Source organism: Kitasatospora sp. NPDC034533 (assembly GCF_055575155.1).
The window spans coordinates 114,423-216,457 of record NZ_JBVITE010000006.1; the positions used below are offsets into that span (position 1 = coordinate 114,423).

The following is a 102,035-nucleotide window of genomic DNA, read 5'->3' on the forward strand; positions in this document are numbered from 1 at the left end:
GACGCCCCCGAGGGCCCTGGGGCCGCGCTCCCGCTGCGCGAGCGCAAGAAGCTGCGCACCCGCCAGGCGCTGATCGACACCGCCCTGGAGCTGTTCGGCGAGCACGGCTTCGACGGGGTGACGCTGGACCGGCTGTGCGACGCCGTCACGGTCTCCAAGCGGACCTTCTTCCGCGCGTTCACCAGCAAGGAGGACGTCGCGATGGCACCCACCCAGGACCTGTGGGCGATGTTCCTGGAGGTTCTGGAGAGCCGTCCGGCCGACGGAGGCCGGCTGATGGCCGTCCTGGAGGAGACGCTCGCCGAGGCGGTCGGCCGGATGCCCGCCGACGGCTGGGCCGAGCGCGCCCTGGCGAGCCGCCGGCTGGCCGCCCGGACGCCTTCGATGGACGCCCACGGGCTGGCCTTCTGCGACCGGACGACCCGGACGGCGGTGGCGACGATCAACCGCCGCTTCCTCCTCGAAGGCTCCCCGGGAGGCGCCGCACTGCGCGCCCGGCTGGCGGTGGACATGCTGGTCGCCGCGTTCCACCAGGCGATGGACGGCTGGGTGGCCCAGCCCTCCGGGCACACCCGCGCCGACCTCGCGCGCCGGCTCCGGGCGGCCTGCGCCGAACTGCCGGGCGCGCTCGCGGCGACGGTCGAGCCGCGGAACTGAGGAAGTCCCGGGGCACGGGCGCCGCAGGGCCGAGGACGTTCCGGACACGCGCGCCGTCGGGACCGAGGGTGGCCCGGGCACACGCGCGCCGCGGCGCTTTCCCGACGGGATGCGCCGCGGCGTCGAGGACGCGCCGGGCGCGCGCGAGCACAGCGCACGCCCGGACACGGTTCAGGCGGTGGCCGGCTTCGCCGCCTCCACGCCCTCCTCGCCCTGGGTGGGAGCGGCGCCCTGGGTGGGAGCGGCGCCCTGGGTGGGAGCGGCGCCCTGGGTGGGAGCGGCGGCCTGGGTGGGAACGGCCCGCAGCTGCGGGGCGGGCGGCACCGGGATGACGGCGGCGACGGCGGCCGCGATCAGGGCGACGGCGCAGCCGATCACCAGGCCGACCCGGAAGCCGCTCTCCGAGGGCAGGGTGTGCCCGCCCAGGGTGACGGTCACCTGCGACAGCACCACGCCGATCACGGCGGCCGAGACCGAGGTGCCCAGCGAGCGCATCAGGGTGTTGAAGCTGTTCGCCGAGGCCGTCGACGACAGCGGCACCGCGCTCATGATCAGTGCGGGCATCGCGCCGTAGGCCAGGCCGACGCCGCTGTTGCAGACGATCGTCACGACCAGCACGCCCCAGGTGGAGCCCATCAGCGGCAGCGCCAGGCCGTACCCGAAGGCGATCGTGAGCGCCCCGACGACGAGGGTGAACTTCGGGCCGCGCGCCGCCGACAGCTTGCCGCCCAGCGGCGAGACGACCATCATCATCAGCCCGCCGGGCGCCATCCACAGGCCCATGGCGAGCATCGACTGGCCCAGGCCGTAGCCGGTGGCCTTCGGCAGCTGGAGGAGCTGCGGCACGATCAGCGCCTGGGCGTACATGCCGAAGCCGACCAGGACGGAGGCGAGGTTGGTCAGCAGCACCCGGGGGCGCGCGGTGACCCGCAGGTCCACCAGCGGGTCGCTGACGCGCAGCTCCCAGCGGGCCCAGAGCATCAGGATGGCCGCCGAGGCGGTGAACAGGCCGAGGGTCAGGGTGCTGCCCCAGCCCCAGTCGCCGCCCTTGGAGACCGGCAGCAGCAGGCAGACCAGGCCGAGGCTCAGCCCGATCGCGCCGACGTAGTCGAAGCGTCCGCCCGCGGGGCGGGGGGCCTTCACGGCGGGGGCGGGGACGACGGACCAGAGCATGCCGATGATGACGACGGTCAGCACGGCGGTGCCCCAGAACAGCACCCGCCAGCTGGCGTAGTCCGCGACGCCGGCCGCGATCGGCAGGCCGAGGCCGCCGCCGATCCCCATCGACGCGCTGACCAGCGCGATCGCCGAGCCGAGCCGCTCGGGCGGCAGGACGTCACGCAGCAGGCTGATGCCGATCGGCACCAGGCCCATGCCCATGCCCTGCAACGCGCGGCCGGTGACCATCGGCACCACCGAGGTGGCCACCGCGCACAGCACCGAGCCGAGCAGCAGCGGGACGCAGGAGGCGATGAGCATCGTCCGCTTGCCGAGCAGGTCGCCGAGGCGGCCGCTGATCGGGACGAAGACGGCGGCGGAGAGCAGGGTCGCGGTGATGACCCAGGAGGCGTTGGAGGCGCTGGTGTGCAGGAGCTGCGGCAGCTGGCTGATCAGCGGGGTGACCAGGGTCTGCATGATCGCGGCGACGGTGCCGGTGAAGGCGAGCGTCGCCACGATCGGACCGGTGCTGCGGGCGGGGGCGGGGCCGTTGATGACGGGCCTCCTCGACGATCGAGGGGATCAGGTGGTGTGCGACTTGCACACCATGTGCAGGTCGCACATGAGCATCAGAGTACACACGATGTGCATCATGCACATCACATGCGAGCTGCACATTTCTGGCATACTGAACGGTGATCCATGAAGAAACCGCAGGTCAACGCGGTGATGAAGGGACCTCGCCATGGCCAGCCCCACGCACCAGGTGGCACTCGAATTCCTGGTGTTCGCCCGGCACCGTGACCTGAGCCAGGTCGACAACCGCCGCCCCGAGGGCAGTCAGCTCGAACGCAGCGCGTACATCCTGCTCAGCCGGGTCGACGCCGAGGGGCCCATGTCCATCGGGCAGCTCAGCGACGCCTTCGGACTGGACGTCTCCACCCTCAACCGGCAGACGGCGGCGCTGACGAGCGCGGGCCTGCTCGAACGCATCCCGGACCCGGACGGCGGGATCGCCCGCAAGTTCCGCCTGACGGACGAGGGCCGGCGGCGGCTGGGCGAGGAGCGCGAGGCCCACGTCCGGGCGCTCGACCTCGTCATGGCGGACTGGCCGGAGGAGGACATCGCCTCCTTCGCCGGCTTCCTGCGGCGCTTCAACCTCGGCATCGAGCGGATCGACGGACGGCCCTGGCCCCGGGACTGAGACGGCGGGCGCGGGTCACCAGTCGGCGGGCCCGGCGGACGGCCCGGTCAGCCGGCCGAGGTGAGTTCGGCGAGGAGGGCGGGGCCGGGCCAGCCGGGGGCGGTGCCGGGCGCGGCCCCCTCGGCCTCGCGGACGAGGGCGGCGAGACGGGCGTTGGCGGGGGCGGTGAGGCCGTGGCGCTCGGCCAGGGCGACGACCTCGCCCTGGAGCGAGTCGATCTCGGTGGGCCGGCCGCGCTGGAGGTCCTCCCACATCGAGGACCGGGCGGTGGCGTCGATCCGCAGGCTCGCCCCCGCCAGCCGCTGGAACAGCGCGTTCGGCAGGCCCAGCACCCAGGGCATCAGCCCCGGCGCCACCGGGCCGAGCCGGGCAGACACCACCCCGGCGGCCCGGAACGCCGCCAGCGCCTCCCGCTGGCAGCGCGCCACGCACCGCCGGTACGCCCGCTGCCCGACCTGCTCGCTCAGCGGCAGGCCGGAGAGGGCGTTGACGGCGTTGTTGAGGTTGATCAGCAGCTTCGCCGCCTGGACGCCCGGCATGTCCGAACGCAGCTCCAGTCGCAGACCGCTCGCCCGTGCCGCGTCGGCGAGCACGTGCGCCCCCTCCTCGGCCGCCAGCGCCAGTGACCCGCCGCTCCCCTGGTGAACGGCGGCGGAGCCGGTCCGCACCACGTTGTACGGCACCATGCCGGCCAGCACCCGGTGGGAGGGCAGCGCGTCCGCGAGCACCCCGGCGTTGCGCAGGCCGTTCTGGAAGCTCACCACCACGGTGCCGGGCCCGAGGTGCGGCGCGAGTTCCCGGGCGGCGGTCGCGGTGTCGGCGGACTTCACCGTCACCAGGACGTAGTCGGCCCCGGCCGCCGCCTCCGGACCGGCCGCCGTCGTCAGGCCGCAGACCTCGCGACGGGCCTCACCCGGCCCGGTGAGGGTCAGCCCGTCCGCCTCGATCGCCGCCATCGCGGCCGGCCGCCCGATCAGGGTGACGTCGGCGGCCGAGGCGAGCATACCGCCGAGGTGGCAGCCGACGGACCCGGCGCCGAACACGGCGATCCGCGGGCGGGGCCGGGAATCCACGGCGGACATGACGCCTCCTGGAGCGGCGGGGAGCGGTCAGTCGAAGAGGTCCGGATCGGAGGCGGTGATCTGGTCCCACAACGGGCGGGCCTGGAACCAGCCGGCCAGCGAGGTCCCCAGCTGACCACGGGTGATCAGCGCGGTCTCCCGGTCGATCAGCTTGGGGGTGCCGGCCGCCATCGCGAGCAGCTGCGCCTGGCAGGAGCGCTCCATCGTGACGAACCACCAGACCGCCTCGGCGACGGACTGCCCGACCGTGAGCAGACCGTGGTTCTGGAGGATCACCGCCTTGTATCCGCCCAGCGCGGCGGCCACCCGCCGCCCCTCCTCGACGTCGGTCACCACGCCCCGGTAGTCGCTGTACAGCCCGTGGTCCTCGAAGAAGGCGCAGGCGTCCTGGGTGATCGGGGCCAGCGGGATGCCCAGACTGGAGAAGGCCTTGCCGTACAGCGAGTGGGAGTGCGCGGCGGCGATCGCGTCCGGGCGGGCCGCGTGCACCTGGGAGTGGATCGCGAACGCGGCCCGGTTCACCGGCCGGGTGCCGTGCAGCAGGGTGCCCTCGTGGTCGACCAGGACCAGGTCGGAGGCCTTGATCTGGTGGAAGCTCATGCCGAACGGGTTCACCCAGAACCGGCCCGGGTCCTCCGGGTCACGCACGGTGATGTGCCCGGCGACGCCCTCCGAGAAGCCGAACCGGCCGAACAGCCGGAATCCCGCCGCCAGTTGCTCCCTGCGGTACCGGCGCTCCGCCTCCACCGACTCGAAGACCGGCGGCAGGGGCAGGCCCACCCCCTCCGGGGCCGGTCCCACGACGCCGGACGCCTCGTAGGGGTCGGTGGTCTGCTGCGGTGCGGGCATGGCGACTCCTGGGGCTGCGACGGTGCGGCGAGGGGTGGCAGAGCGACTCAGCTGAGGTTCGAGAACATACACGGCCCGGCGCTGCGGGGGGGCCTCGGCGGACTAGGCCCTTGCGCCCGGGTTCCAGTCCTCGGCGAGGAGGCCGAGCAGCACCTGGTTCACGAACCGGCCCATCACCCAGGCCGAGGAGCGCAGTTCGCCCTCGCGGACGAAGCCGTTCTGCTCGGCGGCGCGCAGCATCGGGGCGTTGTCCGCGAGCGTCTCGACCTGGAGCCGGTTGAGGCCGCGCACGACGAACCCGTAGTGGCACAGCACCGCGACCACGTCGGCGCCGTAGCCCTTGCCACGGCAGGACGGCAGCAGTCCCAGCCCGAGGTGCGCGGAGCGGTGGTGGGTGTCGATGCCCCACAGGTTCGCGGAGCCGACCAGCGTGCCGCTGTCCAACTCCACGACGGAGAAGGGGACGTTCGCCTGGTTCTGCTCGTCCACCACGAGCCTCGGATCGTTCGAGCCGGGCACGATCGGCCGCCACGGACCGCATTCGGAGCGGGCGGAGTTGGCCACGTCGTCGTACAGCTCGGCCCGCAGGATCGGTATGTCCTCGTCGTACCGGGCGCGCAGCCCGATCTTGTCGCCTCGAAGCATGCGAGGTTCCTATCCGAACGAGTCGGCGGGCGGCAATCCCTTTGGCCTCACGGATTTACCCCGGCGCGAGACGTCGGCCGGTCCGACTTCTCGCGCCGAGGCGGGGGTTCAGCTCGCCGGGCCGATCCCCTCCGGGAGGGCGGCCACCACCAGGGCGACGGCTTCCTCCGGCGTCTCGGTGCGCGCGATCAGCTCACCACGGTTCCGCACCCCGTACAGCCCGTCGTCGTACGGGCAGAGGACGTAGCCGACCCGCGTCTTCCAGAAGTCCTCGATGCTGGTGGAGAACCACAGGTTGAAGTGGCTGTTGACCGGCATCAGCCCACGCAGCACCGGCTGGTCGTACGCCGCCGCCAGCACCGCGTGGGCGCGCGGGTGCCGGCTGTACGGCGCCGAGTGGACGCGGTCGAGCTTGACGAGCCAGGTCAACTCGACCTTGCCGAAGGGTTCGCGCTCGTGGGCGAGGGCCCAGGGCCGGTACCTGATGAACGAGGCGCGCCCGGGTCTCTTCGAGGCCCGCGCCGCCGGTCCAGGCCGCCACCGCCCTGGCGGCTTTGGCGAGGTCCGAAGTCCCCCCACTGGCCAGGGGCGTGCCGTTGAGCTGGAGGCGCACCTCGAAGGTCCGCCGTCCGTTGCCCGGCGGGGACACCACCACACTGCGGCCCGTGTCCGCGTCGAGGTACTCCGCGAGGCGGCCCCACTGCCCGTGCGGCTCGGGCAGGGTGAGCCCGAGTTCCCCGGCTGCGTTCCTGAGTGCGGCCCGGAGGGCCCCGTCTTCGTCCCAGTTTCTCTTGTCAGAGCCGGAGTTCATGACCCCAGTCTGTCAGGGTGGGGCCTCACTCCGTCCGGGGGCGGGTGCCACGGCTTCGCTTGTGCTCGCGCAGGAGCGCGAGGAGGTTGATGAGGGTGCTGGCCGGGATGTTGCCGACGTCGATCAGGCGATGGCCGTGGAGGTTGGTCTCGCCCGAGACGGCGGAGGGCCAGAGGAGGCCGAATTCGCGGCCCTCGGTGCGGAGTTCCACGATCAGCTCGGTGAGCTGGCGCGGGGTGAGGTGGAGGAGCGCCGGGTCGGCGGGGTGGATGGGGTGGAGGGCGCTCACGAGCAGCGCTCTTGCTGGAGCTCGAACCAGACGGTTTTGCCGAGGCGTTGGGGATCGACGCCCCAGCGGTGGGCGAGCCCGGCGACGAGCTGGAGGCCCCGACCGGTCTCGGAGAGGAGGGGGAGGTCGCGGGGCTGCTCCGGGGGGAGTGGACTGCGGTCGGAGACGGAGACCCGGAGGGTGTTGGCGCGGTGGTCGATGAGGATGACGGGGGAGGTGGTCTTGCCGTGACGCCAGGCGTTGACGATGAGTTCGACCATGGCGAGTTCGGCGTCCGCGATGAGGGAGGGCGGCCAGCCGGCGCTGGCCATGCCGTCGCGGAGGGCGCTGCGGGAGAGGGTGAGGGAGGGGGAGTTGAGGTTGCGCACAGTGTCTCCCAGGGGGAATGGAGGGATGAACCGAGCGAGCTGTCACCGTGAGCGAGCCCGGACACGGGTGCTCTGCGGTGCGAGGCAGCGTTACTGACGCCCGCATCGGTGATCGGTGCGGCACCGACTGTAGGGCATCTCTGGTACATGTACCGGCACTTCTACCTAATCCTTCACTCGATCGATGGATTGCTGGACCCCTCATGGGATTGCGATGGATGCTTGGGGCATGCCACCAGGAACCACCCCTTCTGCCAGGCAGGAACGAGTCGGCATCGAGCTGCGGAAGATGCGCGACTGCGCCGGCCGCACAACTGCCGAGGCTGCCGCGCTGTTTGGGTTCTCCCGAACGAAGATCACGCAGATCGAGAAGGCGCAGTACCCGATCAGTGCGGAGCGCGTGAGGATGCTCGCCTCCGACTACCAAGAGAGCGACACCGCCTTCGTCGAGGCGCTCGGCGCCATGGCCGAGGAACGCCACAGAGGCTGGTGGGAGGACTATCGCGGCTCCGTGCCGGTCGGCTTCCTGGACATCGCGGAAATGGAGTACTTCGCCAAGGGAATGCGCACCTACCAGGTTTCGCACGTACCTGGCGCCATGCAGACGGAGGCCTACTCCAGGGCCATCTTCGCCGAGGTCTACCCGCCGCTACCTCCGCGCCTCTTCGAAGGTCGACTGGAACACCGCCTCAAGCGTTCGGAAGTGCTGATGCGCGAAGGCGCCCCGCCCTATTCGGCACTGGTCCATGAGGCTGCTCTGCGCATGCGGTTCGGCGGTCGCGCCGCCGCAAAGCAGCAGTTGGACAAGTTGCTTGAGTTCTCGGAGCTCCCGCACGTCACGCTCCAGGTCATCAGCTTCAGCGCCGACGGATTCATCGGCGCAGGCCAGGGCGTCTTCTACGCGAAAGGACCAGTGCCCCGCCTGGACACGGTTCAGCTTGACGCCGTAGGCGGCCCCGCCTTCCTGCACGAGCAGAAGCAGTTGAAGAACTACCGCCATATCATCGACACGATGACCAAGCGCTCCCTGTCAGAGAGCCAGTCCCGTGACGCCATCAGGCTCATCAAGAAAGAGATCTAATCCATGGAAACCTTTCACTGGCGGCGCCCGGAAGCCTGCGCGGACGCCAATGCATGCCCGGAGGTGGCCATAGGTCCCGACGCCGTCTTCGTCCGCAGCAGCCTTCGGCCCGATGGGATCGCCCATCTCACTCCCGACGAGTGGCGCGAGCTCGTCTCCGCGATCCGCGCCGGCGAGTTCGACGCCTGACCCCCTCCCCCACGATTCGGCACGGGGCCGCTGAGCTGCTACTGTTCCTTCCGTCGCGAGGGACAAGATCCCTCGCCAGGCGTCAGCGGTGCTACCAGAGCACGTCCTACTTTCAGTAGGAAGAGTCCGTGCAACCCGGGCCTGGCGCTCCACATCGGACGGGGTCCGGTACCTACACAGGTACCGGACCCCGTTCGCGTTCCTCGCCCCACCCCCACCCTCACCCCGAAACCGCGATTCGGCACACCGGCGTTGAACTGCTAATATTCCATCTGTCGCGAGGGAGTGATCCCCCGTCAGGCGTCAGCGGTGCTACCAGAGCACGTCCTACTTTCAGTAGGAAGAGTCCGTGCAACCCGGGCCTGGCGCTCAACAGCCGGAGGGTCCGGCGCCCCACAGGCGCCGGACCCTTCCGCATTTCGCGGCTCACGACAGGAGCACCGTTGAAGATCTCCACAGACGACCTCTCCGGCCCCGAGATCGCCCGCTTCCTCGACGAGCACGTCCGGCAACTGCGGGCCATCTCCCCGCCCGAGAGCACGCACGCCCTCGACCTCGACGCCCTCCGCCGCCCCGGGATCACCTTCTGGTCGGTCCGGGACAACGACGTCCTCGTAGGCTGTGGCGCCATCAAAAGACTCGACGCGCACCACGCCGAGCTGAAGTCGATGCGCACGGCACCCCTGCGCAAGCGGAGCGGCGTCGCCTCCCTCCTCCTCGGGCACATCATCGCCGAGGCCACGCGCATGGGCTTCACCCGGCTGAGCCTGGAGACCGGCAGCGAGGAGTTCTTCCTCCCCGCCAGGAAGCTGTACGAGAAGTTCGGGTTCACCACCTGCGAGCCGTTCGCGGACTACCGCCCCGACCCGAACAGCACGTTCATGACGCGAACCCTCTGACGGGGCTCGCCACCGCATCAATGCTATTGAAGCCAAATCAGAAAAAGGCTTGATCTCATCCTCACCGAATTCCCCGAGCGGAAGTCGGTTTTCCGCCACCGGGAGCCGGGGTATGGCCGAGACGTTCGCACCCCGACCGTTCCCATTCCTCATCCCGGGGCCGAATCCTCGTCGCTTTCCGATCGGAAGGAACACCCTCATGCACAGGAGCCTCCGGAACGCCTTCGCCACCGTCCTCGTGACGGGTGCGCTCACCGCCGCTGCCGCTCCCGCCGCCGTGGCCGCCGAGCAGGCACAGTCGACAGCCGGGGTCCAGACGGAGCTCCGCAACCCGAAGACCATCAAGGTCGCCGACTACAACCAGGCCCGCAACACCCTGATCAATGCCGGCAGCAAGACGGCTGCCAAGTCCCACCCGGCGCACGGCACCAAGGACGTCCCGGTCTCCCACGGCACCAGCCTGCTCGCCGAGGCCCGCGACGAGTTCCGGGCCGCCGACCGCAACCTTCCGGCCGGCCAGAAGAAGTCCGACATGTCGATCCCGCACTACAACGCCATCCACAGCGCGGCCAAGACCATGGGCATCGACACCTGGTGACGTCCAGCCCGTGACGCGAACGGTCCGTCCCTCCCCCGGCTCACGGCGGAGGGGCGTCCCCGTTCCGGGGCACGTTCCGGTGCGCGTACCGGGGCGCGCTCAGGCTGCCGTCGGACAGCACGTCGTAGACCGTGAGCGACTTTCCCTGGTTGATCGTGATCTGCTCCGGCCCGGACCACTCGGCGCTGACGAACTCGCCGCTGAAGGAGTCCCAGGTGCCCATGCTCCAGTGGCGGGCCGACCAGCCGGTACCGGACACCAACTCCACCCGGTAGACCGGGGCGATCGTGGAGGAGACATCGGTGATGGTCAGCACCCGGTCCGGACGGCCCGGGCTGGGCCACCGCTGAGGCCGGCCCTCCCTGGTGAGCGCGAGCCCCGCGATCCCGATCGGCACCCCGCCGAGAACCAGCACCACCAGAGCGACCGCGCAGCCGATCCGCGACAGCCGGCTTTGGAACTCCGTCTCGATGATCAGCGAGATCACGACCAGCACGAGCGCCGCACCGATCAGCGGCACCGGGTGGTAGAGCCACTGTTCGAGCACCACCAGCCCGCCCGACCGGGACGCACGCCAGCCCCCCAGCAGCACCAGCATCGCCGCGAGCGCCGCTCCTCTGAGCCCCCACGCGATCCGCTTGCGGAGCACCGCTGACACCTTCGCCCCCCCGACGCCTTCCGGTGATATGCGCGCGGACTCTACTACGGGCCCCCGGGGCGGCGCGGCGCCACCGAAGGACCGTTCGGAGTCCGTGACACGTTTGTCCCGCCCCTCCCCCGGCTCACGGCGGAGGGGCGTCCCCGTTCCGGGGCAGGGGCAAGTCCCGGGGCGCGCCCAAGCTGCCGTCCGGGAGGACGTCGAAGGCGGTGAGCTTCGTCTCCCGGGTGATCGTTATCAAGTCCGGCCCGGCCCAGTCGACCCGGATGAAGTCACCGTCCTCGGTGTCCCAGGTGCCCATGCTCCAGTGGCGGGCCGACCAGCCGGTACCGGACACCAGCTCCACCCGGTACACCGGGTCGATCGAGAAGGCGATGTTGGTGACGGTCAGCACCCGGTCCGGACGGCCCGGGCCGGGCCGCCGCTCGGCCTGGCCCTCGCCGCCGAAGACGTACGCCAGCGCGCCGACCATCGCCCCGATGACGATGAGCGGCGACAGCACGGCCGCGCAGCCGATCTGCGCCCACCTGGTACGGAACTCGAACTGGGCCACCGCCGAGGCCACGGCCAGCGCGATCGACGTCCCGAGCAGCAGCACCGGGTGGTTCAGCCAGCGCTCGACCTCGACCAACCCGCCCTGACGGGAGGAGAGGTAGCCCGGGAGGTACACCAGGAAGGCCGCCAGTGCCGCGCCCCGGAGCCACCACACCACCTTCTGGCGACGCGTCACCGTCATTTGCTCCCCCCGGAGTTGCCTTTTGCCGGGACTTTACTACGGCGGCGCCGAGCAGCCGGACGACGGTGCTCCGCCGCCCGGGCCACCCCGCGCACCACCGGCCGCACCCCCGTCACCGCCGGTAGGAGACTCTCCCGTCACCGCCGGTGGAACACGCTCCGCGACCAGAAGTAGCCCACCAGCGTCAGCCCGGTGCACCAGGCCAGGGCGCTCCAGGCGCTGGTGCCGATCCCGGTGCCCATCAGCAGACCGCGCAAGGTCTCGATCACGGGGGTGAAGGGCTGGTACTCCGCGAACCAGCGCATGGCCGCCGGCATGGAGTCCGTGGGGACGATGGCACTGCCGATGAAGGGCAGGAACTGCAGGGGCATCGGCAGGTTGCCGGCGCTCTCGACCGTCTTGGCCACCAGGCCGATGCCCGCCGATATCCAGGTCAGCGCGATGGTGAGGAAGAGCAGCAGCCCCATCGCCGCCAACCACTCCACCGGCCCGGCGTTCGGCCGGAAGCCCATCGCGAGGGCCGCGCCGATCACCAGCACCAGGCCGATCATGGTCTGGATGACACTCCCCACCACGTGCCCGGCCAGGAAGGCGGACCGCGATATCGCCATCGTGCGGAAGCGGTTGACGATCCCCTCGGTCATGTCGGTACAGATGCCGATCGCGGTGACCAGCGACCCGGACGTGGCCGCCATCAGCACGATGCCCGGCGTGACGTAGTCGATGTAGTGGCCGCCGCCGATGCCGGCACCCAGCGTGCTGCCGTAGGCGTAGTTGAAGAGCAGCAGCATCATGACCGGCATCACCACGACCGCGAAGGTCAGCGACGGGTACCGCAGCGCGTGCTTGAGGTTGCGGCGCAGCATGGTCAGCGAGTCGCCGAGTGCGTGGCCGGCCGTGCCCGTGGCGATGCTCATCGCGCCCCCTCCCCGGTCAGCTGGAGGAACACGTCGTCCAGATCGGCCGTCTCGACGACCAGTGACTCGGCCGGGACGGACGCGTTGTCGAGCGCGTCCAGCACGGCCTTCACGGTGAGGACGGAGTTGTCCCCCGGGATGTCCAGCCGCAGCGCCTCGGTGTCGGCCTTGGCGTACTCGAACAGGGCGGCTGCGGTGGCCAGGCGGGCGGCGTCCGCGAACCGGAGGCGGATCCGCCCGCCCGGGACGATCCGCTTCAGCTCCTCGGCGGTGCCCTCGGCGACGATCCGGCCGCCGTCCAGGACGGCTATCCGGTCGGCGAGTTGGTCGGCCTCCTCCAGGTACTGGGTGGTGAGGAAGACCGTCACCCCCTGGTCGGCGACCAGGCTCCGGATGATCTCCCACATGGTGCGCCGACTGCGCGGGTCCAGCCCGGTGGTCGGCTCGTCCAGGAAGATCACCTCCGGGCTCCCGACCAGTGTCATCGCGAGGTCGAGCTTGCGCCGCATGCCGCCGGAGAGGGTGGCGGCGGCCTGGCGGGAGGCCCCGGTGAGGTCGAACCGCCGCATCAGCTCCTCCGCCCGCCTCCGCCCCTCCCGACGGCGGAGGTGGTTGAGGTCGGCCATCAGCAGCAGGTTCTCCTCGGCGGTCAGCAGGTTGTCCACCGCCGAGAACTGGCCCGTCACCCCGATCGCCTTCCGCACCCCGCCGGCCTCGCGGGCGACGTCGTGGCCGGCCACCCGGGCCGTCCCGCCGTCGGCGGGGATCAGGGTGGAGAGGATCTGCACGGTGGTGGTCTTGCCGGCGCCGTTGGGCCCGAGCAGGGCGAACACGCTGCCCGCCGGAATCGCCAGGTCGACGCCCCGGAGCACCGCCTTGCCGCCGTAGGACTTGGTGAGCCCCGCGGCCGAGATCGCCGGGCCTGCCGCCATCAGGCCCTCCGGACGATGACGTTGCCGACCTGGGTGCGGCCGTGCACCTCGACCGTCTCCACGGCATCGCCGGGGCCCTGGGTGGGGCCGAGGTCGTTGCGGACGCCGCCGACCTTGCTGTGCACGTCGAGCCAGGCCGCGGTGCCCTCGGCGATGCCGACCTCGACGTCCCCCACGTTGGTCTGGAGGGTGACCTTGCCGCGGACCACCCGGCCGATCCGGACGTGGCCGTGCGCCGACTTGGCGTCCACGTCCCCCTCGGCGGAACCGACGTGGATCCGGCCGCTGGAGGAGTTGGCGTGCAGCGCGCCGCGCACCTCCTCGATCTCGATGTCGCCGTTGCTGTTCTTGACCGTCAGCCGGCCCCCGACGGAGCCGATCTCGATCCGGCCGGCGCCCGTCACCTCGGCGTCCCAGGCCGTGCCCCCAAGCCGGATGTCCCCGAAGCCGCTGTCCAGCCGGACGCTGTCGGCGTGCTCGACATGGATGCGGCCGAGCGAGGTCTTCAGCCGGCAGGCGCCGAGCGGCCCCTCGGTGATGAACTCGGCCATCGGGGACTCGCTGTGGACCTCGGAGCCGACCGGCAGCTCGACCAGGATCTCGATCGAGCCCTTCTTGCTGGTGAAGACGGAGCGCTGCTTGGGGGCCTTGATGCCGAGCCGGCCGGCCGAGAAGTCGACCTGGGTCTGCTCGGCGGCCCTGACGTCCGCCTCCTTGGCCGGGTTGGCGGGCCGGACCTCGACCACGGCGTCGGTGCGCTTGCTCGCCTTGATCCAGACCGAGCCGATGTCGAATTCGAGGATGGCGGAGATCGGTCCGTCGGTCTCGTACGTAGGCATGGCTGTCCCGTCCTCTTGACTCGTGTGGGTGTCCCCGCTGGTCGGAGCGGGGGTGACGTCGTAGGTGCAGAAGGTGGTGCGGGCGGTGCTGCGCGGGGAAGCCCCGGATGCCGTGGCGTTGCTAGTGGACCCAGCCGGTGAAGCCCTGGCCGCCGAAGGTGCGCGGAACGTGGGTGCCCGGATCGGCGACCGGGCGGCGGGCCGGCTCGCCGCCCTCCAGCGCGCCGGCCACGGCCCGGACCAGCCAGGCGTTGAGCGAGAGGCCGGCCTCTGCGGCGGCCTCCTCGGCCCGTGCCTTGAGCTGGGCGGGCAGGCGCAGGTTGATCCGGGCCGTCTCGTCCGACTCCGGCACCGCCGAAGGTGCCACCCTGGACACCGATGGCACCACGGGCGGCACCACGGGGGCCGACTGTGGCGCCACCGGTGGCAGATCGCCGTGGAAGGCGCCCGAGCCGGGCGGCGCCGTGACCACGAACTCCGGGTCGACGCCGCGCAGCCGCACGTCCACCGAGCCGGGGGCGAGGTCGCGGGTGACCTCGCCCATGGCGGCCGAGAGCGCGTTGAGCAGGGTGAGCCGCACGGCCGACTCCAGCGGGAGCGTCAGCCGTTCGGCCAGCGCGCGGGCTTCGTCGCCACCGGTGGCGGCGGCCACCGCGAGCTCGTTCCGGAGGTTTTCGACGTACGGCGTGAGGTCCATGCCGGTAAGCATGGCACAGCGATGGCGCCATGTCGAGCCATTCATGGCGCCACTTTGGCACCATCACCCGGACGGAGCAGGCGCCGACAGCGGAACCGCCCCGCCGACCGAGGTCGACGGGGCGGTTCACCAGGGGGGACGTCAGCCAGGAGCTACGACCGCTGCCAGGCCGCCAGGTAGGCGTCGATCTCCCCGGCCAGCCGGCTCTTGCCCGCCCCGTCCAGGAAGGAGGCCTCCACGGCGTTGCGGGCCAGCCCCGCCACGCCGGCCTCGTCCAGGCCCAGCAGCCGGGCCGCCACCGCGTACTCGGTGTTGAGGTCGGTGCCGAACATCGGCGGGTCGTCGCTGTTGACCGTCACCAGCAGCCCGGCGTCCACCATCCGCTTGATCGGGTGGTCCTCGATCCGCTCCACGGCCCGGGTGGCGATGTTGGAGGTCGGGCAGACCTCCAGCGGGATGCGGTGCTCGCCCAGGTGGTCGAGCAGCGCCGGGTCCTTCACCGCCTGGGTGCCGTGCCCGATGCGCTCGGCGCCGAGCTCCCGGATCGCGTCCCAGACCGTCTCCGGGCCGGTGGTCTCGCCCGCGTGCGGGACGCTGCGCAGGCCGGCCGCCCGGGCCCGGTCGAAGTACGGCTTGAACTGCGGGCGCGGGACACCGATCTCCGGGCCGCCCAGGCCGAAGCTGACCAGGCCCTCGGGCGCCAGCTCGGTGGCCAGCCGGGCGGTCACCTCGGCCGACTCCAGCCCGGCCTCGCCGGGGATGTCGAAGCACCAGCGCAGCACCACGCCGAGTTCCTTCTCGGCGCGCAGCCGGGCGTCCTCGATCGCCTCCATGAAGGCGACCTCGGGGATGCCCCGCTTGACCGAGGAGTACGGGGTGATGGTCAGCTCGGCGTAGCGGATGTTCTGCCGGGCCATGTCCTCGGCCACGCCGTAGGTGAGCGCGCGGACGTCCTCGGCGTCCCGGACCAGGTCCACGACGCTCAGGTAGACGTCGATGAAGTGCGCGAAGTCGGTGAAGGTGAAGTACTCGGCGAGCGCCGCCGGGTCGGTCGGCACCCTGGAGTTGCCGGCGTGCCGGGCGGCCAGCTCGGCGACGACGCGCGGCGAGGCCGAGCCGACGTGGTGGACGTGCAGTTCCGCCTTGGGCATCCCGGCGATGAACGCCTCGATGCTCCGCTCCGCGGGTTCGATCCGGTTGACGCTGGGGCCGATCCGACTTCCGTCCGGCTGGACCACGGTGGTTCCCTCTTCCTTCTCCGTACCTCTACGCGCGTATCGCGAGGTTCGGCCCAGGATAGGCCCAAGCCGGGCCCGCCGGACCGGGATCATCGCCCCCCGGGAGCCGGCCCGGAGCGGATCCCCGAACGCCGACCGGGACCGGACCCCGGGCGCCGGGCGCCGGCCGGGGTCACCCCCCGAGCGCGACCGCCACCGTGTGGATCAGCAGCCCGGCCATGGCGCCGACCACGGTGCCGTTGATCCGGATGAACTGGAGGTCGCGGCCGACGTTGGCCTCGATCTTGCGCGAGGCGTCGTCGGCGTCCCAGCCCGCCACCGTCTCGGAGATCAGCGAGGTGATCTCGGCGCGGTAGGTGTCCACCAGGTACTGGGCGGCGTCCTGGAGCCAGCCGTCCGCCTTGGCCTGGAGCTTGGGGTCGGTGGCCAGGCGCTCGCCGAAGCCGCGCACGCCGTCACGGATGCGCCGGCGCAGTTCGCTGTCCTCGTCCTCGGCCGCGCCCATCACCAGGGTGCGCACGGCCGCCCAGGTGGAGTTGATCAGGTCCTGCACCTCGGGGCGGGCCAGCAGTTCGGCCTTGGCCCGCTCGACCCTGGCGATGGTCTCCGGGTCGGTCTGCAACTCGGTCGCGAAGTCGGCGAGGAAGTTGTCGATCGCGCCGCGGGCGGGGTGGTCCTGGTCGTCCCGGATCTCGGTGACGAAGCGCAGCAGTTCCTTGTAGACCCGCTCGCCGACCTGCTGGTCGAGGAAGCGGGGCGTCCAGCCCGGGGTCTTCTGGGTGACCTTCTGCACGACCTCCTCGTGGTTGGCGGTCAGCCAGCCGTGCGCCCGGACCGCGACCAGGTCCACCACCCCGTGGTGCCCGCCGTCCGCGACCACCTTGCCGAGCATCCGGCCCATCGGCTCGGCCACCGAGGTGGCGGCGGCCCGCCTGGTCACCGCCTCGGAGACGACCGCCCGCACGTCGTCGTCGCGCAGCACCTCCAGCAGGCCGCGCAGCGCCGCCGAGGCCTCCTTGGTGACGCGCTCGGCGCTGCCCGGCGCGGCCAGCCACTCCCCCAGCCGGCGGCCGATGCCGAGCGCCGCGAGGCGGCCGCGCACCACGTGGCCGGAGAGGAAGTTCTCGCCGACGAAGTCGCCGAGCGAGCGGCCGAAGGCGTCCTTCTTGGTCGGGATGATCGCGGTGTGCGGGATCGGCAGGCCGAAGGGGCGGCGGAACAGCGCGGTCACCGCGAACCAGTCGGCCAGCGCGCCGACCATGCCCGCCTCGGCGGCGGCCGCCACGTACCCCGCCCAGGGGCCGGCGCCGGCCGCCCTGGCCCAGGTGGAGAGGGCGAAGACCAGGGTCGCGAAGGCCAGCAGGCCGGTCGCGATGGTCTTCATCCGGCGGACGCCGCGTCTCTTCCGCTCGTCGGCCGCGGTGAACCGGACCCCGGGGCCGGTTGCGCTGAAGGCTTCGTCACTCACCCCGCCAGTCTGCCCGTTGACCGGCGCGAACGGGGGCGCGGCCCGTGATCACGCACCCCTGGTGGACACCGCGCGGCGGCCGGGCGCCCTTCAGGCCCCGCCCAGCACCATCCGCCGCGCCTCCGCGCCCGCCCAGCGCTCCGGGTCCGTGCACCGCCGCCCGTCCAGCAGCACCCGCACCCCCGGCAGGTCCCCCGGCGTCAGGTCCCGGTACTCCGGGTGGTCCGTCTGGAGCACCGCCGCCACCACCGGCTCCCCGCCGTACGGCGGCAGCCCGAGCGCCGCCAGTTCCTCCGCCTCGTACAGCGGGTCGCTGACGTACGGCCGCGCGCCCGCCGACCGCACCGCCTCGACCAGCGGGAACACCCCGGAGTGGGCCGTCTCCTTGACCCCGCCGCGGTACGCCGCGCCGAGCACCAGCACGCCCTGCCCGGCGATGCCGCCCGGCACCGCCCCCGCCAGCACCCCCACCGCGTACCCGGGCACCGCCAGGTTGGCCTCGCGCGCGGCCCGGACCACCGTCGCGCCCGGGTCGTTCCACAGGTAGAGCCTCGGGTACACCGGGAGGCAGGGCCCGCCGACCGCGATGCCCGGCCGGTGCAGATGGCTGTGCGGCTGGGAGTTGCAGGCCTCGACGACCTCCGCGAAGTCCACCCCGACCTCGTCCGCGTACCGGGCGAACTGGTTGGCCAGCGCGATGTTGACGTCCCGGTACGTGGCCCCGGCGAGCTTGCTGAACTCGGCCGCCTCCAGCGAGGCCAGCTCCCAGACGCCGTTGGGGCGGGGCAGGTCCGGGCGGGGGTCGAAGTCCAGCACCGCCCGGTAGAACTCGGCGCCGCTGCGGGTGGAGGCCCGGTCGAGGCCGCCGACCAGCTTGGGGTGGCGCCGCAGGTCGGCGAGGACCCGCCCCGCACTCACCCGCTCCGGGCTGGCCACCAGCGCGAAGTCGGCCCCGGCGGCGAGCCCCGACCCGGCGGCCAGCCGGGGCGCCCAGCGCTCCCGGGTGGTGCCGACCGGCAGGGTGGTCTCGTAGCTGACCAGCGTGCCCCGCCGCAGTCCGGCCGCGACGGCGTCGGTGGCGGCGTCGAGCAGGGCGAAGTCCGGGCTGCCGTCGGCGGCGGTGACCAGCGGGACGACCAGCACGACCGCCTCGGACCGGGCGACCGCGGCCGTGGTGTCGGTGGTGGCCCGCAGCCGGCCCTCGGTGACGACCTGCTTGAGCGCCTCGTCCAGGCCCTCCTCCCGGGGGAACGGCGGCACGCCCCGGTCGACGCTGTCCACCACGCCGGGCGCGGTGTCGGCGCCGGTCACCCGGTGGCCGTTCAGCGCGATCCGCACCGCCAGCGGCAGGCCCACCCTGCCCAGTCCGACCACGCAGACGTCCAGGCTCATCCCCGTCCTCCGGTTCCGGTCTCGGTGAGTGACGATTGATCAACTCGCGGCGGAGCGCCGAGGTAACGATCACCCACCCGCACCGCCTAAGGGGACCGGAACGCCCTCCCGATCACCGCACGGGCGTTCGGGGTGCCGGAGCCGGCTCGGGAGGGCGGCCCCGGGGGTCAGCCGATCGCGACCTCCGCGTACATCCGGGCGATCACGTCCTCGATGGCCGGCTCGCGCACCGACAGGTCCACCAGCGGGTAGCGGGCGGCGACGGCGGCCACGATCGGCGCGGCGCTGTCCTGGGCCGGGAAGGCCAGCCACTGGCGCGGCCCCTCGACCCTGGTGACCCGGGCCCCGGGCACCTCGACCGGGTGGGCGAGCTCCTCCGCGAGGTCCACCACCAGCGTCCGCTCGCTGCGTCCGGTGGCGTGCAGTCCGTCCAGCCCGCCGTCGTACACCACGCGACCGTGGTCGATCACCATCACCCGGCCGCAGAGCTGCTCGATGTCGGTCAGGTCGTGGGTGGTGAGCAGCACGGTGGTGCCGCGTTCCCGGTTGACCTCGCGCAGGAACTCGCGCACCCGGCCCTTGCTGACCACGTCCAGGCCGATGGTCGGCTCGTCCAGGTAGAGCACCTGGGGGTCGTGCAGCAGCGCCGCCGCGAGGTCGCCGCGCATCCGCTGGCCGAGCGAGAGCTGGCGCACCGGGGTGTCCAGCAGGGCTCCCAGGTCGAGCAGTTCGACGCAGCGGTCGAGGTTCTCGCGGTACCGGGCGTCGGGGATGCGGTAGATCCGGCGGGCGAGTTCGAAGGAGTCGCGCAGCGGAAGGTCCCACCAGAGGGTGGTGCGCTGGCCGAAGACGACGCCGATCCGGCGGGCCAGGGTGACGCGTTCGCGGGCCGGATCGACGCCGGCCACCCGCAGCCGTCCGGAGCTGGGCACGAGGATGCCGGTCAGCATCTTGATGGTGGTGGACTTGCCGGCGCCGTTGGGCCCGATGTAGCCGACGCACTCGCCGGCCTCGACGGTGAAGCTGAGCCCGTCCACCGCGCGGACCTCGCGTTTGACCCGGCTGAACCGGCCGGTGCGGGCCCGTACGGTGAAGTGGCGGTGGACGTCCTGGAGTTCGATCAGTGCCATGGGTGCTCCTTGGAGAGGCGGGAGGCGGGAGGCGGAGAGGAGAGGAGAGGGGGCTGCCGGGAGGGTTCAGCTGCCGGTGCCGCGGTAGGCCCGCAGCCCGGCGCGCCAGGCGAGGCCGGCGGCCAGGACGCAGACCGCGGCGGCGACCGGCGAGGCGAACCGGAAGGCGGCGGGCAGGCCGAGCGGGTCGGGCCGGTCGAGGATGCGCAGCGCGGGCAGCCAGTTGACGAAGGCCAGCGGGACGCCGAAGACCGCCCCGGCGACCAGTTCCTTGGCGAAGATGGTCGGCGGGTAGTGCAGCAGGGTCGCGCCGCCGTAGGTGAAGGAGTTCTGGAGCTCCCTGGACTCGCCCCACCAGAACTGGACGGTGGCGCCGCCGACGAAGATCGCGCAGAAGATGACGGTGCCGCAGACCAGCAGGACCGGCACCAGCAGCACCCGGTCCCAGGTCCAGTGCACGTCCAGCGCGGCCAGCGACCAGACCAGCACCACGACGGCCTGGAGCGGCCGGCCGATCCGGCGCAGCGAGAAGCGTTCGGCGCACAGCTGGGCGAGCGCGGGCGCGGGCCGGATCAGCATGCTGTCCAGCGACCCGCTGACGATCCGCTCGCCGAGGGCGTCCACCGAGCCGACCGCCATGTTGGCGACGCCGAGCGAGAAGGTGGCGGTGGCGTAGAGGAAGGCGATCTCCGGCAGGCTCCAGCCGCCGAGCCGGTCGGTGTGCCGGAACATGATCACCAGCACCACGAAGTCGAGCGAGTGGATGACCAGGCTGGCGGCCAGGTTCAGCGCGAAGGAGGCCCGGTAGGCCATCATCGAGCGCATCCACATCCGGGCGCAGAGCCACCAGGAGCGCAGCGCCCAGGCGGTGCGGGGCAGGAGGGCGTCCCGGACGAACGGCTCCCCCGCCGGCGGTTCCCCCGCGCGGGCCTCGCCGGCGAAGGGCTCTTCCGCGAAGGGCTCTCCCGCGATGGGGTGCGTGAGCTGCTCAGCCACCCTGGACCACCACCTTGCGGGTCGCCAGCCACTGGGCGCCCCGCCCGGCGGCGAGCAGCACGGCGGCCCAGCCGAGCTGGAAGGCGAGCGTGCCGAGCGCGGGGCCGGCGCCGCGGCGCTCCAGGAAGACGTCGGTGGGCACCTGCACCAGCGCCGACCAGGGCAGCACCCGGCCGAGGTCGCCGAGCCAGCCGGGGAACAACCCGATCGGCAGCAGCATCCCGGAGAAGAACATCGAGACCACCAGCATCACCGAGCGCACCCCCTCGGCGTCATGGAGCCAGAACCCGGTGATCGAGACCAGGAAGCGCAGCCCGAAGCTGACCACCACCGCCAGCACGACGGAGACCAGGAACAGCGCCCAGGTCAGCGGGTGTTCGGGCAGCCGGATGCGGAACACCAGCGCGCCGATCAGCATCGGCACGGTGCCGCGGACCAGCGCCTGGAAGGCGGCCCGGCCGAGGTCGGAGGCCAGCCACCAGCACTGGAAGTCGACCGGGCGGTAGAGGTCGACGGCGATGTCCCCGCTGCGGAAGCGGGCCTGGAGGTCGTCCTGGAAGCCGCCGCCCCACACCGCGACGGTGACCAGCAGGCTCTGGCTGACCCAGATGTACGTGACGGCCTGGCCCTGGTCGTAGCCGCCGAGGTTGGGGCGGGCCTGCCAGAGGGCGAGGAAGGAGGAGGCCAGGATGATGCCGAAGACGGTGTTGGTGACGGTGCCGGCCACGGTGGCGGCCCGGTAGGTGGAGTAGCGGCGGAAGGCGCCGCGAGCGACGGCGGCGTAGAGCATATTGTCTCCTTGTCGACAAATATGGGCGGAGAAGAACGCCCTGCGACCTCCGCGCACACCCCAGCGGCTCCGACCGTCCCGACCCGGGGGTGCCGGGCGGACGAGCGGAGCTGCGAAAGTGGGTGCGCTATGTGGTTTGCACCTTTCACCGTACCGCCGGGCCCCACCACCCGCACCCGGTTTTCCGCGCCTGACCGAACGTCAAATAGCAGATAATCTCGCCATGACCCTGAGCACCCGCCGCCAGGCCAAACGGGCCGCCCGCCGCGAAGCCCGCCGCGCCCTCCCGTTCCGGCGCCGGCTCCTGCCCACCTGGCGGGTCACCCTCGGCACCCTCGCCACCCTGCTGCTGCTCGCCGCCGGGGGCTTCGCCGTGCTCTACGTCATCGTCCCGGTGCCTGACCCCAACGCCCACGCCGTCGCCCAGAACAACATCTACCTCTACGCCGACGGCACCACCGAGATCGCCCGCACCGGCGCCGTCAACCGCACCGACGTCACCATCGACCAGATCCCGCTCCAGACCCAGCAGGCCGTCGTCTCCGCCGAGGACCGCACCTTCTACCAGAACCGTGGCATCGACCTGAAGGGCATCCTCCGGGCCGGCTGGAACAGCCTGACCGACAAGGGCAAACAGGGCGGCTCCACCATCACCCAGCAGTACGTCAAGAACTACTACCTCACCCAGGACCGGACCCTCGAACGCAAGGGCCGCGAACTGCTCATCACCCTCAAGGTCGACCAGCAGCTCGACAAACCCGAGATCCTCGCCGGATACCTCAACAGCAGCTACTTCGGCCGCGGCGCCTACGGCATCCAGAGCGCCGCCCACGCCTACTACGGCGTCGACTCCTCCCGGCTCACCCTCGGCCAGGGCGCCTACCTCGCCTCACTGCTCCAGGCCCCCAGCCTCTACGACGTCAGGACCGCCACCCCCGCCAACCGCGAGAAGGCGATCGCCCGCTGGCACTACACCCTCGACGGCATGGTCCAACTCGGCTTCCTCACCCCCGCCGACCGCGCCGCCACCGCCTTCCCCGAACCGCTCGACCCCAAGCCCGCCACCGGCCTGGCCGGCCAGGCCGGCTACCTGGTCGGCGTCGCCGACGACTACCTCATCTCCTCCGGCACCCTCGACGCCGCCACCCTCAAGTCCGGCGGCTGGCGCATCACCACCACCTTCGACGAACCCCGCCAGAACGCCTTCGTCAAGGCCGTCCAGGAACAGCTCACCGGCGAACTCGACCCCCGGGCCCGCCCCACCACCGACACCGACGTCCGGGTCGCCGGCGCCTCCGTCGAACCCGCCACCGGCCGGGTCGTCGCCGTCTACGGCGGCCCCGACTACGCCAAGCAGCCCTACAACGACGCGCTGCGCCAGGACAACCAGATCGGCTCCACCTTCAAACCGATCGACCTCGCCGCCGGCCTCATCGCCCAACACACCCTCGACGGACGCCCGATCACCACCGAATCCCGCTACGACGGCACCAGCGAACGCCCCGTCACCGGCGGCCCCACCCCGTACGCCCCGCCCAACGAGGACGACACCGACTACGGCACCATCACCCTGCGCCAGGCCATGGTGAAGTCCGTCAACTCCGTCTACGCCCAGGAAGGCGTGGACGCCGGACTCGCCCGCGTCCGCGAGACCGCCATCAGACTCGGCATCCCCGACAGCGTCCGCGGCATGGACCCGGCCAACACCTCGATGACCCTCGGCACCGCCACCCCCAGCGCCCTCGACCTGGCCGGCGCCTACGCCACCCTCGCCGCCCACGGCCAGGCCCACACCCCCTGGTCCGTCCTCAAACTCGAACGCGTCAACCCCGGCGGCTCCGTCGACGTCCCCAAGATGCCTGAACACAAGGCCACCGAAGCGCTCGACCGCCAGATCGCCGACTCCGTCACCGACGTCCTGCGCGACGTCATCAGCCCGCGCGGCACCGGCTCCGCCGCCCTCGACCTGAACCGCCCCGCCGCCGGCAAGACCGGCACCACCGACTCCAACCTCTCCGCCTGGTTCGCCGGCTACACCCCCGAACTCGCCACCACCGTCGGCCTGTTCCGGGAGAACCCGAAGACCCACGCCAAGGAACCGCTGGCCGGCACCGCCGGGTTCACCCGGATCAACGGCGGCGCCTTCCCCACCCGGATCTGGACCGCCTACATGACCGCCGCCCTCGACGGCACCCCCACCCAGGACTTCGACCTCCAGACCGGGCCCGCCACCCCCACCGGCCCCGTCTTCCCCACCATGCCCGTGAGCACCGGCCCCAGCGCCACCACCACCCCGAGCCCCGGCCCCACCGCCGCCGGGCCGACCCCCACCCAGGCCCCCGCCCAGGCGCCCAGCACCCCCGCCACCGGCCCGACCGAGCCCAGCCCACAGGCCCCCAAACCCACCGACCCGGAGCAGCCCAGCCCCGCCCCCAAGCCCACCCCCCGGCCCACCCGGTCCACCGGCGGGCCCACCGCCACCGGCGGACCCGTCACCCCGCAGGGGACACCACCCGCCCTCAGCCCCTGAGTTCACGCTCCAACGGCGTACGGAAGCGCGGCGTCACCCGCACCTCCCCCAGCCAGGCCGCCAGCCGCTCCGCCTCCACCGCGACGGCCCGCCCGGCCTGCGCCCCGACGTCCCGGAACAGCCGCCACACCACCGTGCCGTCGGCGCGCTGCGCCCAGCCGCCCACCACCTCGCCGCACCACCACACCGTCGGCCCGGCGTTGCCCGCGCGGTCGAACAGCGCGGGCACGTCCTGCGGCCGCAGGTACCAGTCCCGCCCGCGCCAGCCCATCACCGCAGGATCCAGCGCCGGCAGCAGCGCCGCCCACGGCTCGGGCTCCGCCACCGGGCCCTCGTCCTCCGGCAGCACCAGTGCGGCCGATCCGTCGGCCAGCGCCACATCCCGCGCCCCGAGGTCGGCCAGCGCCCGACGGACGTCTCCCAGCGTCCAACCCGTCCACCACTTCACGTCCTCGACCGTCCCCGGCCCGTACGCCGCCAGCCAGCGCCGCACCACCTCGGCCTTGGCCTCCCGCACCGGCACCTCCGGCCACTGCGGCACCAGCGCCCACGGGTAGCTGTTGCTCAGCCAGGAGCCGCGCGGGCGGCAGCGGCGCACGTGCCCGTCCGAGGCCAGCAGCCGCAGCAGCCGACTGCCCACGCTCTGCGTCGCCGCGTACGGCTTGCCCGCCGACATCAGCATCGTCTCGCGCAACTGCGGGACGTCCTCGGAGAGTTCCTTGGTCGTCGCCTCGCCGCGCTCGGCCAGCGCGGCCAGCACCTCGCGCTCCGCCCGCGCCAGCCGGGCCTCGTCCCAGCCCTCGGCGAAGTCCCGCAGGTGCTTCAGCAGCGTCGCCCGCTCCTTGGCCGCGATGGCCCGCGCCGCCGCCGAACTCACGTACGGGGCCAGGTCCTCCGTCACCGCGAAGATCGTCCGACGCATCGACAACAGCTTCACCAGCGAGACGTCCTCGTACAGCGCCCGGTCCACCACCGCCGCCGAGGGCTCCGCCAGGCGCGCGCAGGCCGACAGGTACACGGAGGCCGGATCCGACGCGTGCAGCCCGACCACCGCGTCCGCCACGTCCTCCACCCGCGCCGCCCGCACCGACGGCGCCAACAACTGCCGCCGGCCCAGCCTGGCCCGACGCTCCCCGTCCCCGATCACCGGCACACTCATGCCGGGACCCTAGCCCCTGCCACCGACAGTCCGGGGCCGCCCGGCCGCGGAAAGGGCGGTGCCCCCGGCGCGGGCCGGGGGCACCAGGGCTCGTGCCGGGGGCACCAGGGGCTCGCACCGGGGGCTCGCACCGGGCTCGGAAGGCGGCTCAGTCGACCGGGCGGAACCGGTCCACGACCGTCCAGCGCGGGCCGAGCTCCGCGCGCAGCGCGTCCAGCGCGGCGCGGGCCCGGGCGTTGAAGCGGTCCTTCTCCTCCTGCGACCAGGGCGACGGGTCCGGCGGGTGGTCCCAGTCCAACGAGGACTGGAACCAGGCGGACAGCTCGGTCAGCTCGGCCGCCGGCCCGGCGCTGATCGGCAGCAGCTCCGGCTCGGCCGGGTAGCCGTACGGGCTGTCCACGTCGGCCGGCCACAGCGCCGTACCGACCACTCCCGGCTCGAAGAAGTAGCGCAGCCGCTCCGGGGCCGCGGGTTCCGGCGTCACGGGTGCCGGCGTCACAGGTAGAGCCCGGTCGAGCCCTCCGTGTCTCCGAAGCGGGTCGCGGCGACGGCGTGGAGGTCACGCTCGCGCAGCAGCACGTACGTGGCGCCGCGGACCTCGACCTCCAGCTTGTCCTCCGGGTCGTACAGCACCCGGTCGCCCGGCTCGACCGAGCGCACGCTCTGGCCCACCGCGACGGCCTCCGCCCAGGTGCAGCGCTTGGAGAGCTCCGCGGTCGCCGGGATCAGGATGCCGCCGGTCGAGCGGCGCTCGCCCTCGCCGCCCTCGATGCGCACCAGCACGCGGTCGTGCAGCATCCGGATCGGCAGCTTCTCACCGAGCCGGTCGTGGCGGGTGGGCTCGTGCGTCTGGTCGGAGCGGGTCGCTTCGTCGTTCGTACTCACGGTCCCGAAGGTACCTCCCCCGGGCGCGGGGCGTGACGCCAGCCCGGCATGCGGGAGGCCGGGCGGTCTGCGCGCCCGGCCTCCCGCCTCCCGTCGGCTCAGCCCTTGCGGCGCTTGCGGGCCGAGGCGACCAGCAGCACCAGGCCCACGCCGACCAGCACGGCCGGGATGACCCGCTCCCGGCGGGGCTGGCCCTTCTCGTCCACGAACTGCGCGCGGACCTTCTCCACCACGCCGCTGGCGGCCACGTAGACCCGGGCGGTCTTCTCCTCGACGGCGGCCGAGGCCTTGGCCTTGACCTGGGCGGAGATCGTGCTCGGGTGGACGCGGACGGCCAGCTCGTCCAGGGTCGACGCCAGCCGGTCACGCGTCCGCTCGATGTCCGCCTCGATCTGGGCGGTCGTCCGCGCCGACTTGTCCTGCGTGCTCGCCTCGCCCACTCGGGCCACCCCATTCACTTGCGATGTTGTTCCGTCCGATCCGTGCGATCGGTGCGACTGACCCAGTGTGTCAGCTGCCGCACACGGCCGCGCGGCCCCACCCACCATCGGAGGTAAGTTTGCCGTGGTACGACCGCCCGTCCCAGCACCGTCCCAGCACCCAGGAGAGTACGACCGTGAGTGAGCGTCTCCAGCCCGGCGACACCGCGCCCGCCTTCAGCCTGTCCGACGCCGACGGCAACCAGGTGTCCCTCGCCGACCACGCGGGCCGCAAGGTCATCGTCTACTTCTACCCCGCCGCCCTCACCCCCGGCTGCACCAAGCAGGCCTGCGACTTCACCGACAACCTGGAGGTCCTCGCGGACGCCGGCTACGACGTCATCGGCATCTCCCCGGACCAGCCGGCGAAGCTCGGCAAGTTCCGCGAGGCCGAGAACCTCAAGGTCACCCTGCTGTCCGACCCGGACAAGAAGGTGCTGGAGGCCTACGGCGCCTTCGGCGAGAAGCAGAACTACGGCCGCACCTACCTCGGCGTGATCCGCTCCACCATCGTGGTGGACGAGCAGGGCAAGGTCGAGCACGCTTTCTACAACGTGCGGGCCACCGGCCACGTCGCCAAGCTGCTGCGCGACCTCAAGGTCGGCGCCTGATCCGCTGGTCCTCTCATCCGGTGGTCCTCTGATTCGGTGGTCCTCCTGATTCGCTGAGCCTCTGATCCGCTGGCCCGGCGGCTGACGGTCCCCGGCCGGAGGCCGAACGGGAGACGACGAAGCGGTGGCGGCACACCCCCCGACCGGGTGCACCGCCACCGCCGTCCGTCACCTCAGCGGGCCTCGCCGATCAGCAGGCCCCGAGGTCGGTCCACACGCCCCACGAGCCGCTGGCCGCGGGGTCGTCGCCCTTGGTCCACCACTTGTTCTGGTAGTAGTGGCCCTTCCACGAGACCTTGGTGGGGGTCGCGTAGGTGGTGTCCGCGCTCCAGCTCGGGGCGGCCGTGCAGGCACCCGAGGTCGGCGTGGGGGTCGGGGTCGGGGTGACCGAGCCCGTCGGGGTCGGAGTCGGCGTGGCCGAACCCGTCGGAGTCGGAGTCGGGGTCGGGGTCGGGGTCGGCGTACCGCCGTCCACCGCGCCGCGGGTCAGGTCGCCCGTGATCCCGTACAGCGTGCCGCCCACGTTGACCGTCCAGTTCGACGGCGTGGACACCGGCAGGTAGTAGACGAAGTCCATGTCGATCGAGGCGCCCGGCGCCAGCGACTGCCAGCCCGGAAGCTTGACCGACACCCGGTTGTAGGTGCCCTTCAGGCCGCCGACGTTGCCCGGGCCCGGGTTGTCCTGCTTGATGACCTGGAGGCCGAAGCCGGACTGGTCCTTGGCGTTGCCCGGAGCCGAGTTGCTGTAGTCGAACTGGAACTCGGTGCCGCCCGGCAGGGTCAGCGTCGAGTTGTTGACGATGTGCAGCTTCGGGTTGATCGGGTAGTTCGAGTCGCCCAGCGCGAAGTTGTTGAACGACACGTCGATCGGCAGGGTCTGCTGCGGCAGCGCCGTCGTCGAGCGGACCGCGCCGTACGGGGACGCCGACTTGAACTTGTCGTACATCAGCGAGGTCAGCGTCGAGCCGGGGACGTACTCGCCCTTGCCGCCGTTGGCGGTGGCGTCCCACTTGTAGTCGCCCGCGAGCTCCCAGATCATCGCGCCGCCGGCGCCCTGGTTGACGAGGTAGTCCGCCTTGGCACCCACCGACTGCTCGTCCTCGGTGGAGAGGAACACCTTCTTGGTGTCGTTCCACAGCCACGGCGCCACCAGGGTGGAGCTGTAGTTGCGGGTGTAGGTGCCCTGGAGCGCGGTGTCGGTCACGCCGTACTTGGCCAGGTAGTCGGGCACGATGCCCTTCTCCAGGTTCTTGGCGTGCCACATCGGGTTCGACCCGGCCGGGGACTCCTTGCCCGCGTCGTCCTTGTCGTTCCAGATGTTGTCGATGCCGACCGCGCCGTCACCGCAGGAGGTCAGGCCGGAGCCGACCGGGCAGGTGGTCGCGGAGGCGGTGCCCCAGAGGCCGTTGGTGCCGCCCTGGACGTTCTTGAAGCCGCGGGTGTAGTACGGCAGGCCGACGTTGATCCGGCCGGCCGGCATCGCGCCGCGGAAGTAGTGGTACGACCAGTCGGCGTTCAGGTAGCCGATGCCGCCGTACTGCGCGGTGCCGTAGACGTTGGCGGCGGCGAGCTCGCCGTCCTTGCCGTCGTCGAACAGCGCGGCGTTCGGGCCGACGTACTTGTTCCAGGAGCCGTGCAGGTCGTACGACATGATGTCGACGTAGTCCAGGTACTTGGCCACCTGGAAGGTCTCCATGCCGCGCAGCAGGTAGCCGGACGACGGGGCGGCGACCGACAGCAGGTAGTGCTTGCCGTCGGCGGCGCCGGCCTTGTCCAGGCTCTCGCGCAGGGTCTTCATCAGCGCCGCGTAGCCCTTGGCCAGCGAGCCGCGCTTGGAGTTGGCGAGCTGCCAGTCCAGCGGGTTGCCGGCGTCCTTCATCGAGGTCGGGTACTCGTAGTCGACGTCGACGCCGTTGAAACCGTACTTGCGGATGAAGTCGACCGAGGAGGCGGCGAAGGTGTCGATGCCGGCCTGGTTGACGCTGCCGTCCGGGTTGACGGTCATCGAGTAGAAGCCGCCGCTGTTGACGCGCTTGCCGTCGTCCCCGAAGTAGCCGCCGGTCTCGGTCCAACCGCCCACCGAGATCATGGTCTTGACGTTCGGGTACTGCTTCTTGTACTTCGTCAGCAGGTTGAAGTGACCCTTGTACGGCAGGGTCGGGTCCAGCTCGGCACCGGGGACGCCGGGGAAGGACATCCCGGTGGCCGCGTTGTCCGGGCCGTCGGTGCCGACCGAGAGCTTGTTGTCGCTGCCGACGTGGCCGAAGGCGTAGTTGAGGTGGGTGACCTTGTCCCAGGGGATGTCGCTCACCAGGTACGGGGTGTCACCGTTCTTGCCGGTGCGCCAGCCGGTGAAGTAGCCGATGATGCGGCGCTGGTGGTCGGCGCCCATCTTCTCGCGCCCGTTGGTGTCGTAGACGGAGCAGTACGGGACGTCCACCCCGGGGGTCTGGTAGAGGCCGTCGGGGCGACAGGCCGCGTTGTCGACGGCCGCCGAGGCCTGCGAGGGCGCCGCACCGAGCGTCGCCATCAGCAGTCCGGCCAGCGAGGCCGCCGCGAGCGAGGCCACACCGGCCCGCGCCGCCGGGCTCTTCCGGCGCCGAGCGGCGGTGGGACGCCGCTCCGCCGTGTTTCGGATCAACACTCGGTCCTCCAGGAGAGAGTGTCGGCGCGTGCCTGTGGGGGAGCACGCACGTGGGGGATTGCAATTGGCGCAGAAGGTATGTGGTCTGAACCACATAGGTCAATAGGTCTGGACCAATTGGTAATCAACAGCCAAACATCACAGGTCGGAAGCCCTCGACAATCGGTCACCCCCTGGCCGAAACCCGCCCCGCCCGACGGCCTTCGATCGCCCTGCCCGAACTGCCGGTCCGTCACCCCCGGCCCGCTGCGGCCGGAACCCGAACCGGGCGGCGAGCACTGGAGGCGCTGCCGCCCGGCCCGAAACGTGGCGCCACCAGAAGGCACCAACCGGTACCCTTGTGGGGACGTGCGCCCGTACTCCAGCTGGCTAGAGAGATGCGGTTTAGGTCCGCAGTGTCGTGGGTTCGAGTCCCACCGGGCGTACCGAGTGAAACGGCCCGGCCTCCTTCGAATCGAAGGAGGCCGGGCCGTTCTCGTTCCTGCGGGCCGTCAGGCGACGAGGTCCTTCACGACCGGGGCGAGGGCGCGGAAGGCCTTGCCGCGGTGGCTGATGGCGTTCTTCTCCTCCGCCGTCAGCTCGGCGCAGGTGCGGGTCTCGCCGAGGGGCTGGAGGATCGGGTCGTAGCCGAAGCCGCCGGCGCCGGCCGGGGCGGTGCGCAGGGTGCCGAGGAGGCGGCCCTCGACGACGCGCTCGGTGCCGTCGGGGAGGGCGAGGGCCGCGGCGCAGAAGAAGTGGGCGCCGCGGTGCGGTTCGGCGATGTCGGAGAGCTGGGCGAGCAGCAGGTCGAGGTTGGCGCGGTCGTCACCGTGCTTGCCGGACCAGCGGGCGGAGAAGATGCCGGGCGCGCCGTTCAGCACGTCCACGCAGAGGCCGGAGTCGTCGGCGACGGCGGGCAGCCCGGTGGCGCGTGCCAGGGCGTGGGCCTTGAGCAGGGCGTTCTCGGCGAAGGTGACGCCGGTCTCGGGGACGTCCGGGATCTCCGGGTAGGCGTCGGCGCCGACGAGTTCGACGTCCAGGCCGGCGTCCGCCAGGATGGCGCGGAGTTCGGTGACCTTGTGCTGGTTGCGGGTGGCGAGGATCAGGCGGGTGGACATATCGCCCACCCTACCGAGAGTCCGGGCGGGGTCAGCCGGCGCAGATCGAGGTGAGGTTGCCGGCCGCGTTGCCGAGCGGCTTGAGATCCGGGGCCTCGTTCTTCTCGGCGGCCCGCTGCACGTTCTCGACCTGCTTCTGGAGGTCGGTCACGGCCTTGGCGACGTCGGTGTTCTTGGAGTTCTTCCCGACCTGGTCGAGGTCGTTCTTGAGCTTCTGCAGGGCCTTCCCGGCGGCGGCCGAGTCGTTGCTCGCGTTGTCGTACGCCTGGGTGACGTCGGCGATGTCCCCGGTGATCTTCACGGCGGTGTTCCCGCAGTCGATCGCCTTCTGCGCGGCGGAGCAGCTCACCATGCTGAGCGGGAGGATCGCGATGAGGCCGGCCACGGCGAGGGCGGCGGGGCGGGCGATGCTGGACGGCATCCGGTCCTCCTGGGGGCGCGGGTTCCGTGGGGTGGGACGCGCGCCGAGGAGTGCGCGGTTCCCGCAGCGGGGTGCTGCGGGAACCGTACGGTCTGCGGGCCCGGCCTGTACAGCGGGCCGGCCGTTCGGCAGGCCGGTTCCGGTCGCGGCCGAACGGCCGTCCGCGCCACGGCTCGAACGGCCGCACACCTCTCGGTCTGACGGCCCGTCCGGCCCGCTCGGCCCGCTCGGCCGGGTCAGCCGGGTCGGCCGGGTCAGCCCGGTCGGGGGTCGCCGGGCCCGCGCCGGTTCAGCCCTCCAGGGCCTTGCGCTGGATCGCGTCCAGCTCCGCGCAGCCGAGGCTGCCGAGGTCGAGCAGCCGGTTGAGCAGGTCGCGGTCGAAGGGGGCGCCCTCGGCGGTGCCCTGGACCTCGACGAAGCGGCCGTCGGCGGTGCAGACGATGTTCATGTCGGTCTCGGCGCGCACGTCCTCCTCGTACTGGAGGTCGAGCATCGGGACGCCGTCGATGATGCCGACGCTGACGGCGCTGACGCCGCCGGTGATGGGCTGGCCCTTGGCGCGCAGCAGCTTCTTGTCCCGCGCCCAGGAGACGGCGTCGACCAGGGCCACGTAGGCACCGGTGATGGCGGCGGTGCGGGTGCCGCCGTCGGCCTGGAGGACGTCGCAGTCGAGGACGATGGTGTTCTCGGCGAGCGCGCGGTGGTCGACCACGGCGCGCAGCGAGCGGCCGATGAGCCGGCTGATCTCGTGGGTGCGGCCGCCGATGCGGCCCTTGACGGACTCGCGGTCGCCGCGGGTGTTGGTGGCGCGCGGGAGCATGGAGTACTCGGCGGTGACCCAGCCCTCGCCGCTGCCCTTGCGCCAGCGGGGCACGCCTTCGGTGACGCTGGCGGTGCACAGCACCTTGGTGTCGCCGTAGGAGACGAGGACGGAGCCTTCGGCGTGCTTGCTCCAGCCCCGTTCGATGGTGATGGGGCGGAGCTGTTCGGGGGTGCGGCCGTCGATGCGTGACATAGCTGTTGAGCGTAGTCGCTCCGGGGGGCCGCTTCCGGAACCGGCGGGGGCCACCGGGGGGGACGGCCGGACGCACCACGGCCCGCCGTCCCCCTGAGCGGGTCGGCGGGCCGGATGGAGCGGGCCTGGGTGGCTCAGCTCACATCATGTCCTCGATGTCGGCGGCGATCGGGTCGGCGTCGGTGCCGATGACGACCTGGATCGCGGTGCCCATCTTCACGACGCCGTGGGCGCCGGCGGCCTTGAGGGCGGCCTCGTCGACCAGGGAGGCGTCCTTGACCTCGGTGCGAAGACGGGTGATGCAGCCCTCGACCTCTTCGATGTTGTCGATGCCGCCCAGACCGGCGACGATCTTCTCAGCCTTGCTGGCCATCTGGTTTCTCCCTCTGTCTCGGCCCTTCGGCGGCTCTGCCGGGTGCCGTCCTGCGCTGGTGCTGGGGGGTGTGTCCCTCGACCGTCGGGCGGTGAGGTCCGTGCCGGCGGCTGACATGGGTTCAGCTGCGGTCGTGCTGCCGGGCAGCGCGACCAGCATCACCCGTGACCGTCCGGTCTGCCACGTTAGTCCACTTTTGGCCCATTCCGGCGGGCAGGGTCCCGATCGCCGTCCGAGGATGACGATCAGTGGGGCCAGCGCCCCGGATGCGGCCTGCGCTCCAAGTGGTCTACACCAATATATGTGTACTCCGGGGAACGCGGGAAAGGCCCCGGGTGTTCCCGGGCCCCGCCCGAGGGTCCCGCAAGGGGCCACCGGTCGGCAACTGCTCCCGGAGGGCGAAGGATGAGTTCGGCAGGCGCCACGGCCCCGCAGACCAAGCGGTGGCACACCTTCTACGGCGGCCTCCAGAAGATGGGCCGCTCCCTTCAGCTGCCCGTGGCGGTGCTCCCCGCCGCGGGCATCCTCAACCGGCTCGGCCAGCCCGACGTGTTCGGCAAGGACGGGCTGGGCTGGGACAACGTCGCGAAGGTCTTCGCCGCCGCGGGCGGCGCGCTGCTCGACTCCTCCTTCGGCCTGCCGCTGCTGTTCTGCATCGGCGTCGCGATCGGCATGGCGAAGAAGGCGGACGGCTCGACGGCGCTGGCCGCCGTGGTCGGCTTCCTGGTCTACTACAAGGTCCTGCACGCCTTCCCGGAGAGCTGCCCGGCGGGGACGACGCTGGTCCCGGACGCCTGGACCGGCCAGTGCGTGAGCTACTCGTCGGCGAAGATCGCGGCCGCCACGTACCAGAACCCCGGCGTGCTGGGCGGCATCCTGATCGGCCTGCTGTCCGCCTGGCTGTGGGTCCGGTTCCACCGCACCAAGCTGGTCGACTGGCTCGGCTTCTTCAACGGCCGCCGCCTGGTGCCGATGATCACCGCCCTGGTGGGCCTGGTCATCGCCGTGGTGGCGCTCTGGGTCTGGCCGCCGATCGGCCGCGGCCTGAACGACTTCTCGCAGAACCTCTCCGACCTGGGGGCGGTCGGCGCCGGCATCTTCGGCCTGTTCAACCGCGCGCTGCTGCTGATCGGCATGCACCAGCTGCTGAACACCTTCGTCTGGTTCCAGTTCGGGGAGTTCGTCAAGCCGGACGGCACGATCGTGCACGGCGACATCCCGCGCTTCCTGGCGGGCGACCCGACCGCCGGCCAGTTCCAGTCCGGCTTCTTCCCGATCATGATGTTCGCCCTGCCGGCCGCCGCGCTCGCGATCGCGCACTCGGCGAAGCCGCACCGGCGCAAGGAGATCTACGGCCTGATGCTCTCGGTCGGCCTGACCTCCTTCGTCACCGGCGTCACCGAGCCGATCGAGTACTCCTTCGCCTACATCGTCCCGGCCCTGTACGCCGTGCACGCGGTGCTGACCGGCGTCTCGATGGCGGTGACCTGGGGGCTCGGGGTGCACGACGGGTTCAGCTTCTCGGCGGGCCTGATCGACTACGCCATCAACTGGGGGCTGGCCACCAAACCGTGGCTGATCATCCCCATCGGCCTCTGCTTCGCCGTCGTGTACTACGCGCTCTTCCGGTTCATCATCGTCAAATTCGACCTGAAAACGCCCGGCCGGGAGGACGAGACGGAGGTCGAGGACGTCACCAAGGCCTGAAACCGAGCGCGGCCGCGCGATCCCGCCAAAGGCCCTCGGACCCGACGGTCCGGGGGCCATCGGCCTTTCCCGGAAAGGGCGGACGTCCCAGGCGGGGAGGGGCGGGCGGCTCCCCGATTTTGTTGCGCCATTAGCCAAAATCGATTTTGTTGCGCAATTGGCCAAAATCCAATACCGGTGGGTAATCATGATCGTCGCCGGGTAACAGGTTTCGATTTCATAGCGCTTCCCCGAAGTACCGCTTTCCGGGGTTCCTCGACTTCTCCGCCCGTGCTACAAAACTGGTCTACACCACGCGTGGTGTAGACCAGTTCGCGGTTCGGCCCCTGTGCCTCCCCCCGACCGACCGCCATGCCGTTAGGAACCCACCCCCATGAGTCAGTCTGCGCAGGCACCGGCGCCCGCCAAGGCTCCGACGCCGATCAAGAAGTTCGGAACCAGCGTCCTCCCCGGCCTCCAGAAGGTCGGCCGCAGTCTCCAGCTTCCGATCGCTGTGCTCCCGGCGGCCGGTCTGCTGGCCCGCCTCGGCCAGGACGACATCCATGAGAAGTGGCACTTCCCCGCGAAGCTCGTCGAGGTCTTCGGCGCTGCGGGTAGCGCCATCACCGGCGCGCTGCCCCTGCTGTTCTGCGTCGGCATCGCGATCGGCTACGCCAAGAAGGCGGACGGTTCCACCGCGCTGGCCGCTCTGGTCGGCTACCTCGTGTTCAAGAACGTTCTGACCGCCTTCCCTGCGGACGGCACCATCACCGAGGCCCTGCCGAAGGGCAAGCCGCAGGACCCCGGGGTCCTCGGCGGCATCGTGGTCGGTCTGCTGGCGGCTGTCCTGTGGCAGCGGTTCCACCGCACCAAGCTGGTCGACTGGCTCGGCTTCTTCAACGGCCGCCGCCTGGTCCCGATCATCATGGCCTTCGTCGGCACCGGCCTGGGCGTGCTGTTCGGCCTCGGATGGCAGCCCATCGGTGACGCCATCTCGCACGTCAACAACGGCCTGGTGGGCGCGGGCGCGATCGGCGCGGGCGCGTTCGGCCTGGTCAACCGCGCGCTGATCCCGGTCGGTATGCACCAGTTCGTCAACACCTACGCCTGGTTCCAGACCGGCGACTTCACCAAGGCCGACGGCACCGTCGTGCACGGAGACATCAACCGCTTCCTGGCGGGCGACCCGACGGCCGGCCAGTTCCAGGCGGGCTTCTTCCCGATCATGATGTTCGCGCTGCCGGCCGCCGCCATCGCGATCGCCCACTGCGCCCGGCCGGAGCGCCGCAAGGCCGTCATGGGCATGATGGTCTCGATCGCGCTGACCAGCCTCGTCACCGGTGTGACCGAGCCGCTCGAATTCACCTTCCTCTTCATCGCCCCGCTCCTGTACGCGATCCACGCGGTACTGACCGCGGTCTCGATGGCCGTCACCTGGGGCCTCGGCGTCCACGACGGATTCAGCTTCTCGGCCGGCCTGATCGACTACGGCATCAACTTCAGTCTGGCCAAGAACCCGCTGCTGATCATCCCGCTCGGCCTGGTCTTCGCCGCGATCTACTACTTCCTCTTCCGCTTCGCGATCACCAAGTTCGACCTCAAGACCCCCGGTCGCGAGGACGACGACGAGATCGAGGACGTCACCAAGGCCTGACGCTCCCGTCACCGCCGCTCCGAAGGCCCCGCCCCACCGCCGCTCCCCCCGGCGGCGAGGCGGGGCCTTCGGCGTCCCCGGGCGCCCGGCGGGAAGGGCGGTTGACGAACCGGCGGACGCCCTGGTCAACTGAAGCGGTGAACGCCTCGTGCCCGCTGGTCACCCGCAGCCACATCGACTTCGGTCGTGTGTGGTCCGCGGCGTGTCGCGGCTGAGCTGACCGTTCTCCCGCCGCCGCCCGGCTGACGTCCCGCCCGGCGCCGGCTCCCTCCTCCCCGCCCCCGCCCGTCCGGGCCTCCGCCCACGGGCCGCCACCGCGCACCCGCGTGCACCCGCGCCCCCGTGCCTGCGCACGGCCGCCGCCGGTGCCCGTACGCGTCCGCACGAGGAAGTCAGGCTCACCATGCCCCGCCAGCTGCACCTGTCCGCCGCCCTCGACAGCCCCGGCCGTTTCGACCCCGGGCACTACGCCTACCTGGCCCGCCTCGCCGAGCGGGCCACCCTCGACTTCGTCACCCTCGACGACTCCTTCGCCGCCGCGCCGAGCCGCCCCGACGCGCTCGCCGCGCTCGCCCGGATCGCCCCGCTGACCGAGCGAGTCGGGCTGGTGCCGACCGTCACCACCACCCACACCGAGCCCTTCCACACCTCGATCTCCGTCAACACCCTGGACTGGGCCAGCGAGGGCCGGGCCGGCTGGCTGGTCGGCGTCTCCACCACCGAGGCCGAGGCCCGCGCCTTCGGCCGCCGGCCCGTCGCCCCCGAGGACGAGCTGTGGGCCGAGGCGGCCGACGCCGTCGAGGTGGCCGCCCGGCTCTGGGACAGCTGGGAGGACGACGCGGAGATCCGCGACACCGCCACCGGACGGTTCATCGACCGCGACAAGCTCCACTACATCGACTTCACCGGCCCGCACTTCTCGGTGCGCGGCCCGTCCATCACCCCGCGCCCGCCGCAGGGCCGCCCCGTGGTCGCGGTGCCGGTGGACGCCGCCGACCTCGCGGCGGACGCCTCCCCGGGCGGGCGCGCCCGGGTCGCCGCCGCGATCCGGCACGCCGACGTGGTGCTGCTCGACGCCCCCGACCGCGCCACCCGGCTCACCGCCGCCACCGAACTGCGGCTGCGCTCCGGCGAGCACCTGCGCATCCTCGCCCGGCTCGACGCCACCGTGTCCGACCCGGCCGCCGAGGAGCGCCTGCTCGCCGAACTGACCGCGACCGGCACCGGGGTGGACGGCTTCCACCTCGTCCCCGGCGAGCCCGAACGCGACCTCGTCGCGCTGGCCGACCGGATCGCCCCCGCCCTGCGCGCCGCCGGGCTGCTGCGCGCCGAGTACACCGGCCGCACCCTGCGCGACCACCTCGGCCTGGCCCGCCCGGCCAACCGCTACGCCGTCGCCGCCACCACCGCTCCCGCCGCTTCCCCCGCCCTCACCGAGGTGACCCGATGACGGACCGACCGCTCAAGCAGATCCACCTCGCCGCGCACTTCCCGGGCGTCAACAACACCACGGTGTGGAGCGACCCGGCGGCCGGCAGTCACATCGAGTTCGCCTCCTTCCGCCACCTCGCGCAGACCGCCGAGCGCGGGAAGTTCGACTTCTTCTTCCTCGCCGAGGGGCTGCGGCTGCGGGAGGCCAAGGGGCTCATCCACGACCTGGACGTGGTCGGCCGCCCCGAGTCGATCACCCTGCTGAACGCGCTGGCCGCCGTCACCGAACGGCTCGGACTGGCCGCCACCGTCAACGCCACGTTCAACGAGCCGTACGAACTGGCCCGCCGCTTCGCCTCCCTGGACCACCTCTCCGGCGGGCGCGCGGCCTGGAACGTGGTCACCTCCTCGGACGCCTTCACCGGGGAGAACTTCCGCCGCGGCGGCTACCTGGACCGCGCCGACCGCTACACCCGGGCCGCCGAATCCGTCCAGCTGGTACGGGAGTTCTGGGACGCCGGGGAGGAGCCCGTGCGGCACTCCGGCCCGCAGTTCGAGGTCGAGGGCCGGCTCTCGCTGCCGCGCCCGCCGCAGGGCCACCCGGTGGTGATCCAGGCCGGGGACTCCGACGAGGGCCGCGAGTTCGCCGCCGCCGCCGCCGACGTGATCTTCTCCCGGCACTCCACCCTCGCCGACGGCCAGGCCTTCCACGCGGACGTCAAGCGACGGCTCGCCGCGTACGGGCGCAAGCCGGACGAGCTGAAGATCATGCCCGGGGCCACCTTCGTCCTCGGCGACACCGACGCCGAGGCGGACGAGCGGGCCCGGGAAGTGCGCCGGGCCCAGGTCAGCCCGCAGACCGCGATCCACTTCCTGGAGCAGGTCTGGGGCTTCGACCTGTCCGACCACGACCCGGACGGCCCGCTGCCGAGCGTCGACCCCGACCCGGACAGCACCGTGATCCAGGGCCGCGTCCGGCACGGCGACCCGGTGGCCGTCGCCGAACGGTGGCGGGCGGTGGCGGCGGAGAAGAACCTGACCAGCCGCGAGCTGGTGATCGAGGTGACCGGCCGGCAGTCCTTCATAGGTTCGCCGGCCACCGTCGCCGAGCAGATCGACCACTTCGTGCAGAACGACGCCGCCGACGGCTTCATCCTCGTCCCGCACCTCACCCCCGGCGGCCTGGACGAGTTCGTCGACCGGGTGGTGCCGCTACTCCAGGAGCGCGGGGTGTTCCGCACCGACTACACCGGCCCGACCCTCCGGGACCACCTCGGGCTTCCCGTTCCCGGGCGGCGCTGAACCGCGCTCCACGGAACCGTATTTGACGACACGTCAACCAACAGACGTGCGCGGCCCGCCCGGAGCCCCGGACGGACCGCGCATGGCGGACGGTCAGCTGGCCCGGCGGCGACGGACCAGCGTGAAGGTCGCGGCGCCGGCGCCGATCAGCAGCGCGCCGAGGCCCGCGAACAGTCCGGTCCGGTCGCCGTCCGAGCCGGTGGAGGCCAGGTGGCCGCCCACCGGCTGCGGGTCGGCCGCCGGGGCACCGCCCGCGGGGGAGGCGGTGGCCGCCGGAGCGGCGGGCGCCGGAGCCGTGGTGACGTCACCGGCCGGCTGGACGACCGGCGCGCCGCCGGAGCCCTTCGAGCCGCCCGAACCGTTCGAGCCGCCGGACGGCGTGGTCGGGGTGGCGGTCGCGGTGGCGTCGAAGGTGGGGGTCGGCTCGGGCGTGCCGCCGGGCTTCGGCTGGGGCGCGTCGATCCGGACGGTGGCGCCCTGCGAGCACATGGTGGTGCCCAGGAACGGGGTGTCGCCCTCGTTGACGAACACGCACGGGTTCAGCGCGGTGTTGCCGACCGGGATGCCGGCGCCGTAGCTGACCCGGACCCGCTTGGTCTGCGAGCTGTTCGGCGCCGCCGAGGAGTTGCGGCCGTCCAGGTAGAAGCCCGCCTTCTCCGAGGACTCGGTCGTGACGGCCGGCACCGCGGTCCACCCGCCGTCGGCGCCGCGGACCTCGACCTTGGCGTTCCGGTCGGCGAACAGCACGTTGCCGAGGTTGGTGTAGGCCGACGGCGTCGGGTTGGTGAGCAGCGCGTCGAACTCGATCGGCGCCCCGCCCCGGACGGCGGTGGCCGGGACCCCGCTCAGACCGTTGTGGATCGCGTCGACCTTGATCACGTGGGTGTCGGTGAGCGGCGGCTCGATCGGGTGGTCCTGCCACCAGCCGTGGACGGCGGTGCGGAAGGTGAGGTTCGGGCCGACGCCGCCGTTGGTGGCCCCGTCGTGGGGCGTGCCCATGGGGGCGCCGAGGCGCAGCTTGATGTCCGAGCCTCCCGCCAGGGCGTAGAGCTTGCCGGAGGAGCCCCGGTAGACCGTCTTGTCCGCGCCGGGGTGCTCCTCCAGTTCCACCGGCAGCCACTTGTCGAGCGAGTTGTCGTAGTACTCGAGGCTCAGCGCGTGCGGCGGTGTCCCGAGGCTGGTCTCGATCTGGAACTCCAGCCAGACGGCGGAGCCCTGGTCCCCCGGGTTGCCGATGTGCTCGGTGAACTCGACCGGCCCGCCCGCGCCGCCGATCACGGCCGGGGCGTGCACGGTGAGGCTGAACGGCCCGGCGGTGGCGAAGGCCGGGGCGGCGGTCACGGCGCCGCCGGCGACCAGCGCGGCGGTCAGCGCGACCGCCGGGACGAGGCGGCGGGCCCGGGTGAGGGCACGGTCGGTCTTGCGCATGGGAATCCCCCCTGGATTTCCGCCCCGGACCGGCACGGGCGGGTCCGGGCAGTGCGAAACACGCCTGGTGACTGAGTGAGGTGGTGGCGGACCGGCCCGACGGGCCGGCCGTTCCGGCGACGTTTCCGCCGCTCACTGGGTAGGACGTGCGGGGGGCGCGGAGGTTGCGGGTGGTTCCCGAACTTTTTCGGTGACCCGCGATTCCCTCGCGATGCCGACCCGATCAGGTCTGATCAGGTCTGATCAGACCTCGTACACGGCGCCGGCCCGGGCGACCTCGACCGGCCCGGGGTAGACGGCCGCGGCGTCCCGGCGGTTGTGCTCGGCGTCGGTCCACGGGGGGATGTGGGTGAGGACGAGCCGGCGGGCGTCGGCGGCGGCGGCGTGCTCCCCCGCCTCGCGGCCGTTGAGGTGGACGGCGCGGAAGGTGTCCCGCCCGTCGATGTACGCGGCCTCGCAGAGGAAGAGGTCGGTGTCACGGGCGAGTTCGACGAGTTCGGCGCACTCGCCGGTGTCCCCGCTGTAGACCAGCGAGCGGCCGCCGTGCTCCAGCCGGAAGGCGAAGGCGTCGACGGGGTGGTTGACCTGGGCGACGTCGATCCGGAAGGGGCCGAGTTCGAAGCTGCCGGGGGTGAGCGTGCGGAACTCGAACACCTCCTTCATCCCGGGGTTCTCCGGCATGTCGTAGGCGCGGGCCAGCCGCTCGGCGGTGCCGGCCGGGCCGTACACGGGCAGCAGTTCGGGGCAGCCTCCGACCCTGTAGTTGCGGGCGACCCAGTAGGCGCACAGGTCGATGCAGTGGTCGGCGTGCAGGTGGCTGAGGAGGACGGCGTCGACGTCGTAGAGGCCGGAGTACTTCTGGAGGGCGCCCAGGGCCCCGTTGCCGAGGTCGAGCACGACGCGGTAGCCCTCGGCCTCGACCAGGTAGCTGGAGCACGGCGAGTCGGCGGACGGGAAGCTCCCCGAGCACCCCACCACGGTCAGTTTCATCCGAGCCCCTCCGCCCCGACACGTCCTGGCTGCTGCCGGCGAACGGTGTTCGGCGTTCGCCTTCGAAAACGGCATGGAAAACGGCAGGCCGGGCCGGTGAACCGGCCGGTAGCACTGCGTTGGTGTGTCGAGGGTAAGGGCGGAGCGGCACTTTGCCCCCGTCCCCGTGCCGGGCTGTGGGCGGAATCACCAGAACGCCCGGGGCGGGTGCGCGGGCGGTTGACGGGCCCGCGATCAGCGGCTCCTGGGCCGGTTGCGGGCCCAGCTGCGGATGGTGAAGGGGTACCAGCGGGGGTGTCCGCCGGCGTCGATCACGTCGGGGTCGGGCAGGAGCCGGTGCCTGCGGTAGCTGCGGACGGTCGCGGGCCGGACGTTGATGTGGCGGGCGATCTCGGCGTAGGACCACAGTTCGGGGCCACGGGCCACGGGGCACCTCCGGGGGGACGGGGGCGGACGTTCGTGACGCAGCCTGACGGGGTCCGGGTGGGGTCGGGGGCGGGGAAACGGGCATCGTGGCCGTTCCGTGACGAACCGGGAGCAATGCGCGGACAAATGCCGGACCGTCACGGCCGGCTCGGTGGTGGCGTTCGGCCCCGGCCCGGTACGGTTCGCCGCATGAACGGCATGACCGGTACCTGGCTCGTCCTGTCGCTGCTGGGCGTCGTGCTGTCGGCCGCCGCCGTGGCGGCGCTGCTGCGGCGTGCCCGCACGGCGGGACGTCCGGCCGAGCGTCCGGCCGCCCGGCCGCGCGGTCAGCGGCAGGCCGCCCCGCAGCCTCGGGAGATCTGGTGGGCGCGGGTGCCGTTCGAGGACGGCCCCGGCTCCAAGGACCGCCCGTGCCTGGTGCTGCAGGTGCGCGGCAAGGCCGCCACCGTCGCGAAGATCACCAGCAAGCACCACGCCGAGCGCCCGGGCGTGCTGGCGCTGCCGCCGGGTTCGGTGGGCGACCGGCGGGGCCGGGCCAGCTGGCTGGAGACGGACGAGCTGCGCGAGGTGCCGCTGTCCGCCTTCCGCCGCCGGGCCGGCACGGTGGACCGTCGGGTCTGGAGCCGGGCGGAGCGGGTGCTCCAGGGCCGCTAGCGGGCGGTCACGCCCAGAGCTGGCCCTGGAGGGCCTCGACGGCCGCCTCGGTGGACTCGGCGGTGTAGATGCCGGTGGACAGGTACTTCCAGCCGCCGTCGGCGACCACGAAGACGATGTCCGCGCGCTCGCCCGCGGCCGCCGCCTTGCGGCCGACGCCGATCGCCGCGTGCAGGATCGCGCCGGTCGAGACGCCCGCGAAGACGCCCTCCTGCTGGAGGAGTTCGCGGGTGCGGCGGACGGCGTCCGCGGAGCCGACCGAGAAGCGGGTGGTGAGCACCTCGGCGTCGTACAGCTCGGGGACGAAGCCCTCGTCCAGGTTGCGCAGCCCGTACACCAGGTCGTCGTAGCGCGGTTCGGCGGCGACGATCTTCACGCCGGGGACCTTCTCGCGCAGGTAGCGGCCGACGCCCATCAGGGTGCCGGTGGTGCCGAGGCCGGCCACGAAGTGGGTGACGGTCGGCAGGTCGGCGAGGATCTCGGGGCCGGTGCCGGAGTAGTGGGCGCCGGCGTTGTCGGGGTTGCCGTACTGGTAGAGCATGACCCAGTCGGGGTGCTGGGCGGCGGTCTCCTTGGCGATCCGGACGGCGGTGTTGGAGCCGCCGGCGGCCGGGGAGGAGATGATCTCGGCGCCCCACATGCGGAGCAGTTCGCGCCGTTCCTCGCTGGTGTTCTCGGGCATCACGCAGACCATCCGGTAGCCCTTGAGCTTGGCGGCCATCGCCAGCGAGATGCCGGTGTTGCCGCTGGTGGGCTCCAGGATGGTGCAGCCGGGGGTGAGCCGGCCCTCCGCCTCGGCGCGCTCGATCATGTGGAGCGCCGGGCGGTCCTTGATCGAGCCGGTGGGGTTGCGGTCCTCCAGCTTGGCCCAGAGGCTGACCAGTCCCTCGGTGTTGCCGGGGACGGCGGCGGACAGCCGCGGCAGGCGGACCAGCGGGGTGTTGCCGACGGCTTCGAGCGGACTGTCGTAACGCAAGGGAGGCCTCCGGCCAAGGCGGTGAGGGTGGCGGCGGGTGGCTCCCCCCGCCGCGGTGGCGGGGGGAGCCGGGAGGTCAGCGGGCGCCGCCGGCCACGGCGGGCAGGATGGTGACGCTGTCGCCGTCGGCGACGGCGGTGGAGATGCCCTCCAGGAAGCGGACGTCCTCGTCGTTCAGGTAGACGTTGACGAAGCGGCGCAGTTCGCCGCCCTCGACCAGGCGGGCGGCGATGCCCGGGTGGCGGGCGTCGAGGTCGGTGAAGAGTTCCCCGAGGTTGCTGCCGTTGCCCTCGACGGCCTTGGCGCCGTCGGTGTAGGTGCGGAGGATGGTCGGGATGCGGACCTCGATGGCCATGAGTGCGCTCCTGTGCGGGTCGTGGACGTGGGTGGCCGCAGCGGACGCGGCAGGGGGCGGGCGGGCGCCCGGGGCCCGGTGCCGCCGGCGGGCGGCGGGCCGGGCGTGGTGAAGCGGCTCTCAGCGCGAGCGCGCTGGCGTGCCGGGACAGATCGCGCCGGCGTGCCGGCACAGGTCGATGTGCAGGCGCGCCACGAGGCGGGTGCCCGGGGCCTGAGTGCTCACATCGACGGAACGCATGGACTCATCGTATAGATTCCCGGGCCCGCTCCGACATGCCCGTCTCGGCATCCGGATGTTCTCGTTCCCAGGGTTGAGACGACGGCGGCCCGCCGCCCCTTCGGAGGGGTCGGCGGGCCGGGTCCGCGGGGATGCCGGTCAGCCCTGGTAGGCCTCGACGACCTGCACGTCTTCCTCTGTGATCTCGCCGTCCACGATGCGGAACGAGCGGAACTGGTAGGGGTCGTCCTCGCCGTTGCCGTCGGCGGTGGAGACCAGGACGTAGTGGGCGAACGGCTCGGAGGCGTAGCTCACGTCGGTGCGCGAGGGGTAGGCCTCGGTGGCGGTGTGCGAGTGGTAGACGATCACCGGTTCCTCGTCGCGGTCGTCCATCTCGCGGTAGAGCTTGAGCAGGTCGCCCGAGTCGAACTCGTAGAAGGTGGGCGAGCGGGCCGCGTTGAGCATCGGGATGAACCGCTCGGGCCGTCCGCTGCCGGCCGGTCCGGCGACCACGCCGCAGGCCTCGTCCGGGTGGTCGGCGCGGGCGTGGGCCACGATCCGGTCGCGGAGTTCTCGGGTGATGGTCAGCATGCGGTCAGGATAGCCACGCTCCGGCGGGCCCAGAACGGGTGTCCGCCGGAGCGTCCGAGGCGTGGTCAGCGGACGGCGTCCGGGTCCCCGTCGGCGGCGGGCAGCCGCTCCAGGACGGGGCCGCGCAGGGCCTGCGGGTCGCGGCGCTTGACCGCCTGGTAGCCGATCACCAGCAGCAGGGCCCAGCCGGGGAAGACGAACAGCGAGATCCGGTTGTCGCGGTCCAGGCCGATCAGCACCACGACGACGGCGAGGAAGGCGAGCGCGGCCCCGCTGGCCCAGGCGCCGCCGGGCGCCTTGAAGGTGGGCGGCGGCAGGTGGCCGGCCCGCCAGGCCCGGCGGTAGCGGATCTGGGAGATCAGGATCATCGCCCAGGTCCACAGTCCGCAGACGGTGGCGGCCGAGGTGATGTACTCGAACGCCCTTGCCGGGACGAGGTAGTTGAGCACCACGCCGACACCCATCAGCAGGCAGGAGACGGTGATCGCGAAGGCCGGGGTGCGGCGGGCGTTGAGCCGGGTGAGGCGTTCCGGGGCCTGGCCGCTCAGCGCGAGGTCGCGCAGCATGCGGCCGGTGGAGTACATCCCGGAGTTGCAGGAGGAGAGCGCGGCGGTGAGCACCACGAAGTTGATGATGCCGGCCGCGGCCGGGATGCCGATCTTGCCGAAGGCGGCGACGAACGGGCTGACGCCGGGCTGGAACTCGGTCCACGGCACGAGCGAGAGGATCACCACCAGGGCGCCGATGTAGAACAGCGCGATCCGCCAGGGCAGGGTGTTGATGGCGCGCGGCAGGGTCTTCTCGGGGTTCTCGCTCTCCCCCGCGGTGACGCCGACGAGTTCGACGCCCAGGTAGGCGAACATGACGATCTGAAGGGTCATCACGGTGGAGCCGACGCCCTTCGGGAAGAAGCCGCCGTCCTGCCAGAGGTGTCCGAGTGACGCGGTGTCACCGGCCTTGCTGAAGCCCAGGGTCAGCACTCCGACGCCGATCAGGATCATGCCGATGATGGCGGTGACCTTGACCATGGAGAACCAGAACTCGATCTCGCCGAACAGCTTCACCGAGATCAGGTTGGCCGCGTAGAGCAGCACCAGGAAGGTCAGCGCGCTGATCCACTGCGGTATGTCGGGCGCCCAGAACCGCACGTAGACGGCGGCGGCGGTGGTCTCCGCCATGCCGGTGACGACCCAGAACAGCCAGTACGTCCAGCCGGTCACGTAACCGGCGAAGGGGCCGAGGAACTCCCGGGCGTACTCGGCGAAACTGCCGGAGACCGGGCGGTAGGTGAGCAGTTCGCCGAGCGCCCGCATGATCACGAAGATCACCAGGCCGGCGACGGCGTAGGAGAGGATCAGGCTCGGGCCGGAGCGGGAGATCGCGGTGCCGGCGCCCAGGAAGAGGCCGGTGCCGATCGCTCCGCCGATGGCGATCATCTGGATCTGGCGGCCGCCGAGCCCGCGCTCGTAGCCCTCGGCGTTGGCTGTGCTGTCGAGCCTGTGGTCGTACGACTTCTCGGCCACGGTGCACCGTCCTGTCCTGGTCGGTCTCGGGGGTGGAGAAGTCGTACCACGCGGGGTTCGGATAGCGGTGTCCATCTGAGCGTTATTTGAGCATGACCTGGCATGGTTTGCCCGATTTTCATAAGAAATGCCCCGACCGATCGTCCGCATTCTGGACGAAACGGCCGGGGCTTGCCCGGAACCGGGCAGGATCGCACTCCCGGGGTTCTCCGGGGTCAGTCCGCGATGGCCTCCAGCAGCGACTCCTGAAGGGCGCCCAGCCACAGGTACGCCATCACCAGCGGCTTGCGCTCGTCGCCGTCCGGCAGTTCGTAGAGGCCGTCCTCGTCGTCCTCGGTGACCTCCAGCCGGACGCCGACGGCCAGCCGCAGGTCGTTCAGCGCGCCCAGCCAGCGCAGGCAGTCGGGGGCGCCGAGCTTGAGCACCCCGCCCCCGTCGCCGAGGCCGTCCAGCGCCCGGACCACGAACAGGGCGTCGTCCCGCTTGCGGGCCCGCAGGTCCAGCTCGGTGAAGCGGCGGAACTCCCCGGACGCGAGCCTGGCCTCCTCGTCCTCCGGCTTCCGCGGATCGCCGTAGGCGTTCGGGAAGAGCCGGGCCAGCACCGGGTCGGCGGGCGCCTCGGTCGGGCCCTCGGCGAACAGCGCGGCCAGCGGGTCGCCGTCCTCCCCGCCCGGGCCGGGGCCGATCAGCTCCAGCAACTGCACTTCCAGCGAGCGCAGGATGGAGGCCTCCCACTCGTCCAGCGCGATCGCCGCGCCGCCACCGCCGGTGCTCTCGAACAACCCAGCCATCTGTATCGGTCAGCCCGTCTTCGTCGTCTTCGGTCGGGGGCGCCCCCGGTGCGGGACCGGTGGCCCCGCGCCGGTCGGCCCGGCGTCAGTCGTGCTGCAGCGTCGCCCAGAGGCCGTAGCCGTGCATCGCCTGGACGTCGCGCTCCATCTCCTCGCGGGAGCCGCTGGAGACCACCGCCCGGCCCTTGGTGTGGACGTCCATCATCAGCTTCCGGGCCTTGTCCTTCGGATAGCCGAAGTAGGCCTGGAAGACGTGCTGGACGTAGCTCATCAGGTTCACCGGGTCGTTGTGCACGATGGTCACCCAGGGCGTGTCCGGTTCGGCCACCGGTACCCCTTCGACCTCCGGGCGCTCGATCTCCGCGGGCGCGACACTCACGCCGGGTCCTCCTCGCTGGACAGTCGTCGGTAACCCCTCACGCCCCATGCTGCCATCCGGGGGACACCCGGGCGATTCCGGGCCCGCCCGCCGAACGAGAAATCGTCAGTCTGACGCTAAGTGGTAGTAGCATCATCTTCATGGACGCCACTTCAGTGCGCGCGGCCGGCTCGACCGCGCTGCTCACCGACCGCTACGAGCTCACCATGCTGCAGGCCGCCCTGCGCAGCGGGGCCGCGCACCGCCGCTCCGTCTTCGAGGTGTTCACCCGGCGCCTGCCGGGCGGCCGCCGCTACGGCGTCCTCGCCGGCACCGGACGGGTGCTCGACGCCGTGGAGGACTTCCGCTTCTCCACCGCCCAGCTCGACTGGCTGGCCGACCAGGGCGTGGTCGACGAGGACACCCTGCGCTACCTCGCCGACTACCGCTTCCGCGGCGACATCCACGGCTACCCCGAGGGCGAGGTCTACTTCCCCGGCTCGCCGCTGCTCACCGTCGAGGGCACCTTCGCCGAGGCGGTGATCCTGGAGACGGTGATCCTCTCGATCCTCAACTTCGACTCGGCCGTCGCGGCCGCCGCCTCCCGGATGACCGCCGCCGCCGGGGGCCGCCCGGTGATCGAGATGGGCGCCCGCCGGGCCCACGAGCGGGCCGCCGTCGCCGCCGCCCGCGCCGCGTACGTGGCCGGCTTCGCCGCGACCTCCGACCTGGAGGCCGGCTTCACCCACGGCATCCCGACCACCGGCACCGCCGCACACGCCTTCACCCTGGTGCACGACAGCGAGCGGGACGCCTTCGAGGCGCAGATCGCCTCGATGGGCCGGGGCACCACCCTGCTGGTCGACACCTTCGACCTGCGCGAGGCCGTGCGCACCGCCGTCGAGGTGGCCGGCCCCGAGCTGGGCGCCGTCCGGATCGACTCCGGGGACCTCACCCTGCTGGCCCACCGGGTCCGCCGCCAACTGGACGAGCTGGGCGCCGAACGGACCAGGATCATCGTCACCTCGGACCTGGACGAGTACGCGATCGCCGCCCTGGCCGCCGCCCCGGTGGACGGCTACGGCGTCGGCACCAGCCTGGTCACCGGCAGCGGGCATCCGACCTGCGCGATGGTCTACAAGCTGGTCGCCCGGGCCGAGAGTGACGGCGGGCCGATGGTGCCGGTGGCCAAGCGCGCGGCTGGCGGCAAGACCAGCATCGGCGGCCGCAAGTGGGCGGCCCGCCGGCCCGACGCCGACGGCGTGGCCGAGGCCGAGGTGGTCGGCACCGGGCCCGTCCCGGACGAGCTGCGGCCGTACCTGACGCAGGTGCCGCTGGTGCTGGGCGGCGAGACCGTCGGCCGGGAGCCGCTGAGCGCCGCGCGCGACCGGCACGTCCGCGCCCGCGCCGCGCTGCCGCTGTCGGCCACCCAGCTGTCCAAGGGCGATCCGGTGCTGCCGACCGAACTGGTCCTGCCCGCCGAGACGGGCCGCTGACCGGAGCCCGGGGGCCGGGCCACCGGACCGGCCCCGGGGCTTCCGCCTCCGCACGCCACTGCCTAGAGTCAACCGTAGAGTTCCCCGGAGTTCTCCGAGAACCCCCGCGCCGCGCCCGGCCCGGGCCGCGTACTCCCGAGGGCTCCCCCACCGGGGCGCCGCCTCCCGCGGGCCCCCGAGATCCGAGGATGCCAGCCATGCACCGGGCACTGATCGTCGTCGACGTGCAGAACGACTTCTGCGAGGGCGGCAGCCTGGCCGTCGCCGGCGGCGCCGAGGTGGCCGCCGCCATCACCGACCTGATCGCCGAGTCCACCCCCGCCTACCGGCACATCCTCGCCACCCGCGACCACCACATCGACCCGGGCGACCACTTCTCCGCCGAGCCGGACTTCGTCCACAGCTGGCCCCCGCACTGCGTGGCCGGCACCGAGGGCGTGGGCTTCCACCCCAACTTCGCGCCCGCCGTCATCTCCGGCGCGGTCGAGGCGGTCTTCGACAAGGGCGCCCACTCCGCGGCGTACAGCGGCTTCGAGGGGCTGGACGAGAACGACCGGAGCCTCGTCGAGTGGCTGCGCGAGCGGCAGGTCGAAGAGGTCGACGTGGTCGGCATCGCCACCGACCACTGCGTCCGGGCGACCGCGCTGGACGCCGTCCGGGCGGGCTTCACCACCCGGGTGCTGCTGGACCTCACCGCCGGGGTGAACCCGGAGACCACCGGTGCCGCACTCACGGAGCTGCGGGCGGCCGGGGTGGAGCTGGTCGGCGCGCCGGTGGTGCGTTCGTAGCGGCGCCTCCCGGCGTCTCCGGCGTCTCCGGCGTCTCCGGCGCTTCCCGGCGTCTCTGGCATCTCCCGGCGTCCGCCGGCTCAGACCACCAGCAGTTCCACCACGTCCGTCCCGCCGACCCGGTACGCCTCGCGCAGTTCGCCGCCGACGGCGTCCGGGTCGGCGGCGAGCCGGGCGCCGGAGACGTACACCACGCGGATGCCCAGGTACTCCATCCGGTGCTGGCCGCCGTGCACCCAGGCCGCCTCGCCCTCGCTCACGCAGCGCAGCTCCGAGTCCACCTCCACCGCGACGCCCCGCTCCGGCCAGTAGAGGTCCGGAACGGCGATGTACGTGCCGCCGCGCATCCGCAGCTCGGGGGCGCTCAGCGGGGCGGGCAGCAGCGCCTCGTCCACCAGACCGGCGACCCGGTCCAGCGACAAGTCCCTTTCGGCGGCCAGCAGTTCGTCCAGCGCGGCGCGCACCCGGGGGTCGCGGGTCAGCCCGGACTCGGCCAGCTCGGCCACCAACTCCCGTGCCGCGCAACGGTTCTCGCCCAGGGCCACGGCCTCGCGCAGCACCTCGCGCACCGGCGCCGGGCCGCCCGGCCGGGCCGTCCACTCGCCCAGCGCGTCCGCCACCGCCCGGGCGACCGGCGCGCAGGCCAGGCCGTGCACCGAGCGGGACTCCAACTCCCTTTCGGTGCGCCGGATCCGGACCTCGCCGACGTCCTTCAGCCGGCGCTGGCGGGGCACCAGGACGTCCACCCCGGTGACGGCGGGCAGCCGGGGGACGGTGGTGAAGCCGTACAGCGCCAGCGCGGCCGTACCGGTGATCACCGCGCCGGCGCGGCGCCCCTCCTCGCGGCCGTTCTGCGCCGCGTACAGCAGCGCGGCCCACATCCGCTGCTCCGGCGTGGGCTCGGCGGACTGCAACAGGTAGACCCGGGGCAGCAGTCGCTGCCAGGGGCCGCCCCGGCGACAGTGCTCGGTGATGATCCGGGCCGGCACGCCCCGGGCGCGCAGCTGGCTCGCGGTGACGACGTTCTGCTGACGCTTCGCCAGATCCTCCAGGGAGGGCGGCGGTGACGGAATCCGGTAGCTCATGCCGACACCATCCCCAACCGTCCGGACCCGCGACCGGGAGCCTGACGCACTGTTACTCAACCGTCGCGAAACCGGGATCAGCTCGCACTAAAGTCCTCATACCCTCACTCATTTGGAGTAATTGACGCTCATCAGGTTGTCATATGTGATCGAAAGCGATCGCCGACCTGGTCGCCTGACCCAGAGTGACCAAGGGCATACGGCGAGGGACCCTCCGGACGTCAATCCCGCCCCGGGGATTGCCTAGGCTTGCGTCATGTCACGTGACGAGACCGCAGGCCTCCGCGCGGCCCAGCTCCGCCTCGGCCGTCTGCCCGGATACGTCCGCCGCCCGGACCCGGCCCGCCGCAGCGGCGAGAAGGGCCATACGTACAAGAAGGGCTGGGAAGTCCGCTTCACCGCCCGCAGCGAGGCCGAGATAGCAGAGATCCGCGACCTGGTGGTCGCCGCCGGGTTCGCGCCGGCCAGGCCCTTCTTCAAGGGGCACCAACTCATCCAGCCCGTCTACGGCATGGCGGCCGTTCAGGCCTACCTCGCCGCTAGACAGGCGGCCGAGGAACACGCGGCCCGGGCCGCCCTCGGCCGTCGGCGACGCGCGTCGGGGGTGGCCACGGGGGGCCGCACGTCGGGGACGCACTCGTCCGGCGGGCACGGCGGCGGGGCGCACCCGTCCGGCTCGCACTCGCCGGGGACGCACGGGGGCGGGAACCTCACGGGCGGGGCCCGCGCCGCGGGTGCGGCGCACCGGGGCGAGCGCGAGGAGGCTGCCGCCGGAGCAGCTGCGGCGGCTGCGGCCGCGGCTGCCGCAGCCGCGCAGGCGGCCCGGCGGCGGGCCGTCGAAGCCTTCCCGACCCAGGTCGAGCGGGGCACCGCCGCCGACCGGATCTCCCCCACGGAGGCCCGGACGACCTCCTGACGCCCGACCGCTCCGGCGGCCGTCGCGCCCCGGCCGGTCCTGTGCGGGGCTTCCCGTGCGGGACTTCCCGCGGGCCTCCCGTGCGGGGCTCCCTCTGCGGGCTCCCGACCGGGTCGGCTCCGTCACGGCCGGGCCCGTTCAGGCCGCCGGGGTGTGGTCGACGTGCACGGTGGCGGCCAGCAGGCGCGGGACCGCCCGGATCAGCGCCTGCTCCGCCGCCTCGGCCACCCGGTGCGCCGCCACCACGGTGAGCGCACCGTCCACCACCACGTCCGCCTCGGCGCGCAGCGAGTGCCCGATCCACCGCATCCGCAGCGCGCCCACCCCGCGCACGCCGTCCACCGCGCGCAGCGCCTCCTCGGCGGCGTCCACCAGGCCCGGGTCCACCCCGTCCATCAGCCGCCGGCCGACCTCGCGCGCCGAGCCGCGCAGCACCCACAGGATCGCCGCCGTGATCAGCAGACCGACCAGCGGGTCGGCCCAGCGCAGGCCGAGCCCGGCCCCGGCCGCGCCGGCCAGCACCGCGAGCGAGGTCAGCCCGTCGGTCCTGGCGTGCACGCCGTCGGCGACCAGCGCCGCCGAGCCGATCCGGCGGCCGGTGCGGATCCGGTACCGGGCCACCCACTCGTTGCCCAGGCAGCCGACCAGCGCGGCGGCGGCCACCGCCACCAGGTGGTCCACCGGCCGGGGGTGCAGCAGCCGGTCCGCCGCGGTCACCGCGGTGAACACCGCCGAGGCCGCCACGGTGAGCACGATCGCCACCCCGGCCAGGTCCTCGGCCCGCCCGTAGCCGTAGGTGTAGCGGCGGTCGGCGGCCCGGCGGCCGAGCAGGAAGGCGATCCCGAGCGGGACGGCCGTCAGCGCGTCGGCCGCGTTGTGCACGGTGTCGCCGAGCAGCGCCACCGAGCCGGAGAGGACCACGATGACGGCCTGGAGCAGCGCGGTGGCGCCGAGCACCGCGAGCGAGGTCCACAGGGTGCGCAGCCCCTCGGCGGAGGCCTCCATGGCCCGGTCCACCCGGTCCGCCGCGTCGTGCGAGTGCGGGCGCAGGAGGTGGGCGAGGCGGTGGGGCAGCGCGGCGGGACGGCGGCCGGGGTGCCCGTGGCCCGGCCCGTGCGCGTGGCCGTCACCGTGGTGATGGCCGTGCCCCCGTCCGTGGTGATCTTCGGAGCGATCACGAGTGCGGTTGTGCGGGTGGTTGTGCGGGCGCAGGTTCGCGCCCTGGGCGTGGACGTCAGCCTCCATAGGCCCTACGGTGGCACATCAACCGCCTTGCAGCCATTGCCGTCCTACACCCTCTGACCAGCTGCGACGCGCTCGCAACTACGTCTCCCCCGTCACTGCGCAGCACTGCCCCGCCGACCTCCGGGCCGGCCCCCGCCCGGCAGCCCCGCCACCGCCCCGTACGCCGGTCTCCACCGGAACCGGACCGGTGGCGACGGGTTCCGGGCATTCCATCGGATTGGTCACCCAGCGCACCGAGGGCCTACCGTAGAGTGAGCACAGATGATCGACCGTCAGAAGTCCATCTCCCTTTCCGAGAAGCCGAGATGACCAACCGTCACCAGAGTCCCGCCGAGCCGCCCCCGGGGCCCGGCGAGCCAGCGGACGTACCGCTGGAGTTCACCGCGTTCTGCGAACTCCACCGCCCCCGGTACCTCAGCTACGCGCGCGTGTGGCTGACCGAGCACAGCAGCGCGGCCACCGCCGTCCAGCAGGCGTTCGCGGAAATCGCGGTGCACTGGCGGGAGTTGATGGGCAGCTCCAATCCCACCGCGCACGCCTGGGAGATCCTGCGCGGCACCGTCGCCGAGCACACCCGGCAGGTGACCGCCGCCCCGGACCGCCACCCGGCCGACGACGACCTGGCGATCCTGCACTACGTCGTCGGCCTCGCCGCCCCCGAGATCGCCGACGTCATCGGCACCGACGCCGCCAGCGTGGCCGGACGGCTGCGCCGCACCATGCTGCGCGAGGCCTCCGGCTGGTGACCCCGCGCCCCGCCGGGCCCCGCGACGGCCTCAGACCACCCGCTCGCCGGTCACGTCGACCAGGTGGTGCACCGGGTCGTGCACCAGGTACCTGGAGAACGACTCGACCGTGAACCGCGCCCCGTCGCTGCGGTTCCCGGTCCGGCCCCACTGCTCGCCGGCCACCGCGTCGAAGGCCGCGGCGAGCGTCTCGGCGGCCTCCGCCAGCTCCCCGGCCACCACCCTCGGGTCCTGCTCCCGGTAGCGCTCGGCGACGGCCGTCTCGTCCTGGTCCCAGTTGGGGAACAGCGGGCCGTCCTGCTCCAGCATCAGGCCCAGGCGGACGTGGAACAGCCGGAAGACGTCCCGGACGTGGCACGCGTACTCCAGGCCCGACCAGACCCCCGGCGCGGGCCGCCGCCGCAGGCCGTCCGCGTCCCCGGCCAGCACCTCCAGCCAGCCCCGCGCGTTGGCCCGGACCATCCCGGCGACGTCCTCCCGGGCCACCCTGGGGGTGTCCAACCCGCAGTCGGGGCAGGGGCGTTCCAGGACCCAGGTCCAGTCCTTGGTGTCCGGGACGATCTCCTCGTCGGTGGTGGGGGCTGCGGTCGGCGTGTTCTCAGGAGTGCTCATGGCCCCAGCATCTCCGCCGCCGGAGAGCCCCACCAGTGGCAGGAACGCCACCGGGCGCCGAAATACTGCCACGCACCCCGGCGCATCCACCCGGCGCACTCCTCCATCACGCGCCCCTCGCCCCGCGCGCACTCCAGCTCGGCGCGCGCCCGCACGCCGTCCGCCGGAACGAAAAGATGCCCGGCCGCCGGCACCGGCACCGCCCTCGCAGGCCGCGCCGGCCGGGCACATGGCGCTCCCTACGCGCGGAACGGCTCGCCTCTCACTGGTGCGTCCCCCCATACGGCGGCTGCCCGTACCCCTGCGCGGCCTCCCCCCGCCGCCGACGCCTCGCCCGGGCGACCAGCACCACGACGAGCACCACGGCGCCGACCACCACGACGACGCCGGCCCCCAGCCCGACCCAGATCCCGGTCGTGCTACCGCTCCCGCTGTCCCCTTCGGGAACCATGGGCTCCACGGAGGGCTCGTCCGTCTCCTCATCGGTGGGCGGCGGCGTCCCCTTCGCCTCCGGCCGGCTCACCAGCGGATTCTCCCGCGGCCCGTTGTCCACGGCGGGGTTCGCCTCCAGGGCCCTGGCCGGCGAGAGCAGGCCGTAGCCGTAGTGCTCGTCGGGCACCGCCGCCCCTCCGGCCGGCGGAGTCGCCGACTTGATCATCCGGTTGATGACCTGCCCGGCCGACAGGTTCGGATACTTGGAACGGATCAGCGCGGCGGTGGCCGAGACGTAGGCGGTGGCGTCCGACGTACCGCTTCCACTCGCATAGGCAGTCGGGGACTTCGCCGCCGCGTGGTTGATACTCACCCCGGGTGCCACGAGCGTCGTTTCGGGGCCCGCTGCGGACTGGCCCCATACCGCCCCCTTGGAGTCCACGGCCCCTACCGCCACCACTCCCGGGAAAGCGGCCGGGTACTCGACTCCCGTGCTTGACCCGCTGTTGCCCGCGCCGGCCACCAGCACGACATCCTTCGACACCGCGTAGTTGACGGCCTTCCTCAGCTGCGAGTCGAAGCGGTAGGACCCAGAGAGGGAGATGTTGACGACCTTCGCGCCGTGATCGACCGCGAAGCGAATCGCTTCCGCGAAGCCGTTCCGGTTCGCATCCGAGCCGTCCGAAGCAGCGGGATCGGACGGAGGACCGGAAGTGTCAGCGTCCGTCCTGACCCTCACCGGGAGGATCTTCGCCTTCGGGGCGAGCCCCATCACCCCTGCCCGATCTCCGTGCCCGTGGCCGGCGATCAGACTCGCCATCGCAGTACCGTGGCCGTCGCTGTCCACCCGCCCATCGGTCTTGCCATCAGAGAAGTCGGCGCCGGGAAGCACCTGTCCCGTCAGGTCCTGGTGGTCCTGGCTCACTCCCGTGTCGATCACCCCGACGACCACCCCGTCGCCCTGGCTGACCGGCCAGACCTTGGTCTCTGCCTCCAAGGACTTCAACGCCCATTGTTGGTCCCTGGTCTGGTCGGCCGAGGCCACGGGAACAGCCAGGCCCAGTGTCAGTACTCCGGCGGCCAGAGCCGCCGCATGCCTTGCCAACCGGCGGCTCGTCAAACCCGGTCACCCCACTCAGCGAGGCATCCCGCAAGTTGTGGACCTGCGGGATGCGATCAGATCACCCGTCCGTTCACGGACCGGTTTCATTCCACCACGTTCGGATTCGCGGGCTTGTCCGACGCCCAGGTCTCCTCGTCCTCGACGAGGTAGTCCGGCCGCTTGCCGTTCTTCTCCCGTTCCTTCTTGCGACCGTGCGCTCCGCCCATAGGGGCGCCCGCAGACATGCCGTTCGCGCCGGCGACGCCCGGTTCGCCCCTCAGCCGGTTTCTCGCGCCCAGTCCGGACCCGCCTTCCGTGAACGCCTGTCCGCCCCGCGCTCCCCCCTGCTTGGACCCCTCCCCCGAAGCCCCGCCAGGTCGTGCCGGAGATACCCCGCCCTGAGGGCCGTGGGGCGCTCCGCGACCCCCGGCACCGATGCCCGGGTAGACCTCACGAGCACCGCCCGGAGTGCTGCGGCCCCCACGCGCTCCGGCCCCTTCGGCCGCCGTCACGCCACCCGAGATCTCCTTACCACCGGGGGCCACCTTGCTCTGCCCGACGATCGGTCCGACCGGCGAGGCCGTCATGGGGCCCGTGGAACGGGGGACTTCAGACCCACTGACGCCTCCGACCGGCCCGATGACAGGGCCTCCGGACCTCGTCGGATTCAGCCCCGAGGGCTGTGCCCCGGCAAGCACCGGACTCGGCACGCTTCCGTTCGAAGGCGTCACCGGCCTGCCGGAGATGCCTTCGCCGGAACCATGGCCAGGAGCAACCGGTGACTTCGGCGGAGCTTGTGCCGTACCGCCCTTGATCCCCGGATCGGTCGGAGCGGATGCGCTCTTCGCCACTGGCCGGGGCGTCGTGGGCGGCTGGAACGTCCTAGAGCGCTGAGCGGACGGAACGGTCGTCACCCGTCCCGGAGTTCCCGCTGCGCCCAGCGAAGTGCCCGACACCATTGCGACTGCCGCTGCCGCTGCCCCAGTCGGGTCGTCCGTCGATCCGGTGTCGGGGGACTCGACTCGTTTCGGCCCCTTCGGGTCGTAGGGCGGCGGGGGCTTCAGGGCCGGGGTGGCGACGCGGTAGTGCATGGCGAGGGTCTGCATGACGGCGGCCGCTTCGGCCTTCTTGCGGTCGGCGATGGGGATGTGTTCGTCGTCGTCGCCGAAGAGGGCGTCGCCGACGGTGTCCTTGATCTGGTCCCAGTTGCCGGGTTCCTCGGGCATCTCGCGCTTGGCCCTGGCCATGGCCTCGGAGGTGCTGTGGAGGATGTTGGCCGCGTCGTTGGCGTAGGCGGCGGCGTTGTTGATGCTGGCGGCGAGGGCGAGCATGCGGGCGTGGAAGGCGTCGCTGGTGGTGCCCTCCCAGGCGGTGGCGGTTTCGGTGCTGGCGTTGGTGAGGGTCTGGCGGATCTGCTTGAGGGTGTCCGCGGCCTTGCGCCAGGGGTCGCCGGCGGCCATCACCGCGCCGGGGTCGAGGGCCTGCGCCATCTTGCGGAGCTGGGCGTGGCTGTACTTGGTGAAGTCGGTGTAGACCACGGCTGGTCGGCCTCCGTTCGGTTCCGGGCCGGCGGCGGCTAGCGGGTGGCGTTGCCGCGGTTGGACGGGGTGACGTTCTGCCGGGCCGCGGCCTGGCTGGTGGCGGAGGGGTCCGCGACGGACCAGCCGTCGTCGCCGAGCTTGAGCTTCGAGGCGGTGCGCTGGTCCTGCTCCTCGTAGTTGGTCGCGGTGAGGTCGGCCTTCAGCTGGGCGTCGTTCACGGCTTCCTGGAGCTGGTTGAGGACGTCACGCAGGGCGTCCCGCATGGTGCCGTAGCGGCCGTGGAACTCGGTGGCCTCGGCGAAGGTCCCGAAGGCGGACTTGCCGATGCCGCTGCGGCCGTGCGCGTCGGTGCCGTCGGCGTGCTTCTGGAAGTCGGCGAGCAGCACCCGGACCTGACCGGCGAAGGTGCGGAGCTGTTCGATCTCGATGCGGTAGCCCTGCCCGGTCCCACCGGTGGAACCGGTGCCCGCGCTCCCTGCTCCCATGTGTCGGCGCCTCCCCCGTGCGTCCGTCCCTGGCGGCCGGGGCCGGGCCCCGGTGTCTCATGTCTAACACACGGGGCCCGAATCCCGCCCGGGACAGGGTCAGTTCGCGGTCGTCCCGGCGCGCTGGGCGTCGGCGAGGGCGCGCCGGCAGAGCGAGTCGGCGTGCCGGGTGGTCTCGGGGAGGCGGTAGTGGCGGGCGAGGTCGAGGGTGGTGCGGACGGCGGTGTCGAGGCCGATCCGGTGGCCGACGGAGACGAAGACGGGCTTGACGCCGGCCCTGGTCCGCACCGCGCGGCCGACCTCCTCGCCGGTGGCGGGATCGGTGAGCGGGGTCCAGGAACCGCGCGGCGCGGCGGGTTCGTGGTGGTCGAAGGCGAAGGGGGTCTTGGCGACGCCGAGGGTGCGCAGTCCGGTGAGGACGCCGAGGTGACTGGCGAGGCCGAGGCGGCGGGGGTGGGCGAGGCCGTAGCCGTCGCAGACGACGGTCTCGGGAGTGCGGGTGAGCGCGGCCAACGCGTCGAGGACGGCGGGGAGTTCACGGAAGGCCAGCAGTCCGGGGACGTACGGGAAGACGATCCGGCCGACGGCGGTGGCCTGTTCGACCACCTCCAGGGTGTCCCGGTCGAGCAGGACCGCCGCGGCGGCGACGAGGTCGCGGTCGTCGTCGTACGCGACGTCCACGCCGGCGATCAGCCCGCCGGTGGCCGGTTCGACGGTGGCCGGTTCGCCGGGGGCGGGCTCGTCGTCGTGGGCCTGGACCAGCGGGCGCAGCCGCTGCTGTTCGGCGAGCGCCTCGGCCTCGGTGGTGGGCCAGTCGGCGGGGATGGGCATGGTGGTGGTCCCCCCGGGGGTGTGCTGGTGCGTGCTGCCGTCAGGTTCCGGTTCACCGTACCGACCGGGGCGGACGACCCCGTGGTGAGCCCGTGCGCCCCCTGTGCTCCCGGCTCCGGGGTCTAGCCTGGACGTGCCCGACTCCCCTGCGGGGCAGGGCCGCTGGAACCGGTACCGCTCCCGCCCGTTCCCCCCGACGTGCGAAGGACTCCCCGCCATGCCCCGCCCCTCCGCCGCCCAGGTCTGCCTCGGCTCGGGCACCGTCGTCGCCACCACGGTGGCACTGCTGGCTGTCTCGGGCGCCTCGGGCGTGCCGGTGGTCGCGGTGCTGGTGGTGTTCGCGCTGGTGCTCGGCACCGTGGTGACGGTGCTCTCGATGTCCGCCACCTCGGCCGGGGCCGCCGCCACCGAGGCGGCCCCGGCGGCCCCGACGGCCTCGCCCGAGGCACCCCATCCCGCCACCGCCGCTGCCGCCACTCCCGCCACCGCTCCCGGTCAGGCGTACGCCCGGCAGCGCTGACCCGCCGCCGGGCGAAGGAGCGTCCCGTGCCGCCGCTCAGACCTCCGTGGTGACCACCACGGTCTTCGCGGCCTTGTCGTGCAGGCACTGCCGGTAGGGCCGGTCGAAGACACCGAAGAACCCGTCGACGACCCACCAGAGCGCGGCGCAGCAGACCACGGCCGGGAGGATGAAGACCGCGGCGCGGGTCCAGGCGGCGGACGGGGTGGGCTTGTTCCCGTCGGCGAGCATGGCGACCCGGATCTTCATCGCCTTCCTGCCGAGGGTCTGGCCGTCCCGGCTGAGCATCAGGGCCTCGTAGACGAGGTAGACGAGGCAGCCGAGCCAGAACGCCTCGGTCGAGCCGTTGCGGGTGCTGAGGTCGCTGAAGGGCCCCACGACGACCACGCCGATGATCTGCACCAGGACGTAGTCGATCAGCCGGGCGAGGATCCGCCTGGGCCAGGTGCCGATCGGCGGCATGCCGGGGATGGGCCCGGCGCCGGGGGTGCCGTACGCGCCGGGGCCGTAGCCGGTGCCGTGGCCGGGCGGGGGCTGGTCGTACGGGGGCTGGCCGGAGGGGTACTGGCCGTACGGGTCCTGGCCGTACGGGGTCCCGCCGTAGCTGCCCGGGTAGGCGCCCGGGCCCTCGGGCGGCCTCTCGGACGGCCTGTCGGACGGGGTCGGGCCCGACGGCTCGCCTTCCGGCGTGCCGCCGCCCGGCTGCGGGGGCTGCTTGTCGAAGGAGGGCTTGCCGCCCCCCTCCGGCTGGGGGCCTGAGGGGTCGTGGGTGCTCATGTCCCCGAGTAGAACATCACACATTCTCTACGCTCGGGACATTTTGCCCGTTTTGCCCCTGCCCTGATGCCCGCGAACCGACGAGGAGCCGACGGGCCGACGGGCTTTCAGTCCCGCACCACCCGGGTCCGGGCCGCGCGGTCCTGCCAGCCGCGCCGGGCCCTGCGGTCGAACACCGGCCAGACCAGTCCGAGCAGCAGCACCGTGCCCAGTTGCCGGACGGCCCACCGGAGCAGCGAGCGGCCGAGGCTCGGCCCGGTCCGGGTGGCCGGGGCGGCGGCGTCCACCACCCGGATCCGGGCCAGCCGCTTGCCGAAGGTCTGCCCGGTGCGGGCGATCGGCAGCACCTCGTAGAGCAGGCCGACGAACAGCAGGATGCCGATCAGCACGGCGGCCTTGCCCAGCACCACGTCGTCCACCAGCCAGACCTGGATCTGGCGCCGGGTGAGCGCGCTGGTCATCCGGGCCTGGTCGACCTTCTGATGGAGGTGGTCGGTCACCGAGCGGCCGAGCGGGATCCCGGCCGCGGCCGCGACCACCAGCAGCACGGCGGTGTCCACCGCTCGTGCCGCCAGCCGGCGGCCCAGCCCGGCCGGCTCGACGGCTCCGGCCGCCCGGACGGCCCGGGAGGCCGCGCGGGCCGGGACGGTGGCGGTGGCGGACGGCCGGGGCTGGACGGCGGTCTCCCGGACCGTCCGCACGGCGGGCAGCGGGGCGGCGGGCACGGCGACGGCCGCGGCCGTGGGCCGCGGGGCAACGGGAACCGGGGCCCGGTCACGGCCCGAAGCGGCCTCCCCGCCCACCACCGGCACCGGCCCCGAGGCCAGGACGGCCGACACCGGGGCCTCGCGCGCCTGCGCCTCGCGCACCTGGGTGTCCCGCACCGCCGTCGCGACGGCGGGCGCGCCGACAGCACCGGCAGCACCGGCGTCGGCGTCGGCGTCGGCGTCGGCGTCGGCGGCGGCGGCGGCGGCGGGTTCCACGGCAGCCGGAGCTCGCTCCGTTCCCCCACGCCCCTCCTGCGCATCGGCCGCCTCCGGAAGCACCCCCCAGGAGACCCAACGCGGCGCACCGCCCGTCTCCATCAGGCCCCGCTGGGCCCGCGGATCGGCCTGCCATCCCGACTCCCCGGGCGCCGGATCCGGACCCGGGGCCGGAACCGGAACCGGGGCCGGAACCGGAACCGGGGCCGGATCCGCAATCGGTTCCGAAATCGGGGCCGGGCCCGAGGCCCGGATCGGGGCCCGCAGCGGATCCGGGGCCGGATCCGGGGCGGCGGCCGCAGCCCCCGCGAAGCCCGGCAGCGGCCCGGTCGCCTCCACCGTCCGGAACACCGGCCCGCCGATCACCTCCGCCACCCGCGGCCCGAGCACGAAGGAAGCCCCGCCCGTGGTCTGGTCGAAGTACACCGGCCCGGTGTCACCGCCATCCGCCGGCGGCCCACCCGCCACCACCTCCGGCACCGCCGCCGGCCCGGGGTCCATCACCGGGTCCACCACCGGCGGGTCCACCACCGGCGCCGGGTCCACCACCACCGGCGCCGCGTCCGCCACCGGCGGCGGCACCGCCCGCGCCGGTGGCCCGTCCGGAGCGGGCCGCCGGGTCGCGTAGCGGGGCGGCTCCAGCACCTCGCCGGCGGCCGGCGCGGGCCGGCTGGTGCCGGGCACCCAGGCCGAGCCACCCCAGTACCGGACGAAGCCGGGGATCGAGGGATCGGGGTAGTAGCCCGGCTCGGGCGCGACGGCCGGGTCGCCGTCGGCGGCGAAGGGGCGGTCCGTCATGGGGGTCTTCTTTCCTGGCAGGTCCTGACGAGGGCGGCGCGGCCGGGCGGCCCGACCGCCGCGGACGCGTCCGCCCAGCGCGTACGGCCCGGCGCGCGCCCGGAACCCGGCACGTGTGGGGGCAGCGCCGATGGGCGGACAGTCGCCGGGCAGTCACAAAGGGTAGTACCTCGCCGGAGCCGGGACGGAAAGTTCGCGATTCCCCGGACACCGAAGGGTCGCTCACGGTAGGGAGCCCGGCGCGCGGCGCATTGTCGCGCGCCCTGCCGCCCGCTGTTCACCACTGCTCACCACCTCTCACCAAATTTCCCGGAGAAATCCCGGAAACGTGTGTAAGAGCCGGTGCGGACCGCCCTCTCAAAGGTCACAGGGCCCGGAACCGGGCACCGCCCGGAGGAAGAGAGGAAGACGATCATGGAGCGTCCCGTCAGCGTCGTCGAACACGAGCTGGAGCTCAACCTGGTGCTCTCGCCGGAGCACAGCATCCCCGTCCCGGCCCGGCTGTCCTACGGCAGCCACGACCCGTACGCGGTGTACATCACCTTCCACCTGGACACCGGCTCCCCGGTGACCTGGGTGTTCGCCCGGGAGCTGCTGGTCGAGGGCACCTTCCGCCCGTGCGGCCAGGGCGACGTGCGGATCTGGCCGACCCGCTCGGGCCGGCGCAGCGTGCTCTGCCTGGCGCTGAGCTCGCCCGCCGGGGACGCGCTGCTGGAGGCTCCCCTGCCGGTCGTCGCGGCCTGGCTGGAGCGGGCGCACCGGCTGGTCCCGCCGGGCAGCGAGCTGGGCGTGCTGGACATGGACGGCTCGCTCGCCGAGCTGCTCGCCTAAGCGTGCGCCGGAGCGCGCACCGGCGCGTACGGCACCAGGGGCGCGAACGGGAGTTCGGGCACGCCCCCACCCAACGGTCCCACCCCGAGGAGCGGGACCACCCGAACGAGCGGAACCGGAAGGAAGCAGGAGCGGTGCCCCCGCCGGCTCAGCGGGCCGCGGGGGCCTGCTGACGACCGCGGGCGGCGTCCGGGCCGCCGCCGTCGCGCTGTCCGGGCAGCCGGACCAGCGGCGCGCCGGCCGAACGCCGCCGGGCCCTTATCCGGATCGCGGCGGCGAGCAGGAAGCAGAGTCCGACCCACGGGTAGACCGAGGTGGGCAGCTGCCGCCACGGTGACAGGTCGAGGACGGCCGAGCCGACCGGCTTCGCGGCCCACATCGCGAAGGACAGGAAGGCGACCAGCGTCGCCCAGAAGGCCGCCCGCCAGCGCAGTCGGCGCACACCGGCCGGGCGGGCGTGCTCCACCGAGGCCTCGGCGGCGAGCAGGACGAGCATCGGCACGCACCAGACCCAGTGGTGGGTCCAGCTGATCGGCGAGATCAGCACGGCGGTGACGGCCGCACAGCAGACGCCCCAGGCCTCCGCCCGGGGCAGCCAGCGGCCGCTGCGCGCGGCCCAGGCGGAGACGGCGAGGCCGGCCAGCGCGACCAGGCCCGCCCCGACGGTGGCGAGGGTGCCCGGCTCGGTGGTGTGCAGCAGCCGGGCGAAGGCGCCGCGCAGCGACTGGTTGTCGACGATCCAGGTCTTGCCGACCCGGGAGGAGTCGTAGAGGTACTCGGTCCAGAAGCCCCGGGTGGCGTCGGGCAGGACGAGCGCGCCGAGCAGGAACGTGGCGAGGAAGGTGAAGCCGGCCACGAAGGCGGCCCGGATCCGGCCGGTGATCAGCAGGTAGACCGCGAACAGGCCGGGAGTGAGCTTGATGCCGGCGGCGATGCCGATCGCCACGCCCTTGCTCCGCTTCCCGTCCGGGCGGGTGAGGTCCCAGAGGATCAGGCAGGCCAGCGCGAGGTTGATCTGGCCGTAGCGGAGCGTGGTGAAGACCGGTTCCAGCCAGACCCCGAGGCCGGTCACCAGGACCACGCCGACCGCCCGCAGCTCGCGGCGCGGCCAGCCGGCCAGTTTGAAGGACAGGTGGGTGAGCAGGGCGAGCAGCCCGACGTTGCCGAGAGTGATCGCCACCCGGAGGAAGGGAACCGGGAACCAGGTGGTCGGGACGAACAGCATCGCCGCGAACGGCGGGTAGGTCGCGGGCAGGCTCCACTCGGTGACGCGCAGCGCGTACAGGTCCTTGCCCTCGGCCACGGCGGCGCCCTCGGCCCGGTAGACGATCATGTCCACCATCGAGGTGTGGACGAAGTGGCGGACCACCGCGTACACCAGCAGGGACAGCAGCGCCACGGCGGAGGCGGCCAGCAGCGGGCGGCGGGGGGCCTCGCGCAGCGCCCGGACGGGAGCGCCGAGCGCGTGGCGCAGCCGGTCCGGCAGGGGGGCGGGCGAGGGGGCGGGGGCGGTCCGCACCGGGCTTCGCTCGTCTTGCACCGCTGTCACTGTCCACTCCGTCCACCACTCGGCCAACCAGCGACGATACCGGATGCCGCCCGGCGGGCCCGGAGTGATTCGACTACGCATCGTGACGAAAGTGGCTCTGACCGGCCGGGCTCCGAAGGGCGGGGCACGGCCGACCGGAGGACGACGGCGCGGTGCCGGAGGCCAACGGCGCGGGCGCGGCGGACAAGCCCCACAGGAGAACCCCCAGGGGAACGGCCCGCAGGAGAGCAGCCCGCAGGGGAACGGCCCGCCGGAGAGCAATCCGGAGGACAACGGCCCGGAGCCGCCGGGTGAAGCGAGGAGTCCACGAAGAGCGCGAAAGCCGGCCCCGGCGCCGACCGGGGGAACGGGCCACACCGGCCGCCGTGGGGGTGACGGCCGGGGTGACGGGCGGCGCCGGGGTGCTCGGCTTCGCCGTCGGAGTGACGGTCCGGGTGGCGGCCCCGACCGCAGTGGCGCGGGTGCGCGCGGGCCTCCGGGCGGCCGGCCCGGCTCGGTCGGGTGACCGGCGCGACCGACGCTAGCGGCGCTCCGGGGGTGCGGCCGCCTGGCTGAGCAAGGGGTAGAACTCCCTTAGGACGCCGTTAAGGAACTTCCCGATCCGCCGTCAGCAGCGCGGCCCCGGCCCGGCTTCGCCCCCGTCAGGCACGGTGCCGACGTCCCGTCACTTCTGGAACAGCGCGCCCCGGGTCCGCCGCCGCCCGCCGCGCGCGGGCTCCTCGGGCTGCGGCCGGGTGCGCAGCCGCAGCCGGGTCTCGGCCCCGCCGAGCACCGCGGAGCGGCCGAGCACGACGTCCCCGCCGGTGGACTCGGCGAGCTTGCGCACGATGTCCAGGCCGAGGCCGGTGGAGCCCTCCCCGCCGTCCCCCTCGCCGCGCTTGAGGGCGGCGGACGGGTCGCTGTACCCCGGTCCGGCGTCGCCGACCAGCACGATCACCGAGCCCTCGGTGACCAGCACGTCCACGGAGAAGGCGGTGCCGACGGCGGTGTGCCGGAAGACGTTGCCGAGCAGCGCGTCGACGGCCGCCGCCAGGTCCCCGCGCTGGACGGGCACCGGCGCCGACCGCTCGGCGCCGGCCAGTTGCCAGCGGCGCCCCTCGTCCTCGGCCAGCGCCGACCAGAAGGCGGTCCGCTCCCGGATCACCTCGACGGCGTCGCAGCCGACCGCCACGGCGGGCGCGTCCTCGGGGGCGCGGCGGGCCGAGCGGATGATCTGGTCGACCTCGCGCTCCAGTTGGGCGACCGCGTGCCGGGTGGCGACGGCCGCGTCGCCCTCGCCGAGCGAGGCGGCGTTGAGCCGCAGCACGGTCAGCGGGGTGCGCAGCCGGTGCGACAGGTCGGCGGCCAGTTCCCTTTCTGCGGAGAGGAGTTGGACCACCCGGTCGGCCATGGTGTTGAACGCCTGGCCGGCCTCGCGCAGTTCCTCGGGGCTGCCCTCGACCTGCTTGCCCTCGACCGGGACCCGCACCGAGAGGTTCCCGGCGCCGAGCGAGCGGGCGGCGGCGGCGAGCTTCTGCGCGGAGGCGACGATGCGGTTGCCCATCCGGTCGGCGACCAGCACCGAGATGGCGACCAGGCCGAGCGCGACGGCGGAGAGCACCTGCCAGGCGGTGGAGACGCCCCGGGTGAGGTCGCTCTCGGCCACGAACACCTCGACCACGGCGCGCCCGGTGTCCACCGCGACCGGTTGGAGCAGGGCGTACCCGCCGCCCACCTTCACGGTGAAGGAGCGGCCCTGGCCCCCGGCCGCGGCCAGGTCGGAGGCGCTGGCGCGCCCCTCCCCCAGCGTCGGGCCCGCAGGCTCGCCGGTCCCGGCGGGGGCTCCGACGGCGGTCCCGGGGCTCCCCGCCCCGGCGGCCGTCCCTGCCGCGGCGGTCCCGGGGCCCCCCGTCCCGGCGGGCTGCCCGACCGCCGGCAGGTGGACCGCCATCCGCCCCTGCGCGCCGGCGTCCGTACTCGCCAGCGCCCGGTTGATCGCGTCCTGGTCGGTGGTGATCGCCAGGGCCGGCCCGAGCGCCGCGGCCTGCCGCTCGGCGGCGGTGAACGCCCGGTCCCGGGCGGTCTGTTGGACCATCATCCCGAGCGGGATGAGGAAGGCCAGCGCGACCATGGTGGTCCCGGCGACGGCGGCCTTGATCAGGGCCCAGCGCAGCGAGCGCCCGAACCTCCTCATGTCCGGTGCTCCGCCAGGCCTCCGGCGACCTCCAGACGGACCCCGACGCCGCGGACGGTGTGCAGGTAACGGGGGTTGGAGGCGGTCTCCCCGAGCTTGCGACGCAGCCAGGAGAGGTGGACGTCGATGGTCTGGTCGCCGCCGTAGGTCTGCTGCCAGACCTCGGCGAGGATCTCCTTGCGGGGCACCACCACGCCGGGCCGGGCGGCCAGGAAGGCGAGCAGGTCGAACTCACGGCGGGTCAGGTCGAGCGGCCGTCCGTCCAGCGCGGCCTCGCGCCGCTGGAGGTCGATGGCCAGCCCGCCGACCCGCAGCACTTGGGCGACGGGTGCCGCGCCGCCGCCGAACCGGCGCAGCACGGCGGTCATCCGGGCGCTGAGGTGCTCCCCGGAGAAAGGTTTCACCAAGTAGTCGTCGGCGCCGTCGTTGAGCAGCCGGATGATCTCGGCCTCGTCGTCCCGGGCGGTGGAGACGATCACCGGCACGTTGGTCAGGCCCCGGATCATCTTGAGCGCCTCGCTGCCGTCCAGATCGGGCAGGCCCAGGTCGAGGATCACCAGGTCACAGCCCACCTGGGCGACCTCCCGCAGTGCCTCCAGGGCCGTGCCCACACTGCGGACCGCGTGACCGGTGTCGGTCAGGTGGCGGATGAGCGCGGAGCGTACGAAGGGGTCGTCCTCGACCACGAGCACTGTTGCCATGGGCCTGCACGGTACGCCATCGGCGGGCAGTGGTCTGTACCTCGGGGGCGGCTCCGGACATTGTGCAACTGCCCTGCCGAATACCGGGGGTGCCGCTCTCCATCCGTTTGGAAATACGGCAAGATGTGCGGACGATGCGGAACGGACTGGTACAGCTCGGCGCTTGGGCGGCGGCCACGGGGGCGGCGGTGGCACTGTCGTGGCTCGGTGTGCACGCGGTGCTGACCGGCGCCGCGTTCGAGCAGCCCACGGCGATCCCCCTGCCCTCCGCGAAGGCTGACGACCCGCCGCATCCGGCGACGCCCACCCCCGACCAGCACTCCGACCCACCGCCCACGTCCCCTTCCCCGACGACCGCCCCGGCCACCACGACCACCACCACCGCCCCGCACGGCCCGGCTCCCGCGAGCACCGCCACGCCGCCCTCCCACCGGCCCGCGCCCACCGCCGCCGCCACCCCCGCGACGAGCACGGTGAAGAGCTATCCGGTCCCGGGCGGCAAGGTCGCGCTGGACCTCAGGGGCGACCGGGCCGCCCTGGTCTCCGCCACCCCGGACCCGGGCTGGCAGATGAAGGTGTGGAACCAGGAGGGGTGGCTGCGGGTCGACTTCGTCCGGGACGACGAGGCCAACTCGGTGATCGCCTCCTGGAACGGCCACCCGCCGATCGTGGAGACGGTGGTCCGGTAGGAGCCGGTGGCCCGGTAGCAGACGGTGGCCCGGTAGGAGACAGTGATCCGGTAGGAGACGGTGGTCCGCCGGGCCGAGTCCGACGCACCCGTCAGAACTCCCGGCAGGGCACGTACCCCGGCAGGTACGGCCCCGCGTACCCCGCCCGGTCGACCAGCGTGTGCCTGGTCCCGCCCGGCACCCCGATGGTGGCCAGCACCACCGAGCCGTAGTCGTCCCGCACCTCGTGCGGCTCGGCCAGCGACAGCGCGCCGCGGTCCACCGCGTAGTCGTAGGCGTAGTAGGCGTCCGGCACGCTCACCGCGAGGTCCAGCACCCCGTCGCCGTGGCGGTCCAGGTACGCCGTCAGCTCCCGGCCGCGCGGGCCGGCGTCCCGCACCGGGGAGGTGAGCACGATCCGGGTGCCCGGCGCGACGAGCACGTACGAGAGCGCCTCCGGGTCGCCGGTCTCCGGCCCGGCGTACGCGGTGCAGCGCAGCCCGAGCGCGGCGCAGTAGCGGCGGGCCGCCCGCGCGGCGTCGGCGACGGCGAAGACCACCGCGTCGGCGTGGCCCATCGGCAACGGCCCCGCCTGCGCCCGGTCCGGTGAGGGGCCGGTGAGGCCGGCCCCGAACAGGGCGGGTTCGGCGGCGGTTTCGGTCATGTCTGCCCTCCCGGTCGGCGTACGAACCGTCCTTGGCCGCCCCCGGCACCGGGGGTGGGGTCCTGCACACGGGGGTGTGGCTGGAGGGTGGCGCCGGACCGACCTACGCGCAACTGTTCCGTTTCCTCCTGGTCAAACTGCGCCACCGAGCGGAAGAATCTGGCCCGCAGCTGTACAGAATGCCCACCACAGGACGGTTCTCCGATGCCCCCTGGTCACTCCCCGAGCTCCCCCGCGCCGCCCGGCTCCCCCTGCCCGCAGGGTGCACCCACGGCCCCGCAGGGCGCACCCACCACCCCGCAGGGCGCTCCCGCCGCCCCCGCGGGCAGCACCAACGACGCCATCGACGCCCTCGACGGCCGGCTGATCCGGCTGCTCGCCGAGGAGCCCCGGATCGGTGTGCTGGAGTGCTCGCGCCGGCTCCAGGTCGCCCGGGGCACCGTGCAGGCCCGGCTGGACCGGCTCCAGGCCAAGGGCGTGATCAGCGGCTTCGGCCCCGAGGTGGACCCGGCCGCGATCGGCTACCCGGTGACGGCCTTCGCCACCCTGGAGATCTCCCAGGGCCAGGGCTCGGACGTGCGGGCGCACCTGGCGAGCGTGCCGGAGGTGCTGGAGCTGCACACCATCACCGGGATCGGCGACATGCTGGTGCGGATCGTGGCCCGGTCCAACGCCGATCTGCAACGGGTGATCGACCGGGTCCTGGGCTTCGACGGCATCGTCCGCTCGTCCACCGCGATCGTCCTGGAGAACCCGGTGCCGTACCGGATCCTGCCGCTGATCGACCAGGCCGCCGCCGAGTAGGAGGATCCGTCCGACGCCACGCGCCGATTTGGCACATTCCCGAGGCGCCGTCGGCCGCAAGATTTATGCATGAACGTTCTACAATTCCTGGCGCCGTCCACCGGTCGGCTCAAACCCGTGGCGGCCCCGCCCTCCCCCGGGTCGGCCCCCGCATGACCGGCGCCGTCGCGGCCGACGGTACCGCCCCCACCCTCATCGCCTCCGCCCAGCGCGCCCTGCGCCTGCTGGAGGCGGCCGCCCGCTACCCCAGGGGCGCCACCGCCAAGCAGCTCGCCCGGGACACCGACCTCGCCCTGGGCACCGCCTACCACCTGCTGCGCACCCTGGTGCACGACCACTACCTGGAGCGCCGCAGCGGCGTCTACCTGACCGGCCCCGCGGTCGCCGGACTCGTCCGGCACGACGGCCCGGCGAGCGGGCCCACCCGGCTGCGGATGCTGATGGGCGCACTCGCCGACGAGCTCTCCGCCGCCGTCTACTTCACCTGGTACCGGCACGGCGAGGTGGAGCTGGTCGAAGCCGCCGAGGCCCCGGGCGCGCCGCTGGTCGACCGTCACCGCTTCCGGGCCGGCGCGCACGCCACCGCGGCCGGCAAGACCCTGCTGGCCCTGATGACCGCCGAGGAGCGCCGGGACCACCTGGCCCGCTACCCGATGGTGCCGCTGACCCCGTACACCCTGCGGGACCCGTGCAGCCTGCCACTGCTGCCGCGCCAGGGCCCGCGGCGGGCCGCCCCGATCACCCAGTTCCAGGAGTACCAGCTCGGCACCGCGGGCGCGGCGGTGCCGATCATCGCGGGCAGCGGCATCGGTGCGATCTCGGTCTCGCTGCCGATGAGCCAGGCGCACCGGCTGGCCGGGATCGTCGCCCAGCTGCGCACCCGGCTGGGCGACGACTTCGCCACGATGGCCTTCGGGATCTGACCCGCCGGGGACCGCCCGGCCCCCGAGGTCCCGCCCCCGTGCGCGCAGACGGCCGGTCAGCCGGAGCGGACGCGCGATCAGCAGGAGGGGACGTCGCCGCCGCCGCGGATCGCCTCCAGCGCGGCGACCGACTCGGCCAGGGTGCCCACCGGCACCAGCCGCAGCGACTTCGGCGTGTTCACCTTGGCGTCCGCGCACTCGTCCTTGGGCAGCAGGAACACCGTCGCGCCGTCCCTGGCGGCCGCCTGCGTCTTCAGCGGGACGCCGCCGACCGGGCCGACGTTGCCGTCCTTGTCGATGGTGCCGGTGCCGGCGACGGTGAGCCCGCCGGTGAGGTCGCCGCCCCTGCCGTCGCCGGCCAGCTTGTCGACGATGCCCAGGGCCAGCATCTGGCCGGCGCTCGGGCCGCCGACCGCCCCCAGGTCGACCTTGACCTTCACCTGGTCCGGCGACAGGTGGAGGAAGTTCAGCGCGGCGGCGGTGGCGGAGTCCTGGGACTCGGCCATCTGCTGCGCGGTCGCCTCGTCGGCCTTCACCGGGTTGGTCTCCGGGTAGACCGTCTCGGTCGGGCGCACCGCCTCCTTCGGGTCGAACCACGCCCGCAGCGAGCGCCAGAAGGTGTTCCGCTGCCCCGCGTTGGTCGCCGTGATGGTGACCATCCGCAGCTCGCCCTCGGTGGTGCGCAGCGGCGCCCCGGTGATGGTGAGCACCGGCCTGTCCTGGTACGAGCCGAGGGTGTCCGCGGTCAGGCCCGGCCAGGTGATGGTGTACGGCAGCGGGACGAAGGCGGCCACGCCGAACAGCGCGGCGACCAGCACGCCGCACAGCGTCAGCGCGCGGGTCCGCGGGGCGGTCAGGGCCTTGGGCAGCTTGGTGTCGGACACAGGGGAATCCAAACACACCGGACGCCGTGCGCGGGTGTCACCTCAGGGCGTCGGCCACCTCGGTCGCCGCCTCCACGACCCGGGGGCCGACCCGCTCGGGCACCATCCCGTTCAGCATCACCACGCCGACGCTGCCCTCGATGCCGCTCAGGCCGAGCAGCGCGGCGGCGGCCCCGCTCGCCCCGGACTGCTCCTCCGCGCGGGTGATGACGAAGCCCTGCTCGGGTCTGCGCTGACTGGGGAAGGTGCGCGCCTCCAGGATCGCCCGGCCGGCCGCGCTCTCGCCGAGCGGGTGGCGCAGGCCGGTCCGGTACGCGACGTGGAAGTCGGTCCAGCTCGGTTCGACCACGGCGACGGCCAGCGCCTCGTTGCCGTCCACCAGGGTCAGGTGGGCGGTGGCCCCGAGGTCCTCGGCGAGGCTGCGCAGGGCCGGCAGCGCGGCCTCGCGCAGCAGCGGGTGCACCCGGTGCGCCAGCCGCAGCACGCCCAGGCCCACCCGGGCGCGCCCGCCGATGTCCCGGCGGACCAGCCCGTGCTGCTCCAGGGTGGCCAGCAGCCGGTAGACCACCGTCCGGTTGACGGCCAGCCGGGCGGCGAGCTCGGTGACGGTGAGCCCCCGCTCGGAGTCGGCGAGGAGCTTGAGGACCCGGACGCCGCGGTCCAGGGTCTGGGAGGTCTCGGCAGTCACGACGGGCAATCCTTTCCGCGGCGCTCGCGGGGCGGGCAGCGCCGTTCCAAGGTCGGTGTCGCGCGCAGGCGAGGGTGGCCGCGCTTCGGGCCGCGCGGTGTCCTCGTTGACCCGCACGCACGGTCCTGCGGCGCCGTCCCGCGGGGGTTGCCCGGCGGAAGAGCGTGGGGGAAAGGTAGTGAAGGAAATGACGCGGCGGAAGTGGTTGTCCAAAATTCGGGCGTGATCAACCGCAACGCCGTCCCGGATTCGGGACAAATCCCCGCGATTCGCCGGGTGTGTCAGGGAGCGGGCGCGCCCCCGGTCCGCAGTCCGGACACGGCGGGGCATCCGGGGCGGCGCCGCGCCGTCGGCCGGACCGCCGCCCCGCCCGCTCCCCGGCCGGCCGGACCCTCCCGCGCGGGAGGGCCTACTTCGCCCACTCCCGGATCTTCGCGATCCGCGCCTTGAGCTGGTTCGCGGTGGCCTGCGCGGTGAGCGGCCCGCCGCACTGGCGGCGCAGCTCGTTGTGGATGGTGCCGTGCGGCTGGCTGGTGCGGTGGTGCCAGGCGGCCACCAGCGCGTTCAGCTCCTTGCGCAGCTCCCGCAGCTCCTGGTGGGTGACGACCGGGCGCTGCTCGGCCGGCAGCTCCAGCAGGTCGGCCTCCTCCGCGGGCTTGGTCTTGCTGCGCTGGATCTGCCGGTGCTGGCGCTTCTGGAGCAGCATCTGCACCTGGTCCGGCTCCAGCAGGCCCGGGATGCCGAGGTAGTCGTCCTCCTCCTCGCTCCCCGGGTGGGCCTGCATGCCGAACTCCATGGCGTTGTACAGCACCCGGTCGAAGACCGCGTCGGAGCCCAGGGCCTCGTACGAGAACTCCTCGCCGCCCGCGCCGTCCGGCCCGTCGTTGGCCCGCTCGGCCTCGGCGAGCAGCCGGTCCTCCTCGTCGAAGAGGCCCTCGCCCTCCTTCTTGGGCCGGTCCAGCACGTGGTCGCGCTGGAGCTCCATCTCGTTGGCGAAGCCCAGCAGCAGCGGGATGGTCGGCAGGAACACCGAGGCGGTCTCGCCGCGCTTGCGGGCGCGCACGAAGCGGCCGACGGCCTGGGCGAAGAACAGCGGGGTGGAGATCGAGGTCGCGTAGACGCCGACGCACAGCCGGGGGACGTCGACGCCCTCGGACACCATGCGGACGGCGACCATCCAGCGCGAGGTCCCCGCCGCGTAGTCGGAGATCCGCTTGGACGCCTCGGCCTCGTCCGAGAGCACCAGGGTGACCTTCTCGCCGCTGATCTCGCGCAGCATCTTGGCGTAGGCGCGGGCCACGTTCTGGTCGGTGGCGATGACCAGCCCGCCGGCGTCCGGGATCGCCTTGCGGACCTCGGTGAGGCGCCGGTCGGCGGCCTGGAGCACGGCCGGGATCCACTCGCCCTGCGGGGAGAGCGCGGTGCGCCAGGCCTGGGCGATCAGGTCCTTGGTCATCGGCTCGCCGAGCCGGGCCTCCAGCTCGTCGCCGGACTTGGTGCGCCAGCGCATGTTGCCGCTGTAGCTGAGGAAGATCACCGGGCGGACGACGTGGTCGGCGAGCGCGTGCCCGTAGCCGTAGGTGTAGTCGGCCACCGACTTGCGGATGCCGTCGCTGCCCGCCTCGTACGACACGAAGGGGATCGGGTTGGTGTCCGAGCGGAACGGCGTACCGGTCAGCGCGAGCCGGCGGGTGGCCGGCTCGAAGGCCTCGAAGCAGGCCTCGCCCCAGGACTTGGAGTCACCGGCGTGGTGGATCTCGTCCATGATCACGAGGGTCTTGCGGGCCTCGGTGCGGTTGCGGTGCAGCATCGGGTTGACCCCGACGCCCGCGTAGGTGACCACGATGCCGTGGTACTCCCGGGACAGCGGCCCGGAGGAGTACGCCGGGTCCAGCTTGATGCCGATCCGCGCGGCGGCCTCGGCCCACTGCTTCTTCAGGTGCTCGGTCGGCGCGACCACGGTCACCTGCTGCACCAGGTGGTTGTGCAGCAGGTACGAGGCCAGGGTGAGCGCGAAGGTGGTCTTGCCGGCGCCCGGGGTGGCGACCGCGAGGAAGTCGCGCGGCTGGGTCTCGATGTACTTGTCCAGCGCGCCCTGCTGCCAGGCCCGCAGCTTGCCCGCGGTGCCCCAGGGGGCGCGGCCGGGGAAGGCCGGGGAGAGGTGGTGCGAACCGGCGGGCGCGGCGTGGCCGACGGATCGGACGGGCGCCTGCGGCTCCGGCACGTCGGAGAACAGCGGCATCGAGGAGGCGGCGGCAGTACTCACGGTCTCCGAGGGGGATCATCGCAGGTCAGAGGCGGTTTTGCGGCCCCGTCCCGCGGTCGGGCGGCGATCGGACAACCCGCCCAGCGTACCGGTCCGGCACCGATCGGGCCTCCAGGCGAGGCTCCGCGCCGGGCCCGGGCGGCCGGAAATCGCTGTGACCCGGCTCACAGGAAATTCTCCGTGGAACCGCGTAAGCACCACCCGCCCCACCACTCTCACCAGGGTGAGGCCGCACCACCCCACCTGCCGAAGCGCGGCCCCGCACCGAACCGAAGGGACCCCACCATGCGCACCGTCGAAGAGACCGCTCAGGCCCGCCTGATCCTCTCCCCCCACCGCTCCGTCCGGCTGCGAGTGGTGCTGTCCTACCTCGCGGAGGACCCGCTGGCCGTCCGGATGGCCTTCCCCGCCGAGTTCTCGCTGGACGACACCGCCGAGGGCGGCGGCGCCGAGGACATCGTCTGGATATTCGCGCGCCAGCTGCTCAGCTGCGGCGTCGAGGTGCCGTCGGGCGTCGGCGACGTCCACGTCCGGCCCGCGCTCGGCCGCCGCACGATGGTCGAGCTGCGGGCGCCGGAGGGCACCGCCCTGCTCCAGTTCGACACCGCCGACCTGCGCCGCTTCCTGTGGCGCAGCCGGCTGCTCGTCCCCGAGGGGGAGGAGTACCAGCACCTGGACGCCGACCGCGCGCTCGCCGAGCTGCTCGGCTGACGCACGGCGCAGCGGCACAGGACCGCGGCGACACGGGAGCGTGAGGCACGACGACACCGTGGCGCGGCGGCACCGAGGCGCACGGCCACCCGGGACCGGGGCCCGGGGGGACCGATGCCCGCCGCTCAGCCGGAGAGCCTGCGCATCAGCCGTACGCCCTGCGCCGCCGTCAGGTGCGGCAGGTACGCCTTGCCGATCGCCCTGGTGATGCCGGGCAGCGCGGCCGGGTCGGGGTACGCCATGTACATCGGCCGGTACTCCGGCTGGAACTTCGCCTTGAACGCCAGCAGCGAGCGGAAGCTGTACACCGGCTCCAGCACCCTGCCCATCCAGTCCAGCATCCGCTGCAGCCCGGTGGGCTCCTCGTCCTGCCCGGTGCGGGCCAGCGGCGCGCCCGACAGGGACAGGAACCGCGCGCCCTCCTCCTTGAAGCCGAGCGCGGCCGAGGCGATCAGGAACTCGCTGACGCCGCGGAAGCCGTCCGAGCGCCGGCGCATGAAGTCCAGCGTCCAGCCGACCGGCACGCCGTCCTCGTACACCGGCATCCAGCTGGTCAGCCCGTGCACCACCCGCTGCCCGTCGACCGCGACCAGCACCCGCACGTCCGGGTCGTCCAGCTCCTCCAGCCCGCCGAGCGTGAAGCCCATCTCCGGCAGGCCCTTCTCGGAGACCCACTCCTCGGAGATCGCCCGGATCTGCTCCCGCAGCGCGAGCGGCGCCTCGTGGTACGCCCACCACTCGGCGCAGATGCCCTGCTTCCCGGCCTTGTTGAGGGCGGTGCGGATGTCCTGCCACTTGCGGCCGGTGAAGGCCAGCTCGGGCAGCGGCACCACGGTGTCCTCGGCGACCTGCACCGAGCGCCAGCCCAGCTGCGCGGCGGCGGCCCTGGTCTCGCCGCAGACGCTGTAGAAGCACGGCGTCCAGCCGCGCGCGTCGCAGTACCGGGCGAAGCCGGCCACCGCCCGGGCCCGGTCCTCCGGCGCGCCGAACGGGTCGCCGGTGGTCAGCGCGACGGTGCCGACCACCCGGTAGGCGACGGCCGCCCGGCCCCGCTCGTCGAACCAGTAGTGGTTGCCGTCCCAGGTGGCGATGAACGACAGCGTCCCGCCGCCGTGTTCGGTCAGCAGCGCCCGCGCCCGGCGGGCCGCGGCCGCGTCGGTGTTCAGCACCGGGCGGCGGAAGACCGACAGCAGCACGGCCAGCGCGACCCCCCAGAACGCCAGCCCGCAGTACGTCTCCAGGAGGCGCGCCACCGGCCCGACCGCGATCGGGTAGTCCGGCAGCAGGTCGTTGTAGGCGGGCGGCAGGAACTGGGCCGGCAGCCCGGCCACCAGCCCGCGCACGGTCGCCCCCGGCTCGAACTCCCCGGCCACCAGCCGCCCGAGCCCCACGTACGCCGCCGCCGAGGCGAGCGCCGCGCCGCCGAGCACCAGGGCCAGCCGGCGCACCGAGCGGCCGGACAGCCGCAGCCGGAACCGGTTGCGGGTGGCCACCAGCAGAGCGGTGGTCAGCAGCGGCAGCAGCAGCGCCTCGACGAAGTACTGCACCACGTCCCGGCTGACCGGCCCGGCGTCCAGGTACAGCCAGCACAGCAGCCCCGCCCAGAGCAGTTCGGTGGCCACCGTGACCAGCCAGGCGAACCGCAGCCCCCGGCGCAGCCCCTCGGCGAGCACCAGCAGCAGCGCCGGGAACAGCGCGGCCATCATCCGGCCGGGGGTGTCGAAGATCCGGACGACGGCGTGCGCGCGGGCGCAGTCGTGCGCCGACACCGCGCAGAAGTCGGCCACCTCCTCCGGGCTGAGCCGGTGTGAGAGGTACAGCTCGGAGAAGGTGTTGAACGGCCCGCTGGCGTTGTCGTACAGCGAGGCGATCAGCGGTCCGAAGGCGGCGGCGACCAGGCAGAGCGCGACCAGCACCCGGGTCTCGGAGTGCGAGGAGCGGTGCGTGCGCAGGTGCGGGCGGCCCCGGCTGACCAGCGCGCCCAGGGCGAGCCCGGCCAGCGCTCCGGCGCACCGCTGGACGCTCTGGAGGTGGCCCACGTACAGCGTCATCACCAGCGGGACGAGCAGCACCAGCAGGTGCAGCCGGCGCCGCCAGAGCACGGTGAGCCGGTACCCGAGCACCCCGGCCAGCGCGAAGACGCCGACGGCGGGGCCGACCGAGACCTGGTCGGCCACCGAGGCGGTCCACTGCTCCCCCGCCGAGGAGCCGACCGCGACCAGCGCGGTGCCCAGCAGGGTGCCGACGACCTGCCCGCCGACCAGCACCGCGAGGGTGCGCGCCTGCCCGAGCCGGTGCTCGGCGGCCGGGCCGACCAGGAGCAGCAGCAGGCTGGTGAACACGTACGAGCCGGTGCCCGAGCACCAGAAGAGCGAGCTGACCGGCGTCCACCAGTGGCCCTCGGCCAGCGTGGGCAGGCCGGTGCCGGCGCGGTCGAGCAGCCGTTCGGGCGGGCCGTGGCGCAGGCTGCCGGTGGCCGCGCCGAGCAGCCAGAGCCCGGCCAGCAGGGCGAGCGTCAGCGGTGCCTCGCGCAGCCGGGCGCCCAGCGCCCGGGCGGCCCGCCGGACCCGCTGCGGGCGCGGCTCCGGCGTCCGGGTGACCGGGGCGCGGTCGGTGCCGCGCTCGGTCGAGCGCTCCGCCTCCGGCCCGGCCCCGCGCTGCTCGCCGACGGTCACCAGCGCGGTCCCCGCCCCGGTCACCGGGCGAGCCCGGTCTGCTGGGCGAGCCACGGGATCTGCTGGGCGATGCCGGGCCGGAAGACGACCCAGCCGTGGCCGCCCGGCATCAGCTCGAACTTGGACTTCATCCCGGCCGCCTGCACGGCCTGGTAGACCTTCTCCATCTGCGGTCTGAACTCCTCGTCGGTCTCGCCGACGACCAACGCGACGTTGGTGTCCGGGAACTTCCTGCGGGTCATCACCTGAAGCGGATCGACCGCGTCGAACTTCTTCTCGTCACCGCCGAACGCGGCCTTGACGGTCTGTTCCCGACTGCCCAGGGTCGGTTCCTCCTGCCCGGACATGTCGAGCACGGTGCCGTACACGTCGGGGGCGTTGACGCCGAGCTGGAGCGCGCAGGTGCCGCCCATCGAGGCGCCGCCGATGCCCCAGGCGCCCCGGCCGGTCGCGGTCTGGAGGTTCTGGTGGATCCAGTTGGGGACGTCCACCGCCAGGTAGGTCTGGGTCCTGGCGATCTTCGAGTCGAGGCAGAGCGTGTTCGCCCAGGTGGATCCGAGCTGATCGGGCATCACCACGATCGGCGCGAGGCCGCCGTGGTCCGCGGCGTAGGCGTCCAGCGCCTCGTTGATCTGCGCGGAGAGCACCCAGTCCCCCGGGACGCCGGGCTGGCCGGAGAGCATCACGACCACCGGGAGCAGCGGCCGCGGGGTGGCCTGGTAGGCGGGCGGGAGGTAGACGTACGCGTCGCGGGCGTGGAAGCCCGACTTGGTGCCGGGGATCGGCACCACCGAGACGGTGCCCTTCTCGGGCAGGTCCGCCGGGGGCTTCCAGACCTCCTCCAGCACCTTGCCGGGCGGCACGGCCACGGTCTGGCCGACCTTGGTGGCGACCAGCCCGTCGGTCTTGGTCAGCCACGGCGCCAGCATCACGCGCCCGCTCGGGAACTGGCCGAAGCCGATGTTGACCTCGGAGGCGGCCATCAGCAGCACCAGGGCGCTCAGTCCGAGCGCGAGCGCCCGCCGCCGCCAGGCGAGCCGGCGCATCCGGTAGCCGGCCAGGCAGAACCCGAGCAGGGCGACGGCTATCCACCGGGTGACGTACCCGGGCGTGCCCTCCGGGAAGGGGTGCCACCAGCCGTCGACCACGACGTCCAGGAGCAGGCTGAGTACGGCCGCGGTGAGCAGCGCGGCGGGCAGCCGCAGCCGCCACCAGCTCCGGCCGCGGCCGACGGCGAGCGCGAACAGCGCCGCCCAGCCGGCCGCCAGCACGGCGTGCGGGATGAGGCCTTCGGTGAGCGGCCAGTCGATCGGGTTCCAGCGGGTGGCAAGGGTCAACGTGGTCATGCGGCTGTGCCCGGAGGGGTGGTGTCGGCCAGGAATCCGTAGGCGACGACGTTGCCCTCGTAACCGTGTTCCTCGCTGTAGGCGCCGCCGCAGGTGATCACCCGCAGCTGGGCGTCGGCGGCCTGACGGTAGACCCGGTCGTCCGGGAAGTCCTTTCGGTCGTGCACTTCGATGGCGTACAGCTGGTAGACGGCGGTGGCGCCGTCCGCCCGGGCGATCTCGATCCGGTCCCCCCGGTGGAGCGAGCCCAGGTGGTAGAAGACCGCGGGGCCGGCCTGGTTGTCGACGTGTCCGGCCAGGATCGCGGTGCCGCGCTGGCCGGGGCTGGCCCCGCCGCGGTACCAGCCCGCCAGGTTCCGGTCCGCCGCGGGCGGCGCCTGGAGCCGGCCGTCGGGCTCCAGGCCGAGCGCGGTGACCGGGGCGTCCAGCCGGACGGCCGGGATGCGGATCCGGGTCGGCGCGGACGGGCCCAGCGGCGGGACGACCGAGACCGGGGTGATCCCGGCCTGGGCCTGGCCGGGGTCCGGGGCGGGCGGCAGCACCGGCGAACCGCCGCGCAACAGCCAGGCGCCGAGCACCAGCGCGGCTCCCGCCGCCAGGGTGCCCGGCCAGGGGCTCCTGCTCTGCTGGACGCCCACGGGCGCTCCCCTCTGCCGACGGAATCCCGCTTCCTGGGAGTTTCCTGGGAAACAATTCAACCGGATCGGACTGTAGGGCACGTCCATACGACGGTCGTATCGGCACCCCCCGATCGGCAGGGTCAACGGCGTTTTCCCCCCGCTGCGTGGGCACCCGGTCGCGGAGTGCGACGGACCACTCCTTCGGAGGGCCGCCGCGGGACCATGCCCGACCCGAGCTGTTCGACGGTCCGGCGGGCCCGTTCGGTTGCGTCCTCCGGAGGTGTACTTCGTCGGCGCCGTTCGACCGCACCGCCCGCACCGCCGGTCGCGCCGTCAGTCGTGCCGTCGGTCGCGCCGCCGGTCGCGCCGTCAGTCGTGCCGCCGGTCGCGCCGCCGGTTGCGTCGTTCGGGGGGATCGCCCCCGTCGCGCGCTGCGCCTCTCCGGCGGCCCCCGCCCCCGTGCCATGCTGACCCGGTCGCCGGCGCCACCCGCGCACCCGACCGGACGTCACCGCCCCGCACGCCGCCCGCCCCCGCCGCCCCACGAACGGAGTGACCATGGACGCCCTCTCCCGCCGCACCCTGCTGGCGGCCGGCGCCGCCACCGCCGCCACCCTGGCGTCCGGCTGCGGCAGCAACCACGCCACCGGCGGGCAGCGGGCGACCGGCGCCGCCGCGCCGCCCACCGGCGCGGCCGAGGGGAAGGGCGCCACCCCCGCCCCGGCACCCCCGGCCCCCAAGCCGGAGGTCGTCCTGATCGGCGACGGCTCCACCTCGGACACCGGCCCGCAGCCGAACCAGCCCGTCGCCGAGCCGCTGCGGCCCGGCCAGCGCCCGCCGCAGTTCGTGGTCTTCTCCTGGGACGGCGCCGGCGAGCTCGACAACGGCCTGTTCGCCCGCTTCCGCCGGCTGGCCCAGGAGCACGACGCGAAGATGACCTTCTTCCTCAGCGGCCTCTACCTGCTGCCCGAGTCCAAGAAGGACCTCTACCGCCCGCCGCAGCACAAGGCCGGCGCCTCCGACATCGGGTACCTGAGCGACCAGCACATCCGCGACACCCTGGAGAACGTGCACGCGGCCTGGCTGGAGGGCCACGAGATCGGCACCCACTTCAACGGCCACTTCTGCGGCTCCACCGGCGTCGCCAGGTGGTCCCCGGAGGAGTGGGACAGCGAGATCCAGCAGGCGATGGACTTCGTGACGAACTGGCGCACCAACACCGGCTTCACCGACCTGCCGGCGCTGCCCTTCGACTACCGCAAGGAGCTGATCGGCAGCCGCACCCCCTGCCTGGAGGGCCAGCGCAACCTGCTGCCCACCGCGGTCAAGCGCGGCTGGCGCTACGACAGCAGCGGCAACGGCACCCAGGTGTGGCCGCAGAAGATCCAGGGCGGCGCCCTGTGGGACCTCCCGCTCCAGTCCATCCCCTTCCCCGGGCACACCTTCCAGGTGCTCTCGATGGACTACAACATCATGTACAACCAGTGCGGCCCCAACACCAAGGCCGACCCGGCGCTCTACCCGGGCTTCCAGGCCCAGGCGCGGGACTCCTACCTGATGGGCTTCGACCGCACCTACAACGGCAACCGGGCGCCGTACGTCATCGGCAACCACTTCGAGGAGTGGAACGGCGGCATCTACATGAACGCCGTCGAGGACGTCCTGCGGACCATCGCGGGCAAGCCGGAGGTCCGGCTGGTCTCCTTCCGGCAGCTGGTCGACTGGCTGGACGTCCAGGACCCCGCGGTGCTGCGCAAGCTCCAGAGCCTCGGCCCGGGCCAGGCCCCGGCCGGCGGCTGGGAGGCCTTCCTCGGCGTCCCGGCGGGGGCTGGAGCCCCCGCCGCCGGCTGACCGTCAGGCCCGGGCGCGGACCCGCCCCGAGAGCAGCGCCCCGGCCAGCGTCACCCCGATGCTGGTCAGGAACACCACCGCGAAGGCGCCGGGCGATCCGGCGCCTTCCGCCGTGTCGTGCGGGGCCGCCACCGAGCCGCCGCCGAGCGCCGCGAACAGCACCCCGGCCAGGCCGGTGAGCAGCACGTTGCCCAGCGCGTCGCTCAGCTGGAGGGCGGCCGAGTTGGCGCCGGCGTCCTCCGGCCTGGAGAGCTTCATCATCAGCACGCTGACGCTCGCGATGGTCAGCCCCATCCCGAGGCCGCCGATGCCCCAGGCCACCGCGGCCACCCAGGCCGGCACCGCCGGGACGAGCACCAGCGCGGCGCCGCCGACCGCGACCGCCGTCAGCGCGAAGCCGCCGCGGATCATCGGCACCCGGTGGCGCTCGGCCCCCGGCCGTCCCTGGAGCCAGGAGCCCAGCGCCCAGGTGAGGCCGCCGCTGGTCAGGGTGAGCCCGGCCAGGGTCGGGGAGAGGCCGCGCTGGCTGGTCATCATCAGCGGGATGAACACCTCGGCGGAGAAGAACGCCCCCGCCGCCACGCCGCGCAGCAGGATCACCGCCGGCAGCCCGCGCAGCGCGCGCAGCGTCCCGGTGGGCAGCAGCCCCAGGACGGCCGGCACCAGCAGCGCCGCCCCGGCCGCGCCGGGGACCAGCCCGATCGGGTCGAGGCGCTGGCCCGCGTACTGGACCAGTCCGGCGCCGGCCGCCGCCATCGCGGCCAGCCGGGTGCGGCGGCGGTCGAACTCCCCGCCCTTGGCCACCGGGTGCTCGCGCTCCGAGCGGGCCAGCGCCGGGCCCATCACGGCCAGCGGCAGCAGGATCAGCGCCGGCACGGCCAGGAACACCCAGCGCCAGCCGAGGTGCTGGGTGACGGCCCCGGCGACCAGCGGGCCGACGATCGAGGGCAGTACCCAGGCCGAGGAGAAGGCGGCGAACACGGCGGGCCGCAGCCGCTCCGGATAGGCCCGGCCGACCACCACGTACAGCGCGACGATCACCAGTCCGCCGCCCAGGCCCTGGATCGACCGGCCGCCCACGAACACCCACATCCCGGGCGCCGTCCCGGCCACCACCAGGCCGACGCCGAACACCGCGATGCCGGTGAACAGCGGCCGCATGGGGCCGCGCCGGTCGCACCACTGGCCGGAGACGACCAGGGCGAACAGCGTGCTGGTGAAGTAGCCGGAGAAGGCGAAGGCGTACAGCGGGACGCCGTGCAGCTCGCGGGCCGCGGTGGGCATCGCGGTGTTGACGGCCGTCGCCTCGAAGGCGATCACCAGGACCACCGAGACGATCCCCAGCGTCAGCGCGCGGAAACGGCCGCCGAGCACCCCGCCGCCGGGGTCGTCGTCGAGGGGTATCGGCACGGGGTCGACCGAGGTGGGGGAGGCAGTGGTCATACGTGACATGGTAAGAGCCGTCCAAGCGGTTGACTCCTGACCCCGGTCGGTGAGCGACTCGGTCGCAGGACCTAGGGCCGCCGCCCGGAGACGCCCGTCAGTGCAGCACCTTGAGGCCCACCACACCGGAGACGATCAGCAGCAGGCACGCGATCCGGGCCGCGGTCGCCGGGTCCCCCAGGACGGCCATGCCGTAGACGGCGGTGCCGACCGCGCCGATGCCGACCCAGACCGCATAGCCGGTGCCGATCGGAATGGTGCGCATCGCGTACGCCAGACCGCCCATGCTGAACAGCAGCGCGACGCCGAAGACGAGGCTGGGAACGAGGCGGGTGAAGCCCTTGGACGATTCCAGGGCGACCGCCCAGACGGTCTCCAGGAAACCCGAGACGATCAGAACGAGCCAGGCCATGACGGTGGTACCTCCGCAGTCCACAGCGGCCGGATTGCCGCTGAACTGCGCCGTCTTGTCGTCACCGGGTACGACGCGCTCGTCCGGGGTGGCGGGAACGGAGCCACCTACCGGCGACCGTAACACACCTTGCCACACAGAATTTACACAACGGCGTTGACCCCTCGCCCCGGGATCGGCCACCATGAATTCACTGGCCGTGTGCCCGAGTGGTTGAGGGAACCGTCTGCAAAGCGGTGCACGCGGGTTCGATTCCCGCCATGGCCTCATGGGGAAAGGAATTGCCGGCCGACTCGAAAAGTGGGCCGGCAATTCCTTTCCGTCGTTTTCCGGACGGCCCGGACAGGCTTTCCGGAAGGCCCGGCCGGGGTTTCCGGAGGGCCTCAGAGCGTGATGGCGTCCTCGGCCCGGATCGGCAGCCGGCCCACCGGCAGGCCGGTGGCGGCGCGCACGGCCGCGGCGACGGCCGCCGGGGCGACCACCGCGGGCACCGCGCCGACCGCCTTGGCCCCGAACGGCGCCACCACGTCGCGCTCCTCCAGCAGCGCGGCGATCCGCACCTCCGGGGTGTCCAGCGAGGTGGGCAGCCGGTAGCCGGTGAGCGAGGGGTTGCGCAGCACCCCGCCCTCGGTGCGCAGGTCCTCCAGCAGCGCCAGGCCCACGCCCTGGGCCACCCCCGCCTCGATCCGGTCCTCGATCTGCCGCGGGTTCAGCGCCCGGCCGACGTCCTGGGCGACCGTCATCTCGACCACCCGGACCGCGCCCAGCTCGATGTCCACGTCCACCACCGCCCGCATCGCGCAGAACGAGATGGAGACGAAGGCGTCCCCCTGCCCGGACTCGTCCAGCGGCTCGGTCGGGTGCGGGCGGCACTGCGCGGTGGCCCACAGCTCCTTGCCCTCCAGCGCCTCCGCGACCGGCATGCCGAGCACCCCGTCGTACGAGGTGATCTTGCCGTCGGAGATCTGGAGCAGTTCCACCGACATCCCGAAGTTCGCCGCGATCGGCTGCAACAGCTGGTGGCGAACCATCAGCGCGGCCCGCTCGACGGCCCCGCCGGAGACCCACGTGTGCCGGCCCCGGGCGGACGGCCCGGCGATCGACTGGTCGCTGTCGGCCGGCGCGATGTAGACCTCGCTGACGCCCAGCACGGTCTGCACGATCTGCCGGGCCAGCGTGGCGAAGCCCTGCCCGGCGTCGACCGCCGCGCAGATCACCGTGGCGTGGTCCCCGCTGACCCGCACGGTCGCGGTGGACACCTCGTCCTCGCCCTCGGCGCCCAGCATGTGCACCATGCCGACGGCGTAGCCGATGCCGCGCCGCACCGCCGCCGGGTCGCCCGCGCCGCCGGGCCCGCCGGGCAGCAGCCACTCGGCGTCCGGGTCGTCCACCGGCAGGGCCGGCAGCGGCTCGGCGGCGACCGCGTCCAGCAGGGCGCGCACCGGCGCCGGGCAGGTGACGGCCTGTCCGGTGGGCAGCGGGTCGCCGGTCGACATCGCGTTGCGGCGGCGGATCTCCACCGGGTCCACGCCGATCCGGGCGGCCAGCTGGTCGAGCTGCGACTCGTACGCGAAGCAGGCCTGGAGCGCGCCCTCGCCGCGCATCCGGCCGGCCGGCGGGTTGTTGGTGCGCACCGCCCAGGCGTCCACGAAGACGTTCGGGCAGACGTACGGGCCGACCGAGAAGGCCGTCGCGGCGGCCAGCGCCTCGGCGGAGACGTCCGCGTAGGCGCCGCCGTCCAGCAGGATCTGCGCCTCGACCTTCACCAGGACGCCCTCGGCGTCGGCGTGGTGGCGGTAGCGCAGCAGCGCGGGGTGGCGCGAGGTGTGGGTGTGGAAGGACTCCTCGCGGGTGAGCGTCATCTTCACCGGGCGGCCGGTGCGCAGCGCCAGCAGCGCCAGGGTGACCTGGAAGGAGAGGTCCTCGCGGTCGGTGGTGGCGCCCGGCACGCCGGTGGCCACCAGCCGGACCCGGTCCGGCTCCAGGCCGAGGCAGGCGGCGGTGCGGTCGCGGTCGCCGTGCGGGTCGGTGGAGGACAGGTGCAGCTCGACGCCGCCGTCCGGGCGCGGCACGGCCAGCCCGGCCTCGGCGCCCAGCGGGGCCGGGTCCTGCCGGCCGACCTGGTAGAGGCCCTCGACGACGACCTCGCCGACCGCGTCCGGGTCCCCGGTGCGCAGCGGCAGGTGGCGGAACAGGTTGCCGTCCGGGTGCAGCGGCGGCGCGGTGAAGGCCTGCTCGGGGTCGGTGACGGCCTCCAACGGCTCGTAGTCGACCGAGATCAGACCGACCGCCAGCCGGGCGGTGTCCGGGTGGTCGGCGGCCACCGCCGCGATCGGCTCGCCGTGGTGGCGCACCACCCCGGCGGCCAGCACCGGCCGGTCGGCGACGATCGGTCCGGCCGGGGCGCCGTCGGGGGCGCCGTCCGGGCCGGGCGGCAGGTCGGCGGCGGTGACCACGGCGTGCACACCGGGCAGCGCCAGCGCGGCCGAGGTGTCGATGCCGCGGATCCGGGCGTGCGGGTGCGGCGAGCGCAGCACCGCGCCCCACAGCAGCCCCTCGGCCCACAGGTCGGCCGCGTACGGGTAGATGCCGAGCGCCTTGGGCAGCGCGTCGCCGCGCAGCGGGGAGCTGCCCAGGCCGATCGGCTCCGGTGCGCCGCCCTCGCCGCCGTCCTGCTGGAGTGCTGCGCCGATGTCGGTAGGCGACGTCATGATGCGTGGTCGTCCTCGGGGAGCCGGATGCCGTGGGCGGGGGTGGACCCGTACGGGGCGCCGGCCGGGGCGCCGCCCTCGGCCGGGGCACCGTGCGGGTGCGGAGCCGCGTACGGGGTGCCGTGCGGGGGCGTGCCGTCGAAGGCCGCCTCGGGCAGCGGGGTGCCGTGCGCGGGGGTGGGCTGGTAGACCGGGGCGTCGTACCCGGCGTCGTAGCCGTTCTGCTGCGGGTGGCCGTCCGGGTAGGGCAGGTAGGTGCCGTGCGCGGGGGTGGCCTGGTACGGCTGCTCGGGGTAGCCCTGCGGCGGGTAGTACACCTGGTCGTCGGCGGCCTGGGCGGGGATCGCGTCCCGGATCGGGGCCAGCACGGTGGTGTCGTACACGCCGGAGTCGTAGCCGCCCTGGGGGTCGCCGTACGGCGTCCCGGCCGGGGCCGGCTCGACGCCCTGCGGTCCGGCGGCGGGCTGCTGGGCGGGCCGCGGTTCGGCGTGCTGCTGCGGGACGTGCTCGATCCAGTCCCCGGCGTCGGCGTAGACCGGCGGCTCGACGGCCTGCCCGGGCTCGGCGGGTGCCTCCGCGGGTCGCTGCGCCGGCACCTCGGCGTGCGGCACCCCGGCGTGCGGCAGCTCGGCGGCCGGCGCCTCCGCGGGCGGCTCGGCCGGCGCCTCGACGGCGGCCCCTGCGGCGGCTGCCTGCGCGGCGGCGGCCTCCTCCGCCTCCTCGGCCTCCAGCGCGCGGGCGTCCGCGACGCTCTGGACGGCGGCCAGCACGCCCCGGTAGCCGGTGCAGCGGCAGAGGTTGCCGCACAGGGCCTGGCGGGCCTCGACCTCGGTGGGCCGGTGGTTGCGCTGGAGCAGGTCGTGCACCGCCATCGCCATGCCGGGGGTGCAGTAGCCGCACTGCACGGCGCCGGAGGCGGCCAGCGCCTGCTGGACGTCGCTCGCGCCGCCGACGGCCGACAGGCCCTCGACGGTGTTGATCTCGCTGTCGGCGGCCAGCGCGGCGGGCACCAGGCAGCCGGCCACCAGCTGGCCGTCCACCTGCACCGAGCAGGCCCCGCACTCGCCCTGCTCGCAGCCGTCCTTGGCACCGGCCAGGCCGAGCCGCTCGCGCAGCACGTAGAGCAGGCTCTCACCGATCCAGGCGTCGGTGACGGGCCGTTCGAAACCGTTGACCCGCAGCGTGTACGAGGCGCACGGGCGCAGCTCGCGGCTGACCTGCGGCGAGAGGCCGAGCGGGTCGGCGTCGAGGGTCTCGATGGGGTCCGTGGTCACTTCAGCACCCTTCCCAGCGCCCGTCGGGCCAGCACCGATACGGTACGCCGCAACCGGACGGCGGCCGCGGTCGGCCCCTCGGTCACGGCCTCCCAGGCGCCCTCGGCGCCGTAGTTGTCGGGGACGCAGGCGGTGGCCACGTACTCGCCGAAGGCGGCGGCCGCGACCGGGTCGATCTCCCGGGTGCCGTCCCAGTCGATGCAGCCGGCCACCCAGGCCTCGGCCTCCAGCGGGCGCAGCGGCACCGGCGCGACGGCTCCGACGGCGCAGCGCACCGAGCGCCGGGCCGGGTCGAGGACGAGGGCGACGGAGGCGGTGGCGCGGGCCGGGCCGCTGCGGCCGGTGGCCTTGAGGAAGACCTGCGGGGCGTGCAGCAGCGGGACGCGCACCCAGGTGAGCAGCTCGCCGGGGCGCACCGGGTCGAGCCCGGTGAGCAGGTGACTGACCGGCACCTCGCGGCTGCCCCCGGCCCTCGTGAGGGTGACGGCGGCCTCCAGCGCGGCGAGCACCGGGAGGGTGTCGCCGGCCGGCGCGGCGGTGACGATGTTTCCGCCGAGGGTGCCGACGTTGCGGACCTGCGGCGGGCCGGCGGTGCGGGCGGCGTCGGCGAGGGCGGGGATGAGCGCGGCGAAGTCGGGGCGGTCCATCCGGGCGTGGGTGAGTCCGGCGCCGAGCACGGCGGTGCCGCCGTCCTCGTAGCGCCAGCCGCGCAGTTCGGTGATCCGGCCGAGGCCGACCAGGGCGGCGGGGCGCAGCCGTCCGGCGTTGACGGCTTCCATCAGGTCGGTGGCTCCGGCCACCGGTACCGCGGCCGGGGCGGCGGCCAGCGCGTCGACGGCCTCGTCGAGGGAGGCCGGCAGCATGATCGTCCGGTTCACCTGGGTCCCACCGTGCTCCACTTGCTCATCGATCGCCTGCCGCCCACCCGGCCTGCGGCCGTGCTGTCCTGCGTCAGCAGCCCGGCCTGGCCCGTAGGGTACGGGCGATCGGGCCGGGTTGGGCAACTCTGGCACACAATGCTCGATGATCATTTCGGGACCGGTGAACGGGACTGCCCGATTGGGACCGATACCGGGCGGTATCTGCCCCGGCCCGCTCCGGGCCAGGGCAGATGTTCATCAGTTCTTGACGTCGGATGACCGCTCAGAAGTTCCCGGTGAGTACGACCAACACACCGGTCAGCGCACCGGCGGCGGCCCCTCGATCGGGCGGCCGAGCACCCCGGGCCAGCGCTGCCACGGGTGCGGGCCGCCGGCCGGGCGGTACTCGACGCCGAGCGCGTCCAGCGCCTTCAGGTGCGTCGTCAGCCGCCGCTCGAAACCGGCGAAGTCCCGCTCGGCCGGCTCGGCGGGCAGCTCGGACCAGGCGACCTCGGCGAAGGCGACCAGCCGGGGGAAGGCCCGGTAGTCGATGTCCCGGGCGCTGTCCATGAACTCGCTCCACAGGTTCGCCTGGGTGCCGATCACGTGCCGGGCGGCGGCCTCGTCCAGCTGCTTGGGGACCGGCTCGAACCGGTAGACGTCCTCCAGGGTGCGCACGAAGCCGACCGGGATCGGCTCGTCCGGCCCGTCCGCCTGCCGGTGGTCGAAGTAGACGTGCTGCTCGGGGCACATCACCACGTCGTGCCCGGCCTTCGCGGCGGCGATCCCGCCGCCGAAGCCGCGCCAGGAGGAGACGGCGGCCCCCGGCGCCAGGCCGCCCTCCAGGATCTCGTCCCAGCCGATCAGCCGGCGCCCGCGCTCGGCCAGCCAGCGGTCGAAGTGCCGGATGAGGTGGCTCTGCAGCTCGTCCTCGTTGGCCAGGCCCAGCTCACGGATCCGCGCCTGGGCGGCGGCGCTGTCCTTCCACTGCTCCTTGGGGCACTCGTCGCCGCCGAGGTGGACGAACTCGGACGGGAAGAGCTCCAGGACCTCCTCCAGCACGCCCTCGAAGAAGCGCAGGGTCTCCTCGGAGGCGTTGAGCACGTTGTGGCTCACCCCCCAGTCGGTCCACACCCCGAGCGCGGAGGTGTCCACCACGTCGGTGTTGCCCAGCTCGGGATAGGCGGCGACGGCGGCCTGGGTGTGGCCGGGCAGGTCGATCTCCGGGACGACGGTGACCCCGCGCGTGGCCGCGTAGGCGACGATCTCGCGCAGGTCCTCCTGGGTGTAGTAGCCGCCGTGCGGGCGGTCGTCGCGGCGCTGCCCGGCCCGGTAGCCGACCATCGAGCGGTCCCGCCAGGCGCCGCGCTCGGTCAGCCTCGGGTAGCGCTTGATCTCCACCCGCCAGCCCTGGTCGTCGGTCAGGTGCAGGTGCAGCACGTTGAGCTTGTGCGCGGCCAGCAGGTCGACGAAGCGCAGCACGTCCGACTTGGGCAGGAAGTGCCGGGCGACGTCGAGCAGCGCGCCGCGCCAGCCGAACCGGGGGGCGTCCTCGATGTCGGCGCCGGGCAGCACCCAGCCGTCGTGGCGCAGCGGCGAGCGGCGGTAGGCGTCCGGTCCGAGCAGCTGGCGCAGCGTCTGCGCGCCCCACAGCGCCCCGGCCGGGCCGCCCGCGGCGATCAGGGCGTGGCCGGGGCGCACCGTGATCCGGTACGCCTCGGCGGCCAGCGTCCCGTCCTGGACCAGCTCGATGCCGCCGCCCGGCCGGCCCGGGCCGAGCGGCAGCCCGGTGGCGGCGGACAGGGTGCTCCGCAGCCAGCGCTCGGCGTCGGCCAGCGCGGGGGGTGCGGTCAGCGTGGTGGCGGCGTCGAGCGGATAGTCCTCGTCCGGGCGGCGGGCGGCACTCGAAGGTGCGGGAATGAGGTCCATTCCGACATCCTGCCCACGCCCCGGACGATTGGCATAGACCACCCCTGAAACGCGGTGCTATGCAAAACGGCGTTGCGCGGCGGCGGGACTACTTGTTCTCGCCGTCGCCGCCCTGCGGCTTGCCGATGCCGTCGTAGATCTCCTTGCACATCGGGCAGACCGGGTACTTCTTCGGGTCGCGCCCGGGCACCCACACCTTGCCGCAGAGCGCGACCACGGGAGACCCGGAGAGCGCGCTCTCCATGATCTTGTCCTTCTGGACGTAGTGCGCGAAGCGCTCGTGGTCGCCGTCCCCGTGGGACACCTGCGGGACGGGCTCGACCAGGGTGCCGGTGCCGAGGCCGCGCTCGGGCTCAAGAGTGCTCATGGGTGCCAAGTCTATGGGCGCCCCCGGAAACCCGGCCAGTGTCGCGCCGCCGGGCCGGTGGCTCAGTTCATCGTGGGGTCGTCCGGATAGGTCGCCAGCAGGGCGAGCGGGCCGCGCTGGCGGCGCAGCACCGCGCGCCACAGCCGCTCCGGCTCGGGGCTGGAGACGTCCCCGGGCTCGCAGTCCACCAGGTACCAGGCGCCGCTCTCCAGCTCCGCCTCCAGCTGCCCCGGCGACCAGCCCGCGTACCCGGCGAAGATCCGCAGGCTGCCCAGCTCGCCGGCCAGCACCTCGGGCGGCGCCTCCAGGTCGACCAGGCCGATCGCGCCGTGCACCCGGCGCCAGCCGAGCGGCTCGCCGGTGCCCGGCTCCCCCGGTGCCACGGCGAGGCCGAGGGCGGAGTCCAGCGCGACCGGGCCGCCCTGGAACACCACCGCCGGCTGTCCGACGAGTCTGTTCCAGCCGTCCAGCACACTGCCCACCTCGACCGGCGTCGGCCGGTTGAGGACAACGCCGAGCGCCCCCTCGACGTCGTGGTCGAGGAGCAGCACCACCGCCCGCGCGAAGTTCGGGTCGGTGAGCAGGGGCGTCGCGACGATCAGACGGCCGGTGTGGGACCGGCCTGCGTGCGAATGGGCCGCCGTCATGCCCACATGATCCCGCAGAACGGCACCGCCCGGACACCGCAACGCCCGGAAACCTCCGTCCCGCACGAACACCCGTACGGCCGCACCGACGGGCGCCCGCGGGCCCGGAGAGAGCACCATCACGGGAGAGGCTCACGGGAACCGACGGCGCGCCTACTACCATCTACGTCTGGTGGACGCCCTTTACGGTGCCGACTCGGTTTCGCCGGGGGCCCGAACGCGCCCGTTTACGACCGGTCCACCACCGGCTCTCTCCCGGAGCCCCTCCCCCCGACTCCTCTGGCACCCCGGATTGCGAGAACGATGACCGACGACGTCCTGCTGGTCCACGGCGGAAACCCGCTCGAAGGCGAGATCCGCGTCCGCGGTGCGAAGAACCTGGTGCCCAAGGCCATGGTCGCCGCCCTCCTCGGCCAGGGCCCCAGCAGACTGCGCAACGTCCCGGACATCCGCGACGTCAAGGTGGTCCGCGGCCTGCTCCAGCTGCACGGCGTGACCGTGCGCACCGGCGACGAGGACGGCGAGCTGATCCTCGACCCCTCGCACGTCGAGAGCGCCAACGTCGCCGACATCGACGCCCACGCGGGCTCCTCCCGGATCCCGATCCTGTTCTGCGGCCCGCTGCTGCACCGCCTCGGCCACGCCTTCATCCCGGGCCTGGGCGGCTGCGACATCGGCGGCCGTCCGGTCGACTTCCACTTCGAGGTGCTGCGCCAGTTCGGCGCGTCCATCGAGAAGCACCCGCAGGGCACCTACCTGGTCGCCCCGCAGCGGCTGCGCGGCACCAAGATCGAGCTGCCCTACCCGTCGGTCGGCGCGACCGAGCAGGTGCTGCTCACCGCCGTCCTCGCCGAGGGCGTCACGGAGCTGCGCAACGCGGCCATCGAGCCGGAGATCGTCGACCTGATCTGCGTGCTGCAGAAGATGGGCGCGATCATCACCCTGGGCACCGACCGCACCATCCTGATCACGGGTGTGGACGAGCTGAACGGCTACACCCACCGCGCGCTGCCGGACCGCCTGGAGGCGGCCTCCTGGGCCTGCGCGGCGCTGGCCACCAAGGGCGACATCTACGTCCGCGGCGCCCGCCAGCTGGAGATGATGACCTTCCTCAACACCTTCCGGAAGGTCGGCGGCGCCTTCGAGGTGGACGACGAGGGCATCCGCTTCTGGCACCCGGGCGGCGAGCTCAAGGCGATCGCCCTGGAGACCGACGTGCACCCGGGCTTCCAGACCGACTGGCAGCAGCCGCTGGTGGTCGCGCTGACCCAGGCCACCGGGCTGTCCATCATCCACGAGACGGTGTACGAGTCGCGGCTCGGCTTCACCGGCGCGCTGAACCAGATGGGCGCCCACATCCAGCTCTACCGCGAGTGCCTGGGCGGCACCCCGTGCCGCTTCGGCGCCCGCAACTTCCTGCACTCCGCGGTCGTCTCCGGCCCCTCCAAGCTGATGGGCGCCGAACTGGTCATCCCGGACCTGCGCGGCGGCTTCTCCTACCTGATCGCGGCGCTGGCGGCCGAGGGCACCTCGACCGTGCACGGCATCGACCTGATCAACCGCGGCTACGAGAACTTCATGGACAAGCTGCGCGACCTGGGCGCCCACGTCGAGCTGCCCAGCGAGCAGCTGGTCGACGCCTGACGGCCCCGGCACCACGGCGAGAGGCCGGGCTCCCCAGCGCCGACTCCTGACAGACACAGCCCCGGCACAACGGCGAGAGGCCGGGCTCCCCAACTGGGGAGCCCGGCCTCTCGGGCGTTCAAGGGGTGGCTCAGGCAGCGCCCTTGGCGGCTTCCTTCAGCTTCGAGCCGGCGCTCACCTTGGCGCTGTAGCCCGCGGCGATCTGGATCGGCTCGCCGGTCTGCGGGTTGCGGGCGGTGCGGGCAGCGCGGTGGGTGCGCTCGAAGGTCAGGAAACCGGGGATGGTGACCTTCTCGTCGCCCTTGGCGACGACCTCGCCGACGATCTCGGCGAAGGCGGCCAGAACGGCGTCGGCGTCCTTGCGGGTCACCTCGGCGCGCTCGGACAGCGCGGCCACCAGCTCACTGCGGTTCATGTGTACTCCTGTGGTCTGTTCGCTTGCGGTGTGCGGGGGCCCATCGGTGCTCCCACCGGGGGGGCACCCGGATGGGCCGCAGGTCCGCACACTGTGCTCATGCAGGCAATGCGTGGTCGCAGGCCGGATTCCCACCCGATGCCGCGCGCCGGAGCCGTCGAAGGCCCGTCCGCCCGCCTGGGTACGAATCCTGCCCCGACCGGCCCCGAGAAAGCCAATCGGGCCCCGGCCCAGCCACCCGAACAACACCCGCCCGTTGGAGGTGTGACGCTCCGTCGGCTCCGGCGGACCGGGCGCGGGCGGCGGTCGGGAGGACACGCCGGAAGACCAGGGGGACGTTCCGTACTTGTCGGACACGCCTGCCCCGTGCAGGGCTACGGTACGCCCTAGGACTGACAAGCCCAAACACGCCCCTCGCCCTTGTGTCGCAAGGGTTCGGGGCGAGCTGGGCGGGTATGACCGCTATTCGCACATTTGAGCGAACTACGACACGTCGCCCGATCCCCCCGTCAGAGCTTGACGGTGGGGAAGGCGGCGGTGTCGAGGGTGCCGACGATGCCCGGGGTCGGACGGCTCGGCGCGCGGTCCTCCTGGGCGCCGGCCAGGGCCGCGTCGCGCACCGCGGAGGCGACGGTCTTGGCGACGTCCTTGTGGAACACGCTCGGGATGATGTAGTTCGCGTTCAGCTCGTCGTCGGCCACGGTGGTGGCCAGCGCCCGGGCTGCGGCGATCATCATCTCGGTGTTGACGGTGCGGCTCTGGGCGTCCAGCAGGCCGCGGAAGACGCCCGGGAAGACCAGCACGTTGTTGATCTGGTTCGGGAAGTCGCTGCGGCCGGTGGCGACCACGGCGGCGGTCTGCCGGGCGACGGCCGGGTCGACCTCCGGGTCCGGGTTGGCCAGCGCGAAGACGATCGCGTCCTGCGCCATGGTGGCCAGGTCGTCGCCGTCCAGGACGTTCGGGGCCGAGACGCCGATGAAGACGTCGGCGCCCGCCACCGCCTCCTTGAGGCTGCCGGTGCGGCCCGAGCGGTTGGTGTGCTCGGCGATCCAGCGCAGGCTGTCGTTGAGGTCCTCGCGGCCCTGGTGGACCACGCCGTGCACGTCCGCCACGGTGGCGTGCTCGACGCCGGCCGCCATCAGCAGCTTGAGGATCGCGGTGCCGGCGGCGCCGGCGCCCGACATCACCACGCGGATGTCGCCGATCTCCTTGCCGACCACCTTCAGCGCGTTGGTGAGGGCGGCCAGCACCACGATCGCGGTGCCGTGCTGGTCGTCGTGGAAGACCGGGATGTCCAGGGCCTCGCGCAGCCGGGCCTCGATCTCGAAGCAGCGCGGCGCGGAGATGTCCTCCAGGTTGATCCCGGCGAAGCCCGGGGCGATCGCCTTGACGATGGCGACGATCTCGTCGGTGTCCTGGGTGTCCAGGCAGATCGGCCAGGCGTCGATGCCCGCGAAGCGCTTGAACAGGGCCGCCTTGCCCTCCATGACCGGCAGCGCGGCCTCCGGGCCGATGTTGCCCAGGCCCAGCACCGCCGAGCCGTCGGTGACCACGGCGACGCTGTTGCGCTTGATGGTCAGGCGGCGGGCGTCCTCGGGGTTCTCGGCGATCGCCATGCAGACCCGGGCCACACCCGGGGTGTAGATCATGCTGAGGTCGTCACGGTTGCGGATCGGCAGCTTGGACGACATCTCGATCTTGCCGCCGAGGTGCATCAGGAAGGTGCGGTCCGAGACCTTGCCGATCGACACGCCGTCGATCGCGCGCAGCTTCTCGACGATCTCCTCGCCGTGCGTGACCGAGGAGGCCGCCACCGTGACGTCGATCCGCAGCGCCTCCAGGCCGGAGGCGGTGACGTCGAGACCGGTCACCGACCCGCCGGAGGACTCCACGGCCGTGGTGATCGCACTGACGGCGTTGCCCCGGGCCGGGACCTCCAGCCGTACCGTGATCGAGTTGGAGACACTGGGCACCGTCGCCATCGACGCTTCCTTCTTCCGTCTGTCCCGCAGGCTCAACATTTTGTTGAAGGCATCGCCTGCGCATGCTAGACCTCGATCGTCGCACCTTCCAGGGGGTACCCAGAAATAACGTTCATTGAGTGTGCGGACCCGACAATCCGGCCCACCGCCGCCGGCCTCCCGCCGCTCACTCCTTGCCTCTCCCGGCCGATGCGTTACATTGGACAGGCACCGGCCCGATCCAAGCCCCCGGGCCCAACCTTCGTCCCTTCGAGGGACCACTTGCCGCGAGGCGAGCATGGCGGGTCGGTGTACCAAACGTCTGAAGGCCCCTCACCAGCCGGTGAGGGGCCTTCTTCCGTAGGGGGCCGTCAGTCTTCCGTAGGGTCCGTCAGCCGTGCAGCAGCGCGGGCACCCCGGCCGCGTCCGGCAGGTCGTCCGGGCCGGAGAGCACGGTCAGCCGCTGGGTCGCGCGGGTCAGCGCCACGTACAGCACCCGCAGGCCGGCCTCCGACTCCCCGGCGATGCCGGTCGGGTCCGCCACCACCGTCGCGTCGTACTCCAGGCCCTTGGCCTCCAGGCTGCCCAGCGCCACCACGCGCTCGCCCAGGCCCTCGGCCCAGCCCGCGGCCTCCTCCCGGCGGTCCATCGGCACCACGATCGCCACGGTGCCGTCCACCTCGGCCAGCAGCCGCTCCAGCTCGGCGCGGGCGGCCTTGCCGAAGGCCTCCGGCGAGGGGTCGGTGACGGCCGCGAAGCGCGGCTCCACCCCGACGTGGCGCACCGCGCTCGGCGAGGGGGTGCCCGGCGCCGCGAGCGCCAGCACCTTCGCCGCCACCTCGGCGATCTCGGCCGGGTTGCGGTAGTTCACGGTCAGCGTGAAGCGGCGGCGCTGCTTGCCGGCGAGCACCTCGTCCAGCGCGGCCTGGGCCTCCTGCGGGAACGGCCAGGAGGACTGCGCCGGGTCGCCGACGATCGTCCAGGTGGCCATCCGGGCGCGGCGGCCGATCATCCGCCACTGCATCGGGGTGAGGTCCTGCGCCTCGTCCACGATGACGTGGGCGTACTCGGTGCGCTCGACCGGCACGCGCTCGCGCTGGCGGGTGCTGCGGTCGGCGAAGGTGGTGACCTCGTCCAGGCCGGTCAGCAGGTCCACCGCGTCCACCTCGCGGACCTTCGGCCGGGCCGGCTCGCCGAGCAGCACCTGGAGCTCGTCCACCAGCGCGACGTCGTGCGCGGACAGCGCGCCCTCGCCCCGGTCGGACAGGTGGCGCCAGGAGGCGGCCAGCAGCCGGGCCTCGTCCGGGGTGACGGCGCGGCGGGCGATGCGGTTGATGTGCCGGTGCTGCCGGAGCGTGGCGAGCACCCGGCGCGGGGTCACGGCCGGCCACCAGGCGTCCAGGAAGTCCAGGAAGGACGCCTCGTCCGAGACGTACTCGTCGAAGGCCTCCTTCTCCTCCTGGCGCTGCTCGCGGCCGTAGTGGTCGGTGGGCTTGGGCAGGTCCCGGACGGCCAGCTGCCACAGGGCGTCCAGCAGCAGCCGGCGGGCGCGCGGGCGCAGCAGGTTCAGCGGGGTGCCGCCGGAGCCCACCACGTTGCCGCGCACGGCCTTCAGCCGGGCGGCGTCCAGCTTCAGCACCTCGCCGCGGGCGACCACCTTCAGCTCCTGCGGCGCGCCCAGCTCCAGCGCCGCGCGGGCGGCCCGGCGCAGCAGCTGCACCATCCGGGCCGAGCCCTTGACCCGGGCCGTCTCGGGGGTGTCGTAGGTGGTCGCCTCGATGCCGTCCACCAGCGAGCCGACGGCCCGGATGGCCACCTGGCCCTCCTCGCCGAGCGCGGGCAGCACGCCCTCGGTGTAGGAGACCAGCAGCGGGGTCGGCGAGACCACCAGGATGCCCCCGGCGTAGCGCCGGCGGTCCTGGTAGAGCAGGTAGGCGGCGCGGTGCAGGGCGACGGCGGTCTTGCCGGTGCCGGGGCCGCCGGTGACCAGGGTGGCGCCCGCGGCGGCGGCGCGGATCACCTCGTCCTGCTCCCTCTGGATGGAGGAGACGATGTCGCGCATCGAGTGGCTGCGGGCGCGGCCCAGCGAGGCCATCAGCGCGCCGTCGCCGACCACGGCCAGCTCCTCGCCGTCCAGGGTGGGGGTGAGGTCGGGGCGCAGCAGGTCGTCCTCGACGCCGACCACCTTGCGGCCCTTGGAGCGGATCACCCGGCGGCGGATGACCCGGCCGGGCTCGACCGGGGTGGCGCGGTAGAACGGGGCGGCGGCGGGCGCGCGCCAGTCGATCACCAGCGGGCCGTACTCGGCGTCCAGCACGCCCAGCCGGCCGATGTGGAGGGTCTCGGCGACGGCCGGGTCGGCCGGGTCGAGCGGGGTGTTCGAGGGGATGCCGTGCTCCTCCGGGGCGTCCGCCTGCTGGAGGTCGATCCGGCCGAACAGGAAGTCCTCGAACTCGTTGTTCAGCCGCTGGAGGTGCGCGCCGGCCCGGTAGACCTGGGCGTCGCGCTCGGCGAGCGCGCCGGGGGTGCCGACCTGGACCCGCTTGGCGGCGTCCTCCAGGATGTACTCGGCCTCGGCGAGCTTCTCCTCCAAGCGGTGGTAGACGGTGTCGAGGTGCTGCTGTTCACCGGCGATCTCGCGGGTCCGGACGGTCTCGTGGTCGGCGGCGGGGGTGGTGTCCGTGTTGCTCTGCATGGCCTCGGTGGTTGCGACGGAATCCGGCTCCGGAAAACGAGCGGACGGATGATCCTACGCCGCGGGCCCCGGGCCGCGCTGCTCCGGAACGTACAAAAACCGAAGGCCGCCCTCCGCTGAGCGGTGGGCGGCCTTCGATGTGAACATGGGGTGGTGGAGATGCCGGGAATCGAACCCGGGTCCAGTGGAGTCAATTCAGGGCTTCTCCGAGCGCAGTCCGCTGTGCTTTTCTCGGCCCTGGCGGTCACGCGGACAAGCCGCCAACAGGCCCAGCTGCTGTTTGATTTCCCATCCGCCCCCGCAGCCCGGGCGGACGGTTGAGTTCCCTAGATTATGCCAGGGTCCGGGTCGGGAACTCCCCGGTCTGACACCCAAGCGCTATCGGTGCTTATTAGGCAGCGAGAGCGAACTGCTGGGAATCGCGCTTAGAGTTGGCGATTATTTTTTTGCGACACGTGGTTAACGAGATCATTGCCGCGTTCCTCGGCTCGCTTCCCCTGTTTCAACATCCCCTGTCGAAACCGATCATCCCCATGTTTTGTTGAGAAACAGCTCGGACGGTGATCGTCCGTGTTGCTTGGGCCATCGTACGCGAGGCGGCGGGTGAGGGTCCAGCGGATTAACGCTGGCGCCGCCGGGCCGCCGCCACGGCGCGGGCCGCCTCGCGGGTGTCCTGCTTCTCGCGCAGCGTCTGGCGCTTGTCGTACAGCTTCTTGCCGACCGCGAGCGCCAGTTCGAGCTTGACCCGGCCGTCCTTGAAGTACAGCGAGAGCGGGACCAGGGTGTGGCCCGCGTCGCGGACCTTGGTCTCGATCTTGCGGATCTCCAGCTTGTGCAGCAGCAGCTTGCGCTTGCGCCGCGCCGCGTGGTTGGTCCACGTCCCCTGGGTGTACTCGGGGATGAAGACGTTGTCGATCCACGCCTCGTGGTTCTGGATGTAGGCGTAGCCGTCGACCAGGTTGGCCCTCCCCTCGCGCAGCGACTTGACCTCGGTGCCGGTGAGGACGAGACCGCACTCGTAGGTGTCGAGGATGGTGTACTCGTGCCGCGCCTTCTTGTTCTGCGCGATCAGCTTCTGTCCGGTTTCCTTTGCCATAGCGCGGTCATTCTCGCACTTCGGCGCCGGGTCGGTCAGCTGCTTTACGCCCGGGTGCCGAGCCCCGACAGGACCCGCTGGGCGAGCTGGTCGGCCTCCTCGCCCGACCCGGCCGGGACGTCGGGGGCGAGGCCGGTGCCGTCCGGGGAGCGGCCGGCCGGGGTGTAGTAGCGGCCGACGGTCAGCTCCAGCACGGCGCCGTCGGCGAGCCTGCTGGGCTGCTGCACGGTGCCCTTGCCGAAGGTCCGCGAGCCCACCACCACGGCGCGGCTGCGGTCCTGGAGGGCGCCGGCGAGCAGTTCGGCGGCGCTCATCGTGCCGCCGTCCACCAGCACCACCAGCGGGGTGCGCTGGTCACCGCCGGGCGGGGCGGTCAGCTCCCGGATCTCGCCGCGCTCCAGGTACGAGCCGACCGGTCCGCCGTCCAGGAAGATCCCGGCGGTGCCGGCCGCCTCGTCGACCAGCCCCCCGGAGTTGCCGCGCAGATCGAGCACCACGCCGGTGTGCGGGGCGCGCAGCGCGGCGCGCACCTGGTCGGCCACGCCGCTGGTGAAGGCGCGGACGGTCACCCGCAGCACGCCCTTGCCCAGCTGCTCCGAGGTGACCTGCCGGCTGTCCAGCAGCACGCGCCGCAGCCGCAGTTCGCGCTCCTCGCCCCCGCCGCGCCGGACGGCGACGGTGACCTCGGAGCCGGCCCGGCGCTCCTCGCCCCGGCCGCGCAGCCGGGAGACCACCTCGGTCACCGGCAGGTGGTCGGCCTGGTCCTGGCCGATCCGCAGCAGCCGGTCCCCGGGGGCGATCCCGGCCTCGGCGGCCGGGCCCCCCGGGGCGACCTGGGAGACCTCGGTGACGCCGTCCTGCCCCCGGCCGACCGAGAGGCCGACGCCGGGGTACCGGCCGTCCAGGCCCTGGCTGAACTCCGCGTACTCCTGGGCGCTGTAGTACGCGCCCCAGCGGTCGCCGCCGGCCGCGAGCAGGTGCTCGGCCTGCTGCTCGGACAGGGCGGCTCCGGCCGGGTCCGCCGGGAGCCCGCCGGCGGCGGGGGCGGTGTCGGCGGAGGAGCGCGGCGGCGGGTCGTTCTGGTCACCCCAGGCGCCGGTGGCCGCACCGGTCAGCAGCACGACGCCGAACACCAGGCTGAGGGCGGCCACCTGACGCGTCCTGCGGGGAGTTTGCAGCATGGAACCGGAGTGTAGACACCGCGTCGCACGCGACGGGTCCGAACGGTGGACCGCCGAACGCCCGCGGCCCCGGACGGCGCAGTGCCGTCCGGGGCCGCCAGGGCGTCGCGGGATCAGACCTTGAGGTACTTGCGCAGCGTGAAGAACGCCGCGATGCCGGCCATGCCCATGCCCACCACGATCAGCAGCGGTATCACCGCGAGCACCGAGCCGAGCCCGATGAAGTGGATGAACTGCACCCGGTCGGCCAGCCAGTTCTGGACGAAGAAGTGCCCGCCGATCAGCAGCCCGGAGGCCATCACCGCGCCGAGCAGGGCGGAGAAGGCCGCCTCGGCGATGAACGGCATCTGGACGTAGAAGTTCGAGGCGCCGACCAGGCGCATGATGCCGGTCTCACGCCGTCGGCTGTACGCCGAGACCCGCACGGTGTTGACGATCAGCAGCAGGGCGACGAAGAGCATCAGCACCATGATCACGAAGGCCGCCGTCTGGAGGCCGTTGAGCAGGCCGAACAGGTTCTCCAGGATCTTCCGCTGGTCCTCGACCGACTTGACGCCGGGCTTGCCGGCGAAGGCGCTCTGGATCACGTCGTACTTGGTCGGGTCGTTGAGCTTGACCCGCCAGGACTGCGGCATGGCGTCCGGGCCCAGGACGGAGATGAGCGGGTTGTCCGGGTTCATCTCCTTCCAGTGCTTGTACGCCTCGGCGGAGCTCTCGTAGGTCGAGGACTGGACCACCGAGGTCATCTTGTCCAGCTGGTCCTTGATGTCCTGGACCTGCTGGTCGGTGGCCGCGCCCTTGTCGCACTGGGGCGAGTTGCGGGCGTCCGCCTTGGTGCAGAAGTAGATGCTCACCTCGACCTTGTCGTACCAGTACCCCTTCATGGAGTTCACCTGGTCGCGGACCAGGAGCGAGGAACCGGCGAGGGCGAGGGAGAGCGCGACGCTGACCACGACCGCGATGGTCATGGTCAGGTTGCGTCGGAGACCCACACCGATCTCCGACAGGACGAACTGGGCACGCATGCGGGAAACAACTCCAGGGTCGGTACTGCTCTGGTCTGGCGGTCCGGGCCGGCGGCCCCACGGGTCAGCGCTGGTCGGTCAGTGCTGGTACCCGTAGACGCCGCGGGCCTGGTCGCGGACCAGCAGCCCCTTGTCGAGCTCGATGACGCGCTTGCGCATCTGGTCGACGATGGCCTGGTCGTGGGTGGCCATCAGCACCGTGGTGCCGGTGCGGTTGATGCGGTCGAGCAGCTTCATGATGCCGACCGAGTTCTGCGGGTCGAGGTTGCCGGTGGGCTCGTCCGCGATGAGCAGCATCGGGCGGTTCACGAAGGCGCGCGCGATCGCCACGCGCTGCTGCTCACCACCGGACAGCTCGCCCGGCATGCGGTCCTCCTTGCCGCCGAGGCCGACCAGCTCCAGCACCTCGGGCACCACCTTGTTGATGGCGCTCTTGGGCTTGCCGATCACCTCCAGGGCGAAGGCGACGTTCTGCGCGACCGTCTTGTTCGGCAGCAGGCGGAAGTCCTGGAAGACGGTGCCCAGCTGGCGGCGCATGTGCGGCACCTTCCAGTTGGACAGCTTGCCGAGGTCCTTGCCCAGCACGTGCACCGCGCCCGTGGAGGGGCGCTCCTCGCGCAGGCACAGGCGCAGGAAGGTGGACTTCCCCGAGCCGGACGAGCCGACCAGGAAGACGAACTCACCCTTCTCGATCTCCAGCGAGACGTTGTCCAGGGCGGGACGGTTCTGCTTGGGATAGGTCTTGGAGACGTTGTCGAATCTGATCACGGCTGCATCACGGAGGCCATCCTAGGCGGCGCCATTCCTCGGTCGGTCCACCCCGGAGGCCCGGTCCGTGGGCGGGCGAAAGGAGCGCAGAGGGCCGCTCCCGGACTGGGACCATACGCGAATCGGCGAGCGGCCCGCAGGGACCGCCCGCGACGGCGGCCGGAGGCTGGGGGAGAATGTCCGCTTATGCCCTGAATATTGCGAGGCATCTCACAGCCCGGGAGCCGGAACCGCCGGAACCTGGCAGAGTGGAGGTGGCGGCCGGGGTCCGGCCGCTCCCCCGTACAGGGCCGCGCGTGGAACCAGAGCCCCGTCCGGTGCGTTGCATTAAGCAGCAAGGAGGAGATCGCATGACCTGCGACCATCTGGTGTGCGCCAACTGCAACGGCCGCGTCAGCGACGGGCGTTGTCCGGTGTGCCGGGCCAACCGCGCCCGGCTTCAGGAGCAGCAGGGGCCGTTCGCCGCGCTGTCCCCCGCGGTGCTGCTGGCCCTGCTGGCCGGGCTGCTCGCGGTGGCACTGATCTGCCGGCAGGCACTGGCCTGACCGCCACGAGACGTACGGCGAAGGCCCCCGACCTCCTTGGGTTCAAGGGGTCGTCGCAACACCACTTGGTTTCAGGTGGTGAGTAGATCACGTAGACGCTCGGCTGGGGTATCCCAGCCGAGCGTCTTGC

Annotated in this window: 97 protein-coding genes, 2 tRNA genes, 1 other RNA gene, 1 pseudogene and 1 riboswitch (1 of these 102 only partly in view); of the genes and pseudogenes, 28 read left to right on the top strand and 73 right to left on the bottom strand. The window is 73.0% G+C overall.

Annotated features, from left to right (window positions below; all coding sequences use genetic code 11):
* On the top strand, nucleotides 1-657 hold the 3' portion of the coding sequence (locus ACZ55U_RS06795; protein WP_465523171.1) for a TetR/AcrR family transcriptional regulator. Its footprint begins 39 nt before the window's first position; 657 of the gene's 696 nt are visible here — the last part of the coding sequence; the start codon falls outside the window, past its left edge; the stop codon is at nucleotides 655-657.
* 171 nt (nucleotides 658-828) lie between these two features.
* Here the strand turns inward: ACZ55U_RS06795 and ACZ55U_RS06800 are convergent, their stop codons facing one another.
* A complete protein-coding gene (locus ACZ55U_RS06800; RefSeq protein WP_465523345.1) occupies nucleotides 829-2,370 on the bottom strand; it encodes an MFS transporter in 1,542 nt (513 codons plus the stop codon).
* Nucleotides 2,371-2,560: 190 nt separating this feature from the next.
* Between ACZ55U_RS06800 and ACZ55U_RS06805 the strand changes: the two genes are divergently transcribed.
* A complete protein-coding gene (locus tag ACZ55U_RS06805) occupies nucleotides 2,561-3,019 on the top strand; it encodes a MarR family winged helix-turn-helix transcriptional regulator (protein WP_465523173.1) in 459 nt (152 codons plus the stop codon).
* 47 nt (nucleotides 3,020-3,066) lie between these two features.
* Here ACZ55U_RS06805 and ACZ55U_RS06810 read toward each other — a convergent pair whose 3' ends face one another.
* The 6 genes from ACZ55U_RS06810 to ACZ55U_RS06835 all read right to left on the bottom strand — a co-directional run bounded on the left by ACZ55U_RS06810 (nucleotide 3,067) and on the right by ACZ55U_RS06835 (nucleotide 7,063).
* Nucleotides 3,067-4,101: a 2-dehydropantoate 2-reductase gene (locus tag ACZ55U_RS06810; RefSeq protein ID WP_465523175.1), complete on the bottom strand. Its 1,035-nt coding sequence runs from the start codon at nucleotides 4,099-4,101 to the stop codon at nucleotides 3,067-3,069.
* A 27-nt stretch (nucleotides 4,102-4,128) separates the two neighbouring features.
* Nucleotides 4,129-4,950, bottom strand: coding sequence for a class II aldolase/adducin family protein (locus ACZ55U_RS06815; RefSeq protein WP_465523177.1), 822 nt, complete (start codon nucleotides 4,948-4,950; stop codon nucleotides 4,129-4,131).
* A 102-nt stretch (nucleotides 4,951-5,052) separates the two neighbouring features.
* The gene (locus ACZ55U_RS06820) at nucleotides 5,053-5,595 is read right to left on the bottom strand and encodes a GNAT family N-acetyltransferase (protein WP_465523179.1); all 543 of its coding nucleotides are present in this window, start codon (nucleotides 5,593-5,595) and stop codon (nucleotides 5,053-5,055) included.
* Nucleotides 5,596-5,703: 108 nt separating this feature from the next.
* Nucleotides 5,704-6,024 (bottom strand): DUF6193 family natural product biosynthesis protein, encoded by a 321-nt coding sequence (locus ACZ55U_RS06825; protein ID WP_465523181.1) that lies wholly within the window; start codon nucleotides 6,022-6,024, stop codon nucleotides 5,704-5,706.
* 407 nt (nucleotides 6,025-6,431) lie between these two features.
* A complete protein-coding gene (locus ACZ55U_RS06830) occupies nucleotides 6,432-6,695 on the bottom strand; it encodes a hypothetical protein (RefSeq protein WP_465523183.1) in 264 nt (87 codons plus the stop codon).
* Nucleotides 6,692-7,063, bottom strand: coding sequence for an ATP-binding protein (locus ACZ55U_RS06835; RefSeq protein WP_465523185.1), 372 nt, complete (start codon nucleotides 7,061-7,063; stop codon nucleotides 6,692-6,694). The genes ACZ55U_RS06830 and ACZ55U_RS06835 overlap by 4 nt, the downstream gene beginning before the upstream one ends.
* 229 nt (nucleotides 7,064-7,292) lie before the next feature.
* Between ACZ55U_RS06835 and ACZ55U_RS06840 the strand changes: the two genes are divergently transcribed.
* From ACZ55U_RS06840 to ACZ55U_RS06855, 4 genes are all read left to right on the top strand, one after another.
* Nucleotides 7,293-8,144 (top strand): helix-turn-helix domain-containing protein, encoded by an 852-nt coding sequence (locus ACZ55U_RS06840; RefSeq protein WP_465523187.1) that lies wholly within the window; start codon nucleotides 7,293-7,295, stop codon nucleotides 8,142-8,144.
* Between the two features lie 3 nt (nucleotides 8,145-8,147).
* Nucleotides 8,148-8,333 (top strand): DUF397 domain-containing protein, encoded by a 186-nt coding sequence (locus tag ACZ55U_RS06845; protein ID WP_465523189.1) that lies wholly within the window; start codon nucleotides 8,148-8,150, stop codon nucleotides 8,331-8,333.
* Nucleotides 8,334-8,776: 443 nt separating this feature from the next.
* Nucleotides 8,777-9,232: a GNAT family N-acetyltransferase gene (locus tag ACZ55U_RS06850; RefSeq protein WP_465523191.1), complete on the top strand. Its 456-nt coding sequence runs from the start codon at nucleotides 8,777-8,779 to the stop codon at nucleotides 9,230-9,232.
* A 199-nt stretch (nucleotides 9,233-9,431) separates the two neighbouring features.
* Nucleotides 9,432-9,830: a hypothetical protein gene (locus ACZ55U_RS06855; protein ID WP_465523193.1), complete on the top strand. Its 399-nt coding sequence runs from the start codon at nucleotides 9,432-9,434 to the stop codon at nucleotides 9,828-9,830.
* 40 nt (nucleotides 9,831-9,870) lie between these two features.
* On the opposite strand, the gene ACZ55U_RS06860 is transcribed toward ACZ55U_RS06855, so the two are convergent.
* The 12 genes from ACZ55U_RS06860 to ACZ55U_RS06915 form a co-directional block, all read right to left on the bottom strand.
* On the bottom strand, nucleotides 9,871-10,479 hold the full coding sequence (locus ACZ55U_RS06860; RefSeq protein ID WP_465523195.1) for a hypothetical protein: 609 nt from the start codon (nucleotides 10,477-10,479) through the stop codon (nucleotides 9,871-9,873).
* A gap of 133 nt (nucleotides 10,480-10,612) precedes the next feature.
* The gene (locus ACZ55U_RS06865) at nucleotides 10,613-11,218 is read right to left on the bottom strand and encodes a hypothetical protein (protein ID WP_465523197.1); all 606 of its coding nucleotides are present in this window, start codon (nucleotides 11,216-11,218) and stop codon (nucleotides 10,613-10,615) included.
* Between the two features lie 143 nt (nucleotides 11,219-11,361).
* Nucleotides 11,362-12,141 carry an ABC transporter permease gene (locus ACZ55U_RS06870; RefSeq protein ID WP_465523199.1) on the bottom strand — a complete coding sequence of 260 codons (780 nt, stop codon included), beginning with the start codon at nucleotides 12,139-12,141 and terminating at the stop codon, nucleotides 11,362-11,364.
* Nucleotides 12,138-13,073: an ATP-binding cassette domain-containing protein gene (locus tag ACZ55U_RS06875; RefSeq protein WP_465523201.1), complete on the bottom strand. Its 936-nt coding sequence runs from the start codon at nucleotides 13,071-13,073 to the stop codon at nucleotides 12,138-12,140. Before ACZ55U_RS06875 ends, ACZ55U_RS06870 begins: the two co-directional genes overlap by 4 nt.
* Nucleotides 13,073-13,912 carry a DUF4097 family beta strand repeat-containing protein gene (locus ACZ55U_RS06880; RefSeq protein ID WP_465523203.1) on the bottom strand — a complete coding sequence of 280 codons (840 nt, stop codon included), beginning with the start codon at nucleotides 13,910-13,912 and terminating at the stop codon, nucleotides 13,073-13,075. The genes ACZ55U_RS06875 and ACZ55U_RS06880 overlap by 1 nt, the downstream gene beginning before the upstream one ends.
* A 121-nt stretch (nucleotides 13,913-14,033) precedes the next feature.
* Nucleotides 14,034-14,609: a YlcI/YnfO family protein gene (locus ACZ55U_RS06885; RefSeq protein WP_465523205.1), complete on the bottom strand. Its 576-nt coding sequence runs from the start codon at nucleotides 14,607-14,609 to the stop codon at nucleotides 14,034-14,036.
* A 152-nt stretch (nucleotides 14,610-14,761) separates the two neighbouring features.
* The gene (locus ACZ55U_RS06890) at nucleotides 14,762-15,760 is read right to left on the bottom strand and encodes an adenosine deaminase (protein ID WP_465523347.1); all 999 of its coding nucleotides are present in this window, start codon (nucleotides 15,758-15,760) and stop codon (nucleotides 14,762-14,764) included.
* Nucleotides 15,761-16,019: 259 nt separating this feature from the next.
* The gene (locus ACZ55U_RS06895; protein ID WP_465523207.1) at nucleotides 16,020-17,315 is read right to left on the bottom strand and encodes a DUF445 domain-containing protein; all 1,296 of its coding nucleotides are present in this window, start codon (nucleotides 17,313-17,315) and stop codon (nucleotides 16,020-16,022) included.
* A gap of 90 nt (nucleotides 17,316-17,405) precedes the next feature.
* A complete protein-coding gene (locus ACZ55U_RS06900) occupies nucleotides 17,406-18,701 on the bottom strand; it encodes a nucleotide sugar dehydrogenase (protein WP_465523349.1) in 1,296 nt (431 codons plus the stop codon).
* Between the two features lie 173 nt (nucleotides 18,702-18,874).
* Nucleotides 18,875-19,837 (bottom strand): ABC transporter ATP-binding protein, encoded by a 963-nt coding sequence (locus tag ACZ55U_RS06905; RefSeq protein ID WP_465523209.1) that lies wholly within the window; start codon nucleotides 19,835-19,837, stop codon nucleotides 18,875-18,877.
* A gap of 66 nt (nucleotides 19,838-19,903) precedes the next feature.
* Complete coding sequence (locus ACZ55U_RS06910) at nucleotides 19,904-20,833, bottom strand: ABC transporter permease (RefSeq protein WP_465523211.1); 930 nt, start codon at nucleotides 20,831-20,833, stop codon at nucleotides 19,904-19,906.
* Entirely contained in the window at nucleotides 20,826-21,623 is a 798-nt protein-coding gene (locus tag ACZ55U_RS06915) for an ABC transporter permease (protein WP_465523213.1), read from the bottom strand. Before ACZ55U_RS06915 ends, ACZ55U_RS06910 begins: the two co-directional genes overlap by 8 nt.
* A gap of 223 nt (nucleotides 21,624-21,846) precedes the next feature.
* Here ACZ55U_RS06915 and ACZ55U_RS06920 point away from each other — a divergent pair, with 223 nt between their 5' ends.
* Complete coding sequence (locus tag ACZ55U_RS06920; RefSeq protein ID WP_465523215.1) at nucleotides 21,847-24,153, top strand: transglycosylase domain-containing protein; 2,307 nt, start codon at nucleotides 21,847-21,849, stop codon at nucleotides 24,151-24,153.
* Here ACZ55U_RS06920 and ACZ55U_RS06925 read toward each other — a convergent pair.
* The 4 genes from ACZ55U_RS06925 to ACZ55U_RS06940 form a co-directional block, all read right to left on the bottom strand.
* The gene (locus ACZ55U_RS06925; protein ID WP_465523217.1) at nucleotides 24,143-25,312 is read right to left on the bottom strand and encodes a winged helix DNA-binding domain-containing protein; all 1,170 of its coding nucleotides are present in this window, start codon (nucleotides 25,310-25,312) and stop codon (nucleotides 24,143-24,145) included. The genes ACZ55U_RS06920 and ACZ55U_RS06925 overlap by 11 nt on opposite strands.
* 148 nt (nucleotides 25,313-25,460) lie before the next feature.
* Nucleotides 25,461-25,796 (bottom strand): hypothetical protein, encoded by a 336-nt coding sequence (locus ACZ55U_RS06930; RefSeq protein WP_465523219.1) that lies wholly within the window; start codon nucleotides 25,794-25,796, stop codon nucleotides 25,461-25,463.
* Between the two features lie 11 nt (nucleotides 25,797-25,807).
* The gene (locus ACZ55U_RS06935; protein ID WP_049655715.1) at nucleotides 25,808-26,110 is read right to left on the bottom strand and encodes a GroES family chaperonin; all 303 of its coding nucleotides are present in this window, start codon (nucleotides 26,108-26,110) and stop codon (nucleotides 25,808-25,810) included.
* Nucleotides 26,111-26,295: 185 nt separating this feature from the next.
* A complete protein-coding gene (locus tag ACZ55U_RS06940; RefSeq protein ID WP_465523221.1) occupies nucleotides 26,296-26,637 on the bottom strand; it encodes a DUF3618 domain-containing protein in 342 nt (113 codons plus the stop codon).
* A 176-nt stretch (nucleotides 26,638-26,813) separates the two neighbouring features.
* On the opposite strand from ACZ55U_RS06940, the gene bcp reads away from it, so the two are divergent.
* Nucleotides 26,814-27,287 (top strand): thioredoxin-dependent thiol peroxidase, encoded by a 474-nt coding sequence (gene bcp, locus ACZ55U_RS06945; protein ID WP_465523223.1) that lies wholly within the window; start codon nucleotides 26,814-26,816, stop codon nucleotides 27,285-27,287.
* Nucleotides 27,288-27,477: 190 nt separating this feature from the next.
* Here the strand turns inward: bcp and ACZ55U_RS06950 are convergent, their stop codons facing one another.
* Nucleotides 27,478-29,817, bottom strand: coding sequence for a chitinase C-terminal domain-containing protein (locus ACZ55U_RS06950; protein WP_465523351.1), 2,340 nt, complete (start codon nucleotides 29,815-29,817; stop codon nucleotides 27,478-27,480).
* Nucleotides 29,818-30,281: 464 nt separating this feature from the next.
* Between ACZ55U_RS06950 and ACZ55U_RS06955 the strand changes: the two genes are divergently transcribed.
* A tRNA-Leu gene (locus ACZ55U_RS06955) sits at nucleotides 30,282-30,356 on the top strand.
* A 66-nt stretch (nucleotides 30,357-30,422) separates the two neighbouring features.
* On the opposite strand, the gene rdgB is transcribed toward ACZ55U_RS06955, so the two are convergent.
* The 4 genes from rdgB to ACZ55U_RS06975 all read right to left on the bottom strand — a co-directional run bounded on the left by rdgB (nucleotide 30,423) and on the right by ACZ55U_RS06975 (nucleotide 32,837).
* Nucleotides 30,423-31,028 (bottom strand): RdgB/HAM1 family non-canonical purine NTP pyrophosphatase, encoded by a 606-nt coding sequence (rdgB, locus tag ACZ55U_RS06960; RefSeq protein ID WP_465523225.1) that lies wholly within the window; start codon nucleotides 31,026-31,028, stop codon nucleotides 30,423-30,425.
* 31 nt (nucleotides 31,029-31,059) lie between these two features.
* Complete coding sequence (locus ACZ55U_RS06965; RefSeq protein WP_465523227.1) at nucleotides 31,060-31,449, bottom strand: hypothetical protein; 390 nt, start codon at nucleotides 31,447-31,449, stop codon at nucleotides 31,060-31,062.
* A gap of 289 nt (nucleotides 31,450-31,738) precedes the next feature.
* Nucleotides 31,739-32,464: a ribonuclease PH gene (rph, locus tag ACZ55U_RS06970; protein ID WP_465523229.1), complete on the bottom strand. Its 726-nt coding sequence runs from the start codon at nucleotides 32,462-32,464 to the stop codon at nucleotides 31,739-31,741.
* Between the two features lie 139 nt (nucleotides 32,465-32,603).
* Nucleotides 32,604-32,837, bottom strand: a complete 234-nt coding sequence (locus ACZ55U_RS06975; RefSeq protein WP_030060521.1) for a PTS sugar transporter subunit IIB — start codon at nucleotides 32,835-32,837, stop codon at nucleotides 32,604-32,606.
* A 405-nt stretch (nucleotides 32,838-33,242) separates the two neighbouring features.
* Between ACZ55U_RS06975 and ACZ55U_RS06980 the strand changes: the two genes are divergently transcribed.
* The 4 genes from ACZ55U_RS06980 (at nucleotide 33,243) to ACZ55U_RS06995 (ending at nucleotide 38,910) form a co-directional block, all read left to right on the top strand.
* Nucleotides 33,243-34,544, top strand: coding sequence for a PTS transporter subunit EIIC (locus ACZ55U_RS06980; RefSeq protein WP_465523231.1), 1,302 nt, complete (start codon nucleotides 33,243-33,245; stop codon nucleotides 34,542-34,544).
* Nucleotides 34,545-34,917: 373 nt separating this feature from the next.
* A complete protein-coding gene (locus ACZ55U_RS06985) occupies nucleotides 34,918-36,177 on the top strand; it encodes a PTS transporter subunit EIIC (protein WP_465523233.1) in 1,260 nt (419 codons plus the stop codon).
* A gap of 403 nt (nucleotides 36,178-36,580) precedes the next feature.
* Nucleotides 36,581-37,627, top strand: a complete 1,047-nt coding sequence (locus tag ACZ55U_RS06990; protein WP_465523235.1) for an LLM class flavin-dependent oxidoreductase — start codon at nucleotides 36,581-36,583, stop codon at nucleotides 37,625-37,627.
* Nucleotides 37,624-38,910 (top strand): LLM class flavin-dependent oxidoreductase, encoded by a 1,287-nt coding sequence (locus ACZ55U_RS06995; protein ID WP_465523237.1) that lies wholly within the window; start codon nucleotides 37,624-37,626, stop codon nucleotides 38,908-38,910. The genes ACZ55U_RS06990 and ACZ55U_RS06995 overlap by 4 nt, the downstream gene beginning before the upstream one ends.
* A 93-nt stretch (nucleotides 38,911-39,003) precedes the next feature.
* Here the strand turns inward: ACZ55U_RS06995 and ACZ55U_RS07000 are convergent, their stop codons facing one another.
* The 3 genes from ACZ55U_RS07000 to ACZ55U_RS07010 form a co-directional block, all read right to left on the bottom strand.
* Nucleotides 39,004-40,338, bottom strand: a complete 1,335-nt coding sequence (locus tag ACZ55U_RS07000; protein ID WP_465523239.1) for a hypothetical protein — start codon at nucleotides 40,336-40,338, stop codon at nucleotides 39,004-39,006.
* A gap of 243 nt (nucleotides 40,339-40,581) precedes the next feature.
* Nucleotides 40,582-41,328 carry an MBL fold metallo-hydrolase gene (locus tag ACZ55U_RS07005; RefSeq protein ID WP_465523241.1) on the bottom strand — a complete coding sequence of 249 codons (747 nt, stop codon included), beginning with the start codon at nucleotides 41,326-41,328 and terminating at the stop codon, nucleotides 40,582-40,584.
* A gap of 234 nt (nucleotides 41,329-41,562) precedes the next feature.
* A complete protein-coding gene (locus ACZ55U_RS07010; protein WP_465523243.1) occupies nucleotides 41,563-41,754 on the bottom strand; it encodes a MarR family transcriptional regulator in 192 nt (63 codons plus the stop codon).
* Between the two features lie 189 nt (nucleotides 41,755-41,943).
* Here ACZ55U_RS07010 and ACZ55U_RS07015 point away from each other — a divergent pair, with 189 nt between their 5' ends.
* A complete protein-coding gene (locus ACZ55U_RS07015; RefSeq protein WP_465523245.1) occupies nucleotides 41,944-42,408 on the top strand; it encodes a type II toxin-antitoxin system PemK/MazF family toxin in 465 nt (154 codons plus the stop codon).
* A gap of 7 nt (nucleotides 42,409-42,415) precedes the next feature.
* Here the strand turns inward: ACZ55U_RS07015 and ACZ55U_RS07020 are convergent, their stop codons facing one another.
* The 7 genes from ACZ55U_RS07020 to clpS all read right to left on the bottom strand — a co-directional run bounded on the left by ACZ55U_RS07020 (nucleotide 42,416) and on the right by clpS (nucleotide 47,242).
* On the bottom strand, nucleotides 42,416-43,384 hold the full coding sequence (locus ACZ55U_RS07020) for a PLP-dependent cysteine synthase family protein (RefSeq protein ID WP_465523247.1): 969 nt from the start codon (nucleotides 43,382-43,384) through the stop codon (nucleotides 42,416-42,418).
* A 76-nt stretch (nucleotides 43,385-43,460) separates the two neighbouring features.
* A complete protein-coding gene (locus ACZ55U_RS07025) occupies nucleotides 43,461-43,739 on the bottom strand; it encodes a MoaD/ThiS family protein (protein ID WP_224282816.1) in 279 nt (92 codons plus the stop codon).
* A 120-nt stretch (nucleotides 43,740-43,859) separates the two neighbouring features.
* Nucleotides 43,860-43,979, bottom strand: a complete 120-nt coding sequence (locus ACZ55U_RS07030) for a putative leader peptide (RefSeq protein ID WP_310593142.1) — start codon at nucleotides 43,977-43,979, stop codon at nucleotides 43,860-43,862.
* 138 nt (nucleotides 43,980-44,117) lie between these two features.
* Entirely contained in the window at nucleotides 44,118-44,549 is a 432-nt protein-coding gene (locus ACZ55U_RS07035; RefSeq protein ID WP_465523249.1) for a M67 family metallopeptidase, read from the bottom strand.
* Between the two features lie 65 nt (nucleotides 44,550-44,614).
* Nucleotides 44,615-46,072: an amino acid permease gene (locus ACZ55U_RS07040; protein WP_465523251.1), complete on the bottom strand. Its 1,458-nt coding sequence runs from the start codon at nucleotides 46,070-46,072 to the stop codon at nucleotides 44,615-44,617.
* 215 nt (nucleotides 46,073-46,287) lie between these two features.
* Nucleotides 46,288-46,863, bottom strand: a complete 576-nt coding sequence (locus ACZ55U_RS07045; protein ID WP_465523253.1) for a DUF2017 domain-containing protein — start codon at nucleotides 46,861-46,863, stop codon at nucleotides 46,288-46,290.
* An 85-nt stretch (nucleotides 46,864-46,948) separates the two neighbouring features.
* Nucleotides 46,949-47,242, bottom strand: coding sequence for an ATP-dependent Clp protease adapter ClpS (clpS, locus tag ACZ55U_RS07050; protein WP_465523255.1), 294 nt, complete (start codon nucleotides 47,240-47,242; stop codon nucleotides 46,949-46,951).
* A gap of 140 nt (nucleotides 47,243-47,382) precedes the next feature.
* Here clpS and ACZ55U_RS07055 point away from each other — a divergent pair, with 140 nt between their 5' ends.
* Together ACZ55U_RS07055 and ACZ55U_RS07060 are read left to right on the top strand one after the other, a co-directional pair.
* Nucleotides 47,383-48,717, top strand: coding sequence for a nicotinate phosphoribosyltransferase (locus ACZ55U_RS07055; protein WP_465523257.1), 1,335 nt, complete (start codon nucleotides 47,383-47,385; stop codon nucleotides 48,715-48,717).
* Nucleotides 48,718-48,914: 197 nt separating this feature from the next.
* The gene (locus ACZ55U_RS07060; protein WP_465523259.1) at nucleotides 48,915-49,505 is read left to right on the top strand and encodes an isochorismatase family protein; all 591 of its coding nucleotides are present in this window, start codon (nucleotides 48,915-48,917) and stop codon (nucleotides 49,503-49,505) included.
* Nucleotides 49,506-49,585: 80 nt separating this feature from the next.
* On the opposite strand, the gene ACZ55U_RS07065 is transcribed toward ACZ55U_RS07060, so the two are convergent.
* On the bottom strand, nucleotides 49,586-50,590 hold the full coding sequence (locus tag ACZ55U_RS07065; protein ID WP_465523261.1) for a hypothetical protein: 1,005 nt from the start codon (nucleotides 50,588-50,590) through the stop codon (nucleotides 49,586-49,588).
* Between the two features lie 256 nt (nucleotides 50,591-50,846).
* Here ACZ55U_RS07065 and ACZ55U_RS07070 point away from each other — a divergent pair, with 256 nt between their 5' ends.
* A complete protein-coding gene (locus tag ACZ55U_RS07070; protein ID WP_465523263.1) occupies nucleotides 50,847-51,506 on the top strand; it encodes a hypothetical protein in 660 nt (219 codons plus the stop codon).
* A 138-nt stretch (nucleotides 51,507-51,644) separates the two neighbouring features.
* Here the strand turns inward: ACZ55U_RS07070 and ACZ55U_RS07075 are convergent, their stop codons facing one another.
* On the bottom strand, nucleotides 51,645-52,751 hold the full coding sequence (locus ACZ55U_RS07075; protein ID WP_465523265.1) for a cation diffusion facilitator family transporter: 1,107 nt from the start codon (nucleotides 52,749-52,751) through the stop codon (nucleotides 51,645-51,647).
* A 305-nt stretch (nucleotides 52,752-53,056) separates the two neighbouring features.
* Here ACZ55U_RS07075 and ACZ55U_RS07080 point away from each other — a divergent pair, with 305 nt between their 5' ends.
* Entirely contained in the window at nucleotides 53,057-53,497 is a 441-nt protein-coding gene (locus ACZ55U_RS07080) for an RNA polymerase sigma factor (RefSeq protein ID WP_465523267.1), read from the top strand.
* A gap of 30 nt (nucleotides 53,498-53,527) precedes the next feature.
* Here ACZ55U_RS07080 and ACZ55U_RS07085 read toward each other — a convergent pair whose 3' ends face one another.
* The 5 genes from ACZ55U_RS07085 to ACZ55U_RS07105 form a co-directional block, all read right to left on the bottom strand.
* Nucleotides 53,528-54,109, bottom strand: coding sequence for a DinB family protein (locus ACZ55U_RS07085; protein WP_465523269.1), 582 nt, complete (start codon nucleotides 54,107-54,109; stop codon nucleotides 53,528-53,530).
* A 262-nt stretch (nucleotides 54,110-54,371) separates the two neighbouring features.
* Nucleotides 54,372-55,586: a type VII secretion-associated serine protease mycosin gene (gene mycP / locus ACZ55U_RS07090; RefSeq protein WP_465523271.1), complete on the bottom strand. Its 1,215-nt coding sequence runs from the start codon at nucleotides 55,584-55,586 to the stop codon at nucleotides 54,372-54,374.
* Between the two features lie 161 nt (nucleotides 55,587-55,747).
* Entirely contained in the window at nucleotides 55,748-57,181 is a 1,434-nt protein-coding gene (locus ACZ55U_RS07095; RefSeq protein WP_465523273.1) for a WXG100 family type VII secretion target, read from the bottom strand.
* 38 nt (nucleotides 57,182-57,219) lie between these two features.
* Complete coding sequence (locus tag ACZ55U_RS07100) at nucleotides 57,220-57,669, bottom strand: hypothetical protein (protein WP_465523275.1); 450 nt, start codon at nucleotides 57,667-57,669, stop codon at nucleotides 57,220-57,222.
* 99 nt (nucleotides 57,670-57,768) lie between these two features.
* Nucleotides 57,769-58,500 carry an endonuclease V gene (locus ACZ55U_RS07105; RefSeq protein WP_465523277.1) on the bottom strand — a complete coding sequence of 244 codons (732 nt, stop codon included), beginning with the start codon at nucleotides 58,498-58,500 and terminating at the stop codon, nucleotides 57,769-57,771.
* A gap of 217 nt (nucleotides 58,501-58,717) precedes the next feature.
* Here ACZ55U_RS07105 and ACZ55U_RS07110 point away from each other — a divergent pair, with 217 nt between their 5' ends.
* Entirely contained in the window at nucleotides 58,718-59,020 is a 303-nt protein-coding gene (locus tag ACZ55U_RS07110; protein ID WP_465523279.1) for a hypothetical protein, read from the top strand.
* 36 nt (nucleotides 59,021-59,056) lie between these two features.
* On the opposite strand, the gene ACZ55U_RS07115 is transcribed toward ACZ55U_RS07110, so the two are convergent.
* Complete coding sequence (locus ACZ55U_RS07115) at nucleotides 59,057-59,797, bottom strand: RDD family protein (RefSeq protein WP_465523281.1); 741 nt, start codon at nucleotides 59,795-59,797, stop codon at nucleotides 59,057-59,059.
* A gap of 107 nt (nucleotides 59,798-59,904) precedes the next feature.
* Nucleotides 59,905-61,578: an RDD family protein gene (locus ACZ55U_RS07120; protein WP_465523283.1), complete on the bottom strand. Its 1,674-nt coding sequence runs from the start codon at nucleotides 61,576-61,578 to the stop codon at nucleotides 59,905-59,907.
* A 414-nt stretch (nucleotides 61,579-61,992) separates the two neighbouring features.
* Here ACZ55U_RS07120 and ACZ55U_RS07125 point away from each other — a divergent pair, with 414 nt between their 5' ends.
* A complete protein-coding gene (locus ACZ55U_RS07125) occupies nucleotides 61,993-62,409 on the top strand; it encodes an SsgA family sporulation/cell division regulator (protein WP_380695356.1) in 417 nt (138 codons plus the stop codon).
* Nucleotides 62,410-62,557: 148 nt separating this feature from the next.
* On the opposite strand, the gene ACZ55U_RS07130 is transcribed toward ACZ55U_RS07125, so the two are convergent.
* From ACZ55U_RS07130 to ACZ55U_RS07140, 3 genes are all read right to left on the bottom strand, one after another.
* Entirely contained in the window at nucleotides 62,558-63,949 is a 1,392-nt protein-coding gene (locus ACZ55U_RS07130; protein WP_465523285.1) for a glycosyltransferase 87 family protein, read from the bottom strand.
* 673 nt (nucleotides 63,950-64,622) lie between these two features.
* Entirely contained in the window at nucleotides 64,623-66,131 is a 1,509-nt protein-coding gene (locus ACZ55U_RS07135) for a HAMP domain-containing sensor histidine kinase (protein WP_465523287.1), read from the bottom strand.
* Nucleotides 66,128-66,832: a response regulator transcription factor gene (locus ACZ55U_RS07140; RefSeq protein WP_380695348.1), complete on the bottom strand. Its 705-nt coding sequence runs from the start codon at nucleotides 66,830-66,832 to the stop codon at nucleotides 66,128-66,130. Before ACZ55U_RS07140 ends, ACZ55U_RS07135 begins: the two co-directional genes overlap by 4 nt.
* A gap of 134 nt (nucleotides 66,833-66,966) precedes the next feature.
* Between ACZ55U_RS07140 and ACZ55U_RS07145 the strand changes: the two genes are divergently transcribed.
* The gene (locus ACZ55U_RS07145; protein ID WP_465523289.1) at nucleotides 66,967-67,521 is read left to right on the top strand and encodes a hypothetical protein; all 555 of its coding nucleotides are present in this window, start codon (nucleotides 66,967-66,969) and stop codon (nucleotides 67,519-67,521) included.
* Between the two features lie 91 nt (nucleotides 67,522-67,612).
* On the opposite strand, the gene ACZ55U_RS07150 is transcribed toward ACZ55U_RS07145, so the two are convergent.
* Nucleotides 67,613-68,164 carry a VOC family protein gene (locus tag ACZ55U_RS07150; protein WP_465523291.1) on the bottom strand — a complete coding sequence of 184 codons (552 nt, stop codon included), beginning with the start codon at nucleotides 68,162-68,164 and terminating at the stop codon, nucleotides 67,613-67,615.
* Between the two features lie 342 nt (nucleotides 68,165-68,506).
* Between ACZ55U_RS07150 and ACZ55U_RS07155 the strand changes: the two genes are divergently transcribed.
* On the top strand, nucleotides 68,507-68,968 hold the full coding sequence (locus tag ACZ55U_RS07155; protein ID WP_465523353.1) for an Lrp/AsnC family transcriptional regulator: 462 nt from the start codon (nucleotides 68,507-68,509) through the stop codon (nucleotides 68,966-68,968).
* 152 nt (nucleotides 68,969-69,120) lie between these two features.
* The gene (locus ACZ55U_RS07160) at nucleotides 69,121-69,891 is read left to right on the top strand and encodes an IclR family transcriptional regulator (RefSeq protein ID WP_465523293.1); all 771 of its coding nucleotides are present in this window, start codon (nucleotides 69,121-69,123) and stop codon (nucleotides 69,889-69,891) included.
* Between the two features lie 77 nt (nucleotides 69,892-69,968).
* On the opposite strand, the gene ACZ55U_RS07165 is transcribed toward ACZ55U_RS07160, so the two are convergent.
* From ACZ55U_RS07165 to ACZ55U_RS07175, 3 genes are all read right to left on the bottom strand, one after another.
* Complete coding sequence (locus ACZ55U_RS07165) at nucleotides 69,969-70,775, bottom strand: S16 family serine protease (RefSeq protein WP_465523295.1); 807 nt, start codon at nucleotides 70,773-70,775, stop codon at nucleotides 69,969-69,971.
* A gap of 37 nt (nucleotides 70,776-70,812) precedes the next feature.
* Nucleotides 70,813-71,463, bottom strand: coding sequence for an IclR family transcriptional regulator (locus ACZ55U_RS07170; protein WP_380695336.1), 651 nt, complete (start codon nucleotides 71,461-71,463; stop codon nucleotides 70,813-70,815).
* A gap of 409 nt (nucleotides 71,464-71,872) precedes the next feature.
* Nucleotides 71,873-73,705, bottom strand: coding sequence for a DEAD/DEAH box helicase (locus ACZ55U_RS07175; protein WP_465523355.1), 1,833 nt, complete (start codon nucleotides 73,703-73,705; stop codon nucleotides 71,873-71,875).
* Between the two features lie 309 nt (nucleotides 73,706-74,014).
* On the opposite strand from ACZ55U_RS07175, the gene ACZ55U_RS07180 reads away from it, so the two are divergent.
* On the top strand, nucleotides 74,015-74,440 hold the full coding sequence (locus tag ACZ55U_RS07180) for an SsgA family sporulation/cell division regulator (RefSeq protein WP_465523297.1): 426 nt from the start codon (nucleotides 74,015-74,017) through the stop codon (nucleotides 74,438-74,440).
* A 125-nt stretch (nucleotides 74,441-74,565) separates the two neighbouring features.
* Here ACZ55U_RS07180 and ACZ55U_RS07185 read toward each other — a convergent pair whose 3' ends face one another.
* From ACZ55U_RS07185 to ACZ55U_RS07195, 3 genes are read right to left on the bottom strand one after another with little or no spacing between them, the layout of a single operon-like run.
* Nucleotides 74,566-77,139 (bottom strand): rhomboid family intramembrane serine protease, encoded by a 2,574-nt coding sequence (locus ACZ55U_RS07185; protein ID WP_465523299.1) that lies wholly within the window; start codon nucleotides 77,137-77,139, stop codon nucleotides 74,566-74,568.
* The gene (locus ACZ55U_RS07190; protein ID WP_465523301.1) at nucleotides 77,136-78,461 is read right to left on the bottom strand and encodes an alpha/beta hydrolase; all 1,326 of its coding nucleotides are present in this window, start codon (nucleotides 78,459-78,461) and stop codon (nucleotides 77,136-77,138) included. The genes ACZ55U_RS07185 and ACZ55U_RS07190 overlap by 4 nt, the downstream gene beginning before the upstream one ends.
* Nucleotides 78,458-79,099, bottom strand: coding sequence for a class F sortase (locus ACZ55U_RS07195; RefSeq protein WP_465523303.1), 642 nt, complete (start codon nucleotides 79,097-79,099; stop codon nucleotides 78,458-78,460). Before ACZ55U_RS07195 ends, ACZ55U_RS07190 begins: the two co-directional genes overlap by 4 nt.
* Nucleotides 79,100-79,639: 540 nt before the next feature.
* On the opposite strand from ACZ55U_RS07195, the gene ACZ55U_RS07200 reads away from it, so the two are divergent.
* Entirely contained in the window at nucleotides 79,640-80,932 is a 1,293-nt protein-coding gene (locus ACZ55U_RS07200; RefSeq protein ID WP_465523305.1) for a polysaccharide deacetylase family protein, read from the top strand.
* 3 nt (nucleotides 80,933-80,935) lie between these two features.
* On the opposite strand, the gene ACZ55U_RS07205 is transcribed toward ACZ55U_RS07200, so the two are convergent.
* Complete coding sequence (locus ACZ55U_RS07205) at nucleotides 80,936-82,375, bottom strand: MFS transporter (protein ID WP_465523307.1); 1,440 nt, start codon at nucleotides 82,373-82,375, stop codon at nucleotides 80,936-80,938.
* A 97-nt stretch (nucleotides 82,376-82,472) separates the two neighbouring features.
* The gene (locus tag ACZ55U_RS07210; protein WP_465523309.1) at nucleotides 82,473-82,787 is read right to left on the bottom strand and encodes a DMT family transporter; all 315 of its coding nucleotides are present in this window, start codon (nucleotides 82,785-82,787) and stop codon (nucleotides 82,473-82,475) included.
* Nucleotides 82,788-82,831: 44 nt separating this feature from the next.
* Nucleotides 82,832-82,897: riboswitch (guanidine-III (ykkC-III) riboswitch) on the bottom strand.
* A gap of 85 nt (nucleotides 82,898-82,982) precedes the next feature.
* Here ACZ55U_RS07210 and ACZ55U_RS07215 point away from each other — a divergent pair.
* A tRNA-Cys gene (locus ACZ55U_RS07215) sits at nucleotides 82,983-83,054 on the top strand.
* Nucleotides 83,055-83,170: 116 nt separating this feature from the next.
* Here the strand turns inward: ACZ55U_RS07215 and ACZ55U_RS07220 are convergent.
* The 6 genes and pseudogenes from ACZ55U_RS07220 to ACZ55U_RS07245 form a co-directional block, all read right to left on the bottom strand.
* The gene (locus tag ACZ55U_RS07220) at nucleotides 83,171-85,498 is read right to left on the bottom strand and encodes a xanthine dehydrogenase family protein molybdopterin-binding subunit (RefSeq protein WP_465523311.1); all 2,328 of its coding nucleotides are present in this window, start codon (nucleotides 85,496-85,498) and stop codon (nucleotides 83,171-83,173) included.
* A gap of 590 nt (nucleotides 85,499-86,088) precedes the next feature.
* Nucleotides 86,089-86,697, bottom strand: a pseudogene (locus ACZ55U_RS07225) ((2Fe-2S)-binding protein); the annotation flags it as partial.
* A gap of 71 nt (nucleotides 86,698-86,768) precedes the next feature.
* Nucleotides 86,769-87,635: an FAD binding domain-containing protein gene (locus ACZ55U_RS07230; RefSeq protein WP_465523357.1), complete on the bottom strand. Its 867-nt coding sequence runs from the start codon at nucleotides 87,633-87,635 to the stop codon at nucleotides 86,769-86,771.
* 315 nt (nucleotides 87,636-87,950) lie between these two features.
* Nucleotides 87,951-89,561 (bottom strand): beta-N-acetylhexosaminidase, encoded by a 1,611-nt coding sequence (locus ACZ55U_RS07235; protein ID WP_465523313.1) that lies wholly within the window; start codon nucleotides 89,559-89,561, stop codon nucleotides 87,951-87,953.
* 88 nt (nucleotides 89,562-89,649) lie between these two features.
* Nucleotides 89,650-89,928, bottom strand: coding sequence for a DUF3039 domain-containing protein (locus ACZ55U_RS07240; RefSeq protein ID WP_316528933.1), 279 nt, complete (start codon nucleotides 89,926-89,928; stop codon nucleotides 89,650-89,652).
* Between the two features lie 62 nt (nucleotides 89,929-89,990).
* Complete coding sequence (locus tag ACZ55U_RS07245) at nucleotides 89,991-90,575, bottom strand: YqgE/AlgH family protein (RefSeq protein WP_465523315.1); 585 nt, start codon at nucleotides 90,573-90,575, stop codon at nucleotides 89,991-89,993.
* A 303-nt stretch (nucleotides 90,576-90,878) separates the two neighbouring features.
* Here ACZ55U_RS07245 and murA point away from each other — a divergent pair, with 303 nt between their 5' ends.
* Nucleotides 90,879-92,219 (top strand): UDP-N-acetylglucosamine 1-carboxyvinyltransferase, encoded by a 1,341-nt coding sequence (gene murA / locus ACZ55U_RS07250; protein WP_465523317.1) that lies wholly within the window; start codon nucleotides 90,879-90,881, stop codon nucleotides 92,217-92,219.
* Nucleotides 92,220-92,349: 130 nt separating this feature from the next.
* On the opposite strand, the gene ACZ55U_RS07255 is transcribed toward murA, so the two are convergent.
* From ACZ55U_RS07255 to ftsE, 8 genes are all read right to left on the bottom strand, one after another.
* On the bottom strand, nucleotides 92,350-92,634 hold the full coding sequence (locus tag ACZ55U_RS07255; protein ID WP_030242980.1) for an HU family DNA-binding protein: 285 nt from the start codon (nucleotides 92,632-92,634) through the stop codon (nucleotides 92,350-92,352).
* Between the two features lie 509 nt (nucleotides 92,635-93,143).
* Nucleotides 93,144-94,616, bottom strand: coding sequence for an NAD-dependent malic enzyme (locus tag ACZ55U_RS07260; protein WP_465523319.1), 1,473 nt, complete (start codon nucleotides 94,614-94,616; stop codon nucleotides 93,144-93,146).
* 370 nt (nucleotides 94,617-94,986) lie between these two features.
* Entirely contained in the window at nucleotides 94,987-97,290 is a 2,304-nt protein-coding gene (locus tag ACZ55U_RS07265; RefSeq protein WP_465523321.1) for a HelD family protein, read from the bottom strand.
* A gap of 151 nt (nucleotides 97,291-97,441) precedes the next feature.
* Nucleotides 97,442-97,823: a transfer-messenger RNA gene (gene ssrA / locus ACZ55U_RS07270) on the bottom strand.
* 86 nt (nucleotides 97,824-97,909) lie between these two features.
* On the bottom strand, nucleotides 97,910-98,386 hold the full coding sequence (smpB, locus tag ACZ55U_RS07275; protein ID WP_350741094.1) for an SsrA-binding protein SmpB: 477 nt from the start codon (nucleotides 98,384-98,386) through the stop codon (nucleotides 97,910-97,912).
* 44 nt (nucleotides 98,387-98,430) lie between these two features.
* The gene (locus ACZ55U_RS07280; RefSeq protein ID WP_465523323.1) at nucleotides 98,431-99,567 is read right to left on the bottom strand and encodes a S41 family peptidase; all 1,137 of its coding nucleotides are present in this window, start codon (nucleotides 99,565-99,567) and stop codon (nucleotides 98,431-98,433) included.
* Nucleotides 99,568-99,680: 113 nt separating this feature from the next.
* On the bottom strand, nucleotides 99,681-100,592 hold the full coding sequence (gene ftsX / locus ACZ55U_RS07285; protein WP_465523325.1) for a permease-like cell division protein FtsX: 912 nt from the start codon (nucleotides 100,590-100,592) through the stop codon (nucleotides 99,681-99,683).
* Nucleotides 100,593-100,670: 78 nt separating this feature from the next.
* Complete coding sequence (gene ftsE / locus ACZ55U_RS07290) at nucleotides 100,671-101,360, bottom strand: cell division ATP-binding protein FtsE (RefSeq protein WP_030059730.1); 690 nt, start codon at nucleotides 101,358-101,360, stop codon at nucleotides 100,671-100,673.
* 350 nt (nucleotides 101,361-101,710) lie between these two features.
* Between ftsE and ACZ55U_RS07295 the strand changes: the two genes are divergently transcribed.
* A complete protein-coding gene (locus ACZ55U_RS07295) occupies nucleotides 101,711-101,905 on the top strand; it encodes a hypothetical protein (protein WP_465523327.1) in 195 nt (64 codons plus the stop codon).
* Nucleotides 101,906-102,035 lie beyond the last annotated feature (130 nt).

Excerpts from the sequence above, each read along its gene's own strand:
- ACZ55U_RS07030 (WP_310593142.1), bottom strand. The coding sequence starts at position 43,979 with ATGCGTTCCGTCGATGTGAGCACTCAGGCCCCGGGCACCCGCCTCGTG.
- ACZ55U_RS07140 (WP_380695348.1), bottom strand. The coding sequence starts at position 66,832 with ATGGCAACAGTGCTCGTGGTCGAGGACGACCCCTTCGTACGCTCCGCG.
- ACZ55U_RS06820 (WP_465523179.1), bottom strand. The coding sequence starts at position 5,595 with ATGCTTCGAGGCGACAAGATCGGGCTGCGCGCCCGGTACGACGAGGAC.
- ACZ55U_RS07075 (WP_465523265.1), bottom strand. The coding sequence starts at position 52,751 with ATGGAGGCTGACGTCCACGCCCAGGGCGCGAACCTGCGCCCGCACAAC.
- ACZ55U_RS06995 (WP_465523237.1), top strand. The coding sequence starts at position 37,624 with ATGACGGACCGACCGCTCAAGCAGATCCACCTCGCCGCGCACTTCCCG.
- ACZ55U_RS07265 (WP_465523321.1), bottom strand. The coding sequence starts at position 97,290 with ATGCAGAGCAACACGGACACCACCCCCGCCGCCGACCACGAGACCGTC.
- ACZ55U_RS07150 (WP_465523291.1), bottom strand. The coding sequence starts at position 68,164 with ATGACCGAAACCGCCGCCGAACCCGCCCTGTTCGGGGCCGGCCTCACC.
- ACZ55U_RS06985 (WP_465523233.1), top strand. The coding sequence starts at position 34,918 with ATGAGTCAGTCTGCGCAGGCACCGGCGCCCGCCAAGGCTCCGACGCCG.
- ACZ55U_RS07190 (WP_465523301.1), bottom strand. The coding sequence starts at position 78,461 with ATGACCACGTTGACCCTTGCCACCCGCTGGAACCCGATCGACTGGCCG.
- ACZ55U_RS06805 (WP_465523173.1), top strand. The coding sequence starts at position 2,561 with ATGGCCAGCCCCACGCACCAGGTGGCACTCGAATTCCTGGTGTTCGCC.
- ACZ55U_RS06845 (WP_465523189.1), top strand. The coding sequence starts at position 8,148 with ATGGAAACCTTTCACTGGCGGCGCCCGGAAGCCTGCGCGGACGCCAAT.
- ACZ55U_RS07240 (WP_316528933.1), bottom strand. The coding sequence starts at position 89,928 with ATGAGCACTCTTGAGCCCGAGCGCGGCCTCGGCACCGGCACCCTGGTC.
- ACZ55U_RS06840 (WP_465523187.1), top strand. The coding sequence starts at position 7,293 with ATGCCACCAGGAACCACCCCTTCTGCCAGGCAGGAACGAGTCGGCATC.
- ACZ55U_RS07235 (WP_465523313.1), bottom strand. The coding sequence starts at position 89,561 with ATGGACCTCATTCCCGCACCTTCGAGTGCCGCCCGCCGCCCGGACGAG.
- ACZ55U_RS07255 (WP_030242980.1), bottom strand. The coding sequence starts at position 92,634 with ATGAACCGCAGTGAGCTGGTGGCCGCGCTGTCCGAGCGCGCCGAGGTG.
- ACZ55U_RS07105 (WP_465523277.1), bottom strand. The coding sequence starts at position 58,500 with ATGCCCATCCCCGCCGACTGGCCCACCACCGAGGCCGAGGCGCTCGCC.
- ACZ55U_RS06815 (WP_465523177.1), bottom strand. The coding sequence starts at position 4,950 with ATGCCCGCACCGCAGCAGACCACCGACCCCTACGAGGCGTCCGGCGTC.
- rdgB (WP_465523225.1), bottom strand. The coding sequence starts at position 31,028 with ATGTCCACCCGCCTGATCCTCGCCACCCGCAACCAGCACAAGGTCACC.
- ACZ55U_RS07110 (WP_465523279.1), top strand. The coding sequence starts at position 58,718 with ATGCCCCGCCCCTCCGCCGCCCAGGTCTGCCTCGGCTCGGGCACCGTC.
- ACZ55U_RS07135 (WP_465523287.1), bottom strand. The coding sequence starts at position 66,131 with ATGAGGAGGTTCGGGCGCTCGCTGCGCTGGGCCCTGATCAAGGCCGCC.
- ACZ55U_RS07205 (WP_465523307.1), bottom strand. The coding sequence starts at position 82,375 with ATGACCACTGCCTCCCCCACCTCGGTCGACCCCGTGCCGATACCCCTC.
- ACZ55U_RS07230 (WP_465523357.1), bottom strand. The coding sequence starts at position 87,635 with ATGCTGCCGGCCTCCCTCGACGAGGCCGTCGACGCGCTGGCCGCCGCC.
- ACZ55U_RS07210 (WP_465523309.1), bottom strand. The coding sequence starts at position 82,787 with ATGGCCTGGCTCGTTCTGATCGTCTCGGGTTTCCTGGAGACCGTCTGG.
- ACZ55U_RS06950 (WP_465523351.1), bottom strand. The coding sequence starts at position 29,817 with ATGGCGACGCTCGGTGCGGCGCCCTCGCAGGCCTCGGCGGCCGTCGAC.
- ftsX (WP_465523325.1), bottom strand. The coding sequence starts at position 100,592 with ATGCGTGCCCAGTTCGTCCTGTCGGAGATCGGTGTGGGTCTCCGACGC.
- ACZ55U_RS06855 (WP_465523193.1), top strand. The coding sequence starts at position 9,432 with ATGCACAGGAGCCTCCGGAACGCCTTCGCCACCGTCCTCGTGACGGGT.
- ACZ55U_RS06975 (WP_030060521.1), bottom strand. The coding sequence starts at position 32,837 with ATGGCCAGCAAGGCTGAGAAGATCGTCGCCGGTCTGGGCGGCATCGAC.
- ACZ55U_RS06990 (WP_465523235.1), top strand. The coding sequence starts at position 36,581 with ATGCCCCGCCAGCTGCACCTGTCCGCCGCCCTCGACAGCCCCGGCCGT.
- ACZ55U_RS07055 (WP_465523257.1), top strand. The coding sequence starts at position 47,383 with ATGGACGCCACTTCAGTGCGCGCGGCCGGCTCGACCGCGCTGCTCACC.
- ACZ55U_RS07085 (WP_465523269.1), bottom strand. The coding sequence starts at position 54,109 with ATGAGCACTCCTGAGAACACGCCGACCGCAGCCCCCACCACCGACGAG.
- ACZ55U_RS06965 (WP_465523227.1), bottom strand. The coding sequence starts at position 31,449 with ATGCCGTCCAGCATCGCCCGCCCCGCCGCCCTCGCCGTGGCCGGCCTC.
- ACZ55U_RS07015 (WP_465523245.1), top strand. The coding sequence starts at position 41,944 with ATGAACGGCATGACCGGTACCTGGCTCGTCCTGTCGCTGCTGGGCGTC.
- ACZ55U_RS07115 (WP_465523281.1), bottom strand. The coding sequence starts at position 59,797 with ATGAGCACCCACGACCCCTCAGGCCCCCAGCCGGAGGGGGGCGGCAAG.
- ACZ55U_RS06920 (WP_465523215.1), top strand. The coding sequence starts at position 21,847 with ATGACCCTGAGCACCCGCCGCCAGGCCAAACGGGCCGCCCGCCGCGAA.
- ACZ55U_RS07045 (WP_465523253.1), bottom strand. The coding sequence starts at position 46,863 with ATGGCTGGGTTGTTCGAGAGCACCGGCGGTGGCGGCGCGGCGATCGCG.
- ACZ55U_RS07025 (WP_224282816.1), bottom strand. The coding sequence starts at position 43,739 with ATGGCCATCGAGGTCCGCATCCCGACCATCCTCCGCACCTACACCGAC.
- ACZ55U_RS06870 (WP_465523199.1), bottom strand. The coding sequence starts at position 12,141 with ATGAGCATCGCCACGGGCACGGCCGGCCACGCACTCGGCGACTCGCTG.
- ACZ55U_RS06980 (WP_465523231.1), top strand. The coding sequence starts at position 33,243 with ATGAGTTCGGCAGGCGCCACGGCCCCGCAGACCAAGCGGTGGCACACC.
- ACZ55U_RS06905 (WP_465523209.1), bottom strand. The coding sequence starts at position 19,837 with ATGGCACTGATCGAACTCCAGGACGTCCACCGCCACTTCACCGTACGG.
- ACZ55U_RS07080 (WP_465523267.1), top strand. The coding sequence starts at position 53,057 with ATGACCAACCGTCACCAGAGTCCCGCCGAGCCGCCCCCGGGGCCCGGC.
- ACZ55U_RS06935 (WP_049655715.1), bottom strand. The coding sequence starts at position 26,110 with ATGCTGCACGACCGCGTGCTGGTGCGCATCGAGGGCGGCGAGGGCGAG.
- ACZ55U_RS06810 (WP_465523175.1), bottom strand. The coding sequence starts at position 4,101 with ATGTCCGCCGTGGATTCCCGGCCCCGCCCGCGGATCGCCGTGTTCGGC.
- ACZ55U_RS06885 (WP_465523205.1), bottom strand. The coding sequence starts at position 14,609 with ATGGACCTCACGCCGTACGTCGAAAACCTCCGGAACGAGCTCGCGGTG.
- ACZ55U_RS06875 (WP_465523201.1), bottom strand. The coding sequence starts at position 13,073 with ATGGCGGCAGGCCCGGCGATCTCGGCCGCGGGGCTCACCAAGTCCTAC.
- ACZ55U_RS07005 (WP_465523241.1), bottom strand. The coding sequence starts at position 41,328 with ATGAAACTGACCGTGGTGGGGTGCTCGGGGAGCTTCCCGTCCGCCGAC.
- ACZ55U_RS06880 (WP_465523203.1), bottom strand. The coding sequence starts at position 13,912 with ATGCCTACGTACGAGACCGACGGACCGATCTCCGCCATCCTCGAATTC.
- murA (WP_465523317.1), top strand. The coding sequence starts at position 90,879 with ATGACCGACGACGTCCTGCTGGTCCACGGCGGAAACCCGCTCGAAGGC.
- ACZ55U_RS07280 (WP_465523323.1), bottom strand. The coding sequence starts at position 99,567 with ATGCTGCAAACTCCCCGCAGGACGCGTCAGGTGGCCGCCCTCAGCCTG.
- ACZ55U_RS07220 (WP_465523311.1), bottom strand. The coding sequence starts at position 85,498 with ATGACGTCGCCTACCGACATCGGCGCAGCACTCCAGCAGGACGGCGGC.
- ACZ55U_RS07180 (WP_465523297.1), top strand. The coding sequence starts at position 74,015 with ATGCGCACCGTCGAAGAGACCGCTCAGGCCCGCCTGATCCTCTCCCCC.
- ACZ55U_RS07035 (WP_465523249.1), bottom strand. The coding sequence starts at position 44,549 with ATGCTGACCATCACCCGAGAACTCCGCGACCGGATCGTGGCCCACGCC.
- ACZ55U_RS07060 (WP_465523259.1), top strand. The coding sequence starts at position 48,915 with ATGCACCGGGCACTGATCGTCGTCGACGTGCAGAACGACTTCTGCGAG.
- ACZ55U_RS07120 (WP_465523283.1), bottom strand. The coding sequence starts at position 61,578 with ATGACGGACCGCCCCTTCGCCGCCGACGGCGACCCGGCCGTCGCGCCC.
- ACZ55U_RS07145 (WP_465523289.1), top strand. The coding sequence starts at position 66,967 with ATGCGGAACGGACTGGTACAGCTCGGCGCTTGGGCGGCGGCCACGGGG.
- ACZ55U_RS07125 (WP_380695356.1), top strand. The coding sequence starts at position 61,993 with ATGGAGCGTCCCGTCAGCGTCGTCGAACACGAGCTGGAGCTCAACCTG.
- ACZ55U_RS07100 (WP_465523275.1), bottom strand. The coding sequence starts at position 57,669 with ATGGGAGCAGGGAGCGCGGGCACCGGTTCCACCGGTGGGACCGGGCAG.
- ACZ55U_RS07065 (WP_465523261.1), bottom strand. The coding sequence starts at position 50,590 with ATGAGCTACCGGATTCCGTCACCGCCGCCCTCCCTGGAGGATCTGGCG.
- ACZ55U_RS07175 (WP_465523355.1), bottom strand. The coding sequence starts at position 73,705 with ATGCCGCTGTTCTCCGACGTGCCGGAGCCGCAGGCGCCCGTCCGATCC.
- ACZ55U_RS07245 (WP_465523315.1), bottom strand. The coding sequence starts at position 90,575 with ATGACGGCGGCCCATTCGCACGCAGGCCGGTCCCACACCGGCCGTCTG.
- ACZ55U_RS07000 (WP_465523239.1), bottom strand. The coding sequence starts at position 40,338 with ATGCGCAAGACCGACCGTGCCCTCACCCGGGCCCGCCGCCTCGTCCCG.
- ACZ55U_RS06925 (WP_465523217.1), bottom strand. The coding sequence starts at position 25,312 with ATGAGTGTGCCGGTGATCGGGGACGGGGAGCGTCGGGCCAGGCTGGGC.
- ACZ55U_RS07260 (WP_465523319.1), bottom strand. The coding sequence starts at position 94,616 with ATGGCGACGGTGCCCAGTGTCTCCAACTCGATCACGGTACGGCTGGAG.
- smpB (WP_350741094.1), bottom strand. The coding sequence starts at position 98,386 with ATGGCAAAGGAAACCGGACAGAAGCTGATCGCGCAGAACAAGAAGGCG.
- ACZ55U_RS06890 (WP_465523347.1), bottom strand. The coding sequence starts at position 15,760 with ATGCCCAAGGCGGAACTGCACGTCCACCACGTCGGCTCGGCCTCGCCG.
- ACZ55U_RS07295 (WP_465523327.1), top strand. The coding sequence starts at position 101,711 with ATGACCTGCGACCATCTGGTGTGCGCCAACTGCAACGGCCGCGTCAGC.
- ACZ55U_RS07200 (WP_465523305.1), top strand. The coding sequence starts at position 79,640 with ATGGACGCCCTCTCCCGCCGCACCCTGCTGGCGGCCGGCGCCGCCACC.
- ACZ55U_RS07160 (WP_465523293.1), top strand. The coding sequence starts at position 69,121 with ATGACCGGCGCCGTCGCGGCCGACGGTACCGCCCCCACCCTCATCGCC.
- rph (WP_465523229.1), bottom strand. The coding sequence starts at position 32,464 with ATGTCACGCATCGACGGCCGCACCCCCGAACAGCTCCGCCCCATCACC.
- ACZ55U_RS07070 (WP_465523263.1), top strand. The coding sequence starts at position 50,847 with ATGTCACGTGACGAGACCGCAGGCCTCCGCGCGGCCCAGCTCCGCCTC.
- ACZ55U_RS06915 (WP_465523213.1), bottom strand. The coding sequence starts at position 21,623 with ATGCTCTACGCCGCCGTCGCTCGCGGCGCCTTCCGCCGCTACTCCACC.